The sequence below is a fragment of the Streptomyces sp. NPDC102514 genome (assembly GCF_055584525.1).
The window spans coordinates 1-112,399 of record NZ_JBVJLW010000023.1 but is presented as its reverse complement, the minus strand read 5'-3'; the positions used below and the strand labels follow the sequence as shown (position 1 = coordinate 112,399).

Genomic DNA, 112,399 nt, shown 5'->3' with positions numbered 1-112,399 from the left:
CCGGCGCCAGATGCTATTTTGCTGGGAAAAGTGGCGTCAGGAACTTTGAGGCGGAACACTACAGTTTTACTGTCGGGTGCCTCAACGGAGTCGAGCATGGTGAACATGACGGCTGGGCCGGCCGCGTCATCGATGAGCCGCACGCGGTCGAAGGAGAACTTGACATCCTCGGCGGTGAGCGGATCACCGTTACTGAATTTCAGGTCATCTTTGAGTACGCAACGATAAACCCGTACCCCAGCCCCCTCGAAGGCGCAACTCTCCGCGGCCTCCGGTTGCGGATCCGTACTTCCATTCGGAAAACTCAGCAGAGTCTGGAAGACGTTGTTGAAAAGCAGCCATGAACCCGGGTCGTAACCGGAAGACGGGTCCGTGGAAAGGATTTCGTCCGACATCCCAATAACAATTCCTGGCGATTCGTCGGTCCAGCCGCTGCACGCGGTGAGCGAGGCGCAGGCCAGTGCGGTTGCGGCAGAAAAACCCGCCACCCGATTACGCATGTTCACAACTTATCCCTCTTTCTTGCGCGATGATGCTCGCATTACAGAACTCGTCACCATGGGCCGCCTGTGACACCGCAAGCGTGCCGCGGATGACCAGAATGACCGGATCGATACGCGGGGGCGGGGTTGCCCTTGATGGATCCGCGCGTGGTCGTGGAGTTCGGACATACCTCTTTTTCCAGATTCTCCGCAATGACCCACCGGGAGCGCGCCACGAGTTGCCGCGTCAGCCCACATCGGGGCACACGGCGATAGCCACAGCATCTCGCCACATTGCCTACATCGCCCGAATGTGCCCAGTATGGGAATACTCTCCACCTTGCGCTGTACCGCACTCAATGCCGCCCGTCCGCCAACCCGCCGGTAATGACGGGACAGCGCTGACCCAGCGATTGATCATGGCATTACAAAGACTAACCGGCACTGCACGCGGAGTGATTTTTTGCGCATCGCCGGAAGTTAATACCAATCGATGAGGAGGCCAGGTGCAGGCGGAGGTATGTTTTGGTGGATTTATGGCCACTCAAGAAAAACCTCCGCGCGACCAGTAGCTGTTGCCGTCGGCGATGTCGACGGAGACGGCAAGGACGACCTGGCCGTCACCGGCGATCCCGGTACCGGGCGTCCGGGCACCGACATCTGGACGGGTCAGGAGGGCCGGCCGAACCGGATACAGCGGGTGGACGACGGCGGCACCGCGGTCGCCCTCGGTGACATCAACGGCGACGGGTTCGACGACATGGCCACCTCCCTCACCTGGCCGGACACGTTCTTCATCGACGACCCCAGCAACGGCGCCGGTTACGTGACCGTCCGATACGGCAGTGCTACGGGCTTCGGCGACCCGTTGGCCCTGCACCAGGACAGCGCCGGTGTGCCCGGCGTCAACGAGGACGGCGACAACTGGGGTTCCTCGGTGGCGATCGGCGACATCACCGGCGACGGCAGGGCCGAACTGGTCGTAGGCGCCAACGGCGAACGGCTCGGCGACCTGGAGAACGCCGGCGACGTGACCGTCTTCCGCGGCTCCGCCTCCGGTGTCTCGCAGTCCGGTGTCGTGCGCATCTCCCAGGACACCGCCGGTGTTCCGGGCGCCGCCGAGACCAATGACCTCTTCGGCGCCCAGGTCCGGCTCGCCGACTACGACAACAACGGCAAGGCCGACCTGGCGGTGACCGCCTCCTTCGAGAACGACCGCAGCGGAGGCCTGTGGACCCTGCCGGGTACGGCGTCCGGCCTCACCGGTTCCGGTTCCGCGTCCCTCAGCTCCGCGGACTTCGGCCTCGCGAGCGGATCACGGTTCGGGGAGTCGCTGCTCGACTGAGCCGGGCGACTGAACCGCTCAGCCCAGTTGCTCCGCCAGGCCGACGATGATGCCCTCCGGGCCGCGGACGTAGCAGAGCAGGTAGCTGTCCTCGAACTGGGCGATCTCGCCGAGGAGTTCGGCGCCGTGGGGGCGTAGGCGGGCGACCGTGTCCTTGATGTCGTCGACGGCGAACATCACGCGGTGCGTGCCCAGGATGTTGTGCGGCTTGTTGCGCGGGCCTGCGCTGGTCGCCGCGGGGCTGAGGTACTTCGCCAGTTCGAGGCGGCTGTGGCCGTCCGGGGTCCGGACCATCGCGATGTCGCAGCGGACGCCGTCGAGTCCGGTGCACTGGTCGGCGACGAGGCCCTCGACCTGCGCCCTGCCCTCCAGTTCCATACCGAGTTCCACGAAGAACGCGACGGCGGCGTCCAAGTCCTCGACGACGATGCCGACGTTGTCCATCCGCTGAATCGCCATGCTGGTTTCTCCTTCTAGGTCGACTTCTACGACTTGTTCCGCGTCGCGCGGCCGGTGGTGGCCGGTGTCATCCCTGGGACGAAGCCGGTGCCACGTTCTCGACATCCGCGGGCCGTCGGACTCCGCCGAACGCGACTCACAGGTGCCGGCCCCGATAACGAGTCGACGTGGGCGAGCCGCTCCGCGTCCGGCGTTCCCTCGCGTGACGACGTAGACGCACGACGAGGTACGCCGCCGCCGACACCGGCACGAGCCGGCTGACCAGCCAGACGAAACGGTGCTCGATGTACGACCAGGTCGTCGCCGCCTGCCAGCCATGGGGCAGGCCCATCAGGAGAAGTGAGGCGGCCAGGCACACAGCCGTCGCGGCCAGCACCCCGAGGGCCAGGTACGCGGCGAGTTCGGCCCACCACGTCCTGCTGATGATCCTGACCATGCGCGCTCTCACTCAGTCCCCCGCCACCGTTGCGTGACCGACCGCCCCGTCCGAGGCCTCAGCACCTCGCTTGCCCGGCACGGTACCGATACGAAGCCGCAGATGGCGGAACCTGGGCCCCACCCCCCGTTACGCTGCCCGGCATGTCACCTGAAGCCGCGCCCCTCCATGCGGTCTGCCCGGAGTGCGACCGGCAGTTGAGCGCTGGCGGCATGGTTCTCTGTCGGCGTGAGGACGACGGGCGACGGGTCTGTCGGCAGGTCTGGGTGTGCGCCGGCCGGCACGTCTGGTGGACGTGGTCCGACCGGCCAGGTGGCGAACTGGAGCCTTGCCCGCAACCGCAGTTGTTCGGTGGCTGACACCCGCACCCGGCCGGCACCACCACCCCGGATCCGACCCGATCCCTTCCGATCCCTTCGGATCGGATCCGATCCCTTCCGATCATCCAGTCACCCCCCTCCCGTCACCCGACCTCGCTACGATGCGCCCCGCCGCGCCTGGGGGGCGCGGGTAGGTGTTTCTAGGGGGAGAGCCGTGTTCGTACTGTCCGTCCTGTTGTTCATAGCCGCAGTCGTGCTCTTTCTTGTCGGGCGGGGTGGGGAGCGGAGCGCCTCGGGCTGGCGGCTCGGGGCCGCTCTCAGTGCCGTGGCGGGGCTGCTGGCCGGCATCTTCGCCTGCGTGCATGTCGTGAGCGCCTACGAGGTCGGTGTCCCGGTGACCTTCGGCAAGGTGGGTACGCCGTTGACCTCGGGCGTGCACTTCAAGTCGCCGTTCACCGACGTCACGTCCTTCTCCACCCGCCCGGTGGACCTGAACCTCAACGACGACGACGTGGTCGAGGTCCGTTCCTCGCAGGGCGGTGTGCTCTACGCGGACGTCACCATCAAGTGGGCCGTGGTGCCCGCGAAGGCGGTCGGCCTGTACCGGCTGGCCGGCAGCGAGGAGGCTGTCGAGGAGCGGCTGGTGCTGCCGGACAGCCGCGAGATCATCCGCAACGTCTTCGCCAAGCACACCAGCGAGGAGGGTTACGCCTCCGCGCGTGAGCAGATCGGCTCCGAGATCGCCGGCCTCGTCAAGGAGCGCCTGGCGCCGCGCGGGATCGACGTCACCTTCGTCAATCTGCGCAATGTGCGGCCCTCGAAGAAGCTGCAGGAGCAGATCGACAAGAAGATCCAGCAGGAGCAGGCCACCGAGCGGGCCACCGAGGCGTCGCGGACGGCCACGGCGGAGGCGGAGCGCAAGCGGATCGAGGCGGAGGGCGTCGCCCGCGCCAACAAGATCATCGAGAAGTCGCTGAGCGACAAGGTGCTGTACAACCAGTGCCTGGAGGCCTACAAGGAAGCCGCGAAGGCCCACCCGGTGTACGCGGTCCCGTGCGGGACCGACTCCAACGGCACGCCCGTCATCGTGGACGGCAGCAAGAACTGACGCCGCACACGTCACCCTGAAAGCACGGGCAGCCGCGTTTCCAGGCTGTCGCACCCTTGCGACAGCCTGGAAACAGAGCATTGCTCCGAATGAGTCACGGTGCGAGGATCTTGGGACTTCACGCATCCCATGGGGGTTTGTCATGGCACTGTTCGGAAACGCGCACACCGTCGATCCGGCCAAGGCTCAGAACGACTACGCGCGACTGCTGGGGCAGAACGAGCAGGTGCACGCCGCCTTCCAGTTGATCCGCGACACCATCCTCTTCACCGACCGCCGGCTCATCCTGGTCGACAAGCAGGGCATCACCGGTAAGAAGACGGAGTACCACTCCGTTCCGTACCGCAGCATCACGCACTTCGCCGTCGAGACCGCCGGAACCTTCGACCTCGACGCCGAGCTGAAGATCTGGATCTCCGGTACGCCCACGCCCATCGAGAAGACCTTCACCAAGGGCGTCGACATCTACGAAGTCCAGGCGATACTCACCCAGTTCGTCGCTCGATAGGCGCACCGGCGGGCGAGGGGGACGGCGGGGGCGACGGTCGTACGGGGCTCAGGCCTCGTGCCAGTACCAGCGTGACCGTGATCGATACGGCCGCCGTCGCCGTCATCGCCGTTGCCGGTGACGTCAGTTGGGCCGCCGCGCCCGCCAGGGCCGCGCCCACACCCTGCATCGCCAGCATCCCGGACGAGTGCAACCCCAGTGCGTGGCCCGCCAGTTCGGGCGGCGTCACGGCCATGAGGCGTTCCTGCTGGAGAAGGCTCGCGCCGAAGCCGACGGAGGCCAGCGCGGCGAGCACCGCGGCCAGGGACGGACGCGGGTGCAGGGCGAAGAGGAGATACGGGGCCGCCAGCAGCAGGAGCAGCGGTACGCCCAGGTGGGGGCGCAGGGCCGGTCCGGCGAGGCGGGCCACCGCCACGTCCCCGACCAGCATGCCCAGCGCCGCGCACGCGAAGAGCAGGCCCGCGTGCTCGGGAGCGTACGGGACGTAGAGGGACTCGCAGCCGACGATCAGGCCGTTGGGGATCCAGAGCGCCAGGTAGAGGTGGCGGCGGGAGGGCGGGGCGAGCAGGGTTCTGTTCGTGTGCCAGGTCGCGCGGACCGACGGGCGGCCCTTCGCTCTCGGTGGGCGGGCGGTCAGGGCGCAGCGGGCGACCACCGCGGCCGTCGCGTACAGGGCCGCCGCTGTGAGCAGGGTGCCGCGCGGGGACAGGAGCGTGATGAGGACGCCTCCGGTGGCGTAACCCGTGATCTGTGTGATGCCGTTCGCCATGTTGAAGACCGAACGCCCCACGATGTACGCGTCGTTGGGCAGGATCTCGTTGAGCAGGCCCCAGCGGACGCCTCCGCCGAGGGAGGCCACCAGGCCGAGGGTGAGGATCAGCGCGAAGACCGTCCAGAGGGGGGCGGGGAGCGCCAGGAGTGCCGTACCCGCCGCGAACGCCAGTGCCGTGCCCGTCATCGTGGCGCGCGGTGGCAGCCTGTCGGCCGCCGACAGGAGCGTGGTCGCGCCCAGGACCTGGGCGAGCGAGGGCCCGAACATGCTCAGGGCCGACAGGAGGGGTGAGTCCGTGGCCCGGTAGACCAGCGTGCCGAGCGCGAGTCCGCTCATCGTCTGCGCCGCCACCTGCGCCGAGGAGGCCAGGAAGAGGGGTGTGAACTCCGGAGTGCGGAAGAGGGACCGGTACGTCGTTGGCATGCGCCGGAGTTTCGGGCCCCCGCCGGGGCGACCGTTAGTGTTTCGCGTCTGTGCGAAACGACCACGAACCGGGGGGCGGAAATGGGCTGGTGGCAGGTCAGTGCCGACACCCTCGCCGGCAGCCGTTTCGTGCTCTCGCCGCTCGCCGAGACCTTCGCCTGCCTGAAGGCGCTGCACACCCGGAGCGCCGCGCATCCCGGTGAACGGCTCTGGCTTGACACCCATCTGCCCACCTACGAGGGGTGGTTGGCGTCCGATCCCGTCACCGCCACCCTCGTCCGGGCCGGGTTCGGACGCGAGTGGATCGCCGACTTCCTCACGCCCACCCCGCGCGGCGACGAGGACTTCGCCACGGAGGTCGCCCGGGTGCGCGAGGCCTCCCCCGAGGCCGCCCGAGCCCATCTCGCCGTCGCCCTGCGCGGTCCGCTCCCCACGCTCCTCCGGGACCGCGACGACCTTCCCGAACGCGCCGCCGACCTGCTCGCCCGCGTCTGGACCGAGGCCGTACGCCCCGACTGGCACCGGCGCCGGCTCGTGCTCGAAGCGGATGTCGTGGCCCGCACCGCGCGGCTGAGCCAGGAGGGCTGGGCGGCGGCGCTCGGGGCGATGCGGCCGGGGATGCGCTGGCTCGGCGAGAACCGGCTGCAGGTCAATCTGCACGAGTACCCGCCCCGCGAGATCTCGGGCGCCCGGATCGTCTTCGTACCGGTGACTCCGCAGCGGCACGGGTGGGTGTCGTGGGAGGAGCCCCGGGAGCACCCCCGCTCCGGCACGGACCAGCACCGCCGGTACGGGGTCGTGTACCCCTGCTCGGGCGTGCTGGCGCAGGCCCACCAGTGCGGGCGCGCGCCCTCCCCCGTCGCCGTTCCGGACAGCCTCTCCCGGCTGCTCGGCGGCGCCCGGGCCCGCGTGCTCGTCCTGCTCGGGTCCCCCATGAGTACGAGCCAGCTGGTCGCCGTGACCGGGCAGGGACTCGGTTCCGTCGGGCGCCATCTGAGGCTGCTGCTCGACGCGCGCCTGGTGGGGCGGCGGCGCTCGGGTCGGTCGGTCCTCTACTTCCGGACGGCCGAGGGCGATGTGCTCGTCGGGGCCCAGAGCCCGGGGAACTCGGGGCGCGGGGCGCAGGGTGCCGATCCGGCGCCGGCGGAGCGGAGCTAGCATCCGCTCATGACTACTGACAACGCCTCCGCCTCCTCCGCCGCCTCCGGCGCGTCCGCTCTCGACGTCGACATCGATGCGCTGCAGGGCGGGTCCGCGGATCTCGGCCAGTACAAGGGCCGGGCCGTGCTCATCGTCAACGTGGCGTCCAAGTGCGGGCTCACCCCGCAGTACGCGGGTCTGGAGCGGCTGCAGGAGCGGTACGCGGCACAGGGCTTCACCGTGCTCGGGGTGCCGTGCAACCAGTTCATGGGCCAGGAGCCCGGCTCGTCCGAGGAGATCGCGGAGTTCTGCTCGGCGACGTACGGCGTGACCTTCCCGATGACCGAGAAGGTCGACGTGAACGGCGACGCGCGCCACACCCTCTACCAGCGGCTCACCGGCTTCGCGGACGGCGAGGGGCACAGCGGCGACATCCGCTGGAACTTCGAGAAGTTCCTGATCGGCCGGGACGGCGCGGTGGTCGCCCGCTTCTCGCCGCAGACCGAGCCGGAGTCCGCGGAGCTCGTGGCCGCGGTCGAGGCCCACATCGGCTGAACGCCGGTCCCTCACGGCTGAGGCGCGGGCCCGCATCGGCCGAGCCCGGCGCCCACCCGGCCTCCTCGGCGGCCCGGCGGCGCGCGCTACTCCTCGCTGCCGCGGACCTCTTCCCGCAGCTCCTCGGGGCATCCCGTGCCCCGGGGCAGCTGGTAGGGCGCCGCGAGACGGTACGTGCCGGCCCTGGGCGCCAGCAGTTCCGTCCACTGATCGCCCTGGGCGTCCTCCTCCGTCTCCATCAGGCAGCCGTTGACGTTGTCGTACGACTTCGGCGCCCCGTCCTCCCGCTGCTTGGACTCCTCGGTCTCCTGCGGGGGCTTCACGCTCTTGCCCTCCGCGTCGACGAGCCCGAGCCACGGCGAGTACGGGATCCGGATGAGCACGCGCCCCGCCCGCTTCACCTCCAGGGTCAGCTCCCCCTGCTCGGCACGGTCGACGACCGCGGGCGGGTCAGCCATCGGCATGGGGTCGGTGACCTCGAAGAGCTGCCAGTTGGCGTCGCCCCAGACCTGCTTCAGATACGGCATCCCGCGCTGGACCAGTTCGCGCTCGCGCTCGCCGCCGTCACCGTCGGGCTCGCCCTTGGGGACGACGACGTAGTGCACGGCCCAGCGCTGCAGCCACTCGTGGTAGTTGGCGGAGTTGAGGGTGTCGTCGTAGAAGAGGGGGTTGCGCTCCATGTCCGCCTGCCGGTTCCAGCCGCGGGCGAGGTTGACGTACGGGGCGAGGGCGGAAGCCTCGCGGTGCGAGCGGGCCGGTACGACCTCGACGCGGCCCTTCTCGGCGCCGGCCACCTGGAGCTGGTTGACGAGGGGGGCCAGTTCGCGGGCCCAGGACGCGGCGGGCGTGGTGTGCACGATGTCGTCGACGGCCTTGAAGGCGATCCAGCCGTTCACGGTCACGAAGGCCAGCAGGATCGCGTACCACTTGCGTGAGCGCGGCACCGTGAAGGGCAGCGCGGCGATCAGCGTGACCCCGCCCAGCAGCATCGGCAGCCGGCTGATGTTGGAGCCGATCTGCGAGTTGATCAGCCAGACGAGGACGACGGCCAGGCCGTACACCGCCGACGTGATCCGGACCGTCTTCCACTCCTTGGGGACGAGGAGGAAGGCGCAGGCGGCGGTCGCGAACGGCAGCAGGACCGAACCGAACATCATCGGCTGCGTACCGGAGAACGGGAACATCCAGGCCGAGACGCCCACGACCGCGGCGGGCGCGAGGCCCAGCGCCCACGCTCCCGGGCGGCGCTTCTGCAGGAAGAGCGCGACGGCCACGAAGCCGACGAAGAGGCCGGCCACCGGGGACGCGGCGGTCGCCGCCGCGGCGAGGGGGGCGGCGCACAGGGCCTTCGCCCAGCGCTTGTAGCGCCAGCGGTACGGCCAGCAGAAGACGACCGCGGCGGCGCCGAGCGCGAAGACCATGCCGAGGCCGAAGGTCACGCGGCCCGAGATCGCGTTGCACAGCAGCGCGAACACTCCGGCGGCAGCGGCGGCCACGGGGTTGCGGACGGCCCGGCTGCGCATCAGCACCAGCATGAGCAGTCCGGCGGAGAGCGTCCCCGCGATCATCATCGTGGTCCGCACACCGAGCACGGCCATCAGGTACGGGGACACCACGCTGTACGACACCGGGTGCATGCCGCCGTACCAGGCGAGGTTGTACGCGGACCCGGGGTTGCGCCCCACGAACTCCGCCCACGCGTCCTGCGCCGCGAGGTCGCCCCCACTGTTCGCGAACGTGAAGAACCAGATGATGTGCAGCACACCGGAGAGGGCGGTGGCGAGGATCGCGGGGTGCCGGAGGAAACGGTGGAGTCGGGTGCCTTCGCGACCTCGGGGGCCGGGGCCGTCACCGTCGGCCGGGTCGGCGTCCGGGTCCACGTCCGGATCCGCGTCGGGGTCCGGTTTGGCACCGCGGCCCGGTGTGGCCTTGCGGCCCGGTGCGGTGTCGCTCTTCGGGTCGGCCTCGGGGGCCGGCTCGGGGGCAGGGTTCGCCTCGGCGTGGGAGCCGGGGTCGGGGTCAAGGGTCGGCTCGGCGACAGGAGCCGGTCCGGAAGCAGCGTCCTGTCCGGGTTCCTGATCCTGATCGGAAACCCGACCCTGGCCCTGTCCGGGGCCGCTGTCCCGTCCGGCGGCGGGGCTTCCGGCCGTGCCGCGGGTCTCCGCCGCACTGGGGGTCTCCGCCGCGTCAGGCGACGGTTCGGCAGCGCTGCCGGGGGGCTCCGTCAGGCCGGGCGGCGACCCGGCAGCGCTGCCCGGGATCTCCGCCGTGTCGGGGCTGTCCGCCATGCCCGGGATCTCGGCCCTGTCGGGCGGCGATCCGGTCGCGTTGCCGGGGGGATCGACGTGCCGCGTGCGCACGCTTATTCGCGGGCCGGCCTCTCGGCCCGGCTCGGCGTCGTCGGCATGCGTCGGCTCCGCTGTCGCCACGTGCTGGCACTCCCGTGTCCCGTTGTTCCGCTCTCGGCCGGGCCCCGCGGCGGGCGGCCTTGCCCCATCCTGGCGACGCTAGCACGCACCCCGCCGCGGAGCTCCTGGGTGGTGCTCCGCGGGCGGGGTGCGGTCGGTTCTTTTGCTTGTCTGTTCTTCCGCTCTTTGCGGGCGTACGTCCCCGTGAGGACGTACGTTCCGTCAGGCGACCCGGGTCAGCTTGGCGCCGAATCCCGGTTCGGAGAGATCCGACTGGAGCGCGACCGGAACCTCGACCGCGTCACCCGTACCGTCACCGACGCTCAGCGAGCCGACCTTGGTTCCCGCCTTCGCCTCGTGCGGGATGGCCGTGCCGCCCTCGTCCAGCTTCAGCTTGACCGTCTGTCCGGCCCAGCCGACCGCGGAGACGTCCTTGGTGGCGACGACCGGGACCTGACCGCCGAGCCCGTCGTCCACGTATCCGACGACGTCACCCTTCTTGAGGATCTTCTGCGAGGTCAGCGCGTCCTGGGCGGCGATCATCGCCTCCTTGCTGACCGCGTTGACCGTGTCGATGATCGGCGGCGTGTGCTGGCCGAGGATCGCGCCGACGACGATGACGTTCTCACCGCCGACCTCCTGTGTGGCGGCGAAGAGCAGGTTGCCGCCGGCCTTGGTGGTGGAGCCGGTCTTGATGCCGATGGCGTTGTTGTACGGCACGAGGCGGTTGTAGTTGTCCCACTTCTTGCCGGACGGGTCCACCCAGGTCGGCAGCTTGGTGATGTCGACCAGCGCCTTGATGTCCACCAGCTCGTTGCCGAGCTTCACCTGGTCCTCGGCGGTGGAGACGGTGGTCTCCTTCAGGCCCGAGGGGTCGGTGTACTTCGTGTTCTTCATCCCCAGGTCCTTGGCGGCGGCGTTCATCTTCTCGACGAACTTCGCCTCGGACCCCGCGTCCCAACGCGCCAGCAGCCGCGCGATGTTGTTCGCGGACGGGATCATGATGGCCGCGATGGCGTCCTTCTCCGTGAGGGTGTCGCCCTCCTTGACGGTGTTGAGCGTCGACTCGCCCTGCGCGTCGAAGCCGCCCTCCGTCTCCGCCTTCTTGTCGACGGGGATCTTCGCGCCGTCCGCGCCGGCCTTCAGCGGGTGCTCCTTGAGGATCACGTACGCCGTCATGGCCTTGGCGACCGAGCCGATCGCGACGGGTTTCTGCTCCCCGAACGAGTCGACCGTGCCGATGCCGTTGACGTCCATCCAGCCCTGGCCCTCCTCGGGCCACGGCAGGGAGACCTTGTTGCCCTTGAAGGCGTAGGTCTCGTCGGCGGTCAGCGCGAGGGTGGGGGACGGCAGCGGACGTACGGCCTGTACGACTGCAAACACCACGGCCAGCAGGAGCACCAGCGGTGTCCAGATCTTGACCCGGCGCACGAGGGTACGGACCGGGGTCTGGCGGCGCGGCGGGGTGTTCGTCAGCTCCGCCAGCAGGTCCAGCGGGGGCCTCGGCGGGAGGGGCTGCTGGGTCGTCCGCTCGGGGCCGGCCTGGTGGGCGGCGCCGGCCGGTGCTGCCGAGGGCGAGACGGAGGGTCCCGGCGGCGGGACGGCGGGCCTCGCCTTCGGCGGGGCGGGCTCGTCGAGCGGCTTGAGCGCGACGAACTTGCTGGTGCGCTCGGGCGGGGCCTCGGCCTCGGCCTTGGACGCCACCGCCGCTTCGGCCCCGGACCCGGCGGCCGACTTGCTATCGGCCTCGGCCTTCGAGTCAGCGCTCTTGTCCGACTCGGCACCCTTGCCCGGCTCGGCAGCCTTGCCTGGTCCGGCCGTCTTGCCTGCTCCGGCGTCCGGCTTGGCGCCGCCGAGCTTGAGCATGGTCGTGGGCTGATCCACCGCCGGGGGCCGCTTGAAGATCGCGGTGGCCTGGTCGACCGGGGGCTCGGGCTCGCCCTCGTCGGACGGGGAGTCCGGCTTCGCGCTGGGAGCAGCGGGACCCGCGTCGGTGGCGGAGTCCGGCTTCGCCGTGCGACCCGACGTCCCGACGGAGCCCGACTTCGCCGCCACATCCGCCGCATCCGGCACATCCGGCTTCGCGGCGGAGTCCGGCTTCGCCGCGGAGTCGGACTCGGGACCGGAGTCCGCGTCAGGACCGGAGCCCGGCTCTGACGCGGAGTCCGCGTCCGCGGCGGGAGTTGCGCCCACGGGCGGCTTCGCCGCGGGGGCTTCCGCCTCCGGGTCGTCCGCCGTGCGCTTGGCATCGACCTTCGAACCGGCCGTCGAGCCGGCCTTCGCATCCGCCTTCGTACCGGCCGCGGCGTTCCCCGCGCTCTCACCGGAGGCAGCGGTTCCGCTGCTCGGCGGGGCGTCTGCGTCCGCAGCGGAGTCGGCCTGCGGAACAGCGCGCTCGGCCGGCGCGTCCGCCGGAGCGACACCCTCCGACCCGCCCTTCGCCTCGCCCGCGACCTCGTCCGGAGCCCCGGCCCCGACCTTCGGCCGCGGCTGCGCCGCGTCCCGCGCGGCGCTGTCGGCAGCAGCGCCCGCAGCCGCATCCGTACCGGCGCCCGAGCCCGCTTCGCCGGAGCCGGTGTCCGAGTCTGCGTCCGCGTCGGGGTCGGCATCCTGGCCGGAGCCGTCGCCCGGATCTCCCCCGGTCACACCCGACCCCGCACCCGACGCCTCCGGCTCCATGCCATCACCGTCGGCGCCGTCACCGTCACCGTCGGCACGAGCGTCGGCGTCGTCGCCGTCACCCCCGCTCGCGCCCTCGCCCGCGCCCGGCGCAGCCGAATCCGCTGGAGCGCCCTCAGGCGCCTCCTCGTCCGCTGTGGCGGCCCAGGCCGCCACGGCGGACCGGAGGCGCGCGTCGCCGCCTCCGGTGCCCTTCCCGGCACCCTCCGCGGATTTCTCCGGCTCCGCAGAACCGTCACTCCCCTGGGAACTCCCGGCAGCCGGCTCCGCCGACTCCTCCGCGTCCGCGGACCCCGCGGAACCCGCGGAACCCGTCGAGTCCGCGGAGCGCTTCGTCGAGAACACCGCTGTCGCCGTGTCCGCCCGGGCAGCCGCCGTCACGGTCTCCCGCGCGACCGCCAGCCGCGGATCCGGAACCTTGCTCCCCGACGTCGGTTCTGCCGACGACTCGTGCTGCTTCGACCTGTCGGGGGACTCGCCCGCCACCGATGCCTCCTCCGTGCGCCACACACCGTGCGCCCAACCGAACCATGAACCCGTTAAACAGTGCACACGCGGCCCGGACACCCGTGTCCGAACCATCTACCAGTGTCCTGTGTGAGGGATTGACCCCTGCGGTAGACGAGAACGACATATCTACTGGTTCCACTACGAACCGGTCACGTGCTCTCGACAGACCAATGTGAGAGGGGTCACCCTGTCATTCATCCACGCGGGGAGGCATGGATGGGCAGGAGCCGCAGAACACTTCCGGAGGAGCTTCTGCTGCTGGCGTTGGACCCGACCACGGGTACCACCGCACAGCCGCAGTCGCTCGACCTCGGTCTGGCCGGAGCACAGCTAGTGGAGCTGGCGCTGGCCGGACGGATAGCCCCAGACGGGGATCGTATCGCCGTGGTGGCACCACGGCCGACCGGAGATCCGACCTTGGACTGTGCGCTGGAACTACTCCGCAGGCGGGGTGCTCCAGTACGCGCTGTGAACTGGATCGGCGGGCCCCGACTGGGGTTGCGCCAGACATATCTCTCGCATCTGGAGCGATGCGGCATGGTTCATGCCGTGGCGGGCCAGATGTGCGGGGTGCTTCCGACGACTCGCTACCAAGCGACGGACACGGAGATCAGCCGGGAGATCAGGGCCCGGCTGGACAGCGCGATCCGCACCGGCGTCCCGCCGGACCCGCGGACCGCCGCTCTGGCCGCACTGGCGCATGCCGTAGGCCTGGGCAAGCACCTCTACCCGGGGAACGAAGGGCGTTCGTCGCGCTCCCGACTCCGGGACCTGATCAGGCACGACCCCATGGGCGGACTCGTGGCGCACGCCGTGATGGACGTCCAGAACGGAGTGGCCGCACAGCCACGCCGCAGCCCGGCACCGACCGGCCGTCAGGCCGCCCCCGGAGCCAGGCCCGCACCGGAGCCCGCCAGGGGCGTCCCGATGCAACCGCACCGCAGTTCGATGGCACGTGCCGTGGCCCACTGAGTCACCGGTCCACGGCACGGATCCACCGACACGACGGAGCACCGCGACACCGCACGACCGCAGTCCCCGAAGTACCGCTGTATTCGCTTTATCCGCAGCACCCACCGTGCACCACGCCTCGCGCGTCACGCACGTCAGCGCCGCACCGCAGTCCCCATGAGCCGGTTCGGGAGCCGCTGGGACGCGCGGGGCGACGGGCCGTACGTCCGGACGACGACACGGCCCGCCGCCCCGCGCGTCCGCATGTCCGCACGTCCCCCTACGCAATACGCAATGTCCCGCTGTACGCATGCCCCCTGTGCGTACGTCCCCTGTACGCATGTCCGTGAATGCGTATGCCCATGGTCGCTTGTCGTCATATCCGCCACCAGGTGGCGGCAGGTGGCGCGAGGTGGCGACAAGTGGCGCGTACGCACTGCATATCCGCTGTTTCCCAGCGGTAGCAAGCACCTTGGTGGCAATCTGCTCAACAGCAGATACGCAAAGTACAGGCAGTCCGCAGCCGGAGGTGCACGTCCCGTGGCGTCCAACGTCAATCCCACCGTCAGGCGACGCCGGTTGGGCCAGGAGCTGCGAAGGCTCCGGGAGCTCAAGGGCATGACGGCCGAAGAGGTGGCCGAGCGGCTGCTCGTCTCGCAGTCGAAGATCAGCCGCCTGGAGAACGGGCGGCGCAGCATCAGCCAGCGCGATGTCCGTGACCTGTGCGGGGTGTACGAGGTCGAGGACGTCCGGATCGTCGATTCGCTGATGCAGATGGCCAAGGACTCGCGCCAGCAGGGCTGGTGGCACTCCTTCGGCGACATCCCGTACAGCGTCTACATCGGTCTGGAGACCGACGCGGCGAGCCTGCGCGTGTACGACCCGCTGGTCGTGCCGGGCCTGCTGCAGACCCGTCCGTACGCCGAGGCGCTGATCCAGGGCGCGCTGCCAGAGGCGGCGGCCGGCGACATCGACAAGCGCGTACAGGTGCGGCTGCGTCGACAGGAACGTATCTCCGACCTGGAGAACCCGCTGCGGCTGTGGGCCGTCCTCGACGAGGCGGCGCTGCGCAGGACCGTCGGCAACAAGCAGGTGATGATCGAGCAGTTGGAGCATCTGGTCGAGATGTCGCACGTGCCGCACGTGACGGTTCAGGTCATCCCGTTCGCGATGGGTGCCCATCCGGGGGTCAGCGGCCAGTACGCCATCCTCGAATTCCCCGACGCGGCCGACTCCAGCGTGGTCTACATCGAGGGCGTCACCAGCGATCTGTACCTGGAGAAGGCGAACGACGTCCAGAAGTACAGCGTCATGTACGAGCATCTGCGGGCGCAGGCGCTCAACGCCGACCAGTCGCGGGAGTTCATCGCGGATGTCGCGAAGGACTACGCCCACTGAGGTAGCCGGGGAGGTAGGTAGCTGGATGGCGGCGGGAAGATACACCATTCTCCTATCCCGGCGGAAGACTCAGCTGGCATATGTCACCCGGTCGAGTGAATAGTCGCTTCGTACGCCGATGTTGGCGAGTAGCGTCGATCACGCCAAGGGGGAACAACCTTGGCGCAATCCGAACCGTGGGTTCCGGAAGGAACCCGCAACTCGGTGACAGCTACTCAGCAACCGGCCACCGGAGTGAACATGGCAATCAAGCAAGGCGTCACGGACACGTGGACGAAGTCCTCGTACTCGCAGGGAAACGGCGCGTGCGTCGAGGTCAAGTCCCCCGTCACGGCGGCGATGGCCGTCCGCGACTCGAAGGTCGCCGAAGGGCCCGCGCTGGCCTTCCCGGCGGAGTCCTGGAACGCGTTCGTCGCAGAAGTGAGCCGGGGCACCGTCTGACGTCGGCGGAGGCCTCGCACAGCACGACCACATCCGCGTCATCCACGCCCGAAGAAACAACTTCATCAACAACTGCATCAACAACTGCATCAACAACTGCATGCGCAACCCGATCAACAACTGCGTCGACAACTGCATACGCACCGTGAAAGAGCCCTCTCGACTGGCCCGCCGTCCTGGCCGAGGGGGCTCGATCCTGTCCGCGACCTCCTCGAAGATCCTCCCGCAATTGTGCGCATGCTGCGCAGGTATTGCGCATGAAAGTCGTCGTCATTCGCATGGATCTTCATTTCCCGGGGGTTCCGCCGCGGTCGGCCGACGGAAATGCATACCGATCGCTGACAAACACTCTCAGTCGTCCCACTGTTCGCATACCGATCCGGCTCTCAACCGAACGTTCCCGTTCGATTACAGTGCTGAGTTGTCGGCCGTACGGACGGAATCGGATCGGGATCTCGGGAGGCCTCGGTGGGTGCGACAGCCGGTGCCGTCTGGGGCCGTGCCGAACAGCAGGACTTCCGCAGCCGGGTGCGTGGCACGCTCCTCGGCGCGGCCGTGGGCGACACGCTCGGCTCCCCCGTCGGCGACCTCTCGATGGAACAGATCCGGGCGGCACACGGCGCCGAGGGCCTGACCGATCTGGCCCACGGGTACGGCAGACGCGGAGCCGTCTCCCACCTCACGCAGCTGACCCTGTTCTCGATCGACGGGCTGATCAGGGCCCAGGTCCGCCGGGACACCGGTGCCTGGCATCCGCCGACGGATCTGCACCGGGCGTATCTGCGCTGGGCGTCCACCCAGCGCGACTGGGGCCCGGACGAGCGGCGCAAGGAGGACGGCTGGCTGGCCCGCGAGGAGTGGCTGTACGCCCGCCGTGATCCCGCGCGCGCCAATCTGCTGGGCCTCGGCGACGAGACGATGGGCACCCTGGACGCGCCCAAGAACCCCGACCAGCGGGGCGTCGAGGCCGCGACCCGCTCCGCGCCCTTCGGGCTCCTCGTCGGCTGGGAGCCGCAGCTCGTCATGCAGCTCGCGGTGGAGTGCGCGGCGCAGACCCACGGCCACCCGCTCTCCTACCTGTCGGCGGGCGCGTACGCCGTCGTCGTGCACGGTCTCGCGCGCGGCGAGAGCCTCGACACGGCCGTCCAGCGGGCGTTGCAGCTGCTGGCACCGCGCCCGGGGCAGCAACAGGTGGCCGAGGCGCTCCAGCGGGCCCTGGGGGCCGTACGGCAGGGCATGCCGTCGCCGCAGCGGGTCGAGGATCTGGCCGGGGAGGGCACGGCCGAGAAGCTGCTCTCGGCGGCGGTGTACTGCGCCCTGGTCGGCGAGGACACCCGGCACGGGCTGTGCCTGTCGGTGAACCACGGCGGCGCCTCGGGTGCCACCGGCGCCCTGACCGGTGGGCTGCTCGGCGCCCTGCACGGCGAGACGGCCCTGCCGCCGGGCTGGCTGGCCGAGCTGGAGGGCCGCCCCACCATGCTCGTCCTCGCCGACGACTTCGCGATGGAGATGACCCAGGGCCCTGCCCTGCACGGCCCGGCGGGCTCGTCCCAGGGCTGGCTGGCCCGCTACCCCCGCGGCTACGCGGCCCTCTCCGGCACGGCCGCCACCCCGGTCCCGGCCGGCCTGACCGCACGCGCCTGACCGCCCGGGTCCGACGCACCTTGGTCCGACGCACCCGGGCGACGCGCCTCTTTCCCGCCCCGTACGGGAGAAGGTGGCCGCTCGTCAGGAAGCGGCCACCCTCTCAGTCGTACGTACGCGTCGTGCGCGCGGTTCAGCCCTAGGGCCTGTCGTCACATTCCCGGCGTCCGCCCGGAGGGCGGGCCGGGCGGCGTCTGGTGCGTGCTCTGGGGGTCCCCCCGGCCGGAGGCTGGGGGAGTGCCGGGCGGAAGTCCGCGTACTGGACGTACTTGGGCTTTCGCCCGGTGCGGCGAGTGGGGGTCCCCCGGCCGGAGGCTGGGGGAGCGTGCCAGGCGTCGCCCGGCAGGCGGGAATTTGACGACAGGCCCTAGTCCTTGACCGGTGCGCCCACCACGTCGTCCGCCGGGCCGGCCGGGGTCGGGATCGCCGCGGCGGCGGACCCGCCGTCGTCGCTGTTGATCTTCGCGATGAGCGCGTCCCGTTCCGGGGTGTCCTCGGGCTTCACATAGCCGATGAGGATGTAGAGCACGAGCGACACCGCGAGCGGGATCGACACCTGGTACTGGAGCGGGACCCCGCCGTCGACGTTCCAGCTGATCGGGTAGTTGACCAGCCAGAAGGTCACGAGGCCGAGGGCCCAGCTGATCAGGGCGGCCGTCGGACCGCTCTTGCGGAACCACGGGAGCAGGCCCAGCATCAGCGGGATCGCGATCGGGCCCATCAGACCGGCCACCCACTTGATGACGACGGTGATGATGTCGCCGAAGAACGCGGTGTTGACCTGCGTCGCGATGGCCATCGACAGACCGAGGAAGAGCAGCGTGGCCCAGCGCGCGGCCAGCAGCCCCATCCGGGTGTCCCACTCGCGGGCCTTGCGGGAGACCGCGGGCATGATGTCGCGGGTGACGACGGCCGCGATGGCGTTGGCGTCCGAGGAGCACATCGCCATCGTGTGGGAGAAGAACCCGACGATGACCAGACCCAACAGCCCGTGCGGCAGCAGGTGTTCGGCCATCAGCGCGTACGAATCGGCCGGTACGTCGGTCTTGATGATCAGCGGCGCGACCCACATGGGGAAGAACAGCACCAGCGGCCAGATCAGCCAGAGCGAGGCGGACAGGACGCCCGAGCGCGTGGCGGACTTCGCGGAGTCGGTGGCCATGTAGCGCTGGGCCTGGTTCCACATGCCGCCGTTGTACTCGAAGGTCTTGATGAACAGATACGCGATCAGGAAGACCATCATGTACGGGCCGGCCAGCGGCTTGGTGTGGCCGTCGAGGGCGGGCTCGTCCCAGACGCTCCACAGGGTGCTGAAGCCGTTCAGCTCGGCCATGACGGCGACGAGCATCGCGATACCGGCGATGAACTGGATGATGAACTGGCCGAGTTCGGTCAGCGCGTCCGCCCAGAGCCCGCCGACCGTGCAGTAGATCGCGGTGATCGCGCCGGTGATGAGGATGCCCATGTTGAGCGAGACACCGGTGAAGACGGACAGCAGGGTCGCGATGGCGGCCCACTTGGCGCCCACGTCCACGATCTTCAGCAGGACGCCGGACCAGGCGAGCGCCTGCTGGGTGGGCAGGTTGTAGCGGTTCTTCAGGTATTCCAGGGGCGAGGCCACGTGCAGCCGTGAGCGCACCCGGTTGAGCCGGGGCGCGAACACCTTCGCGCCGATCGCGATACCGATGGCGATCGGGAAGGACCAGGTGACATAGGAAGTGACGCCGTACGTGTAGGCGATGGCCGCGTACCCCGTGAACATGACCGCGCTGTAGCCGGACATGTGGTGCGAGATGCCCGACAGCCACCACGGCATCTTGCCGCCGGCCGTGAAGAAGTCGCTCACGTTGTCGACCCGTTTGTGGGACCAGACACCGATCGCGACCATCACGCCGAAGTAGCCGATGAGCACGGCCCAGTCGAGACCGTTCATATGCCCTCTCCCAGGATCGTCAGGGTCGTGAAGCGCCCGCTCATCGTGGGTTCGATGGCATGACTGCGACAACTGCCTGTACGGTCAAAGGGGAGTAAAATAGTTCTGCTTACTGACCTCGGTTCATGTCCCTGAACGTTTTCGATCGACGAGGCGAACGGGACAAGTGGGCGCTACCGCATCAACTCCCCCGCGTTGACCAGCAGCGACTGTCCCGTGATCGCCCGCGCCCGGTCCGAGGCCAGAAACACCGCGGCATCCGCCACGTCCGCGTCCGTGGCCAGCTCGGGCAGCGCCATCCGCGAGGTCAGCCGCTCCAGCACCTCGGCCTCCGGCACACCCTCGGTGTACGCCGTGAACTGCACGTACGCCTCCACCGGCGGGCCCCACATCCAGCCCGGCAGCACGGTGTTCACCCGGATCCGGTCCGGCCCCAGCTCCCGCGCCAGCGAGTACATCGCGCTGGTCAGCGCGCCCTTCGAGGCCGCGTACGCCGCCTGGCGCACCTGGGAGGGGGCGGCGACGGACGACTGCGTACCGATGACGACCACGGAACCGCCGCGCTCCTTCAGCGCGGGCAGACAGGCGCGGGTCATCCGCAGCGTGCCGAGCAGGTTCACGTCGAGCACGGCCTGCCAGGTCGCGAAGTCCGCGTCCTGGAGGCCACCGAAGTAGCTGTCCCAGGCGGCCACGTGGACGACCGCGTCGAGCCGCCCGAACCGCTCCCGGGTCAGCGCCGCGAGCGCCTCGCACTGGCCCTCGTCGGTGATGTCCGTGGCCCGGTACGCCGTGTGCGCGCCGTCCGGGTCGAGTTCGGCGGCGGCCTTGGCGAGGTTCGCCTCGGTACGCGCCCCGAGCACGGCGTTCCCGCCGTCCCGCACGACGGCCGCCGCGACCTGGTGACCGAGCCCGGCCCCGACCCCCGACACGACGACGGTCTTGCCCTGGAGCAGTGACATTGCGGTCCTCCCGGCCCTGGCGGTCGATCTGACGGTCCGTCAGAGTAGGGGCGTCCGGCAGATGACGGAAGAGAGCGCGAAGCGGTGGAAGGGGAGCGTCATGCTCGACGACACGCGCAGCGAGGTGTACGGGGAGCTGGCCGCCGTCGGCCCGTACGGGGTGCGTCCCGGCCATGCCCTGATCACGATGGTGGAACCGCATCCGGGGCACGAGTACGCGTACAACCGGTGGTACGAGGACGACCACTACTACGCGGGCGCGATGGCGATGCCCTGGATGTACGCGGGGCGGCGGTGGGTGGCGACCCGCGACCTCCAGCTGCTGCGCCGGCCCGAGAAATCGGCGGTCGCGCAGCCGGTCACCGCCGGGTGCTACCTCTCCACGTACTGGATCACGGACGGCCGCCACGACGACCACATGAAGTGGACCGTGGGCATCAACAAGCGGTTGAACAGGGACGGGCGGGTCTACCAGGACCGTACGCACGTCTTCACCGCGTTCCAGGACCACGAGGCGACGGTGTACCGGGACGGGGCCGCCGGGCCGCGCGACTTCCACGCGCTGGACCATCCGTACCAGGGTCTGGTGCTTCAGGTCGTCGACGCCGAATCCGCCGCCGGGCGCGCCGAGTTGCTGGAATGGCTGCGGTCCCGGCACCTTCCGAAACGGCTCGCCGGCTCCCCCGCCGCCATGGTCACGGTCTTCCGGCCGACCCCGCTGCCCGGCGACCGCATGACGTACGTGAAACAGGTCGAGGGAGTCGATACGCGGCTCACGCTGCTGTGGTTCCTGGAGGCGGATCCGCGGGAGTGCTGGGAGGAGTACTTCACCGGGCTGGAGGAGCCCGTGACCGAGACGGGGCTGGGGCGGGTGGAGCTGGTGGCGCCGTTCATACCCACGGTGCCGGGGACCGACCGGTACGTCGACCGGCTGCGGTGACGCCGGTACGGCCGGTTGAAGCCGGTGCGACGGAAAATCGGTGGTCCGTGTGGCGTGGATGGTGTCTGGTGTCAGGTGTTCCGTTCCGCAACACACCTGACAGCTAGGGGACTTGAGGATGGCGGCAGCACGGGCCCTACCGATCACCGCGACTCTGCTCACCGGCACGGTCGCGCTCTACATCACGCTGGTCGCGTTCGGGAACATCACCGACTTCGGCACCAACCAGCAGTTCGTGCGGCACGTTCTGGCCATGGACACCACGTTCAAGGACGACGACCTGATGTGGCGGGCCGTCGAGTCCAAGGCGCTCCAGGACGCGGCGTACGTCGCGATCATCGCGTGGGAGACGGTGGCTGCGCTCGTGCTGATCCTGGGCACGGTTCAGTGGGTGCGGCGGGATGTCGCGCGGGCCCGGCGGACGTCCACGGCGGGGTTGCTGATGCTGATGCTGCTCTTCGGGGCGGGGTTTCTCGCGGTGGGGGGTGAGTGGTTCGCGATGTGGCAGTCGGAGGACTGGAACGGGCTGGATGCGGCCATGCGGGTGTTCTTGCTGAGTTCGGTTGTACTGATCGTGATCCATCTGCCTGTGGATCGGGGGGCGGGGGTGGGGGCGGACGCCTAGGAGCCTCCCGGAGAGGGTGGGCAGGTTGTCGGGGTCTGCGGGTCCGGTGGGGGCTTGTCGCGCCGTTCCCCGCGCCCCCTGAAGGGGCAAAAGCAGGGGCGTAGCCCCGCTTTTTAGGGGCGCGGGGAACTGCGCGGCCAGCCCCCACCGGGGTCGCAGCCGACGGGAGTCCTTTACGGGGCCTGGTGGGATCTGATCTCCTCGTCGGCCCTTGTTGCCGCGGTCAGCAACCGGTCCATGCGCGGGGCGTCGGCCTCCGGGGACGTGTGGAGGTCCTTGAGGATCTGGGTGAGGGTCGCCAGGTCGTCCCAGTCGGGGGTGGGGGTCAGGAAGTCCGTCAGGGCTTCCTGTGCCGCCTGCCAGTCCGACAGCGCGCAGGCCAGGAAGCAGCGCGCCTGGCTGCGTTCCAGGTCGCCCAGGCTGCTCTCCGGGGCGGGCAGTTCCGCGTCGGAGGCCACCAGGGCCGCCAGTTCCCGCCACAGCGGTTCCGCGGCCGGCAGGCCCTCCGACTGGCTCACCGTCATCGCCAGTGCGAAGGTGCCCGGGATCGGGGCCGTCGCGCGGAGCCGTTCGGCCGTGCGCAGGGCCTGCGGCCACCGTCCCGCGTGGCGGTGCACGTCGCAGCGCAGGTCGTCGAGGTCGCCCGCCTCATCCGTCTCGTCCGCCGCCGACAGTCGGCTCGTCGCCTCGTCCCAGCGGTCGCACCGCGTCAGGAGTTCGATGGCCGTGCGGCGCGCCCAGGCCGCCTGTGACGACGGTTCCAGCGTGGCGCAGCGGTCCAGGTCGGCGAGGGCCTGTCCGGTCCGGCCGGTCGCCAGGCAGACCCGCGCGCGCATGGCGTACGTCCAGCCGTCGTCCGGGCTCAGTGCCAGGGCGCGGGAGAGGAGGACGAAAGCCTCTTCGTACTGCCTCGCGAGGAGGTGCGTGCCGCCCAGGCCCTTCAGGCAGGCCAGTACGGTCTCGTCGTCCGGGCGTGCGTCCAGAATGCGGCGGAAGACCGCGACCGCCTCCTCGTACCGGCCCTCGTCGCGGTACTCCACGGCCAGTTCGTGGCTGATCCAGTCGATGTCCGGGGCCGTGTCGACGGCTCGTTCCAGGTACGTGAACATGGCGGCCCGGTCGCCGAGTCCGTTCTTCACGCGGGCCGTCATCACCAGCGCCCACGCGTAGTCGGGCCGCAGTTCGACGGCCCGTGCGAAGTCGGCCAGGCTCTCCTCGTAACGGGCCAGGTCGCACAGGGCGGCGCCGCGGCTCGCGAGGGCGGAGGCGTAGTCGGGTCGCAGGGCGAGCGCGCGGGTCAGTTCGGTGACGGCCTCCTCGGGGCGGTCGGCGAGCCGGTAGGCGTCCCCGCGTTCCGAGGCGACCCAGGCCGCTTCGGGGGCGACCCGGACCGCCCGGTCGAGGTCGGCGAACGCCTCGGCCGGTTCGCCCCTGGTGCGGCGCAACCGGGCCCTGCGCACCAGCGCCCACGCGTTGTCGGGTTCGATGCCGAGCGCCCGGTCGAAGTCGGCGAGCGCCTCGTCGTACCGCCCGAGTGCGTGCCGGCTCACGGCCCGGCCGGTCAGCGGATCGGCGTCGGCCGGGACGAGGGCGACGGCGCGGTCGAAGTCGGCGACGGCTTCCTCGAAGCGGCCGGCGAGCCGGTAGGTCTCGGCGCGTCCGGCGATGATCCATCCGGTGCCGGGGGCCAGTTCGTCCGCCCGGTCGAGTGCGGCCAGTGCCGCCGGGAAGTCGTCCAGCAGTTGGAGGGTGTAGCCGCGGCCGTAGTGCGCCCAGGCGAGCCGCGGGTCCAGTTCCAGGGCTCTGCCGTACTCCTCCAGGGCCCGGCGGTGCTCGCCGCCGTAGCGCAGTTCCCGGCCCCGCAGGGTGTGCGCGAGGGCCCGGCCGGCCGGGTCCGGGCCGGGACGGGCCAGGAGCAGGGCCATCGCGCCGGCGATCCCGGCCGTGTCGTCGTCGAGCGCCGCACCGAGTCGTACGCCCCACTCGGCGAGGTCGGCGTGGTCGGTGTCGCGGCCCGCGTCCTCCAGCATCCGCGCCCAGGCCCGGCCGAGGACGGCGTCCTCGCGGCAGGCCTCGACCAGGGTGCGCAGGGCCGCGCCGAGCGCCGCGGGCGGCCGGGCGCAGAGCAGGTGGTAGGTCTCCTCCAGGCGCAGTTCGCGCCACTCCTCGTCGGCCCACAGGTGCTCGGTCCCGGTCTCCCGGCCGGCCTCGGCCTCGGTCCGCCAGCGGGCGAACGTCTCCGCGAGGCGCCGGTGGCGGCCGGCCCACTCCCGCCGGGAGCGGCGTCGCTCCAGCCGCAGCATCGGGGCCCGTACGACGTCGTGGTAGCGCACGCGGGTCCCGCGCTCGCCGACGAACGGCAGCCCGGTCAGCCAGTCGTACAGCTCGTCCGGTTCGTCCGGCACGTCCATGCCGTCGTCGGGGTGGCCGACGAGGACCCGGAAGACGTCCGCGTCCAGCTGCCGGGGCAGCGCGCAGACGCGGGCGACCTGGCGGCGGGTGTCATCGGGCTCCCACTGCAGGAAGCGTTTGACGGCTCCGGCGCTCGGGTCGCCCACGTCGTCCGGGACGCCGGGGCGGGTCTCCGCGAGCGTCGACACGAGGACGGGCAGGCCGCCGGTGAGGCGCAGCACCTCCTTGACGACCGGTTCGGCGACGACCCCCTTCCCGGCGAGGAGGCCGCGGGACTCGGACTCGGTGAACGGCGCCAGCGGCACGTCCGCCACGGAGCCGAGGCCGCTCCAGCGGTCGGTGTCCAGGGGGCGCTGTCCCGCGGTGACCACCAGGACGGTCGCGGGCAGTCCGCTGTCCGCCTCCTGGCGGGTGACCAGGTCGTACAGCCACGGGTCGAGGAACGGGCCGGTCCTTTCGTACGTGTCGAGGAACAGGACGATCCAGGGGGTGGCGGAGGCCGCCGCGCGCAGTTCGCGGAGCAGGACCGGGGTGAGGACCTTCTCCGGGGACATGACGAGTTCGATGTCGTCGGGGTTGCGGAAGCGGGCGCTGAGGCCGGTGCGCAGCCGGTCCGCGCCCTGGGCGAGCAGGTCGGCGGGCAGGGCGCTCGTGAAGAGTCCGGCGCCCGGTACGGCGGCCTCCACGGCCGCGAGGCCGAGTCCGACGGCGGTCCTGCTCCCGGCGGACGCCGACTGCGATTGCGGCTGCGGTTGCCCGTGCTGTCCCTGCTGCTGCGCCTGTTCCGGGGCAAGGGCGGCGAGCGCCGCGGCCTCCGCCTCGTGCCGCCGGTCCCGGTACACGGCGAGCCGCCGCTCCAGTTCCTTCAACCGCCGCCCCTGGTCGGCGAACTGGCGGGCCACCTCGGCCATCGCCTCCGGCACGCTGCCGACCCGCTCGTCGATGTACGCGGTCAGCGCCCCGCGTTCGCCTGCGAGCTGCCGCAACTCCTGGACCAGGAAGGTCTTTCCGACGCCCGCGGGGCCGTGCACATGGAAGCGGAAGCGCTGCCGGGTGTCGGTCACGGGAAGGTCGAAGTTCGCGAGGAACGCGGCCCGTTCGGCGTCCCGTCCCACGAATCCGGCGCGGTTGCCCTGCTGGATCAGCTCCTGCCACGACGGCCCTGCCTGCGCCACCGGTCCGCCTCCTCGCCACGCCGGGTCGGGTACGGGTCCCAGTGTGGATCAACTCGGCTCTGGCTGAACAGGAGTCGGCGGACGACGTGCCGTCTCGACCGGTCGGCCCGCGACTGCCAGAGTCATGGGAAGCGCGGACCGTGTCCGGAACCGGGCCGCCACGGGCGAACGCGAAGGCGGGCCGAGGTCGTGCAGTCAGTCGACGGTGAGAACGGATCGGACCCGCCTGTCATATCCACCGCGATGGAGCTGAGCGGTGACACCTCGTGCATCGCCGCGGCCCGCCGTCTCACGGCCGAATTCCTCGCCCGCGCGGGCACCGAGCAGCACGTGATCGTCTCCGACCACGCCCTGGGCCTCACCCAGCTGGTCGTCAGCGAACTGGTCACCAACGCGCGCAGGCACGCCCCAGGGCCTGCGCTGATGGAACTGCGCATCGCGGACTCCACGGTGGAGGTGACCGTGCAGGACAGCGTCGCTGTGCGGCCCACCGTCCATGCCTCCGACCCGCAGCGCATCGGCCGGCACGGCCTGGAGATCGTCGCGGCCGTCGCCGAGGACTTCTACGTCCGTCTCGAGGACACCGGCAAGCGCGTCACCGCCCACATCGCCCTGACCGACGGTCCCGCCGCCCGGCCGCCGGAGCCCTGAGCGGCCGGGCCGGACAGGGCCCGCCTCACACTTTCGCGGGCCGTCTCGTCAGAGAGGCATGAACACGAAAATCCGGTACGCCACCCTCGGCTTCCTGGGCGTGACCGCGCTGTACACCGGGGCCTGGGCCTACTTCGCGCCGAAGGAGTGGCACGCGGGCTTTCCCGGGTTCGGGATGAGCTGGCTGCCTCAGCTGGGCCCGTACAACGAACACCTCGCCAAGGACGCCGGGGCCATGTTCCTCGCGCTGGCCGCGCTCACGGCGATCGCGCTGTGTTCCGTACGGAACACCCGGCTCGTGCAGACCACCGGCGCGGTGTGGCTCGTCTTCAACGTGCTGCACCTCGGCTATCACATGCGGCATCTGGGGATGTACGGCACACGTGACCAGGTCCTCAACGTCGTCCTGCTGACGGCCCTGGTACTCGCGTCGGCCGTCCTGCTCGTACCGGTGAAGCCCGTGAAGCCCGTGAATCCCGTGAAGCCCGTAACGACCGAGGGAGATTCGTCATGCGCGTCGCGGTAGCCGGTGGGACCGGACTCGTCGGCGGACACGTCGTCCGGGAGCTGACCGCGGCCGGGCACGAGCCCGTGGTGCTGGCCAGGTCACGGGGTGTCGACCTCGTGACCGGCGCGGGGCTCGACACGGCCATGGCGGGCGTCGAGGCGGTCGTCGACGTCAGCAATCTGGACACCACCCGCGCCAGAACGGCGATCGCGTTCTTCGAGAGCGCCGGGCGCCGTCTGCTGGACGCCGGCGCCCGGGTCGGCGTCCGGCACCACGTCGTCCTGTCGATCGTCGGTCTCGAACGCGTCGGCCTCGGCTACTACCAGGGCAAGCTGCGGCAGGAGCAGGTCGTCGCGCAGGCCGGGGCCGGGGGCGGGGCCGTTCCGTGGACCGTGCTGCGTGCCACGCAGTTCCACGAGTTCCCGCTCCAGGTCCTCGACCGGGTCCCCGGGCCGCTCGCCGTGGTCCCCCGCATGCGTACGCAGCCGGTGGCGGCCCGCGAGGTCGCCCGGCACCTCGTGGAACTCGTCCTCGGACCGCCGCGGGGCATGGCGCCCGAGCTGGCCGGGCCGCAGGTCGAGGAGCTCGTCGACATGACACGGCGGCTGCTGCGGGCCCGCGGGCGGCGCCGACTGCTGCTGCCGGTGAAGATGCCCGGCAGGGCGGGCACTGCCATGGTCGAGGGAGGCAACCTGCCGACCGGGTCCGCCGGACCCCGGGGCGGCCAGACCTTCGACGCGTGGCTGGCCGAGCACGTCGGGCAGGGGCAGAAGGAGGTACGGGGAGAGTGAGCGGTGGCAGCGGTCCCGGCCCCGGCCTCGGGGACCTCATGGCCGAGCGGCGGCGGCTGCTCGGGCTGGGCTACCGCATGCTCGGCTCGGTGCAGGACGCCGAGGACGTCGTCCAGGAGACGTACGCCCGCTGGTACGCCCTGTCCGACGCCGAACAGGAGGCGATCGTCGCGCCGCTGGCCTGGCTGACCCGGGTCGCCTCGCGGATCTGCCTCGACCAGCTGGCGTCGGCGCGCGTGCGCCGGGAGCGCTACACCGGTGAGTGGCTGCCCGAGCCCGTCAGGGGCGGCGCCACCACCTGGACCAGCGCGGGCGGCGGAGAGGGCGCAGGCAGCGGCGATCCCGCGGACCGCGTCACGCTCGACGAGTCGGTGAGCATGGGCATGCTCGTGGTGCTGGACTCGGTCACCCCCGCCGAGCGCGTGGCCTTCGTGCTGCACGACGTCTTCGGGGTGCCGTTCGCCGAGATCGCCGAGACGGTCGGCCGCTCCCCCGCGGCCTGCCGCCAGCTCGCCTCCTCGGCGCGGCGGCGGCTCGCCGAGCGGCGGCCCGTGGGCGCGACGACGACGGAGCACCGGCGGGTCGTCTCGGCGTTCCTCGACGCGTGCGGGACCGGCGATCTCGACACGCTGGTCGCCCTCCTCGACCCCGCGGTCGAGGCGCGCAGCGACGGCGGCGGCAAGGTCCGCGCGGCGCTGCGGCCGGTCGTCGGCGCGGACAAGGTGGCCCGGTTCCTGCTCGGGCTGCTGCGCAAGGACCCGGGGCTCGATGCCGTGGAGGACGACGTCAACGGCTTCCCGGGGGTCGTCGTCCGGATCGCCGGGACGACCGTCGCCGTGGTCGGCGTGGGTGTCCGCGCGGGCCGGGTCCGTGATCTGTGGCTCGTGGTCAACCCGGACAAACTGCACGCGTGGACCGACGCCGAACCTGGCTGAAAACCTCTCCCGGGACCTCTTCCGGAACCTTTCCCGGAACCCCGTCCGAATCCCCTTCCGGAGCCTCTCCCGGGACTACTTCACGACCGCGACCGTCGTCCCCGCCGTGCCGAACTTCCACACCGCGTCCCCGTCCGCCGCCTTCATCCGGACGCCGCCCGTCGTCGCGCCCGACTCGGGCGGCGGCGGGGAGGAGCCGTCGAGGGCGTTGGAGAAGGCGACGTTGGTGCCGGACGCCAGGGCGAAGTAGACGATGTTCTCGATCTCCACGCCGTCGCTGCCGGTCCCGGTCTCGCGGCGGGTGCCGACCGTGTACGTACCGGGGTCCGGGCTCACCGTCCCCTGCCACACCTTGAAGGTGCGCCGGGGCGCGTCGCTCGCGTCGACCAGCCACACGCGCTTCTGCGCGAGGGAGTAGACGATCCGCCGTCCCGTGCCGGAGCCGTCCGGTACGGCGACCGGCGCGGCCTCGTCGGGCGAGGCGGAGGGCTTGGGACTCGCGGAGGGGCTGTCGGTCTTCTTGCTCGCCGACGCGGTCGGCTGGGGCCCGTCCCCGGCCTTGACGGCCAGCACGGCCACCAGCACCAGGGCGGCGGCGGTCAGACCGGTGACCCAGGCCCACGAGGGAAGCCGTCGGGCAGGCACGGGCACGCATCTCCTCAGCTCTGGCTCACCCCGTCGGAGACACCCCGTCGGAGGTCCGATCATCCTACTCCGACGGGGAACTCCCTCCGGAACCGGAGGCCTGCCCTCACCGTGGTCCGGCCCGTCTACTCCAGGACCGGCAGCAGCTCCGGCAGGTGCCCGTCGGAGATCGCCGCGGCCTGCTGCCGCTCCTCCGGCACCTCCCCGTACAGCGTGGTCCGCGGTTTCGCCGGGCGGCCCGCCGCCTCCGCCACCGCGATCAGGTCCTTCACCGACTTGTACGAGCCGTAACTCGACCCCGCCATACGGGAGATGGTCTCCTCCATCAGCGTCCCGCCGAGGTCGTTGGCACCGGAGCGCAGCATCTCGGCCGCGCCCTCCGTGCCCAGCTTCACCCAGCTGGTCTGGATGTTGGGGATGTGGGGGTGCAGGAGGAGCCGGGCCATCGCGATCACCGCGCGGTTGTCGCGGGTGGTCGGGCCGGGCCGGGCGATCCCCGCCAGATACACCGGCGCGTTGGTGTGGATGAAGGGCAGGGTCACGAACTCCGTGAAGCCGCCGGTCCGTTGCTGGATTTGGGAGAGCGTGCGGAAGTGTCCGAGCCAGTGGCGGGGCTGGTCCACATGCCCGTACATCATCGTCGAGGACGAGCGGATGCCGAGTTCGTGGGCCGTGGTGACGACCTCGATCCAGGTCGCCGTCGGGAGCTTGCCCTTGGTGAGGACCCAGCGGACCTCGTCGTCGAGGATCTCCGCGGCGGTGCCGGGGATGGAGTCGAGGCCCGCCTCCTTGGCCGCCGTCAGCCACTCGCGGATGGACATACCCGTACGGGTGGCCCCGTTGACGACCTCCATCGGTGAGAAGGCGTGGACGTGCATGCCGGGGACGCGTTCCTTCACCGCCCGCGCGATGTCGAAGTACGCGGTGCCCGGCAGGTCGGGGTGGATGCCGCCCTGCATGCAGACCTCGACCGCCCCGACATCCCAGGCCTGCGCGGCCCGGTCGGCGACCTGGTCGAGGGAGAGCGTGTAGGCGTCGGCGTCGGTGCGGCGCTGGGCGAAGGCGCAGAAGCGGCAGCCGGTGTAGCAGACGTTGGTGAAGTTGATGTTCCGCGTGACGATGTACGTGACGTCGTCGCCGACCGCCGACTTCCGGACGTCGTCCGCGATCCGGCAGAGCGCGTCGAGGGCCGGGCCGTCCGCGTGGAGGAGGGCGAGCGCCTCGTCGTCGGTGAGGCGGGTCGGGTCGTCGGCCGCGGTGGCGAGGGCCGCCCTCACGTCCGTGTCGATGCGTGACGGAACCATTCCGGGCGCCGCGGCCTCCCGCAGCGACTCCCAGTCGCCGTACACGTGGTCGTAGTCCTCGCGCCGGTCGGAGGTGCGGCCCTCGGTGTCGATGGACGCGTGCAGATCCGTACGCCCCGACGACGTGAACGCCTCCTCGGGCTCCTGCCACGGGTGGCCCTCCACGACCGCGTCCGCCAGGGCGAGCCCGGTCTCCGGGTCGGCGAGGGCCCGTACGTGCGGGAGCAGGCGCGGGTCCAGCCAGGGCTCGCCGCGCTGCACGAACTCCGGGTAGACGCAGAGGCGTTCGCGGAGTGCGAAGCCCGCCTCGGCGGACTGCTCGCGCAGCAGGTCGATCTGCGGCCAGGGGCGCTCGGGGTTGACGTGGTCGATGGTCAGCGGCGAGACCCCGCCCCAGTCGTCGATCCCGGCGCCGATGAGCCGCGCGTACTCGGAGTCGACGAGGTTCGGCGGTGCCTGGAGGCAGGCGACGGGGCCCATGATGTGCCGGGCCACGGCGACCGTCGCGATCAGCTCGTCCAGTTCGGCGTCGGGCATGCCGCGCATCGCCGTGTCCGGCTTGGCGCGGAAGTTCTGGATGATCAGTTCCTGGATGCCGTGGTAGGCCCGCGACACCCGCCGCAGTGCGAAGAGGGAGTCCGCGCGCTCCTCGTACGTCTCGCCGATGCCGATCAGCAGCCCGCTGGTGAAGGGGACGGAGGAGCGGCCGGCGTCTTCGAGGACGCGCAGCCGGACGGCCGGTTCCTTGTCCGGGGAGCCGTAGTGGGGGCCGCCGGGCTCGCTCCACAGGCGGGTCGCGGTCGTCTCCAGCATCATGCCCATGCTCGGCGCGACGGGCTTGAGCCGCTGGAAGTCGGTCCACGACATGACACCCGGGTTGAGGTGGGGCAGCAGGCCCGTCTCCTCCAGGATGCGGATGGAGATGGCCCGTACGTACGCGATCGTGTCGTCGTAGCCGTGCGCGTCGAGCCATTCGCGGGCCTCGGGCCAGCGGTCCTCGGGCTTGTCGCCGAGGGTGATCAGGGCTTCCTTGCAGCCCTCGGCGGCGCCCTTGCGGGCGATGTCCAGGACCTCGTCCGGGGACATGAACATGCCGTGCCCGGCCCGGCGCAGCTTGCCCGGGACGGTGACGAACGTGCAGTAGTGGCACTTGTCCCGGCACAGCCGCGTCAGCGGGATGAAGACGCTCTTCGAGTACGTGATCACGCTGGGGCGGCCCGCCGCCGCCAGGCCCGCGTCACGCACCCGGGCGGCGGACGCGGTGAGGTCGTCCAGGTCGGCGCCGCGCGCCTGGAGCAGCACGGCGGCTTCGGTGACGTCGAGGGCGACGCCGTCGCGGGCGCGTTTGAGCGCGCGCCGCATGGCGTTCTCGGTGGGCCCGGTTCCGGAGGTCGCGGAAGTCGTCATCCTCCGAGCATACGATCGCAGTGATCAGGCATTACCGGTGTGCCGCGTCACAAACGACACACCGGCGGCGGCCCACGGGGCGAGCCGCCCAGGCGTCCTGCAAGGACTTCGTCCGAGCCCTCCCTACAAGTAGGGCGCGAACTCGTCCAGTACGCGCAGTACCTCGCTCTCGCCGGCCGGCGGCAGCTGCAGGACGACCTCCTCGATGCCGAGGTCCGCGTAGTGCGCGAGCTTTCCGGCGCCGGGCAGTACGGCGTACGGCACGACCTGGAGGCTGTCGGCCGCACGGCCCGCCTCGGCCCAGGCGGTCCGCAGCACGGGCAGCGACTCGGTGAGGCCCCGGCCGCCGATGGGCAGCCAGCCGTCCGCGTACTCGGCGATGTGCGCGAAGAGCTTGGGCCCGGCCGCTCCCCCGATGAGCGTGCGCGGCCCGACGACCGGCCCGCGCGGCTTCTGCACGGGCTTGGGGTGGGCGTGACTGGCCCGTACGGAGCCGAACGCGCCCTCGTACGCAGTCGGTTCGGAGGCCCACAGGGCCCGCATCAGGGCCATCCGGTCGCGGCCCAGCTCCCGCCGCGTACGCCACTCGACGCCGTGGTCGGCGGCTTCCTCGACGTTCCAGCCGAAGCCGATCCCCAGGGTGAAGCGGCCCCCGGAGAGGTGGTCGAGGGTCGCGACCTGCTTGGCGAGGTCGATCGGGTCGTGCTGGGTGACGAGCGTGATGCCGGTGCCGAGCGCGAGGGCCTCGGTGACGGCCGACGCCTGGCCGAGGGCGACGAAGGGGTCGAGGGTGCGGCCGTACTCGGGCGGCAGTTCACCGCCCACCGGGTACGGGGTGGTCCGTTCCACGGGGATGTGGGTGTGTTCGGGCAGATAGAGCCCGGCGAAGCCGCGTTGTTCCAGCTCACGGGCGAGCCGGGTCGGAGTGATCGTCTCATCGGTGAGGAAGATCGTCACGGAGATGCGCATGCCCCATCTCTACCGGTCGGCAGCACAAGTGTCGATACCGACCGGTCGGCATTCACAGGGGCGCGCGTTCACACCGGGGCGTAGGAGCGTCGTTCGAGTGGTCCGTTCCCGAAAGCTGCCGATCCCCTTCCCTTGCCCCGCAGTTCACGGCTGAATACGAGGGTTGCCGGTACCACTCCTGCACCGCCATGCACCCCATGCACCGCCCATGACTCACGAGAACCGGGAGCAGCAGACATGTGCGAGGACGAACACCACGGCGTCGGCAGACGCGCCCTGTTCGTGACGGGGGCCGCCGCCGCGCTTACGTTGGGAACCGTGAGCTTCCCGAGCGAGGCCGCCGACGCGGCCGAGGCATCCGAGACCCGGACCGTCCGCGGCACCCTGCCCACCGGTTCGCCGGACTTCGTGTACCTGCCCGTCGAAGTCCCGTCCGGCGTACGGGAGATCAAGGTCGCGTACACCTACGAGCGGCCCGCCGTACCGACGGGCACCGCGGGCAACGCGCTCGACATCGGGATCTTCGACCAGCACGGCACCGAGCTGGGCGGACGGGGCTTCCGGGGCTGGTCGGGCGGTGCGCGCACGGAGTTCTTCATCCGCGCGGACGACGCGACGCCCGGCTACGTCCCGGGCCCGGTCCGCGAGGGCACCTGGCACATCGCGCTGGGCCCGTACACGGTCGCCCCGCAGGGCCTCGCGTACGAGGTCACCATCACGCTGACGTACGGGGAACCCGGCGAGGCGGTGAAGCCGGTGTACCCGCCGTCGCGGGCCAAGGGGCGCGGCCGGGCCTGGTACCGGGGCGACTGCCATCTGCACTCCTGGTACTCGGACGGCCGCCGCACCCCGGCCGAGATCGCGGCGCTCGCGCGGGCGGCGGGCCTCGACTTCATCAACTCGTCCGACCACAACACGCACTCCGCGCACGCCCACTGGGCCGACCAGGCGGGCCCCCACCCGGACGGCGAACTGCTGATCCTGCTGGGCGAGGAGGTGACGACGAGGAACGGTCACGTCGTCGCGCTCGGCACGGACCCGGGCACGTTCGTCGACTGGCGCTACCGGGCCCGCGACAACCGCTTCGGCAAGTACGCGCGCCGTATCCGGCAGGCGGGCGGTCTGGTCGTCCCCGCCCATCCGCACGCGACCTGCGTGGGCTGCAACTGGAAGTTCGGCTTCGGCGAGGCGGACGCGGTCGAGGTGTGGAACGGCGCGTACGGGCCCGACGACGAGGTCTCGCTCGCCGACTGGGACAGCATGCTCGTGGCCTCCGTACGGGAGGGGCGGGGCAGCCGGGACTGGATCCCGGCGATGGGCAACAGCGACGCCCACCGCGATCCCGACCCGGTCGGCACCCCGCAGACGGTCGTCCTCGCCGACGAACTGTCCCGCGAGGCGATCCAGGAGGGCATCCGCGCGGGCCGGTCGTACGTGGCGGAGTCGAAGGCGGTGTCGCTGTCGTTCTCGGCGACCGGCCCGAAGGGCGAACACGCGGGGATCGGCGGCCGGTTGAAGGTGGACGGCGACGACCCGGTCACGGTCCGCCTGGAGCTCTCGGGCGCACCCCGCTGCACGGTCCGCTTCGTCACGGACCAGGGCGTCCTGCACACCGGTGCCGTCCTGCCGGTGGCGGGCTCCGGCACGGTGGAGTGGCGTACGACGGCCCAGTACGCGGCGTACGTACGCGCCGAGGTGCGGCACGAGGCGGCGGCGGGCCCGCTGCCGGGGGCGCTGGCGGCCCTCACGAACCCGATCTTCCTGGGCCGGTAGCGCGCTGATCGGCCGGTGGGGGCCGGGCTCCGGGACGGCCCGGCCCCTTCTGCGGCGAGTGGTCAGGCGGTCCCGATGCCCTGGGCCCCGTCGATGCGCTTCTGCTGCATGGAGGTGAGCCGCTTGACGAAGAAGACGGCCGCCACCGCGCTGATGACTCCGGCGCAGGCGGCGACCTGCGTGTCGACGATGTCGGACATGGCAGCGGAGACGGTGTCGTGGCTGTACCAGCTGCTGAAGAAGCTGTTCGAGTAGGCCAGGACGTAGAGGATCCAGCACCACCACCAGGTGTTCATCAGCCAGCGTCCGGCGCCCCGGGCCCGGCCCGCCGTCGCCGTCCAGATGTCGTTCGTCATCTGCTTGGGCATGAAGAGGTTGACGAACGGCATGAACCAGGCGCCGGCGGCCAGGCCGGGCGCGAAGCGCAGGCGTACCGGCGCGAAGGTGTCGGCGTTGTTGCGCATGCGCTGGAACCAGATCGGCCACAGGATCACCAGGGCCAGCCCGAGCACCGCTTCGAGGGCCTCCAGCGCGTCCGTCGCGAAGGACAGCGTCCCGTAGTCCCGGATGACACCCGGGGAGGCCGTTCCGTCCTGCGCGTCGAGCCGGAGGTAGATCTCGCCCATGACGGCGCCCCTGAGCAGCAGGGGCACGGTGTAGAAGCCGAGCAGGACGGCCAGCCCGATGCCCAGTCCACGGGCCGAGCGGGCCGGCGGGCGCGGCGAGAAGTAGTGCGGCGAGGGCGGCAGGCTGCCGGGCGGGGGGCTGCCCGCGTGGAGGCTGCCCGGCGGAGGGCTCTGCTGCCAGGGGGGCGGGTGGTGGCCCGGGTCGAACGAGACGGGCGGCCCGAAACCCTGGATCGGGGCGGGCGCCGGGGGCTGCGCGGCTCCGGCCGGCGGCGGGTGCGCGGCGAGCGCGTGGCTCTGCAGGCGCTGGGGACTCTGCGGGTCCTCGCTGTTGAGGAGCTGCACGGCGTGCCGGCCCAGCTCGGCCAGCACCTCGCCCGGCAGCCATGCGCCGCCGGTGTCCTCCATGCTTTCGATACGCGCCAACAGCGTGTCCAGCGACGGCCGTTGGGAGGGGTCCTTCACGAGGCACCAGGCGATCAGCTGGTCCCACGGAGCGGGAACGCCGGTCAGGTCCGGTTCCTCGCTGGCGATCCGGTAGAGCAGCGAGTGGATCCCGCCCTCGCCGGTGCCGAACGGCAGCTTGCCCGTCGCGGTGTACGCGAGGACGGCGCCGAGACAGAAGACGTCGCTCGCGAACGTCACGCGCTCGCCGCGCACCTGCTCGGGCGACATGAAGCCGGGCGAGCCGACGACGGCGCCCGTCATCGTCAGCCCGTCGGTGGACTGCATGGCGGGATCGAGCGCGCGGGCGATGCCGAAGTCGATGACGCGGGGGCCGTCGATCGTGACCAGAACGTTGGACGGCTTCAGGTCGCGGTGCACGAGTCCGGCGCCGTGGATGGCCTGGAGCGCGCGGACGAGTCCGATGCCCAGGGCCCGTACGGAGTTCGCCGGCAGCGGCCCGTACTGCTTGTCCACCACCTCGGCGAGGGAGGGCCCGGCGACGTAACCGGTGGCGACCCATGGGGTCGCCGCCTCCGTGTCGGCGTCCAGGACGGGAGCCGTCCACTCGCCGCCGACCCGCTGGGCTGCCTTGACCTCCTGGGCGAAGCGCCGCCTGAAGTCGGGCTTGCGGGCCAGTTGCTCCTGGACGACCTTGACCGCGACCGTACGGCCCCGGTCGGAGCGGGCCAGGTACACCCGCCCCATGCCGCCCTCGCCGAGTCTGCCGAGCAGTCGGTAATTGCCTATCCAGCCCGGATCGTCCGGGCTCAACCCGTCCATGCGTACTTCCTCTATCCCCGACACCCGCCGAATCGCCGCCGCATCGCCGCAGACGCCTTCGCAGCGAGGATAGGAGATGTGACGGCAGTGGCGCGCGTGAACCCTGCCTCTATCGGCAGTACTTGTCCCCCGCGGGCCGGTGTCCGGTGACCAAGTAGCGGGTGACGGCCCGGTCTCCGCAGGCGTTGCCGTTGCCGAGATAGGCGTCGTGGCCGGTCGCGTCCACGGTCACCATGACGGCCCGCTGCCCCAGCGCGGCCCGGACGGCGCGGGCGCCGGCGAGGGGGGTGGCGGGGTCCCGCTCGTTCTGCACGAGCAGCACGGTGGACGGCCCGCGGTCGGTGATCCGTACGGGGCTGTGTTCCGGATGCGTCGGCCAGGCGGCGCAGGCGGTGGCGTTGCGGGGCATCCCGGCGGTGAGCGGGTACGCCGTGCGGCTGCGCGCGACGTCGGCCTCGTACACGGCTGTCGCGGTCGGCCAGTCCCCGTCGTTGCAGAAGGTGGCGGTGGCGACGGCGATGCCGTTCTGGAGGAGGGGTTCGGGGGCGGGTTCGGGCGCGGCCGGGACCTCCCCCTTCCGGGCGGCCAGGATCAACTGGGCCAGCCCGGGAAAATCATCGGGTTCGTACAGGGCGTAGACCATCGCCTGCCGCAGGACGTTGCCGTTCAGCTCGGCGGGGTTGGCGCCGGGCCAGGGGACGGGCTCGCGATCGAGCCGTTCGGCGAGCCGCAGGAAGAGGGACCGCACGCTGGCGGCGCTGTCGGCGAGCCGATACGGATTCCCTTCCCGGGAGGCCCACTTGGCGAACTCCGGAAACGCATCCTCGACACCGGTCTCGAACGCGGCCCAGGCGCCCCGGGCGAACTGGCCGCCGCTGCGCGCTCCGGTGGCGTCCGGGTTGCTGTCCAGCACGAGCCGGTCGGTGCGGTGCGGGAACAGTTCGTTGTAGACGGCGCCGGCGTAGGCCCCGTACGAGACGCCCCACGCGGACAGTTTCCGCTCGCCGAGGGCCGCGCGGACGCGGTCGATGTCGCGGGCGTTGTTCGCGGTGCTGATGTGGCGGACGAGGTCGCCACCGTTGCGGTCGCAGGCGGCGGCCGTGCGGCGGGCGGTCGCCATGTTCGCGTCGACGGACCCGTCGGCGGCGGGCCAGGGCCAGAACTTGGTGAGGGCGAGGTCGGCCCGGTCGAGCCCGCAACTGACGGGCGAGGACCGTCCGACCCCGCGCGGATCGAACCCGACCAGGTCGTACGCGTCCCGCACGGCCTGCGGCAGCCGCTGCCCCTTCCCGGAGACCTCGTCGAGACTGCCCCCGCCGGGACCACCGGCGATCATCAACAGGACGCCACGCCGGGCCTCCGGCTTCTCGGCGGGAATCCGCGACACGGCGATCCCGATCCGCGCGCCTCCGGGATCGGAGTGGTCGAGGGGCACATCGACGGTGGCGCACCGCTGCCGTGGGTCGAGGCCGGTGCCCTCGCACGTGCCCCAGGTGAGGGGATTGCTGTGGCCTCCGGCCGGGGCGGCGGTCGTCGCGGCGATGGCGGCCGTCGCGGCAACGGGCAGCGTGAGCCCGAGGACCACGCCGGAGGCGGTGCGGAGGGCGGTGTACCGCTTGGACTTTCGCAGGGACTTCGTCATGCGGACGAGCTTCACGGACGGGGTCCGCCGGGCCCATCCGGCCAACTGGCCTGTCGGAAGGGCGGTTTCCCGAACCGGACGGCTCAGGCGTCACGCCGGTGGGGAGTCGGCGCGCTCACCGCTCCGCACATGAGCGAGCGGCAGCACATCACCCTGCGGGTGCTCCCCTTCGAGGTCGGGGCATTCCCGGGGTCGGGCCAGTCCATCAACTACATGTGCGGTCCCGTCCCACAGCTCGACACCGCGTCACTCGACCAGTTTCACGGTCCCGTACTGCTGGACGCCGAAGCATTGTTGGAGAAGTACCGGAACCTGCTCGACGTCGTGGAGTCGGTCGCCCTGAGTCCCGAGAAGTCCCGGGACCTGATCCACGCAATCGCGCAAGACCTGTGAAGAGGAGCCCCATGTCTACCGATGACTGGCAGAAGTCCTCCCACTGCGGCCAGGGCGAGTCCTGCCTGCACGTAGCCGAAACGTGGCAAAAGTCCTCCCTCTGCCAAGAAGGCGAAGCCTGCCTCCACGTGGCCGCCTCCGCCCCCGCAAAAACGATCCACCTCACCGAGAGCGGTGACCCCCGCGGAGCGATACTCGGGGCCTCCCCCGGGGCCTTCTCCGCGCTGCTCAGTGCCGTGAAGGGGCGGCAGCCGCATGGCGCGTGAGCGTGATCTGCGGTTTCGGGTCGTCACCCGGGTTCAGCGGTATCTGGCGAACCCCCTCACCCGCCGGCTGCCGTTCCACACGCTCGTGGAGACCACCGGCCGCACCTCCGGACTGCCCCGGCGCACGCCGGTCGGGGGGCGCCGGATCGGGCGGGCGTTCTGGTTCGTCTCCGAGTACGGCGAGAAGTCGCAGTACGTGCGGAACATCCAGGCCGACCCGCGCGTACGCGTCCGCGTCGGCGGGCGCTGGCACCACGGCATCGCCCACCTGCTGCCGAGCGACGACCCCCGCGCACGCCTGAAGTCCCTGCCGCGCATGAACAGCACAGCGGTCCGCCTCGTCGGGTCGAACCTGCTGACCGTGCGGGTCGATCTCAGCGACTGACCCGCCGGCTCAGGCCGACCCGTTCGACAGGCGGTCCAGCCACTCCGTGAGCAGCGCGCCCTCGGCCCGGGTGAGGGCCGGGGGCGGGGTCTGCTGGAGGAGGGCGTTCAGGTGGGCGGCCGTGGAGGGGACGTGGGGCTCGGTCGGTTCGACAGCCCCCTGCGGGGCCGCCCCCGTCACGTCCGGCGTGAACACCGTCGCGTGGACCGCGTCCCGGACCCGGCGCGACACCGACTCGTCCGTGAACGTCGCCGGGCGCGAGACCAGCATCAACGCCACGCCGACGTTCGCCGACATGATCATCTGGGCCGCCAGCTCGGGCGCCAGGCACAACTTGGCCTGCGCCGCGGCCCGTTGCAGGTCGGCGGTGAGGATGCGGTGGGCTTCCAGCGCCGCCGCCGGGGGCGTACGCATCGCGGGCGAGTGCATCAGCCGGAACAGGTTCGGGTTCGACCGCGCGAACTCGACGTGGGTGGTCCAGCCGTCCCGCAGATCCTCGATCGGGTCCGTACCGGGCGGCCGGTCCCGCTTGGTCGCGAGGTACTTGTCCCAGCCGTGGTCGACGACCGCCGACAGGAGGCCCTCCTTGTCCCCGAAGTGGCGGTAGAGGGCGGGGGCGCCGACCCCGGCTCCCTCGCACACGGCCCTGGTCGACACGTCCCCGTCGGGGGACTGGGCGACCAGGGCCGCCGCCACTTCGAGAATGCGCGCTTTCGTACTCACGGCCGTGACGCTATCCGAGGTCATACGGCGGGCCGCGGGGAGGAGGCCGGGGAGTGCGGAGGTTGCGGGGTGAGCAGGTCGGCCAGGCCGATGCGGGCCAGGAACTGTGCGCGGATACGGTCCGCCACCACGCTGACCTCCTCCGAGCCGTCGTTCGAGGGGTCGACGTGGACGCGGAAGGGCCGCTTGCCGTGCGGGGCGCCGACGACCTCGACGATCGCGTCGGCCACCAAGGACGCGGAGGTGCCGGCCGGTTCGAGGGCGGCCAGGCGCTCGGCGACCTGCTCCATCAGGCCCGCGTACCGCTCCTCGTACGCCGGGATCACCGACTGCTCGGACGGGTGGCCGCCGGTCGCGAAGTGCTCCGTACCCGACGTGAACGCGCCCGGCACCACGATCGTCGTCTCGATGCCGAACCGGGCCAGCTCACCGGCGTACGACACCGCGAGCGCGTCCATCGCGGCCTTCGCGGCGAAGTACGGGGCGAGGTAGGGCGGGGTACCGCCCCTGGTCGAGGACGAGCCGACCCAGAGCACCAGGCCGTGCCCCTGGGCGCGCAGGTGCGGGAGTGCGGCCCGGTTCACGCGCTGGGTGCCGAGCACGTTGGTGTCGTACACCGCGGCCAGTTCGGCCGGGGTGAAGGCCTCGGCGGGTCCGGTCACCATGTGGCCCGCGTTGTGGACGACCACGTCCAGCGCGCCCGCCCCGGCCAGGACCGTGGCGACGGCGGCGTCCGCGGACTCCTGCGACAGGACGTCCAACTCGACGGTACGCAGGTCGACTTCGTGCTCGGCGGCGTAGGACTCGGCCTCGGCGACCCGGTGGGCGTTGCGCCCGGCCGTGTCGCGCATCGCCGCGTACACCGTGTGCCCGGCGTCGGCCAGCGCCCGCGCGGCGAGCGCGCCGAAACCGGAACCCGCCCCGGTGATGACGATCGTCTTGCCCATGACGGAACTCCTGAGGGAGAGGGGAGGAAAGAGGGTGGGGTTACGCGATGCCGCCGTTGGCGCGGACCACCTGGCCGTTGACCCAGCGGCCGGCCGGGCCCGCCAGGAAGGACACGACCCCGGCGATGTCGCCGGGCGTGCCCAGGCGCTCCAGCGGCGGCTGGGCGGCCATCCGCGCGATGGTCTCGTCGTCCTTGCCGTCCAGGAACAGGGCGGTGGCGGTCGGGCCGGGGGCCACGGCGTTGACGGTGACGTCCCGGCCGCGCAGCTCGCGGGCCAGGATCAGGGTCATGGCCTCGACGGCGCCCTTGGTGGCCGCGTATCCCGCGTAGCCGGGGAGGGCGAGCGCCAGCACGCTGGTGGAGAAGTTGAGGATCGCGCCGCCCTTGCGCAGCCGGCGCGCGGCCTGCTGGTCGACGACGAAGGTGCCGCGGATGTTGGTGCGGTGCATGCGGTCCAGCGCGTCGAGGTCGAGGTCGACGAGCGGGGCCAGGGTCATGACACCGGCCGCGTGCACGACGACGTCGATCCCGCCGTACGTCGACTCGGCGGCGTCGAAGAGGGCCGCGACCTCGTTCTCGTCGGCCACGTCGGCCCGGAAGGCGAACGCCTTGCCGCCGGCCTCGGTGATCGTGCCGACGGCCTTGTCGGCCTCGGTCTGGTTGCCCGCGTAGTTGACGACGACGGCGAATCCGTCGGCGGCCAGGCGCTCCGCGGTCTCCCGGCCGATGCCGCGGGAGCCGCCGGTGACGATGGCGACGCGGGTGGTGCCAGTAGCTGTACCGGTTCCGGTGCCGGTCTGCTCGGTCATGACGGTGCTCCTCGTCTCGGCGGGTAGCGCTGCTCGCTTCCCGACAAGAGCAACGCTAACACCGATACCGTATCGACGCTACCCCTTGACCGTAGCGCCGCTACGAATGAGGGCGAAGCGGCCGACCTTGCAAAACGGAACAGCGTTCCGTATATTTACCGGAACGATGCTCCGCTTACCGACGAGGTGGCTGCGGAGCCGCACCACCTGGAGGAACACAGCCATGCAGTACCGCACCTTGGGCCGCACCGGTGTGCAGGTCAGCTCCCTCGCGCTCGGCGCGATGAACTTCGGCAGGATCGGCCGCACCACCCAGGGGGAGGCCACCCAGATCGTCGACGCCGCCCTCGAAGGCGGGGTCAACGTCATCGACACCGCCGACGCCTACAGCGCCGGGGAGTCCGAGGAACTGGTCGGCAAGGCCATCGCGGGCCGCCGCGACGACATCGTGCTGGCCACGAAGGCGTACCTGCCGATGGGCGACGAACGCAATCACCGGGGCGGTTCGCGGCGCTGGCTGGTCACCGCGCTGGACGACAGCCTGCGGCGCCTCGGTGTCGACCACGTCGACCTCTACCAGGTCCACCGGTGGGACCCGGCCACCAGCGACGAGGAGACCCTGTCGGCCCTGACCGATCTGCAACGCGCGGGCAAGATCCGCTACTTCGGCTCCTCGACCTTCCCGGCGTACCGCGTCGTGCAGGCGCAGTGGGCCGCGCGGGAGCACCACCTGGGCCGATACGTCACCGAGCAGCCCGCCTACTCGATCCTGCAGCGCGGCATCGAGACGCACGTCCTGCCGGTGACCGAGGAGTACGGGCTCGGGGTGCTGGCGTGGAGCCCGCTGGCCTCGGGCTGGCTGTCGGGGGCGATCCGGGAGGGCCGGGAGGTCACCACCAACCGCTCGGCGTTCATGCCGCAACGCTTCGACACCGCGGTCCCGTCCAACCGGGCCAAACTCGATGCCGTCGAGCGGCTGGCCCGGGTAGCGGACGAGGCCGGCCTGACCCTGATCCAGCTGGCCCTCGGCTTCGTGACCGCGCACCCCGCGGTCACAAGCGCACTCATCGGCCCCCGCACCCTGGACCACCTGCACACACAGCTCGCCGCCGCGGACACGGTGCTGTCGCCCGACGTACTGGACGCCATCGACACGATCGTGCCGCCGGGCACGGACTTGGCGCCCGCCGAGAAGAACGACACCCCACCGTCCTTGCTGGACCCGGCATTGCGGCGCCGCTGACCAGATGGAGACCATCGCGGCGGAGCCTGCCGAGAGCGAGGACGCCACCCTGGGGTGCTGGGGCTGGGCGCTGGATGCTGGGCGCGGGTGGCCCGGCGATGAGGGCGCGAGGAAGCAGACCCGATCAGTCCGTCGTCAATCCGCCATCAGTCCCCCATCAGTCCCCCGTCGGGGCATCGGTGAGGCTCAGCGTGGGGCAGCCGAGCAGCCCCGGCAGGACGCGGCGTTGGCGTTCGGTCAGGGGCGCCAGGAAGACCGCCGCGTCGGCTCCGGTCCGTTCGCAGAGAGTGGCCGCTTCGCGGACCTTTCCGTAGCTCAGGAGAGTCCGCGAGGAGTAGGGGAGGGCCATCTTCCCGGCCCCGCCGGCCGAGACCCCGCGCCGCTGCACGATGCGGCCCACGACCCGCGCCCCGCGGTCCGTCAGCTGCTGGGCCGCCGCGTCCATCAACGCGGCGAAGTCCTTCTGCTTCCCGGAGAAATAGCCGACGAGCACGACATCGGCGCCCTCGACCGCGAAGGCCGGAGCCGGGTGCCGGGCCGGCACCGCGCCCGCACGGTGGTCCGGCCGCCGATCACGCCTCCGAGCCTGCTGCATGCCGCACAGGCTAGACGGCCGGACCGGGACGAAAAGCGCCCCGATAGCCTCTGGCCATGCCTGATTCCCATGACGCCGTGTACGAGGCCCGCTTCAGCCGCTCCCTGATCCAGGTGCTGGCGGGGGCCGGGTGGACGCCGCTCGTCGCCTTCCGCGTGGACGGCGAGGGCGTACTGCTCGGCGGTGCTCCGGCCCGGTACAAGGCGCAGACCGCGTTCGTGCCGTGGGCGGACGTCACCGCGGTCGTGCTGTGGAAGCAGCGCATGTCCGGCCCGTCGATGGCCTACGTCGGGGTTCAGCGACGAGCGGGAGCACCGCCCCTGCCGGGCCAGAACGCCGGACTCAGCCCGGCTCAGACGACAAAACTCGCTCCCCACGTCGACCACGAACTCTTCCTGGCCAGCCGCCCCGTCAACCTCTGGCGCCTCGACCCGCACGCCCTTCAAGCGGCCGTCGACGCGTTCGCGCCCGGGACAGAGGTCCTCGTCCGCGAGTAGTTCGTCCCTGACGCCTCACCGAGTGCGGCGGTGGCGGGCAGACGGCTCGGCAGACGTCAGCCCGGCCACACCAGTGACTGGAGTTCCGCGTACGCGTGCAGGGCGTACGAGCCCACGTCTCTGCCTACTCCGCTCTGTTTGAAGCCGCCGAACGGGGCCTCCATGTTGCGGCCCACCGTGTTGATGCCCACGCCGCCGGCGCGGAGGCGGGACGCCACGCGGAAGGCTCGGGACACGTCGCCGGACCAGACGTAGTCGATCAGGCCGTAGTCGGTGTCGTCGGCCAGGGCGACCGCCTCCTCCTCGTCGTCGAAGGGGACGACCACGACGACCGGGCCGAAGATCTCCTCGCGGACCACCCGCATGTCGGGTGTGCAGTCCGCCAGGAGGGTCGGGGCCACGTAGAAGCCCCGGTCGAGCGGTGGGCGTTCGCCGCCCGCGACGACCCGCGCGCCCTCCTTGCGGCCCAGTTCGACGTACGACTCCACCCGGTCCCGGTGCGCGGACGAGATCAGCGGGCCGACGACCGTGGACGGGGAGCGGGGGTCGCCCACCGGCAACCGGGCTGCGCAGTCGGCCAGTTGGGACACCAGGCGGCCGTAGATCGGGCGTTGCGCGAGTACCCGGGTCGGGGCCGTGCAGATCTGGCCGCTGTAGAACGAGAACGTCGTTCCGATGCCCCGGACCGCCGACTCCAGGTCAGCGTCCTCGAAGACGATCGCCGCGCCCTTCCCGCCCAGCTCCATCAGCTGCCGTTTCATCCCGCGCCCGCACACCTCGGCGATGCGCCGGCCGACCGCCGTCGAGCCGGTGAAGCTGACCATGTCGACGTCGTCCGAGTCGACGGCCGCCTCCCCCGCCTCCGCACGCGAGCCGGAGACGACGTTCACGACCCCGGGCGGTACGCCGGCCGCCTCCAGCGCCTCGGCCATCCGGTAGACGGAGAGCGGGTCCTGCGGGGCGGGTTTCACGAGGACCGTGTTGCCCATCGCGAGCGCCGGGGCGATCTTTCCCGCCGGGTTCGCCCAGGGGTTGTTGTACGAGGTGATGCAGGTGACCACGCCCACCGGACGGCGTACGGCGAGCGCGCCCAGCACGGCGGCCCCGCCGAACGGGCCCGCCTCGTTGATCTGCGGGGGCAGCGGCTCCTCGACGGGCTCCACGCGCGCGTACCGCTGGAATCGGGCCGCGCCGACCCCCACCTGCATCCCGCGCGCGGTGCCGGTGGTGGCCCCGGTCTCCGCCTGCGCCAGTTCGGCGTACGGGAGGAGGTTGCGCCGGATCTCCTCGGCCGCCCGGTGCAGGACGGCCGCCCGTTCCTCCGGTGTCGTGCGCGACCACGTCCGGAAGGCCTCGCGGGCCGCGCCTGCCGCCGCGTGCACCTGATCCCGCGAGGCCTCCGGCGCCAACCCGACGACGTCCTCGGTCGCCGGGTCGATCACCTCGTAGTGGCCGCCGTCCGGCTCCACCCACGAGCCGCCGATGAACAACCGCTGCTCAGCCCCCGCTTGACGGGTCATCACTTGGTGCTCACCGTGTGCGTGTCCCGGCCCGACCTGAGCACCTTGCCCGGTACGGCCCCGGTCACCACGTCGTCGCGTATCGACTCGACGCCGTTGACCCACACGGCCGTGACGCCGATCGCCTTGGAGTCGAGGCGCGGGCTGTCTCCCGGCAGGTCGTGCACCAGGGTGGCCTTGCCGGCGTCGATCCGTTCCGGGTCGAAGAGCACGAGGTCCGCATGGAAACCCTCCGCGATCCGTCCGCGCCCACGGAGCCCGAAGAGCTGTGCCGGATCGTCCGTGAGCATCTTCACCGCCTGCTCCAGCGTGACGAGTTTCCGGCCCCGCAGGCAATCCCCCAGGAACCGGGTCGTGTACGGCGCCCCGCACATCCGGTCCAGATGGGCGCCCGCGTCCGACCCTCCGAGCATGACGTCCTCGTGCCGCCACGTCTCCTGGCGCAGGGTCCACGAGTCGGGGTCGTTGTCGGTCGGCATCGGCCACAGCACCGTACGGAGAAGGTCGTTGGAGCAGATCGACACCAGGCACTCGAAGGGTTCCTGGCCGCGCTCGGCCGCGATGTCCCGTACGACGCGGCCGGTCAGGCCCTCGTTCTCCGCGCTGTACGTGTCCCCGATGACGTACCGGCCGAAGTCCGCGAGGCGGCGGAAGACGCCCGCCTCCTTGGAGTCGGCCCGCCGCAGCATCTCGGCGCGGACCCCGGGGTCCCGCAGTTTCTCGATCCGTTCGGGTACCGGGAGGGCCAGGATCTCGCCCCAGCCGGGGATGAGGTTGAGGGCGCAGAAGGTGCCCAGCGACATGTTCATCGGCGTGAGGATCGGCATCGTGAGCGCCACGATCCGCCCGCCCGCCTTACGGGCCCGCTCGCTCGCCGCCAGCTGCCGTGGCACGCGCTCGGGGACGGCCGCGTCGATCGTCAGGACGTTCCAGTTCAGGGGCCGGCCGGCCGCCGCGCTCATCTCGACGAACAGATCGATCTCGTCGTCGCTGAACTGGTCGAGGCAGCCCGCCACGATCGCCTCGATCTGGGTGCCCTCGCGCTCGCCCACCGCCCGGGAGAGGGCGATGAGTTCGGCGGGTCCGGCGTGCCGGGAGGCGACCGGTTTCCCGTCGCCGTCGGAGTGGGTCGAGGACTGGGTGGTGGAGAGCCCCCAGGCGCCGGCCGCCATCGCCTCGTCGAGCAGCGCGACCATCGCCGCCAGTTGCTCGTCCGACGGCTGCCCGCCCACCGCGTCCGGACCCATGACGTACCGCCGCAGCGCGCAATGCCCCACCATGAAGCCCGCGTTGACCGCGATCCGGCCCTCCAGGGCGTCGAGGTACTCGCCGAAGGAGTGCCAGCTCCACGGCGCGCCCTCCTCAAGCGCGACCAGCGACATCCCCTCGACCTTGGACATCATCCGCCGCGTGTAGTCGGCGTCCTCGGGGCGGGACGGATGCAGGGGCGCGAGCGTGAAACCGCAGTTCCCGCCCGCGACGGTGGTCACCCCGTGGTTCAGGGAGGGCGTCGCGTACGGGTCCCAGAAGAGCTGGGCGTCGTAGTGCGTGTGGGGATCCACGAACCCGGGCGCGAGTACGAGCCCGGAGGCGTCCTCGGACGTCCGCGCCTCCTCGGTGACCGCCCCGACGACGGCGATCCGCCCGTCCCGTATCCCCACGTCGGCGACAAAGGCGGGCCGCCCCGACCCGTCGACGACTCGCGCACCCTTGATCAGATGGTCAAGCACGACAGCCCCTCATCTCCTGTCACCTTCTGGCCTGCGGCGGGCGCACCCACCCAGGGGCGCGGGGAACTGCGCGACCAGCCCCGACGGACCCGCACCCTCCGACGAACCTCAGACCGCCCCGCGGAATCGAGTGGTCCGGTGGACGGGGTCGGTATCGATCTTCGGAATCACGTGCTCCCCGATCAGCCGGATCGTCTGGAGCGTCTCCTCCTTCGGCACCCCCACCGGCAGCCCGAACGACAACTGATCGGCCCCGGCCTGCTCCCACCGCTTGCACTGCGTGAGCACCTCGTCCGGGTCCCCGCAGATCAACAGCTCCTCGGCGATGAGCAGTTCGATGAACTCCTCGTTGTACTCCGGCAGCGTCTCCGGCCAGACCGGGAAACCCTCGGGCCGCGGGAACGTGTCGTGGTAGCGGAAGACGAGCGAGGGCAGATAGTGCAGCCCGCCGCTCACGGCGATCCGTATCGCCTCGTCGTGCGTGGGCGCGCACACCGCCGTCGTCGTCACCATCACGTTGTCGTTGACGAAGTCCCCGACCGGCTCGGCCTCGACGACGGCCGTCTTGTACTGCTCAAGGACCCACTCCATGTCGGAGACCTTCTGCACGCTGAACCCGAGCACCCCGAGCCCCTTGCGGGCGGCCATGGAGTACGAGGGCGGCGACCCGGCGGCGTACCACATGGCGGGATGCGACTTCCCGTACGGCTTCGGCAGGATCTTGCGCGGCGGAAGCTGCCAGTGCTTGCCCTGGAAGCCGACGTACTCGTCCTGGAGCCACATCTTGGGGAATTCGGCGATGGTCTCTTCCCAGATCTCCTTGGTGTGGTTCATGTCGGTGATGCCGGGGAGGAAGCCGAGGATCTCGTGCGAGCCGGCCCCGCGTCCGCTGCCGAACTCGAACCGTCCCTCGGTGAGATGGTCGAGCATGGCGACCTTCTCGGCGACCTTCACGGGGTGGTTGACCTGGGCGAGCGGGTTGAAGATGCCCGATCCCAGGTGGATGCGGTCGGTGGCGTGCGCCAGATAGCCGAGGTAGACGTCGTTGGCGGAGAGGTGCGAGTACTCCTCCAGGAAGTGGTGCTCCGACGCCCAGGCGTACTTGAAGCCGGACTTGTCGGCCTGGATGACGTACTCGGTCTCCTCCATCAGCGCCTTGTGCTCCGCGAGCGGATCGGTCAAGGCCCGCTTGCCCACGTATCCCTGTACAAAGAGCCCGAATTCCAAGGAGGTTCACCGTCCCCTGTGTCCGTCATTCGTCCGGCGAACGCCGAACCTGACGCATCGTCAGATTGACCTGCCGCCGACTGTGGCACCGCACCCGTGAGGCGTCAATAGCTGATGGGCCGTCACATCCGGCTCGTCGTCCCCCACCGCCGCTCACATCGCGCTCACGCCCGCCAGCCATCCGCCGTCGATCACGAAGGGCTGGCCGGTGATGTAGGAGGAGTCGTCGCAGGACAGGAAGAGCGCGAGACGGGCCACCTCCTCGGCCCGGCCGATCCGGCCCATCGGCACGAGCTTGCGGTACAGCTTGGCGACGGCCGCCGAAGCCGCCTCCGCGGCCTCCGCCGAGCCGGTGTCCGCCGTCGCCGGGTCGAGCAGGGCCGGATTGCTCATGGCGGTGTCGATCGCGCCGGGACAGACGGCGTTGACGCGGATCCCCTTCGGGGCCAGCTCCAGCGCCGCCACGCGCGTCAGGCCGACGATGGCGTGCTTGCTCGCGCTGTACGCGCCCACGTACGCCATGCCGGTGAGCCCCGTGTACGAGGCGGTGTTGACGATCGTCCCGCCGCCGGCCGCCTCGATCTCGGGCGCCAAGGCCTTGATGCCGAGGAAGACGCCGACCTGGTTGACCCGCACGATCTGCATGAACTCGTCGAGGGGGGTGTCGACGAGGGCGTTGAAGCGCAGGATGCCGGCGTTGTTGACGAGCCCGTCGACCTTCCCGTACACCTCCTTCGCCACCGCCACCGCGGCGGTCCAGTCGTCCTCCCGGCTCACATCCAGGTGCACGTACCGGGCGCGGGCCCCCAGCTCCTTGGCGAGGGTCTCGCCCTGCTCGTCGAGCACATCGGCGACGACGACCGAGGCCCCCTCCTCGGCGAAGAGCCGAACCTCCTGCTCCCCCTGCCCCCGAGCCGCCCCGGTGACGACGACGACCCGACCGTCCAACTTGCCCATGATCACTCCCTAGCCGATGGGCGCCCCGTCAGGGCGCGGCGAACGGCGCCCCGTCAGGGGCGCGGGGAACTGCGCGGCCAGCCACGACGGACCCGCGGCCGGGTATGGGGCCAGCCCCCTCCCCCCTCAGGGGCGCGGGGAACTGCGCGGCCAGCCACGACGCATCCGCGGCCGGGTACAGGTACGGGTACGGGGCCGGCCGTCTACCCGAGCAGCGGGCCGACCCCCGACCCGAACGCCGCGATCTGGTCGGTCAGTTCGGCCCGGCTCCGCGATCGGAACCGCACCTGGATCTGATGCACCCCCATCGCCCCGTACGCCCGCAGCGACTCGGCGATCTCCTCGGCGGAGCCGGAGACCGTACGGCGTCCCACGGACCACGAGGGCCGCCCCACGTACAGCGGCTCGGTGATGGCGCCGACGGTCAGCGGCCGGGTCACCCCCGCCTCCTCCCGCAGCCGCCCCAGCCGGGCGATCTGCTCGGGCAGCCGCTCCCGCGGATCCCCCTGCGGCAGCCACCCGTCCCCCCGGACCGCGGCCCGCCGCACGGCCGCGGGCGAGGACCCGCCGATCCACACGGGTACGTGTTCCTGCGCGGGCCGGGGCCGCTGGCCGAGCCCCTCGAAGTCGTACAGCTTCCCGTGGTGGGACGGGAACTCCTCCGGGCCCAGCGCGGCCCGCAACGCGTCGATGTTCTCGTCCAGTACGGCCCCGCGCCGCTCGAAGTCCGCGCCCAGCGCCTCGAACTCCTCCTGTACGTGTCCTGCGCCGACCCCGAGGATCAGCCGTCCGCCGCTGAGGTGGTCGAGGGTCGCGTACTGCTTGGCGGTGGCGAGGGGGTGGCGCAGGCCGACGACCGCCACGTGGCTGAGGAGCCGGACGTGTTCGGTGACGCCCGCCAGGAAGGCGAGGGTGGCGACCGGGTCGTACCAGATCGTGCTCATCGCGGCGGCAAGGCGTCGTGGGATGGCTACGTGGTCGCAGCTTGCGAGGTAGGCGAAGCCGGATGCGTCCGCTGTGCGGGCGATCTGTACGAGGTCGTCCGGGCCGGCGTCGGCCTCCCACGCCTCGGCGTAGAGGGTGCTCTGTGACTGGACCGGGAGCTGCATCCCGTACGCCAGTCGTCCTTCGGGCAGGATCTGCATGAGCGGCGCCCCTTGTCTGACGGGCCGTCATTGGGGTGGGTGGGGGTGTTGTGTGCGGGTGCGGGTGCGTTGTGGCTGAGTGCGCCGTTCCCCGCGCCCCTGAGGGGGAGGGGGCTGGCCTCGTGTGTGGGTGCGGGCTCGTCGTGGTTGGCCGCGCAGTTCCCCGCGCCCCTTAGGGGGTGGGGGTGCGGCCTCGTGTGTGGGTGCGGGCTCGTCGTGGTTGGCCGCGCAGTTCCCCGCGCCCCTTAGGGGGTGGGAGTGCGGCCTCGTGTGTGGGTGCGGGTGCGTCGTGGCTGAGCGCGCCGTTCCTCGCGCCGCTTCGGGGGCGGGGGCGGGGGTGTCACGGGGACCAGAGGCCGTCCTTTGTCAGGGACAGGAGTTCTATCGCGTTGGTGCGGACTATTCGGTCCACCACTTCCGCGTCCAGGTGGGACATCTGGGCCTCGCCGACCTGGCGGGACTCGGGCCAGGTGGAGTCGGAGTGGGGGTAGTCGGTCTCGTAGAGGACGTTGCCGACGCCGATGGCGTCCAGGTTCTTCAGGCCGAAGGCGTCGTCGAAGAAGCAGCCGTAGACGTGCTCGGTGAAGAGTTCGGACGGCGGGCGGTGGACCTTGTCGGCGACGCCGCCCCAGGCGCGGTTCTCCTCCCACACGACGTCGGCACGTTCGAGAATGTAGGGGATCCAGCCGATCTGGCCCTCCGCGTACATGACCTTCAGGTTCGGGAAGCGTTCGAACTTGCCGCTCATCAGCCAGTCCACCATCGAGAAGCAGCAGTTGGCGAAGGTGATGGTGGAGCCGACGGCGGGCGGCGCGTCGGCGGAGGTGGAGGGCATCCGGCTGCTCGACCCGATGTGCATCGCGATGACCGTGCCGGTCTCGTCGCACGCGGCGAGGAACGGATCCCACTCGTCCGTATGAACGGAGGGCAGTCCGAGGTGCGGAGGTATCTCGGAGAAGGCGACGGCCCGTACTCCGCGGGCGGCGTTGCGCCGTACCTCCTGTGCGGCGAGCCGCGGGTCCCACAGAGGGATGAGCGTGAGCGGTATCAGCCGCCCCCGCGCCTCGGGCCCGCACCACTCCTCGACCATCCAGTCGTTGTAGGCCCGCACGGAGAGCAGCCCCAGTTCGCGGTCGGCGGCCTCGGTGAACGTCTGGCCGCAGAACCGGGGGAAGGTCGGGAAGCAGAGCGCGGACTGCACGTGGTTGACGTCCATGTCGGCGAGGCGCTGCGGGACGTCGTACGAGCCCGGCCGCATCTGCTCGTACGTGATGATCTCCAGCTTGATCTCGTCCCTGTCGTAGCCGACGGCGGTGTCGAGGCGGGTGAGCGGGCGGTGCAGGTCCTCGTAGACCCACCAGTCGCCGATCGGCCCGTCGTCGCCGGGGCTGCCCATGACGGGCGCGAACTTCCCGCCGAGGAAGGTCATTTCCTTCAGCGGGGCGCGTACGACGCGCGGCCCGATGTCCTGGTACTTCGACGGGAGCCGGTCCCGCCAGACGTTGGGGGGCTCCACCGTGTGGTCGTCCACCGAGATGATCTTCGGGAAGGTCTCCATGCGTTGTACGGTAGCGCTGATCTGACGGCCCGTCAGCTAGTGGAGGGCGATCTCCGGAATGCGGGCAGGGCCCCGCATGGTTGCGGGGAGGGGGTGTGGGCCCTGTGTGGGCTTGCGTGAATCTGGCATGGCGGCCTGTGATCGGTGTCTCCCACGGCTGACGCATCCGCCATGAACAAGGCAAACTGGCCTGGTTGTCATGACGGTTCGGCAGGGGGACAGCGATGGACGGTGTACCGCGAGTACCGGAGCAGTGGGAACCCGAGGAATCGGTGGCCCTGCGCTTCAGTGTGCTCGGGCCGGTGCGCGCCTGGCGGGGGGCACAGGCGCTGCCCACGGGGTCCCCACAGCAACGCGCCCTGCTGGCCGCCCTGCTGCTCCGTGAGGGCCGCACGGCGACGTCCGGCGAGCTGATCGACGCCCTGTGGGGCGACGACCCGCCGTCGCAGGCGCTGGCGGCCGTGCGCACGTACGCCTCGCGACTGCGCAAGATCCTCTCCCCCGGCGTCCTGGTCAGCGAGTCCGGCGGTTACGCGATCCGGCTCACCGACGCCTCCGGCAGCGGCGCCACCCTCGATCTCGCGCTGGCCCAGGAGCTGGCGGCCGACGCGGAGAAGGCGAAGAGCAGGGGCGATCTGTGCCATGCGCGCGCCCTGCTGAACAAGACGCTGAGCCTGTGGGACGGGGAGGTGCTGGCGAGCGTTCCGGGCCCGTACGCGGAGACCCAGCGCACCCGGCTGCAGGAGTGGAAGCTCCAGCTCACCGAGTCCCGCCTCGACATGGACCTCGAACAGGGCTGCCACGCCGAGGCGGTCTCCGAACTGACCGCGCTCACCGCGGCGCACCCCCTGCGGGAGCGGCTGCGCGGGCTGCTGATGCTGGCGCTGTACCGCTCGGGCCGGCAGGCCGAGGCCCTGGCCGCGTACGCGGACACCCGGCGGCTGCTCGCCGACGAGCTGGGCGTGGACCCGAGCCCGGAACTCCAGGAACTCCAGCAGCGCATCCTCCAGGCCGACCCGGGCCTCGCCGAACCCTCGGCGCCGCTGGCCCCGGAGACCGCGGCCACCCCGGTGCGCCCGGCCCAACTGCCCGCGACCGTCCCGGACTTCACCGGCCGCTCGTCCTTCGTCTCCGAACTGTGCGAGGTCCTGGCGAGCGCCGAGGGCCGCGTGATGGCCGTCTCCGCGCTGGCCGGCATCGGCGGCGTCGGCAAGACCACGCTCGCCGTCCACGTCGCCCACCAGTCGCGGGTCGCCTTCCCGGACGGGCAGCTGTACGTGGACCTGCAGGGCGCCGGTGCGCGGGCCGCGGCGCCGGAAGCCGTACTGGGCGCGTTCCTGCGCGCGCTCGGCACCCCGGACTCGTCCATTCCGGACACCCTGGAGGAGCGCGCGGCCCTGTACCGCTCGGTGCTGGACGGCCGCCGGGTCCTGGTCCTCCTCGACAACGCGCGCGACGCGGCCCAGGTCCGGCCCCTGCTGCCCGGCACGGAGGGCTGCGCCGCGCTGGTCACCTCGCGGGTACGGATGGTCGACCTGGCCGGCGCCCACCTGGTCGACCTCGACGTGATGTCGCCGGAGGAGGCCCTCCAGCTCTTCACGAAGATCGTCGGCACCGAGCGGGTGGAGTCGGAACGCCAGTCCGCGCTGGACGTCGTGGCGGCCTGCGGCTTCCTGCCGCTCGCCATCCGGATCGCCGCCTCCCGGCTGGCCGCCCGCCGCACCTGGACCGTCTCGGTCCTCGCGGCGAAACTCGCCGACGAGCGGCGGCGCCTGGACGAACTGCAGGCCGGCGACCTGGCCGTGAAGGCCACCTTCGAACTGGGCTACGGCCAGCTGGAGGCGGCCCAGGCCCGCGCCTTCCGGCTGCTCGGTCTCGCGGACGGCCCGGACATGTCCCTGGCCGCCGCCGCCGCGGTCCTCGACCTGCCCCTCGACGACACCGAGGAACTCCTCGAATCCCTCGTCGACACCTCGCTCCTGGAGTCGGCGGCCCCCGGCCGCTACCGCTACCACGACCTCGTACGGCTCTACGCGCGTGCGTGCGCCGAACGCGACGAACAGCCGCCGGGCGAACGGGCCGCCGCGATGTCGCGCCTGCTCGACTTCTACCTCGCCACGGCCGCGGGCGTGTACGCCATCGAGCGCCCCGGCGACCGCCTGGTCGACCACCTGGAGACGACGCAGTACCCGGGCCTGACCTTCACCGGGGGCAGCGCCGCGCTGGACTGGCTCTACACGGAGGCGGCGCCGCTGCTGGCGTGCGTACGACAGTCGGCGGGGACGGAGCGCTTGCGGCGAGCGGTGGACCTGCTCTGGGCCGCCCGGGATCTTACTGAGTCGGGCGCCAACTCCCACCAGTACGAAACGACGGCCAGGGCGATGTGCGACGCCACCCGGGCCGCGGGGGACGCCCACGCGGAGGGCAGAGCACGCACCACGCTCACCCACCCGCTGCTGGTCTCCGGCCGGATCCAGCAGGCGGCCGAGCAGGCGCAGCTCGCCATCGACCTCTCCACTACCGCCGGGGACGCCATGGCCATGAGTTTCGCTGCCAACGACAGGGGGCTCACCTTCCTCCACCAGGAGCAGTACGCGAGCGGCAAGCTGTACTTCGAGCAGTCGATACAGGGATACGCCGCCATCGGCAACCGGCCCCTCGAAGCGCTCAGCCTGTGCAACCTCTCGCGCGCCCACCTCGGCATGGGCAACACCGACAAGGCCGTGGAGATCGCGCAGCGCGCCCTGGCCACGTACCTGGAGATCGGCAAGACGCTGCGGCTGGCCAACGGGCACTTCACGCTGGGCATCGCGCTGACCCGGGCCGGCCGGCACGCCGAGTCCCTCAACCAGTTCTCCGACGCCCTCGCCGTCTTCGCCAGCCACCGCCAGCGCCTCTGGGAGGGCACCACCAACTTCCGGATGGCAGAGGTGCATCTGGCGGCCCGCCGGCCCGCGCAGGCCGCCCAGCACGCCGAACAGGCACTCGCGCTCGGCTGCATCGGGGGCGACCGGATGCAGGGGACCGTGTTGATGCTGCTCGGCCGGGCGCTCACCATGGTCGGGCAGGTGGACCGGGCGAGGGCCTGCTGGCGCGAGGCCGTCAACCTCCTGGAGCAGAACGGCGGCTCCGCACAGGCCGAGGAGGTCAGGGTCCTGCTCACGCCCGCCACGGCGGCGTGAGCGACGGGCCCGCGCCCGGGCCGTTGCGGACGTTCAGCATTCGTTTATCTCCGCGCGGCACTCTCATATCTGTCACACCGTCGCGTCGGGGGGCAGACGGTCTGACCAGGAGCCCAACGGCTAGTGTGCGGCTCCGAACGCCCGTCCAGCGGCCCTCGGGGGAGTCTCTGGACGGGCGTTCCTCACTCGTCAACACAACGGAGGACACAGGCCATGAGCGACCAGACGAAGGACACGAACCCCACCGCCACCACGCAGGACAACGGGATGCCGACTCCTCCCGCGAAGGACCCGGTCGTGGCCACTCCGCTCGACAACGGGATGCCGACCCCTCCCGCCGAGGACCCGGTCGTCACTCCGCTGGACAACGGGATGCCGACGCCGCCCCAGAGCGACATCCGGACGCTGGACAACGGCATGCCTTCGCCGCCCGCGCTGGACCTCGACGGCGGCAAGTAGAGACCTTTCTCCCGACGGGGATCGGCCGCGGTGGCGCGGAGGGGGAGCCACCGCGGCCGAAGTCTGTCCGGACACGATCCGGCCGATCGGCGACGTGAGCCGTTTCGGCCCGGCGGGACGTAGCACCCGTAAGTGACCGGCGTCTTCGGGCGTCCGGCCGTTCCCTCTCACCCAGGAGTCGGTATGACCCGTACGCAGAAGTTACTCACGACCCTCACCCTGATGCTCGGCGTCACCGCCGCGGCCGCGAGTCCGGCGCTGGCCGACAACTCGATGCCCGCGCCCGCGCCGGACGACATCGCGACCGTGACCGTACCGGCCGCGCCGGCCGTCCCGGCACCCTGACGTCCACTACCTCGACGGGCCGGGCCCCTTACGGCGCTCGGCCCGTCGTCGTGTCCCGGGCTTCCGGGGGTGCGGCCGGAATTCGTCGCCGGGCCCGTCCCGCCCCTCGCGGTGCCCGCCCGTACGCCGTACTGTGCGGATCACGATGACAGCACAGCCCATCGAGCCCGGCAGACCCCTCGTTCCCCGGCCGGAACGGACACCCGGCGCCCTACGCGCGGCCGTCATCCGGGTTGCCCCGCACCGGCTCGCCGAACTGGAGCGGGAGACCGACGGGGCCATCGAGGCCGCCGCGCGCACCGGGAGTCTCGGGCCGATCATCCAGCTGCTCGACACCTGGGCCGTCACCGTGGAGATCGCGAGGTTCCCGTCCACGGCCGCGCGGCTCCGCAAGGCCGAGCACACGGTGGGGGCCGCCGGGCGGGGCGCTCCCGCGCGGCGTGGGGCCCGGGACGAGATCCATGCGTTGCGCGCGGCGGCGCGAGCGTCGCTGGCGCGGGGCTCAGGGACTCCTACGTCGACATCCACGTAGGCTCGTTGCCCGTCTGCGGGACGGTGGGGGCCGGTCGCGCAGTTCCCCGCGCCCCTGACGGGGTGCGCCCGGGGTCGGTGTCACGCGCAGAGTTCGTCGTCGATCACAGCGTTCTCGGTGTCCTGGGTGGACGAGTCCGTCGAACCGTCGCCGGTCGAGTTCAGGACCACGGTGCGGCGGCCGTCGGCGCTGATGCCGTTGCGGGTGGTGTAGCCGGGCAGGTTGCCCCCGTGGCTGTAGTAGACGCCCCCGCAGGACAGCGGGACGCTCATCAGGCCGAGGCCGTAACGCACGCCGGGCCAGGCGGAATCCAGTTCCGGGGCCGGCACGGTCGTCTTCATCGCCGTCAGCTCCGCCGGGCGCAGCAGCCGGCCGCCGAGGAGCGCCTGGTAGAAGCGGCTCAGGTCGGCCGTCGTACTGATCATGGCGCCCGCCGCGCCGCCCGCGGAGGCGTTGAGTTCGGTGATGTCGATCGCCGGTCCCGCTTCCTCGAAGCTGGAGTAGCCGCGCAGATGGCGTCCGGGGATACGGGACTCGGTGGTCGGCACGAGGGTGTCGCGCAGGCCCAGCGGGCGGATGAGGCGGTTGGTGACCTCCTCGTTCCAGCTGTGCCCGGTGGCCTTCTCGATGATCATTCCGGCGAGGATGTAGTTGGTGTTGGAGTAGCTCCACCCCTTGCCCGGTGCGAATCCGGGGGTGTGCCGCATCGCGACGGCGACCAGTTCCTCCGGGGCCCAGGTGCGGTACCGCTCGGCCTGGTAGCCGGCCGTGCTGGTGAACTCGGGGAAGTCCGACGTGTAGTCGAACAGCCCGCTGGTGTGCTGGAGGAGCTGCCGTACGGTGATCGCGCCGCCGTCGTTGCCGTTGCCCGAGACGACTCCGGGCAGCCACTGCTCCACGGTGTCGTCGAGCGACAGGCGTCCCTCGCCGACGAGTTGCAGGATCACCGTGGCGACGAACGTCTTGCTGGCGCTGGCGATCCGGAACTTGTCACCGGGGCGTACGGCCTCCTTCGTGGTCCGGTCGGCGACCCCGCCGGTGGCGTACCGCGCGCCTCGCGGACCCGTCGAGCGGGCCACGACCCCGACGGTCCCGGTCTTCATGACCGCGTCCACACCGGCCTGCAGCGCCCTGCTGTGCGAGGCGCTGTGCGCGGGTGTGCCGGTGGCGCCGGTCGCGCCCGCGGCGGGCAGGGTCAGGCCGATGCCGGCCAGTACGGTCGCCAGGGTCGTGGCCACCACTCGGGAGGTGAGTTCGGTCTTCATGGGTCACGGGCTCCAAGCGTCTCGGTCGGGGTCGGGCCGTCGTCGCGGTACGACCACCACGCTAGAAACTCCACCTGTGCATCACGATCAAGCAGGCGCCCCAGCAGAAGGGGGTGCACTCCCCCGCAAGAAGGTAGCGCCTGCTGTACCCCCGCTCTGAGCACGGCGGGAATCTGCGCACCCAACCCGGCAGCCCCCCACCACCCCAGGGGCGCGAGGAACTGCGCGCCCGGCCCCCACCGCCCCGCAGTCAACACCCGACCAAAACCCCCTCCCACCTCAGGGGCGCGGGGAACTGCGCGACCAGCCCCCACCGACCCGCACACGACAACCCGGCCGAGGCCCCCACCGACCCGCACCCCACACCCCGGCCGGAGGAACCCGCACCCCACAACCCCGCCGGTGCCACCCCATGACGGCCAGTCAGGCCCGCCGACGCGCATCGTCCAGGTACCTCAGAACCGCCGCGACCCGCCGATCCACCTGATCCGCCGGCGACAGGTCCAGCTTCGCGAAAATGCTGCGGATGTGCTTGTGCACGGCCCCCTCCGTGACCACGAGCCGTTCGGCGATCGCCCCGTTGCCGAGCCCCTCCGCCATCAGCGCGAGCACATCCCGCTCGCGCGGACTCAGCCGCTCCAGCCGCGTGTCCTGCCGGCTGCGGGTGAACAGCTGCGCGACGACCTCCGGGTCGATGGCCGTACCCCCGCCCGCCACCCGATGGAGCGCGTCCAGGAACTCCTCCACCCGCCCCACCCGCTCCTTGAGCAGATAGCCGAGCCCGCTCACCCCGCCACCCAGCAACTCCGTGGCGAACGACTGCTCGACGTACGCCGACAGGACGAGAACCGCGAGATCGGGCCGTCGCCGCCGGGCCTCCACCGCCGCGACGATCCCCTCGTCGGTGTGCGTCGGCGGCATGCGTACGTCGAGGATGGCGACATCCGGCTTGTGGGTGTCGATGGCGTCGAGGATGCCGTCACCGGTAGCGGCCGTCCCCACCACGTCGAGGCCTTCCGCGCGCAGCAGCAGCGCCAGCCCCTCCCGCAGCAGCGCGTCGTCCTCGGCGATCACAATCCGCATGGCAGTTCCACCTTGAGAGTCGTCGGGCCGCCGGGCGGGCTGGCCAGTTCGAGGGTGCCGTCGTGTGCGGCGATCCGGTTGCGGATGCCGGTGAGCCCGGACCCGTTCTTCTCGTCGGCGCCGCCCCGGCCGTCGTCGGTGATGTCCAGGCGCAGCCGCCCGCCACCGCTGCGGACCGTGACCGCCGCCTGTCGCGCCCCGCTGTGCTTGGCGATGTTCGTCAGGGTCTCCGCCACCACGAAGTAGGCGGTCGCCTCCACGGACGCGGCACACCGCTCGGGTGCCTGGACGTCGATCCGGCAGGGCACCGGGCAGCTCGCGGCGAGTCCGGTGAGTGCGCCGGCGAGCCCTCGGTCGGCCAGTACGGGCGGCAGGATGCCCCGGGCCACCGAACGCAGTTCGGACAGGGCCTGTTCGGCGGCGCTCTGGGCGCGTTCGAGGAGTTCGTCGGCGCCCGCGGGATCGCGGGCGACCATACGGCGCGCGGCGCCGAGGAGCACGGTGACGGTGACGAGCCGGTTCTGGGTGCCGTCGTGCAACGACCGCTCGATGCGCCGCAGTTCGGTGGCGTGGGCGTCCAGGGCGGCGGCCCGGGTGGCGGTGAGTTCCGCGACGCGCAGCGACAGGTCGGTGTCGGGCCCGGCCGCGAGGAGCAGTCGGCCGGGCTTTGCCTGGAGGCGTGCCATGCCGGGGCTGAGGCCGAGGATGATGGCGGTCCAGCCGAGCCCGAGGAGGGCGGCGGCGGCCGCGTCGGCCCAGGTCTCCGCGACCCCTATCCCGAGGGACGTGCTGGTCGCGCCCTCCGGCAGCAGGCGCCAGTACAGCGGGAAGAGGGAGTCGCGCAGGGCCAGCAGCGGCAGCAGCAGGCCGCCGAGGCCGAGCAGCAGACCGAGTGTGGCGTGCCGGGTCAGCCAGCGCAGTTCGCGGCGCGTGGTCGGGTCGACGACGGCGAGCCGTACCGCGGTGGGCGCCGGGTCCGGGCCCATGACCTCGGGTCCCCACCGGCCGAGCCGGTCGCGTTCGCGGCCGGCGAGCGAGTGCAGGGCGCGCAGGGTGAGCGGTGCCATCAGCAGTCCGACGCCCACCAGGGACGTCACGGCGGTGACGGCGGCCCAGGCGAGGACGAGCAGGGCCATCAGCGCGGTGCCGAGTCCGCCGACGAGTTGTTCGAGAGCGGCGACGGCCGCACCGGCCGCCCGGACGACGGTCTCCCGGATCCCGGGCCTGTCGTCCTCGCCGCCGTCACCGGGTACGCCGGGCGGGGTCGGGGTCGGCATCCGCCCCTCCTCTCTCGCTCGTTCACGGCCCTGTACGAGCGACCGCTTCACCGTCGTGGAGGAGCGTAGAGGTACAGCCTGCTGTACCCCCACTCGGGCTGCTGGCGGGCTCGGCCGGCCGGGGTCCTGATCCGTAATTTCGAAGGCACGACAGCGAGACCCGCAGCGCGAACCGCCGGCCGCGAACCAGGCACCACTCACCGCGAACCGCGAACCGCGCAGGGTCCGAAGAACTCGACGACTCCGAAGAGGACAGCCATGACGACCACGGACCCCTACCGCCTCGACGGCTTCGCCGGGAGCACGGACCCCGCCCGGCAGGACGCGCCCCGCGAAGGCCTCACCCGGGACCGCTTCGTGCGTACGGTGCTGTGGCTGGTCCTGGTGATCAGCACCGTCGGCAACATGGTGGCCTCCTACAGCGCCGCCTCCACCGGGGTCCACCTGCTCTGCGGCGGGGTCACCGCCCTGTGCGTGACCGCGCTCGTCGTCCGTCACCTGCGGGGCCGGCGATGAGCGGGGTCCTCGCGGGAGCCGGCCACCCGATGGCGGCGCCGACCGCTCCGGCCATCGAGCTGGTGAACGTCAGCAAGACGTACGCGGGAGGTGTCCGCGCCCTCGACGACGTGTCGTTGAGTGTCGAGCACGGCACGTTCCTCGCCGTGATGGGGCCCTCGGGTTCCGGCAAGAGCACGCTGATGCACTGCGCCGCCGGACTCGACTCCCCCACCTCGGGAAGCATCCGGATCGGCGAGCGCGAGATCAGCGGGCTGAACGAGACCCGCCGTACCGAACTGCGCCGCGAACACATCGGTTTCGTGTTCCAGTCCTACAACCTGGTCCCCGCCCTGAGCGTCGCCGACAACATCACGCTGCCGCTGCGGCTGGCCGGGCGCGCCCCGGACCGGGAGTGGGTGCGGACGCTGGTCGAGCGGGTCGGTCTCGCCGACCGGATGTCGCACCGGCCCGCCGAACTCTCCGGCGGCCAGCAGCAACGGGCCGCGATCGTAAGGGCGTTGGTGGCGAAGCCCGCCGTCGTGTTCGCCGACGAGCCGACCGGCGCCCTCGATCTGCGCAGCGCCCACGAGGTGCTGGGCCTGCTGCGCGAACTGGTCGACGAACTGCGCCAGACGGTGGTGATGGTCACCCACGACCCGGCCGCCGCCGCCCAGGCCCACCACGCGGTGGTGATGGCCGACGGCCGGGTGGTCGAGCGCCTGTACCGGCCCACCGCCCCCGAACTGGCCGACCGTCTCGTCAAGCTGGGAGAGGTCTAGAACCATGCTGCATCTCGCGGTCCGTATGGCAGGACACCGGATCACCGCCCTGACCGCGGTGGCGTGCGCGGTGCTCGGCGGCGCGGCACTGATCACCGGCACGGGGGTGCTGGCCGAGTCCGGCCTCCGCTCCCAGCTGCCGGCCGGCCGGCTCGCCGGAGCCGACGTCGTGGTCTCCACCGACCAGAGCTTCCGTCCGGCCGGGGATCTGCCGATCGCCCTCCCGGAACGCGGCACGGTCCCGGCCTCCCTGGTCGGCCGGCTCGCCGAACTGCCCGGTGTCACCGCGGCGGTGGGTGACGTCAGCTTCCCCGCCTCCGTGGTCGACGCCGACGGCCGCGTCGTACCGGCCGAGGAACCGCAGACGGCGGGTCACGGCTGGTCCTCGACGAAGCTGCTCACGGATCCGGAGGTCGGTGGCGACGAGCCGTCCGGGGCCGCCGAGGTGGCGCTCGACAGGGCGACGGCCGAGGCCGCGGGGGTCCGGGCGGGCGACCGGGTCGAGATCGTCGCGGCCGGCCGGTCCGCCGTCGAGTACCGCGTCACGGCGGTGGTCGACGCCCCGGGCGCGGGCATCCTCTTCGCCGACCCGACGGCCCGGCGGCTGGCGGGCCGCGACGGCGGCAGCGGCGATGCGGCGGCGCGCGCCGGGACCGTCGACCTCGTCGGCCTGCGCACCGAGCCCGGCGCCGAGGCCGCGGTGGCCGCCGCGGCCCGCGAGACGATCAGGAACGCCGGCACCGACGCGGACGAGAAGGACGCGAACAAGAAGGCCGGCAAGGAGTGGGACCACGGCGCCGAAGTGATCGTCTCCACCGGTTCCGCCCGCGGGGACATCGCCTCCCCCGGTGCGGGCGCGGCCCGTTCGCTGCTGATCCTGCTCGCCGGTTCGCTCTCCGGGATCATCATGCTGATCATCGGGTTCGTGCTGGCGAGCGCCCTGGCCGTGTCGATCGGCGGCCAGCGCCGCGACCTCGCCCTGATGCGGGCCGTCGGCGCGACCCCGAAGCAGATCAGGCGGCTGGCCGCCGCGCAGGCCTCGGTCATCGCCGCCGTGGCGGTCGTGCCCGGTGTGGGCCTCGGCTATCTGCTGGCCGGGCAGTTCCGGCGGATGCTCGTCGACCGCGAGGTGATCCCGGACGGGCTGCCGCTCACGTACAGCCCGCTGCCCGCGCTCGCCGCCGTGCTCCTTCTGGGGATCGCCGTGCAGGTGTCGGCCCGTGGTGCCGCGTGGCGCACCTCGCGGCTGCCGGCCACCGAGGCGGTCGCCGAGTCGCGCAGCGAGCCCCGTACGCCGTCGAAGATCCGGATCCGCGCGGGCCTGCTGCTGATCGTCGCCGCGACGACGCTCTCGGTGGTGCCGCTGCTGAGCCGGACGGTCCTCGGCGCGGCGGCCACCTCCATGGCCGGCATCATCGGCGCGATCGGTCTCGCCCTGGCGGGACCCGTCCTGGTCAAGGGCATCGGGGACACGGCGGCCCGGCGGCTGCGGCCCGGGGTCTCGGCCCCGACCTGGCTCGCGGTGGCGAACATCCGCGGGTACGCGCTACGGCTGTCGGGGGTCGTCAGCGCCCTCGCCATGGCGGTCGTGTTCGTCCTGACCTACACCCTCGCCCAGACGACCGTCATGAGCGCCACCGCGCAGGACACCCGTACCGGCACCCTCGCCCAGCAGAGCCTGAGCGCACCGGGACTCGGCGGTGTGCCTGCCGGCACCCTCGCGGACGTGCGGAGGACCGAGGGCGTACGGGCGGCGGCCCCGGTCAGCGACACCACGGTCGTGTGGGAGTACGAGATGTTCGGCGAACCGGAGGTCGAGGCCGCCTCCGCGATGATCCTGACCCCGGCCGCGCCGGGCGTCCTGGACCTCGGTGTACGGGACGGCAGTCTGGCCGGGCTCACCGGTGACACGGTCGCCGTGGACAGCGAGGTCGCCCGCTCCCGTGACGCCGGTGTCGGCCGGCGGATCGACCTGGTCCTCGGGGACGGCAGCCGGGTCAGCCCGAAGGTCGTCGCCGTCTACGACCGCGGCCTCGGCTTCGGCCCGGTAGCCGTCTCCCACGACCTCGCCGCGGGGCACACCACCGCCGGCCTCGACCAGAGGGTCCTCGTACGCACCGACGGCACCGACACCGCACAGCGCACCCTCGCCGAACTCGCCGCTTCCCGCACCGGGTTGGCCCTGGCGCCCACCGACACCGGGTCCGGCGACAGCCTGAGCGACGCACCGGCGACGGTCTGGATCAACCTGGCCACCATCGTCGTGCTCCTCGGCTACCTCCTCCTCTCCATCGCCAACAAGCTGGTCGCCACCACCGCCCAGCGGCGCAACGAGATTGCCACGCTCCGCCTCAACGGCACCACCCCGCGCCAGATCCTCGCGATGATGCGCCGCGAGGCCGCGGTGATCGGGGTCGCCGCGGTCGCCACCGGGCTGCTGCTGTCCGCGATCCCGCTCGTGCTGCTCGGCATCGGTTTCCTGGACCGGCCGTGGCCCGCGGGACCGGTGTGGCTGCTCCCGGCGGTCGCGCTGACCGTGATCACCACTGCCTTCGTCACGGTCGAACTCCCCACCCGGCAGGCCCTGCGCACGGCCCCGGCCCACGCGCTGTCCGCCCGCGAATAGCGCACGGCGCGTGAGCGGTCCGGGGCCCCGCCTGAAACAGGCGGGGCCCCTCAACGCCGGCTGCGCAGCTCCCCCTTGACGACCTTCCCGCTCGCGTTCCGGGGCAGTTCGCCGACGAACTCCACCGCCCTGGGCACCTTGTAGTTCGCCATCTCGCGGCGCGCCCAGGCGATCAGGTCGTCGCCGGTGAGCGGGACGTCCGGACGGCGTACGACATACGCCTTGCCGACCTCGCCGAGCCGGGCGTCCGGGACGCCGATCACGGCCACGTCGGCGACGTCCGGGTGGAGGCCGAGGAGCTGCTCTATCTCCGCCGGGTACGCGTTGAAGCCGCCGATGATGAACATGTCCTTGATGCGGTCGGTGATCCGGAGGTTGCCGGCCGCGTCCAGGACGCCGATGTCGCCCGTGCGGAGCCAGCCGTCCGGGGTCATCGCCTCCGAGGTGGCCGCGGCGTCCTCGTAATAGCCGCGCATGACGTTGAAGCCGCGGACCAGGACCTCGCCCGGGGTGCCGGGGGCGACGGCCGTGCCCTCCCCGTCCACGACCCGCACCTGCGTGCCGGGGATCGCGCGGCCGGACGTGGACGCGATCACGTCCGGCTCGTCGCCGCGGCGGCACATCGTGACGATCCCGCTCGCCTCGGAGAGCCCGTAGGCGGTGAGGACCGTGCCCACGCCCAGCTCCGCCCGCAACCGCTCCACCAGCAGCAACGGCACGACCGCCGCGCCCGTCACCACCAGCCGCAGGGCCGACAGGTCGTACGCGTCCCGCTTGGGGTGGTCCAGGAGGGACTGGTGGAGGGTGGGCGGGCCGGGGAGCACCGAGATGCGTTCCGAGGCCACGTTCGCGAGGACCGTGTCCACGGTGAACACCGGCTGCGGGATCATCGTCGCGCCCCGCATCAGACAGGCGATCACGCCCGCCTTGTAGCCGAAGGTGTGGAAGAAGGGGTTCACGATCAGATAGCGGTCGCCCTCGCGCAGACCGGCCAGTTCGCACCAGACGTCGTACGCCCGCAGGGTCTGCGCATGGGTGATCACGGCGCCCTTGGGGCGGCCCGTGGTGCCCGAGGTGAAGATGATGTCCGAGGGGGCGGACGGGTCGAGCGCCGCCGCCCGTGCCCGCACCTCGGCCTCCCTCACCCCGTCCCCGCTCGCCAGGAAGTCCTTCCAGGTGCGGAAGTCGGCGGGGGCGTCGTCGGACAGGACGACCACCTGCTCCAGATGCGGGAGCCCCGGGAGGGGGCCCGCGGCCCGGCCCGTACGGGTGCTGCCCGCGACGGCGCCGGGATCGGCCGGCTCCTCGCGCTCGGCGCAGGCCCGCCGCAGGGACGCCACGTACGAGGTCCCCAGGAAGGTGCCCGTCACGAACAGCAGTTTCGTCCGGCTCCGGGCCAGTACGTACGCGGCCTCCGTCCCCTTGAAGCGGGTGTTCAGCGGGACGAGGACCGCGCCCGCCGACACCGCGCCGAGGGCGGACGCCATCCAGTCCAGGGTGTTGGGCGCCCAGATGGCCACCCGGTCTCCGGGTTCCACGCCGTTCGCGACGCAGGCCGCCGCCGCGCGTTCCACCCGGGCACCCAGCTCCGCGTACGTGACGCGGGTACGGCCCTCGACGACCGCCTCCACGTCCGCGTACCGCTCGGCCGCCGCCCGCACGAGCCCCGGGATCGTCTCCCACTCCAAGTCGCCGCGCACAGCAGGCCTCCCTCCCTCGCCCGAGCGGTCGGCCGATCAACCGGCCGACCGCTAGCTGACTACCCGTCAGATTAGCTGTAGCCTGACGCCCTGTCAGCATTCGTGGACCAGGGTGGAGGTGCGTCCATGGCACGGGCAGGGGCGGGCACAGGGGCAGCGGGGCTCAAGGACACGACGGCCGTCGTCGGGATCGGGGAGACGCCTTTCGCCAAGCAACTCCCGGACAGCGAGAAGACATTGGCCTGTCGAGCGATCCTCGCCGCCCTCGACGACGCGGGGATCGCACCGGCCGAGGTCGACGCGCTCGCCTCCTACACCATGGAGGAGACCGACGAGGTCGAGGTCGCCAAGGCCGTCGGGTTCGGCGACCTCAGCTTCTTCAGCAAGGTCGGCTTCGGGGGCGGCGGTTCGTGCGCCACGGTCGCGCATCTGGCGTCCGCGGTGGCCACCGGACAGGCGACGGTCGGCGTCGCCTGGCGCTCACGCAAACGCGGCAGCGGACCGCGCCCGTGGAAGAACACGGCCGTCCAACTCCCCACCCCCGCCCAGTGGACCCGCCCCTTCGGGCTCCTGCGCCCCGCCGACGAGATAGCCATGCTGACCCGCCGCTATCTGCACGAGTACGGGGCGACCCGCGACCACCTCTTCAACGTGGCGCTCGCCTGCCGCAACCGGGCCAACCAGAACCCGGCCGCGATGATGTACGAGCGACCGCTGACCCGGGACATGTACATGACCTCGCGCTGGATCAGCGAGCCGCTCTGCCTCTTCGACAACTGCCTGGAGACGGACGGGGCGTTGGCCTGCGTGATCGTCTCCGCCGAACGCGCCCGCGACTGCCGCCGCAGACCCGTGTACGTGCACTCCGCCGCCCAGGGCCTGCCCGCCCAGCACCACGGGATGGTCAACTACTGGAACGACGACCCGCTGACCGGCCCCGCCTGGACCGCCGCCCGCCATCTCTGGAAACAGGCGGACTTCACCCCGGAGGACGTGGACGTCGCCCAGATCTACGACGCGTTCACCCCTCTCATCCCGCTCTCCCTGGAGGGCTACGGCTTCTGCGGCCGGGGCGAGGGCGGCGCGTTCACGGAAGGAGGCGCCCTGGAGATCGGCGGCCGGCTGCCCCTGAACACGAGCGGGGGCGGGCTCTCGGAGGCGTACGTCCACGGCTTCAACCTCATCAACGAGGGCGTGAAGCAGCTCAGGGGGACCAGTACGGCGCAGGTGCCGGGCGCGGCGACCTGCCTGGTCACGGCGGGCGAGGGCGTCCCGACGTCCGCGCTGCTCCTGAGGAACTGAGGAACCGAGTCAACCTAGGAGGCCACATGCTCACACCCGTGGTGGACGACGACGGCGCCCCCTTCTGGGAGTACGCGGCCCGCAGCGAGCTGCGCGTCCAGGCCTGCGCCGAACCCGGCTGCGGCGAACTGCGCTTCCCGCCCCGCCCCTGCTGCCCGCACTGCCACTCCTTCGACAGCGAGTGGCGCAGGATGAGCGGCAGGGGCCGTGTCTGGTCGTACGTGATCCCCCACCCCCCGCTCCTGCCGGACTACGCGGCACAGGCCCCGTACAACGTGATCGTCGTCGAGCTGGCGGACGCGCCGCGGATCCGGCTGGTGGGCAACCTCGTCAGCGGGCCCGACGCGGCGCTCAACTCGGTCGCGGGGGAACGGATCCGGATCGGGGCGCGGGTACAGGTGGTGTTCGGCACCGACAGCGGGGACGGCCTCCGGCTGCCGCGCTGGGTGCTGGAGCGGCCATGACCCCCCTGCGGACCACCACCGACAAGGAGACGGGCGTCGCGGTGGTGACACTGGACCGCCCCGAACGCCTCAACGCCATCGACCTGGAGATGACGGCTCGACTGAAGGCGCTCTGGGCGGAGTTCAGATTCGACGACACCGTACGGGCGATCGTCCTCACCGGAGCCGGCGACCGGGCCTTCTCGACCGGACTCGACCGGGACGCGGAAGTCCCGCAGCCGGAGTCGCCCTACATGCTGGACGATCCACTCGTCTCCATCGGCCCGAAGGCGTCGGACCTGTGGAAACCGGTGATCGCCGCGGTGAACGGGATGGCATGCGGCGGGGCGTTCTACCTGCTCGGCGAGGCGGACTTCGTGATCGCGGACGAGACGGCCACGTTCTTCGATCCGCACACGACATACGGCATGGTCAGCGCGTACGAGTCCGTGTACCTGGCCCAGCGGATGCCGTTCGGGGAGGTCGCCCGCATGGCCCTGATGGGAACGGCCGAACGGGTTTCCGCGCGGCGGGCGTACGAGGTGGGGCTGGTGTCGGAGGTGACGGGGCGGGGGGAGGCGGTGACGGCGGCGGTGCGCTGCGCGACCGTGATCGCGTCCTATCCTCCCGCGGCCGTCCAGGGCACGGTCCGGGCGCTGTGGACGGCCCAGGAGGCCACCCGGTCCACGGCCCTGTCCCAGGCCCCCCACCTGATCACCCTGGGCAACGCGCCCCCGGAAACCCAGGCAGGACTGTTCAAAGCCCGCCACCCAACGTCCCGAACCCGCTGACCCCCACTGCGGCCCCGACGGGGACCGTCCGCGCGGTTCCCCGCGCCCCCAGGGGGTGGGGGGGTCGGCCGGAAGCTTGGCTGCGGGCCCGTCGTGGCTGGCCGCGCAGTTCCCCGCGCCCCTAGGGGGTGGGGGTGGCGGCCGGAGACTTGACTGCGGGCCCGTCGTGGCTGATCGCGCAGTTCCCCGCGCCCCTAGGGGGTGGGGGTGCGCCCCGGCCTTTGGGTTTGGGGGCGCGGGGAACCCCCACAGGCCCGCGGTCGAGTCTCCGGGCTGCGGCCCCACCCCCCTAGGGGCGCGGGGAACTGCGCGAGCAACCCCCACCGGGGCCGCACCTGCCACGGACCCGCAGCCCCCGCCCCTCAGGGGCGCGGGGAACGGCGCGGACGGCCCCACCGGGCCGCACGTGAACCCCGGTTCAGGAACGGGCCGTGCCCGTGCCCTTCTCCGCGTCCAGCGCGTACACGCATCGGTCCTTGCTGCACGCGTACACCACCCCGTCCTTCACGACCGGAGACCCCGTGATCTCCCCACCGGTCGCGAGTTTCCAGCGCAGCCGGCCGTCGTCGGCCTTCAGGGTGTACAGGAGGTGGTCCGTGGAGCCGAAGTGGATCCGGCCGTCGGCCACGGCCGGCGCCCCCACCAGGTCACCGCCCGCCTGGAAGCGCCACTTGGGCGTCCCGGTGACCGCGTCCAGCGTGTAGAGCCCCTTGCCGCTGCCCACATGGACATGTCCCGCCGAGACGAGCACGGGGTCGATGGACGAGCGGGCCTCCGTCGCGATGCGCCAGCGGTCACGGCCGTCGGTGGCGTCGAGCGCGTACACCGTGCCGAGGTAGTCGGCGAGGTACACCCCGCCCCCCGTGACGGCCGGCCCCGGCGCGAACGTGGGCGCGCTCAGGAACACCGCCGGCGCCTCGAAGTGCCAGCGCACATGCCCGCCGGCGATGTCGATGGCGAGGACGCGCGTCCCGGCGGACACGTACACGTATCCGTCGTCGGCATGTGTGATGCGGACGGGCACACCCCCGCAGGAGGCCGCGTCGCCGATCGGGTACGACCAGCGCTCCTCCCCCGTACGGGCCTCAAGGGCGCGCAGCCGGGCGTCCTTCCAGACGTAGACCGTGCCGTCGTGCACGGCAGGACCGGCCTCCGGCGACTCGAAGTCGGTCTGGGCGCCGGTGATCTCCCAGAGTTTCTGCCCGTTGGCGGCCTCCCAGGCCTGTACGCCGCCACCGCGGGTGCCGGTGACGACGGTGCCGCGGTCGGCCTTGAGGGAGTACACCCAGGCGTCGGTCGGCAGCCGCCACAGGTCGGTGCCCTCACGGGCGTCCAGGGCGAAGAGCGTGGGCCCGTCGGAGGCGTGCACGCGGCCGTCGGCGACCGCCATCGACCAGGCGACGTCCCGCGTCTTGAAGCGGCGCCGGCCGGTGGCCACGTCCAGCGCGTGCACCTCGAAGGAGGTGACGTAGACCAGGTCTCCGGCGACGGAGGGCGTCCCCCACACGTCGTTCGACATGCGGAAGCGCCACGGCCGCCAGGAGGTGCCGCCGTCGGGCCCGGCGGGCGCGGGGACGGCCGCGACGGGCTCGGCGCCGTTCACGCCGGGGCGCGAGCGGGACCAGGCGGCCGCGAGTCCGGCCTCCGGAGGGGGCGCCTTCACCGCCGCGGCACGGGCGTCGGCGACGCGCGGGCCGGGCCCGATCGGCACCTGCGCACCGGCGAGGCGTACGGGCCCGGCGTCGGGCGCGCCACCCGGTCGGCCGACGCCCGCACCGACGGGCATGCGCGGCGGTCCGGACGACGGCATGGGCGGGATCGGCGGGTCGTGGGGCGGCGGGGGCGGCACCACGGCCACCCCGCGTCCGCCGCTGCGGCCGGACGGGGGCTTCGGGGCGGACCGGCCGCCGCGCCGCGTCTCGATCAGGCTCACGGCCCGCTCGGGCAGCCACGCGGACGCGGTGCCGCTGTCGTCGGAGCCGGAGCCGAAGAGGTGGGGTGCCAGCTGGGCCTGGAGGTCGGCCGGGTTGGGGCGGGCCGTCGCGTCCATCTGCATGCAGGACTCGATCAGCGGGCGCAGCTCGTCGGGGAGGCCTTCGAGGTCGGGGCCCTCCCTGAGCAGCATGAAGACGGTTTCGACGGGGTTCGCGCCGTGGAAGGGCGCGTGGCCGGTGGCGGCGAAGACGAGCATCGAGCCGAGGGAGAAGACATCGCTCGCGCCGGTCACGCTGCGGGAGTCCTTCGCCTGCTCGGGTGACATGTACGCGGGCGTACCGACGGCGACGTTCGTCATCGTCAAACGCGTGTTCGAAACCCCGGAGGCGATGCCGAAGTCGATGACGCGCGGCCCGTCCTCGACGACGAGGACGTTCGACGGCTTCAGGTCGCGGTGGACGAGACCGGCGCCGTGGATGGACTGCAGGGCCTCGGCGACGCCCGCGGCGAGCCAGCGGACCGCCTGGGCCGGCATGGGCCCGCACTCGGTCACTATCTCTTCGAGGGAGGGCGCGGGCACGTACGCGGTGGCCAGCCAGGGCACGGCCGCGCGCGCGTCGGCGTCGACGACGGCCGCCGTGTAGAAGCCGGAGACCGCACGGGCCGCCTCGACCTCGCGCGAGAAGCGGACGCGGAACAGCTGGTCCTCGGCGAGCTCGGTCCTGACCGTCTTGATCGCCACGCGCCGGCCCGAGGCCGAGCGCGCGAGATAGACCAGCCCCATGCCGCCGGCGCCCAGCCGTCCCAGCACCTCGAACGGCCCGATCCGCCGCGGATCGTGCTGTGTCAGCTGATCCACCACTTGCCTGCCACCTCCCCGTACGCGGCCGCGCTTCCAGCCACCGCTCCAGCCGCAGCTTCAGCCACTGCGCAGCGTCTCACCACCGAGCCGCTCCGGCGGCACGCACCCCGATTCTTCCTGTCCTGCGCTCCGGTTGCGAACCCGGGACCCATTCGGGATGTCTCCCACCATTCCCGGGCAAAAGACCCGCCTCTGCCTTGCTTTTCAACGCCGGCCGGGGCTTTTCGGTGCCTTTCAGAGCTTCCCGCACGGGTTTCAGCGCTGGAGCATCGCCCATTTCAGCGGCGCAGAAACCTGAAATTCCGCGCTGGAGCACGACTCGTACCCCATCGTGGACGCCTCGTCACCCGTCCCGGCGCTGCAGCAACGCGAACGACGCCCCCTGATTGTCACTGACGACGGCCACCCGCCCGTACGAAGTGTCGAACGGCGGTGCCTGCACCCGGCCGCCGAGCCTCGCCACCGCGCCCACGGCGGCCTCGCAGTCCTGGACCGCGAAATGTACGAGGAAATGGGGCGGCATCTCGGCGGGATAGACGTCGGAGATGTGGGCGCGGCCGAATTCCCGGGTGACGCCCGGCCCGAAGAGGGCGTCGCGGAAGAGACCGGGGTAGAAGGCGTCGGCGGTGGCGGTGTCGCGTGAGTACAGCTCGACCCAGCTGAAGGTGCCCGTCCCGCGGCTGCTGCCGAATCCGGGGTGCGTACCGGCCTCCCAGAGCCCGAAGACCGCGCCCTCGGGGTCGGCGGCGAGCGCCCCGACCCCGTACGGGCCCACCGGCACGGGGGTCGTGATGATCTGGCCGCCTCCCTTGCGGATGCGGTCGGCCATGTCCTGGGCGTCCGGGGTGGCGAAGTAGACCGCCCAGACAGTGGGCATCCGCCCGTCCCGCTTCGGCACGAGGGCGGCGACGGGTTCCCCGCCGAGCCGCGCCCGCACGGCCCCGGCGTACGGACTGTCGGCCCACTGAGCGGCCACACCCTCGGCCCCGGCCCTGGCCCCGGTCCCGGTCCCGACCCCGGTCCCGACCCCGGTCCCGGTCCCGGTCCTGGCTCCAGCGCCCGCCCCAGTCCCGGCCTCGGTCCCGGTCCCGGTCCCGGCTTCTGCCCCGGAGGGGGCGGCGCCCTCCGAGGGACCGCCGGCCACCGACGGGTCGGCAGCCCCCGAAGGACCGGAAGCCTCCGACGGACCGACGGGCGCCGTGGGGCCATCCGGTCCTGCGGGGCCCGCGGAGTCAGCGGGACCCGCGAGATCCGCGGAGTCGGCGGGACCTACGAGACCCCCGGAGTCGGCAGGACCCACGAGACCCCCGGAGTCGGCAGGACCCACGAGATCCGCGGAGTCGGCAGGACCTGCGAAGCCCGCAGGGCCAGCCGGGCCTGTGAGGCCCGCGGGGCCAGCCGGGCCTGTGAGGCCCGCGGGGCCAGCGGGACCTGCGAGACCCGCGGAATCGGCGGGACCTACGAGACCCGCGGAATCGGCGGGGCCTGCGGGGTCCGCGGGGCCAGCCGGGCCGGCGAGGCCCGCGGGGCCAGCCGGGCCTGCCAGGTCCGCAGGGTCCGCGGAGTCGAAGGTCCAGCCGAAGAGTCCGCCATAGAAACGCTTGCCCGCCTCGACGTCCGGCAGCTGGGCGTCGATCCAGCAGGGGACGCCCTCGGCGAACGCGGCAGAGTCAGATCCAGCCATGCGGCCAAGCTAACGGCGTTCCACTCATCCCGCAGAGCGGGCGCCTCCACCGCCCCGCAGGTCCGTGCACCCCATTTGCAGTCGGCCGAATCGCGCTCCGATCACCCCTCGGTAAGCTGACGTCATGACAGGACAAGTGCGTACCGTCGACGGCCGTGTGGCCGGTCGGCGCGGGCAGGCGACGCGGCAGAAGCTGCTCGACTGCCTCAGCGAGATGCTCAGCTCCTCGCCCTACCGCGACGTCAAAGTCATCGACGTCGCACGGAAAGCGGGCACTTCACCGGCGACCTTCTACCAATACTTTCCGGACGTCGAAGGCGCCGTCCTGGAGATCGCCGAGCAAATGGCGGCCGAGGGCGCCGGGTTGACCGAGCTCCTCGAAGGACGCTCCTGGGTCGGCAAGGCGGGCTGGCAGACCGCGCAGGAACTCGTGGACGGATTCCTTGAGTTCTGGCGCAAAAACGATGCCATCCTCCGGGTCGTCGATCTGGGTGCCGCCGAGGGCGACAAACGCTTCTACAAGATCCGTATGAAGATCCTCAACTCCGTGAACAACTCCCTCACGGACACGGTCAAGGAGCTCCAGGCCAAGGGCAAGGTCGACAAGGACGTCAACCCCGCGGCCATGGCGGGCTCCCTCGTGGCGATGCTCGCGGCGGTGGCCTCGCACCAGAAGGGCTTCCAGACGTGGGGCGTCAAGCAGGCTGAACTGAAGCCGAACCTGGCCCAGCTGGTGCATCTGGGTGTGACGGGCAAGAAGCCGACCAAGTAGGCCGCCCAGGCATTCCACCCGTTTCCAGCTCGCCGCTTCCAGGCACATGTCCTGTCACACAGGCGGCAGTTCACCCCGGCGGATCCCCCCGGTGGACTGCCGCCTGTCGCGCACCCGGGCCCGGGTCCAGGTCCAGGCCCGCACCGGTCACCTCCGTACGATCCGGAACAGCCGGATCTCCCGGTCCACCCGCGCCTGGTACGTCGCGTACGGCGGCCAGAACTCCAGCAGCGCCCGCCACACCGCGTCCCGTTCCGCACCCGCCAGCAGGCGGGCGGTCACCGGAATGTCCCGGCCCTTCCAGTTGATCTCCGCGTCCGGATGGGCGAGCAGATTGGCGGTCCAGGCGGGATGGTCCGTACGCCCGAAGTTGGACCCGATGAGAATCCAGCTCCCGACCGCACCTTCGACGGCACCCTCGTCCGCGCCCTTTCCGGCACGCCCCTCCGGCATGCAGGCGAGCGGCGTACGCCTGGGCAGCCCGCTCCTCGCGCCCCGCGCCGTGAGGATGACACCGGGCAGCATCTGCGCGCTGAGCAGCACCCTTCCGCGCGTGAGCCGGTGCACCGCACGGTCCAGCGCCGGCACGACGTGCGGCGCGACCTTCGCGAAACCGCGGGTCGAGGACACCTTCTGCACCAGCCGCACCCCGGGCCGCCGGGACGAAGACGTGGCCATCAGACCGCCACCTCCCCGCCGCCGAAGAGCCGCGCCTCCTGCGCCGCGTACGCGCGCAGCCGGTGCACAGGACCGAAGAGCAGCTCGTCGCCGGCCGCCCGCTTGAAGTACAGGTGCGCCTCGTGCTCCCAGGTGAACCCGATCCCGCCGTGCAGCTGAACGGCCTCGGCGGCGCAGACGCGCAGCGCCTCCAGAGCCTGCGCGAGCGCCAGCCCGCCGACCCGTTCCTGGCCCTCGACGGTCGCCCAGGCCGCGTAGTAGGCGGCGGACCGCGCGCCCTGGACCTGGACGTACAGATCGGCCAGCCGGTGCTTCACCGCCTGGAACGACCCGATCGCCCGCCCGAACTGCTCACGCTGCTTGACGTACTCGACGGTCCGTTCCAGTACGCGGTCGGCGGCGCCGACGGCTTCCGCGGCGAGGACGGCGGCGGCCGAGTCCCCCATGCGCGCGAGGACACCGGCGACGTCCGCATCCTCCCCGTCCCCCAGCAACTCGGCCTCGACATGCCTCAATTGGATGCGGCTCTGCGAACGGGTCTCGTCGAGGGAGGTCTGCCGTACGCGGGTCACCCCCTCCCGTACAAGCTCCCGCACCAGGAAGAAGAGGGTGCGCGAGCGGGCGAAGCCGCCGGTGTGCGCGGCGACGACCAGCAGATCCGCGCTGTGCCCGTCCAGCACCTGGTCGGCCTCCCCGTACAGCCGCCACCCGCCGTCGGTCTGCCGCGCCTGTACGCCGCCGGCCCGTCCGCCGCCCGCCCAGTCGCCGCGGTTGCCGCCGGTCAGACCGAGGGCGGTGGTCAGCGCCGCCCCCGGTACGACGAGGGCCGCGGTGAGTTCGCCGGAGGCGATCCGGGGCAGCAGCGCGGCGCGCTGGCCCGCGCTGCCGAGGCCGAGCACGAGGGGCGCGCCGAGCACGGCGGTGGCCAGGAGGGGCGACGGGGCGAGAGCGCGCCCCATCTCCTCGGCCGCCAGGGCGAGTTCGGTTGTCGTGCACCCCACTCCCCCGTACGCCTCGGGGAGTGCGAGGCCGGGCAGGCCGAGTTGCTGGGCGAGGGTCTCCCAGAGGCCTGGGTCGTAACCGTCGGCGGTCCGTACGGCGGCCCTGACCTCCTCCGGGCCACAGCGTTTGAGGAGCAGCTCACGGAGCGTGCGGCGGATCTCGTCCTGTTCCGCGGTGAAGGTGGCGTCCATCGGCGGGCTCCTCCCCGGGCCGGGTGTCCGGCGTCCGGTTCCCTGATCTGACGGGCCGTCATGTTAGAGCGGCGGCAGGCAGATGCCCAGGGTCACGACACCACCGCACCTCCCCCGGACCACGTATCTGATGTACCGTCAGATTCCATGACCCCGTCCGGGAACCGCAAGGTGGCAGTCGTCGGTGTGGCCCTCTCCGACTGCGGGCGCGTGGACGAAGCGACGCCGTACGCGCTGCACGCCCAGGCCGCGCGCAGGGCCCTGGCCGACTCCGGCCTCGACCGGTCGGTGATCGACGGCCTGTCCTCGGCGGGCCTCGGCACACTGGCGCCGGTCGAGGTGACGGAGTACCTGGGCCTGCGCCCCACCTGGGTGAACTCCACGTCCGTCGGCGGATCGACGTGGGAGGTCATGGCGGCGCACGCGGCCGACGCGATCGCCGCGGGCCATGCCAACGCGGTCCTGCTGGTGTACGGGTCCACCGCCCGCGCGGACATCAGGGCGGGCCGGCGCACCGGCAACCTCTCGTTCGGCGCCCGCGGGCCGCTGCAGTTCGAGGTGCCGTACGGGCACACGCTCATCGCCAAGTACGCGATGGCCGCGCGGCGCCACATGCACGAATACGGCACCACGCTGGAGCAGTTGGCGTCGGTGGCGGTACAGGCGCGGCAGAACGCGGCGCTCAATCCCGACGCGATGTTCCGCGACCCGATCACGGTCGACGACGTCCTGTCGGGCCCGATGATCGCGGACCCCTTCACCAAACTGCACTGCTGTCTGCGGTCGGACGGCGGGGCGGCGGTCCTGCTGGCGGCCGAGGAGTACGTACGCGACTGCCGTACCGCTCCCGTCTGGGTCCTCGGCACCGGTGAGCACGTCTCGCACACGACGATGTCCGAATGGCCGGACTTCACGGTGTCGCCGGCGGCGGTGAGCGGACGGATCGCGTTCGAGCGGGCGGGAGTTCGGCCCGGTGACATAGACGTGGCGCAGATCTACGACGCGTTCACGTACATGACGCTCGTGACCCTGGAGGATCTCGGCTTCTGCGCGAAGGGGGAGGGGGGTGCGTTCGTGGAGAAGGACCGGTTGAGGGTGACGGGCGGAACCCTGCCGGTCAACACGGACGGGGGCGGCCTGTCCGGCCAGCACCCCGGGATGCGGGGACTGTTCCTCCTGGTGGAGGCGGTCCGACAACTCCGGGGAGAGTGCGGGCCTCGACAGGTCCACCGGGGTGACGGCGCCCTCCCCGAGCTGGCGGTGGCGTCGGGGACGGGGGGATGGTTCTGCTCGGCGGGAACGGTGGTGTTGGGGCGCTAGGGGGCCGCTCCGCGGGGGTTGCCGGGGTTGCCGGGTGCGGGTCGGTGGGGGTTGACCGCGCAGTTCCCCGCGCCCCTAGGTGAGTGGGGGTGCTCGCCACACTCTCGACCGCAGGCCCCCCACTCACCCAGGGGCGCGGGGAACTGCGCGAACGGCCCCCACCGGCCCGTGCGCAACAAACCGGCCGAAACCACCCCGCACCGCCCCAAACAACCCGCACCCCCAAAGACGTACGGCAGTAGAAAAGTTGACTGCGTGGAGATTGACACGCGTGGGGATACAGGGGCCAGCCGTGCAAGGGACGGTAGTGTGTTCGAGGGTTGAACGACCCCCCGCAGACAACGCGGTGGCGACTCCGACACACGAGCAGTCCGTCCGAGCAGCCCGCACGTGACCTCTGAAAGTGGAGCTGATGAACGTGTCGACCGGCGGCAGACGGTTCCGCAGTCGCGCCACCATAGCCACCCTCACCCTCGCGATCTCCCTCATATCCGGACCGAGTTACGCAGCCCCGGGCGAACCAGACCCTCAGGGCGACCAGTCCATCGAGAGCATCCGCACCGAGCTGGACAGCCTCTACCGCACGGCGGAGGTGGCCACCGAGGCGTACAACGCCGCGGACGAGAAGGCGAAGAAGCAGGAGAAGCGGCTCAAGTCGCTCCGCAAGGGCCTGGCCCGCGCCGAGACCCGGGTCGACGATCTGCACGATCTCGGCGGCGCGGCAGCCCGGACGCAGTACCGCGGCGGCGACCTCGCCGCCACCGGCATCCAGTTGCTGCTCGGCGACCACCCCGAACAGGCCCTGAACGAGGCGTCCCAGGCCCGTCAGGCCCTGCGGGGCCTGGTCAACGTCTCCGAGTCCCAGAAGACCGCCCGCGCGGAACTGAGCCGGCAGACCGACACCGCCGCGAAGGAACTGCGGAAGCTGAAGAGCAGCCGTGCGGACAAGGCCGAGGCGAAGACGAAGATCGAGGGGAAGATCGCCGAGGCCGAGCAGATCGAGTCGGGCCTCGAAAAGGAACAGACCCGCAAGCTGGCCGCGTTGGAGAAGCAGCGGAACAAGGAGGCCGAGTCCCAGTGGACCGGCTCCGGCGGCGGAGGCGGCGGAACCTCGACCGGAAACGGGTCGGGTGGCGGGTCCGGCGGCGGAGGCGGGGGCGGCAACGGAGGCGGCTCGATCGGCGGCGGAACGACGGCCACCGGAGCAGCAGCCAAGGCCGTCAACTTCGCGATGGCCCAGATCGGCAAGCCGTACGGGTGGGGCGCCACGGGCCCGTCGGCGTACGACTGCTCGGGGCTCACCTCCGTGGCATGGGCGCGCGCCGGCCACCCCATACCCCGTACGTCACAGGCGCAGTGGGCGGGGCTGACCCGCGTCAGCCTGGCGTCCGCGCGGCCCGGCGACCTGATCATCTACTTCAACGACGCCACGCACGTGGGCATGTACATCGGAGGCGGGAAGATCGTCCACGCCCCGCGCCCAGGACGCACGATCACGATCGCCCCGGCCGCCTCCATGGCCATTCTCGGCGTCGTACGACCGGGAGTATGAGCGGATGTCCCACTCGCTGACACCCCGTGACACGGGAAACCTGCCCGCGCTCGCCGCACGGCCGCTGATCCGCCTCGACGCCTACGTGGCCGAGGACGGATCGACCGTGGTCAACGGCCATCTGCTCCAGATGGGCGGCAAGCACAAGCCCAACGAGGCGATCCTCGACGCCATCGCCATGTTCGCCCGCACCCTGGGTGCCCCGGTGGCGGCCACCGTCATCGACCGCTCCGTGATGCAGGTGGCACGCCTGCGGGTGCACCCCGACGGGTCTAGCCGGACGATCGCCGACGAGGACGATCTGCCGCCCGGGCTCGAACGCACCGCGGCGGAAGAGGAGGCGTTCCCTCCGCTGGCCCGCGTCGAGCGGATCATCCAGCACGCGCAGCGGGAGGAACTGCATGCCGCGTTCGTGCTCGCCAGCGCGTTGCGGGAACACCTGACGTTGCGCAGGGGCCCGGAGGACGATCTCTCGCTGGAGGCACGGGCGATAGAGGCGTACCTCGCCCATCTACGCGGCGACTACACGCTGTCCATCACGCTCGCGCTGACCGTCGCGCGCATCCGGTGCCGCGTCGACCTGAACCGGGCCGCGCCCGATGTGGCACGGGCCACGGCGGCGTGGCAGCGGCTGAACGACGAGGGTCAAGTGGTGACGCGAGGGCAGGAGTTGCTCCACATGTGGGGGCGGTTGTCCGCGGAGGGGCTGCTGCTGGAGCCGGCGCATCAGGCGATGGCGCACACGGTCCGGACCCGGCTGGAGCAGGGCAGCCGGGCGGTTCCGCCGGCCCCGTCCACGGCCCCGGCCCTACCACCGGGCCAAGCGCCCGACACCTCGGAGGCCCCCGAGGACAAGCCCCTCAAACCCACCCGCAGAGGCCTACGCCGCTTCACCCGCAAGGCAAACAGAACGCCAACGCCGTAGCCGTAAGGGAACGCGCCGTGGGGCAACCGCACGGTTCACCGCCTGCGGCCCGGCACTGGCTGGCGGCGCAGTTCCCCGCGCCCCTAAGGCGGTAGACGGTCCCGCAGTTCACCGCCTGCGCCGTTCCCCGCGCCCCCAGCCCCTCAGGGGCGCGGGGAACTGCGCGACCGGCCACGACGGGCCTGCGGTCAAAGACCCGGCCGGCACCCCCACCCACCCCAGGGGCGCGGGGAACTGCGCGACCAGCCCCCACCGGCCCGCACCCACCACCCCGGCCGAAACCACCCACCCCCCAGGGGCGCGGGGAACGGCGCAATCAGCCACAACGGGCCCGCGGTCAAAGACCCCGCCGACACCCCCACCCACCCCCAGGGCCGCAGGGAACGGCGCACTCACTCACCCCCACTCCCCGACACCCCCGGCCCATACACAAGACTCAACACCCCCGTCCGAAACGTCTCCGCCGAGATCAGCGTCAGCGGCACCGGAGAATCCCCCTCTTCGAACAACCGCATCCCCTTCCGCACCGCGATCGGATGCACCAGCAGATGCAGCTCGTCCAACAGCCCCGCCCCCAACAGCTGCCGCACGACCGACACGGACCCGCTGAGCGCGATGTCCCCGCCCTCCTCGTTCTTGAGCGCGGTCACGACGTCGACGAGGTCCCCCTCCAACTGCTCGGAGTTGCGCCACTCGAACTCCAGCCGCGTCCTCGACGCAACGATCTTCCGCACGTCACCGAGCTGCTTGGCGAACCCCGCGTCCTCGCCCCCGGCCGCCTCCCGCTCCGGCCACGCCCCGGCGAAGCTGTCGTAGGTCTTGCGGCCGAACAGCATCGTGTCCGCCGTACCGAAGGTCGCCCCGACAGCCGCGCCCATCTCGTCGTTGAAGTACGGGAAGTGCCACTGGTCCGGCGCCTCGACGACACCGTCGAGCGAGATGAACAGTCCGGCGCTGATCTTCCTCATGATGTTCCTCCAGGGTCCGAAAGAGCCGGTCGGCACTCATCCGCGAACCGGTCACCACTTGGACTGCGAGAGCCGGAAAAACTCATCGGTACCCAGCCCGTCGACCCAGCCCATCACGCCCCGGCGGCAAGGACCAGCGGAGAGAGGGAGACAGGAACGATCGACACCGGAACGACCGGGACGGGGGCGACCTGGACCGGAACGACGCCCGAGACCGGTGCGGCAGCCCCGACCCCCCGTCCGCCCTCACCCTCGCCGTCGCCCCCACCCGCCGCGAAGACGAACACCCGCAGCACCAGGAAGCGCCCCACCCCCGCGAGCCCGGAAGCCCCGAGGTAGACGGCCTGCTCGGTGAGGACCCCGGGCGACGACTGCACCAGGTGCAGCACGAGAACGGCCAGCGAGGTCACCGCGTACGCGGCCGTCGCCGAACCCGCCGACTGCCAGTGCCGCCGCCACCCGGCCCGCTTTCCGGTCCCGAAGGTGAACAGCGCGTGCAACTCGGTGCACAGAACGGTCGACGCGACCGTGATCACCGCGTTCGCCAGAGCCCACGGCATCGCACCCGCCAGCAGCGCCACCGCACCGCTGGAGAGCACCCCGACACCCCCGCCGCACACCACGAACCGCACGAAGGAGGCGAACGCCCCGGGAGCGGCCACGCCCACCGTCTCCGGCTCCGCCGCGAGCTGCGCCTTCATGGGGGTTTTCCTTCCGGGGGAAGGGGCTGCGGCCCCTTCGATCAACTGGCTTCGACCGAGTTCAACAATGCCGTCGCCCGGCCGCCCCATCGAGACAGTCCGCACCCGGATCCATGGTGGTGCCAGCACCACCCCCGGCCTGCGCCGTACCCCCCGTCCCGCCCTCCCGGAATACGCGGACGGCCGCATCACGCTGAAGGATCTGAAGGCACCACCGAAGGCACCACTGACGGAACCGCGGAACGACACCCCAGGCGCCCCAGACGACCCTCCGGAGGAATCCCATGGCCCTGACCCGTGAAGAACGCGAGAAGTTCCTCGCCGAACCGCACATCGCCGCGCTCGCCGTGGACGCGGGGGCGGGCCGCGCCCCGCTCACCGTGCCGATCTGGTACCAGTACGAGCCCGGCGGCGACGTCTGGATCCTGACCGGGCTGAACTCCCGCAAGAACGAGCTGATCAGCGCCGCGGGCAGGTTCTCCCTGATGGTCGACCGGGTCGAGCCCACCATCCGGTACGTGTCCCTCGAAGGGCCGGTCGTCGCGTCGACCCCCGCCACCCGCGAACAGCTCCACGAGGTCTCGGCCCGCTACCTCCCGGCGGACAAGGTCGACGGCTACGTCGACTTCTCCTGGAAGGAGCACGGCGAGATGGTGGTCATCCGGATGCGCCCCGACCGGTGGCTGTCGTCGGACCTCGGTTCGGTCTGAGGCCGTCCACCGCGTGACAATCGGGGCATGAGTGCCGACAGCGCCGACGCCCCCACCCCGCCCACGACCGACTCCCCCGCCCCCTCCGCCGACTCCGATCTCTCCGATGCCCCCGCTCCCTCCCAGTTCGTACGGCTGCTGAGGGCTCAGCGGGTCTGGGACACCGAGCTGCCGGACTTCGCCCCGGCCGCGGCCCCCGCCGCTCCGCTGCCGCTCTTCGAGCAGTGGTTCGCCGAGGCCGTGGCCGCCGGGCAGGTCGAGCCGCACACGATGTCGCTGGCCACGGCGGACGCCGGGGGCCTGCCCGACGTACGGACCGTGATGCTGCACGGCGCCGACCAGGAGGGCTGGCACTTCGCCTCGCACGCGGGCAGCCGGAAGGGGCGGCACCTGGCGGCCCGCCCGTACGCGGCGCTCGGCTTCTACTGGCCCGCGCAGGGCCGGCAGATCCGGGTACGCGGCCCGGTGGCCGTCGCCCCGCCCGAGGTCGCGCAGGCCGACCTGCACGCCCGCTCGGCCGGCGCGCTCGCCTCCGCCCTGGTGGGCAGGCAGAGCGAAGTGCTGGACTCGTACGAGGAGTTGGAGCGCGCCTCGGACGCGGCCTGGGACCGCGCCCGGCGCGAACCGGACGCCCCGGCGCCGTCGTGGACGGTGTACGTCCTGGCCCCGGACGAGGTGGAGTTCTTCCAGGGCGACGCGCGCCGCCGCCACGTACGCCTGACCTATCGCCGCCGCGAGGACGGCACATGGGGCAGGGACCTGCTGTGGCCCTGACGGTCACCGCAGACCGGGCGGGCCAGGCAGGCCGGGCGGGCCTCGCAGGGCACTACGGCAGTACGGGGTCCAGGTCCGTGGCGGGGTCCGTGGCCAGTCGGCCGTGCAGGTGGACGTCCCGGAAGGCGTCCAGGCGCCCCGACTCGAACATCGCCCCGCGCAGGGTGCCCTCGGCCGGGTACCCGCACCGCTCGGCGATCCGGCACGACGCCTCGTGACCGAGCGCGTGCCCCAACTCCAGGCGGTGCAGGCCCAGTTCCTCGAAGGCCCAGCGTGAGGCCAGGGCGAGGGCGCGCGTGGCCACCTGTCGGCCGCGCGCGTCGGGGAGCACCCAGTAGCCGACGCGGGCGACCCGTATGACGTGGTCGATGTCGTTGATCCCGATGTGCCCGAGCGGTACGCCGCCGGTCGCGTCGGTGACACAGAAGGAGGCGCCCACCCCCTCCTGGGCCGCCTTGGCCCGCGCCGCCATCGACTCCAGCGCGTCGGCGCGGTCCTCCAACGGTCTGAGCGGTGTGTTCCACCGCTGGAACTCGGGGTCGAGATATCCGCGCAGCCACGCCTGGACATCCCCCTCGGTGTCCGCGTCCCAGGGACGGAGCCGCAGTCCGTAACCGCGGATCTCGGGATGGGGGAGGGAGCCGGAGGACTCGTACAAGTCGGTCATTGAGCCATTCAACAACGGCCCCCGAACCGGAACGGGACGAGGGTCACCCCGTAAGCCCCGAGAGCCCCGAACGCTCAGGAAGCTCAGGAAGGTCAAGAGGCCCAAGAGGCTCAAGAAGAGGAGCGGGGCCGGAACACCGGAACCGCGACACCTTCCTGCGCTCCCCCCTCCCCCTCCTCCGCACTCTCCACGCGGAAGGCCACCTCCAACGCCATCCCCACCCGCAGGTCCCCCTCCGCGCACTCCACCACCTCGGTCATCATCCGCGGCCCCTCTTCGAGGTCGACGACGGCGGCGACGTACGGGGTGCGGGACCCGAAGGGCGGCAGGTCGTTGCGGTGGACGACGGACCAGGTGTAGAGCGTGGCGCGGCCGGTCGCCCGTTCCCAGGTCACGGCCTCGCTCCAGCAGTGCGGGCAGAACTCGCGCGGGTAGTGGTGGGCGCGCCCGCACGCGCCGCAGCGGCGCAGCAGCAGACGCCCGTCGGCGGCGGCGTCCCAGTAGGGCCGGGTGAAGGCGTCGATCTCCGGCAGGTCGAAGCGGGGCGATACGCCCGAGCGCGCCGGTACGCCGGAGCCGGCCGCCATCAGAAGAGTCCCAGCGCGCTGTCCAGGGACCACGTCTGCCAGGACATGCCGAACAGGGCCACCAGGGAGATGAGGGCCATCATCGCGTTCTGCCCCTGCTCGGCCCAGTCGTGGATCATCAGGACGAGGTAGAGGAGATTGAGCAACAGGCCGCCGACCAGGGCGATCGGGGTGAGGAAGCCCACGACGAGGCCGAGGCCGAGGGCGAGTTCCGCGTACACGACGACGTACGCCATCGTGCGCGGCCGGGGTGCGACCACCACGTCGAAGCCGCTGCGCACCGAGTCCCACCGGTGCTTCGCGGCGACGTCGGCCGCCCACGCGATGCCGGTGCCCCGCTCGAACCAGCCCTTCTTGTCCTTGTGCCGCCAGCTCTCCAGCCACCACAGCCCGAGCCCGACCCGGAGCACGGCGACCCATTCCGCACCGGTGAGCCAGATGGTGTCCATGGCACCGCATCCCCTCCGCAGCCGCAGATCTGACGGTACGTCAGTTCAGCGCACCGGGCGCGGCTGCGCAAGAGGTCTACGGCCACCCGTCCCGGAGCGGCCACCTCCCCTGCCACACGGCCGCATGTGGCCTACGACACAAACCCCACACACCCCTCCTACAGCCGTGATCAATTCGCAACCGATTCCGGGCTTGACCGAGACCCATCAAATGCCGTCATGCATACGCTCGGCACATGGCCGACTCTCCCGACCCGACACCGCAGACGCCCGAGACGCCCGAAGCGCCCGAGACGTCCGAGGCACCCGAAGCGTCCGAGGCGCCCGCGCCGACACCGCCGGCTTCGTCGACGCCGTCCGCTTCGCCGACACCGCCGACGGCGGCCACGCCTCAGCAGGACCGGCCCGTGTACGTCATCGGGGGCGGACCGGGCGGCCTCGCGGCGGCGCACGCGCTGCGCGCACTGGGCGTACGGGCCGTCGTGCTGGAGAAGTCCGACCGGGTCGGGGCCTCCTGGCGGCGGCACTACGACCGGCTGCGGCTGCACACCACGCGGCGGCTCTCCGGGCTGCCCGGCCTGCCGATGCCGCGTTCGTTCGGGCGGTGGGTGGCGCGCGACAACGTGGTGCGCTACCTGGAGAAGTACGCCGAGCACCACGAGCTGGAGATCGTCACCGGCGTCGAGGTCTCCCGCGTGGAGCCCACGGCCGACGGCACCGGCTGGCTGCTGCACGCCACCGGCGGACGTGAACTGACCGGCAGCGCGGTGGTCGTCGCCACCGGCTACAACCACACGCCGTACGTGCCCGACTGGCCGGGCCGCGACGGGTACACGGGCGAGTTCCTGCACGCGGGCGAGTACCGCAACCCCGCGCCGTTCGCCGGGCAGGACGTCCTCGTGGTCGGCGTGGGCAACACCGGCGCCGAGATCGCCGTGGACCTCGTCGAGGGCGGGGCGTCGCGCGTACGCCTCGCCGTACGGACCGCGCCGCACATCGTGCGCCGGTCGACGGCCGGGTGGGCGGCCCAGTACACCGGAATTCTCTGCAGACGGCTGCCGGTCGCACTGGTGGACCGACTGGCCGGGCCGATGGCCAAGCTCAGCGTTCCGGACCTCTCGGAGAAGGGCCTGCCGCGGCCCGACACCGGCCTGTACTCGCGGGTGAACGAGGGGTCCATCCCCGTGCAGGACGTCGGCCTCATCGACGCCGTCCGCAAGGGCCGGGTCGAGGTCGTGGCCGCGGTCGAGGGCTTCGAGGACGGCAAGGTCGTCCTCGCGAACGGCGACCGCGTCGGCCCGGACGCCGTGATCGCCGCGACCGGTTACCGGCGCGCGCTGGAGAACGTCGTCGGCCACCTCGACGTACTCGACGGCCGAGGCCGCCCGGTCGTCCACGGCGCCCGCACACCGAAGAACGCCCCCGGCCTGTACTTCACCGGCTTCACGAACCCCATCAGCGGCATGTTCCGCGAACTGGCCATCGACGCCGAGAAGATAGCGAAGGCGATAGCACGAGACACAAGCCACAGAAACCCGTCACGCATGCCCCGCTGACGTCTGCGCCCGGCGAACGCTGCCGCCGGGGGCACCGCTGCTCCCGGGGGCGCCGGTCCGCCGGACGAAAGCATCCGCCTCGGGTCGCACGCCGAGTTCCACGTTCGCCCGGCGGGCGCTGCCGCCGGGGGTGGTGACCGAGGGCATTCGGCCTGCGGCGCGCGCTGACGTCCGCGTTCGGTGGCCGCTGCCGCCGGGGGTGTGGTCGGCGGCAACCGTCTCGCGGCGCGCCGAGGTCCGCCCTCGGTGGCTGCTACCCCGCGGGCACGGCCGCGGGAATACATCCCGCATTGCCACCGAGGTGGACCCCGTGGCCGTCGAGGTCACGGCCCGAGGCATGCGCCCTGCGGCGCGCGCCGACCTCCATCCTCGGGGTCCGCTGCCGCCAGGGGCGCGGCCGAAGGCACCCGTCACGCGGCGCGAGCCGAGGTCCGCTGCTGGGGCCGCTTCCTCCCACGGTCACGGCCGAAGGCATCCGGCCCGCGTCCCACGCCGAAGTCCGCCCCGCGGGCGCCGCCGGAGCAACGCATCCCGCGTCGCGCGCTGTCGCCTTCTCGTGGGCGCCCCGACCTGCGGGTGCCCCGACCTCCTGGCAACGACCACCATGGGCCCCGACCGCCGGAGGTGACGGCCGCCCAGAACCCGGCGCCACGGCCACCGAAGCCCCCCACCCACCACCAATGCATCGCCCGCCGCCGACAACAACCACCCGCCGCCACGGCCCACGCCCACTCACCCCACTCCCGCCCCTACCCCTCCGTAAAGTGCGCGAGCGCTCCGATGAGTCGGTCCGCGATGTTCGGTGGCCAGGGGAACGACGGGGCCACCGCCCGCTGGTGGGCCAGGCCGTGCAGGCCGAGCCAGAGCACGACCACGTCGGCCGCCACGTCGGTGCTGGCCGAGGAGCCGGCGGTGACGCACTCCTGGAGGGCTTCACCGAGTCGCCGCAGGCTCGCGTCGCCGAGCGTGCCGAGGTCCTCCGCCGTCACGGAACTCGCGTCGGGATCGGGCATCCAGAACCCGCCGAACATCGTGCGGTAGCGCCCCGGGTGGGCCTCGGCGAACTCCAGATAGCCCTCGCACAGGGCCGTGAGCCGCGCGCGGGGCGAGTCGTCGGCCGCGTCCACGGCCGCGCGCAACTGATCGTCCAGTTCGGCGAACGCGTTGCGCACCACGGCCAGCATGATGGCGGGCTGATCGGAGAAGTGCCGGTAGATCGAAGGGGCGGCGATACCGACCCTGCGGGCCACGGACCGCAGGGTGATGGCGCTCTCGTCGCCGGTCTCGTCGAGCAGCGCGACCGCCGCCGTCACGATCTCCTGGCGCAGCCGGTCCCCTTCCCCCCTGCGGTTGCGGACGCGGACGGGTGTCGCTGCGGTGTCGCCTGTGTCGTCTCCCATACCTGTTCCCATACCCGTCACCTTACAGCGCGAAGCTTATGAGTGTTTCCTCTTGCCATCCGTGAGCTAACAGACCTAGCCTTACGACCGTAAGCACACGGCAACAACTTCAAGGGGTACGCCATGACCAGCAACGCCGCCCACACCTCCGCCACCTCCGCCCCCGTCGTCTCCGCGACCGAGGTCGTCCTGCCCGGCCTGGTCGAGCCGGACGGCCTGGAACTCCGGAACCGCGAGCTTCCGGCGCCCGCCAAGGGCCAGGTCGTCCTGCGGATGGACGCGACGGGCGTGTCGTTCGCCGAGCAGCAGATGCGGCGCGGCAAGTACTACGACCAGCCGGCGTTCCCCTTCGTCCCCGGTTACGACGTGGTCGGCACGGTGACGGCGGCAGGCCCGGACGTGGACACCGCGCTCGTCGGCCGCCGGTTCGCCGCGGTCACCAAGACCGGCGCGTGGGCCAGCCACCTCCTGGTCGACGCCGTGGACCTGATGCCCGTACCGGACGAGGTGGACGCGGCCGATGCGGAGACCGTCGTCGTCAACGGCATCACCGCCTGGCAGATGCTGCACCGCATCGCCAAGGTCCGTACCGGCGGGACGATCGTGGTCCTGGGCGCCAACGGCGGCGTCGGCTCCACGCTCGTACAACTGGCCCGCCACGCCGGGATCACCGTCATCGGCACGGCGTCGGCCCGCCACCACGCGACCGTACGGGAACTGGGCGCGACCCCGGTCGACTACCGCGACCCCGACATGTACGCCCGGATCCGCGAACTCGCCCCGGCCGGCGTGGACGCGGTGTTCGACCACGTCGGCGGCGCCGGGGTGGAGCAGTCGTGGCAGCTGCTGCGCCGGGGCGGCACGCTGGTCTCGTACGGCACCGCCGCCACCAAGGACGACGAGGGCAACTCGCAGGTGCCGGTGCTGAAGCTGTTCGCGCGCCTCGCCGCGTGGAACTCCCTGCCCAACGGCAGGAGCGCGCACTTCTACAACTTCTGGGCCGGCAAGCGCCGTTGCCGGGCCTCCTGGCAGCAGCGGATGACCGAGGACCTGACCCAGGTGCTGCGTCTGGTCGCCGACGACGTCCTCACCCCGCAGATCGCCGCGCGGATCCCGCTGCCGGACGCCGCCTCGGCCCTGACGCTCGCCGAGTCCCGCACGGTCGCCGGAAAGATCGTCATCGTCCCCGCCCCCGTCCCCGCCCAGGAGGCGTGACGCGCCGAGCGCCGCGGTGACGCCACTCGCACGCACCGTCGGCAATACGGCGCGGCGCGGTGACAGTGCCCTCGTGAGCGCCCCGAAAGCACCTGCGCCGCTTCCCCGCCGACACTCCAACGCCCCCGCTCCGCAGCCCGCAGCCCGCAGCCCGCAGCCCGCAAGCGCACCCCGGAGGTATCCGCCATGTCCGTCACCACCGCCGACGCCGCCACCACACCGGTCACCGACACCAACAACCCGACCGCAGCGCGCCTCCCCGGCGCCGGCGAAGGCGTCGGCCCCGGCGGCATCGACGTCGACAACCGTGCGACCTACATCAGCTTCGGGCTCGCCTACCTCTTGGGCCACGGCTCCGCCGCGGTCTCCAAGGGTGCGACGCCGCTGCTCGACCTGCCCGGCTGGCTGCCCATGGCCCTCCTCGGTGCCGGGCTGGCCGTCGGTACCGTGACGGCCACGGCCGCCGCCCTGCGCGCCCAGCGTGCCGCCGCCGAGCCGGACGACGTCCTCTCCGGCAAGCTCCTCGGCGCCGCCTGGGTCACCGCCTTCGCCTCCCTCTTCCTCGCCATCACGGGTCTGACGGCCACCCTCGACCTGCCCGACGTGCAGTCCCTGCTCTGGCCCACCGGCTCCGGCTTCGTCGTCGGCCTGCTCTACATCGCCGAAGGCGCCCAGCGCCGCAACCTCCTCCACTACGGCCTCGGCACCTGGCTCGCCCTGACCTCCGCCGGGGCCCTCCTCCTCGGCAGCCCCGGCCTCTACTGGGTCCTCACCCTCGCGGGCGGCGGCGCCTACGCCCTCGCGGCGATCCTCGAACGCCGGCGCCTGGCCGCCCCCACAGCCCCGCGAACCCCATAGGGCACACCCACCGAAGCCCTCCCCCTCCACCTCGCCATCGCCATCGCCATCGCCATCACGACCACGACCACGACCACCACCAAAGCAACAACGAGAGGAACACCATGCCCAGCAACAGCCCCTTCTCCCTCCCCGTCCAGCCCTCCCCGCGCCGGCGCCGACCGCGGACGCACGCACGCACCGCCGTCACGCTCGCGGCCGCACTCGCCGCCCTAGGCGTCCTCGCGAGCACCGCCCCCGCCCAGGCAGCCCCCACCCCCGCCCGGACGGCAGCCGCGCACCACACCGACGGGCTGAAGTGCGAGGGCAGGGGCACGGATTCCGACGCCCTCATCCGCTACCGGACCGACATCGTGATCAAGGCCCCGCTAAGCACCGTCTTCAAGCTGCAGACCGACATCGAGCGCTGGCCGTCATGGCAGGCGCCGGTCCTCTCCGCGCAGCGGCTCGACCACGGCCCGCTCCGCGCGGGCTCGCAGTTCCGGTGGACGACCCCGGCGCCCGCCACGCCCACCACCCCCGAGACCACCCTGAACATCACCTCCACCGTCCGCGACCTCGACCGGAACTCCTGCATCCGGTGGACAGGACCCGCGGTCGGCGAGGGGCTGAGTATCGACGAGGGCGTCCACGTCTGGAACTTCACCAAGGTCAAGGGCGGGGTACGCGTACAGACCGAGGAGACGTGGACGGGTGCCCAGGTCGAGGCGGACGTCCCCCTGGCGACCTCGATGCTCGGCGCGGGGCTGGAACAGTGGCTCCGCGAGCTGAAGACCACCGCGGAAGCCCACGCCGCCGGACCGTGCGCCTGATAAACGGCTCCCACCCGGCGTACGGTCCCCCGCTCACCCACCCCACGGTTCCCCGCCCACCCGGCGGGGAATACGCCACGCGCCGGAACCCACACAATCGGGCCCGGGGAACCCACACAGTCGGGCCCGGGGAACCCACACCCTCCGGCCCTGGGAACCCACGCCCTCTGGCCCTCGGAACCCACGCCATCGGACCCCACACCTGTGGCCGCCACAAGTTCTTTGCTTCCCGACCCATTCCTGACGCAGCGTCAGTTCAGTAATCTGGCCTTATCTGACACTGCGTCAGTTGTTGGCAGCGACACAGGAGCGGCGGACCGATGCTTGGATCAACCCACGGCACCCTCACCACCGACTCCCGCCGGGCCCGGGTCATCGCCTGCGGCGAGCAACCGGCCCCTGCCGTGCACGGCAGGCCGGCCGCCACCGACGACCTCGACGTCAGCGGCAGGCCGCTGTACGCCGGCGTACCCGATCTGGACCGCTTCTTCCGCCCCGAGTCGGTGGCCGTCGTCGGCGCCTCGGACGCCGAAGGACGACCGAACACCGGCATCACGCGCCAACTGCTGGCCTGGGCCGAGCGGGTGGGCGCGCGCCTCCACCCGGTGCACCCCACCCGAGAGACCGTGTTCGGTCTGGCCTGCGTCCCGTCGGTCGCGGATCTGCCCGAACAGGTCGACCTAGCCGTGCTGCTGGTCTCCGACCCGCTTCCCGTGATCGAGCAACTCGCGGAGACCAAGGTGCGGTTCGCGGTCGCCTTCGCGTCCGGGTTCGCCGAGACGGGAACCGTGGGCGCCGCGGCACAGACCCAACTGGCCGAAGCCGTGCAGCGTTCCGGAATCCGCTCCGGTCTGCGGCTGCTCGGCCCGAACACCAACCTCAACGCCTTCGAGAAGTTCCGCGACGACCTCGACGGGCCGGCGATCGCGCTGATCACCCAGTCCGGCCACCAGGGCCGTCCGGTCTTCACCCTCCAGGAACTGGGCATCCGCGTCTCCCACTGGGCGCCCACGGGCAACGAGGCCGACCTGGAGAGCGCCGACTTCATCTCCTACTTCTCCGAGCAGCCCGAGGTGGGCGCCATCGCCTGCTACGTCGAGGGCCTCAAGGACGGCCGCTCCTTCCTCCTCGCCGCCGACCGGGCCGCCCGGCGCGGGGTCCCCGTCGTCGCGGTCAAGGTCGGCCGCACGGAGACGGGCGCGCGCACGGCCGCCTCCCACACCGGCAAACTGACGGGCGCGGACGCGGTGGTGGACGCCGCGATGCGCCAGTACGGGGTCGTACGCGTCGACGGCCTCGACGAACTCCAGGACACGGCAGCCCTGTTGGCCCGCGCCAGGCCGCCGTCCGCCGACGGGGTGGCGGTCTACTCCATCTCCGGCGGTACGGGCGCCCACTTCTCGGACCTGGCGACGGAGGCGGGTCTGCAGCTGCCCGCACTCTCCGCCGCCAAGCAGGCGGAACTGCACCAGTGGATACCGGAGTACCTGGACGTCACGAACCCGATCGACAACGGCGGCCACCCGGTCGGCGACTGGCGGGGCCGCAAGATCATCGACGCGATCCTCGCCGATCCGGCCGTCGGGGTGCTGATCTGTCCGATCACGGGCCCCTTCCCGCCCATGAGCGACAGGCTCGCGCAGGACCTGGTGGACGCGGCGGAACAGACGGACAAACTGGTGTGCGTGGTGTGGGGTTCGCCGGTCGGCACGGAGTCCGCGTACCGCGACACCCTCCTCGGCTCCTCCCGGGTCGCGACCTTCCGCACCTTCGCGAACTGCATCACGGCGGTACGCGCCCACCTGGAGCACGCCCGCTTCACCGCCTCCTACCGCTCCCCCTTCGACGAGGCCCCGCGCACCCCGTCCCCCTCCTGCCGCAAGGCCCAGGCGCTGATGCGGCCGGGCAGCAGGCTGAGCGAACACGCGGCGAAACAACTGCTGCGGGCGTACGGGATCCGGGTGCCGCGCGAGCAGTTGGTGACCAGCGCGGCGGCCTCCGTACGGGCGGCCGGGCTGGTCGGGTACCCGGTCGTCATGAAGGCGTCCGGTGCGCGGCTCGCCCACAAGACGGAACTCGGCCTGGTCAAGATAGGACTGACCTCGGCCAGCCAAGTACGGGACGCGTACCGCGAGTTGACCGACATCGCCCGGTACGAGGACGTGTCGCTCGACGGGGTCCTGGTGTGCCAGATGGTGGAACAGGGGGTCGAGATGGTCGTCGGCGTGACCCACGACGACCTCTTCGGTCCGACGGTGACGGTCGGGCTGGGCGGCGTACTCGTGGAGGTCCTCCAGGACACCGCGGTACGGGTGCCGCCGTTCGGCGAGGACCAGGCTCGGTCGATGCTCGACGAGTTGCGGGGGCGGGCGCTGCTCGACGGCGTCCGCGGGCGGCCTCCGGCGGACCTCGACGCGCTGGTGGAGGTGGTGCTGCGGGTCCAGCGCATGGCCCTGGAACTGGACTCGGACCTGTCCGAACTGGACATCAACCCCCTGATGGTCCTGCCCCGCGGCCAGGGAGCGGTGGCCCTGGACGCCTTGGCAATCTGCCGCTGACCCACTGCGTGGGGCTGGGGGGAGCTGGGGGGTGCGTTTTCGACCGCGGGCCGGTGGGGGCTGGCCGCGCAGTTCCCCGCGCCCCTAAAGGGCGCCCCAGGGGCGCAAGGAACGGCGCGACAAGCCCCCACCGAACCCACACCCAACACACCAACGGCACCCCCCACCCCCTCAGCCCCCAGGCACCGCCGCACCCATCACACCGCCGCCACCCCCACCGCCTAAGGGGCGCGGGGAACTGCGCGACCAGCCCCCACCGGCCCGCACCCGACACACCCTCGGTACCCCCCCACCCCCCAGGGGCGCGGGGAACTGCGCAACAAGCCCCACCGGCCCGCACCCGACACACCCACCCCCTAACCCCCTCCCCTCCCCCCGGAGCCCCCGTGATCACTCACACCCTCGACACCACCACCCACGTCTCCTGGATCACCCTCAACCGACCGGAGGTCATGAACGCCATCACCCCCGAGCAACGGGAAGAACTCATCCGCCTCCTGGAAACCGCGTCCGCAGACGCGAACACCCGCGCAGTCGTCCTCACAGCCACCGGCCGAGGTTTCTGCACAGGCGCAGACCTCCGCGGAGGCCCACCCCCCAAGGACCGCCTCCCAGGAGACGTGTCCCGCGTCATAAAGAACGGCGCCCAGCGCCTCATCACCGCAGTCCTGGACTGCGAAAAACCGGTGATCGCCGCAGTGAACGGCACCGCAGCCGGCCTCGGCGCCCACCTCGCGTACGCCTGCGACCTGATCCTCGCCGCGGAATCGGCCAGATTCATCGAGGTGTTCGCCCGCCGCGGCCTCGTCCCCGACGGCGGCGGCGCCTACCTCCTCCCCCGTCTGATCGGCCCGCAGCGCGCGAAGGAGCTGATGTTCTTCGGCGACGCCCTCACCGCCACGGACGCCCACCGCCTCGGCCTGGTCAACCGGGTCATCCCGGACGGCGAGTTGGAGAAGACGGCCCGCGCGTGGGCCGAACGCCTGGCCGCCGGCCCCACCCGCTCCCTGGCCCTCACCAAGCAACTGGTGAACGCTTCACTGGACTCGGACCGCGCCACCGCGTTCACCGCCGAGGCCGCCGCGCAGGAGATCAACATGACGACGTCGGACGCCATGGAAGGCGTGACGGCGTTCGTGGAGCGCCGCACCCCGGACTTCACGGGCCGCTGAACACCGCCGAACGCCGGCGCACCCCTTCCCATCTGACGCCCCGTCACCTTCAATGGACGGTGTGATGGGACACGCAGGAATGGCCGCGGCAGCCGTCCGCTATCTGAGGTCGGCCGGGGAGCCGAAGACCACGGGACCGGTCGACCCGCTCCCGCGCCCGGACCTGCGCGCGGTCGGCGACGACGAACGCGCGCCGATCGACCCGGCCGAGTTCCGCCGCGTACTCGGAAACTTCGCCACGGGCGTCACCGTCATCACAGCCCCGGCCCCGGCCCCGACCACAGATCCGGAGTCCGCCCCCGCCGGCTTCGCCTGTCAGTCGTTCGCCGCGCTGTCCCTCGACCCGCCCCTGATCGCATTCATGGTCGCGCGTACGTCCACGACCTGGCCGCGTATCGCCCGCGCGGGCGTCTTCTGCGTGAACGTGCTCGGCGCGCACCAGGGCGACCTGTGCCGCGGTTTCGCGGTGAGCGGCTCGGACAAGTTCGCCGGTGTCGCCCACGAACCGTCGCCGGTCTCCGGTTCGCCCCGCCTGGCCGGCGCCACCGCGTGGATCGACTGTGCCGTCCACGCGGTCCACACGGGCGGCGACCACCTGATCGTGGTGGGCCGGGTGAACGCCCTGGGCACCCCCGACCCCGACGCCGACGGCAACGGCGCCGCCCCACTCCTCTTCCACCGTGGCCGCTTCGGCGACTTCACGACCTGACACCGTCCGGGACCGGCCCTAGGACCGGTCCGGGGCGAGAACCATCTCCTGCGGCACCGCCCTGCGCCGGATCACCAGCGCCATCAGCGCGGCCACCGCGCACAGCGCCCCGGAGGCGTACCACATCACGTTGTACGAGCCGAAGGCGTCGCGGGCCACACCGCCGAGGAAGGCGACCAGTGCGGCCCCCACCTGGTGGGAGGCCAGGACCCAGCCGAAGACGATGGCGCTGTCGTCGCCGAACCGGTCGCGGCACAGGGCGATGGTGGGCGGGACGGTGGCGACCCAGTCGAGCCCGTAGAAGACGATGAAGAAGACCATCGGCGGGTGCACCGAGGGGCCAAGCAGCAGGGGGAGGAAGAGGAGCGAGACGCCGCGCAGGGCGTAGTAGACCGCGAGCAGCCGGCGCGGGTCGAAGCGGTCGGTGAACCAGCCGGAGGCGATCGTGCCGACGACGTCGAAGACACCGATGACGGCGAGGAGCGAGGCAGCCGCCGTGATGGGCATGCCGTGGTCGTGGGCGGCGGGCACGAAGTGGGTCTGGATCAGGCCGTTCGTCGAGGCACCGCAGATCGCGAAGGTCCCCGCGAGCAGCCAGAAGTGTCCTGTACGCGCGGCGGCGACGAGGACCTTCACGGCTCGGCGCGCGGCCCCCGGCACGGGCGGCGGCTTCTCGACGAACTCCGTCGCCCCGTACGGTTTGAGGCCCACGTCCGCCGGGTGGTCGCGCAGCAGCAGCCAGACGAACGGCACGACCGCGAGCGCCGCCAGGGCCACGGTCACGGCGGCCGGTCGCCAGCTGTGCTCCGAGACGATCCACGACAGTACGGGCAGGAAGATCAGCTGGCCGGAGGCCGAGGCCGCGGTGAGGATGCCGGTGACGAGGCCGCGCCGCTCGGTGAACCAGCGGTTGGTGACGGTGGCGGCGAAGGCGAGGGCCATCGAGCCGGACCCCAGGCCCACGAGCAGCCCCCAGCACAGCAGCAGCTGCCAGGCCGCGGTCATCCACACGGTGGCGCCGGAGCCGACCGCGATCACGACGAGCGCGAGCGCGACGACCCGCCGGATGCCGAACCGGTCCATCAGCGCCGCGGCGAACGGCGCCGTCAGCCCGTACAGCGCGAGGTTGACGGAGACCGCGAGGCCGATCGTGCCGCGCGACCAGTCGAACTCGTCGTGCAGCGGGTCGATCAGCAGACCCGGCAGGGAACGGAAGGCCGCCGCGCCGATGATCGTCACGAAGGTGACGGCGGCGACGAACCACGCCCGGTGCACGCGCGTACGCCGCCGCGCGGCTCCGCCGGTTCCGGGGTCCTGCGCGGGTGCCGCCTCGCTCGCGGCGTCGGTTGTCTGGGTCACGTCACCGAGCTTCCGTCCTCGGCCCTCCCCGAACGAGTGGCCCGAAGGACAGCATTCGCTAGGATCGGGCCATGGGTACGCACACGTCGGACACCCCGCCCCCTCGGCACCGCGTCGTCGTCCTCGCCCTGGACGGCCTCCTCCCCTTCGAGCTGGGCATCCCTCAGCGCATCTTCGGACGCGCCAAGGACACCCAGGGCCGCAGGCTGTACGAGATCGTCACCTGCTCCGTCCGGCCGCCGGGCCCGGTCGAGACGGACGCCGACTTCTCCGTCCTGGTCGAGAACGGCCCGGAGGCCCTGGCCACCGCCGACACCGTGGTTGTTCCTGCCTCGTACGAGCTGGGGCCGGTCCACGACGAGGGCGTGCTCACCGACGAGCTGGCCGCGGCCCTCGCCCTGATCCGGCCGGGCACCCGGCTCGTCTCGATCTGCACGGGCGGGTACGTCCTGGCCGCCGCCGGGCTGCTCGACGGGCGCCCGGCGACCACGCACTGGGCGTCCGCCGAACACTTCCAGCGCCTCTTCCCGAAGGTGCGGGTCGACGCGGACGTGCTGTTCATCGACGACGGGGACGTGCTGACCTCCGCCGGGGTCGCGGCGGGCATCGACCTGTGCATCCACATCGTGCGCCGCGACCACGGGACCGCCGTCGCGAACGAGGTGGCCCGGCGCACGGTGGTGCCTCCGCACCGGGACGGCGGGCAGGCGCAGTACATCGAACGGCCTGTTCCGGAGCCGCAGTTGGCCACCACGATCGGGGCGCGGGCGTGGGCGCTGAGCCGGTTGCACGAGCCGATCCAGTTGCGGGACATGGCCGCGCAGGAGGCGATGTCGGTGCGGACGTTCACGCGGCGGTTCCGGGAGGAGGCGGGGGTCAGTCCCGGTCAGTGGCTCACGCAGCAGCGGGTCGAACGGGCCCGCCATCTACTGGAGTCCACGGACCTGTCGATGGACCAGGTCGCGGCGGACTCGGGTTTCGGCACGGCCCAGTCGATGCGCCAACACCTCCAATCGGCCCTAGGAGTCACCCCCACGTCCTACCGCCGAACATTCCGCTAGCCCCCGCATGTCCTCAGGGGCTCCGCCCCCGAACCCCCGCTGCGCAGTTCCCCGCGCCCCCAGGTACCCAGGGGCGCGGGGAACTGCGCGGCCAACCCCCACCGACCCCGCACCCACAAACCCACGCAGGCCCCCACCCCCCAGGGGCGCGGGGAACGGCGCAATCTTTTGCCTTTAGGGGCGCGGGGAACGGCGCAATCCTTAGGGCCCGCCCCCACCGGACCCGCACGTTCCTAGAACGTCAATACAGCCCGGGCCGCAAGCCCGACCCGCGCATCGGCGACCGCCTTCTCGAACTCGTCCACCCCATACGTCTCCGTCACCAGCTCATCCAGCAACAACCGCCCCTCCCGATACATCTCCGCATACAGCGCAACATCCCGCTGCGGCCGAGAAGACCCGTACCGGCACCCGAGGATCGACTTGTCCAGGTACATCGACGAGACGAGGAAGGACGCCTCGGCGCCGGCGGGCGGCACGCCCAGCAGTACCGCCTGCCCCTGCCGGTCGAGCAGATCGACGGCCTGCCGTACCAGCTCCACCCGCCCCACGCACTCGAAGACGTGATCCGCCCCCGTCGGCAGGACGTCCCGCACCCCCTCCACGGACGTGAAGAAGTGCCCGGCCCCGAACCGCCGGGCCACCCCCTCCTTCGCCGGATTCGAATCCACCGCGATCACGGTCAGCGCGCCGGCGATCCGCGCGCCCTGGATCACGTTGAGCCCGATCCCACCGGTCCCGATGACGACCACGCTGTCCCCGTGCTCGACCCGCGCCCGGTTCAGCACGGCCCCGACCCCGGTGAGCACGCCGCACCCGATCAGCGCGGCCGACGCCATCGGGATGTCCTTCGGGATCCGTACGGCCTGGACGGCCTTCACCAACGTCCGTTCGGCGAAGGCGGAGTTGGACGCGAACTGGTACAGCGGCCGGCCGTCCCGCAGAAACGGCCGCTGCGGCATCCCGATGGCCTTGCGGCACATGGTGGGCCGCCCCCGGTCGCACGCGTCGCACGCACCGCAGTTCGCGAGCGTGGACAGGGAGACGTGGTCGCCGGGCTGCACATGGGTGACGCCCGCGCCCACCTCCGCCACGACACCCGCGCCCTCGTGCCCGAGCACGACGGGTACGGGGAAGGGGATGGTGCCGTCGATCACGGAGAGGTCGCTGTGGCACAGCCCCGCCGCCGAGACCGCGACCAGCACCTCGCCCGGCCCCGGATCCCGTATCTCCAGGTCGTCCACCACCTGGGCCTGCTCACCGTCGAAGATCACGCCCTTCATGGCCTCAGCCCTTCGCTTCCCTGGGAAGGCCGAGCACACGCTCGGCGATGATCGTGCGCTGGATCTCGTCCGAGCCGCCGTAGATGGTGTCGGCGCGGCTGAAGAGGAACAGGTGCTGCAGCGCGTCCAGTTCGTAGGGCGCCCCGGCCGACCAGTCCGCGGGACCGACCGCCGCCCCGGCCCCCCGCACGCGCATCGCCAGTTCGCCGAGCCGCTGATGCCACCGGCCCCACATCAGCTTGGCCACACTGGGAGCGCCCCGGTCCGCCGAACTCCCCAGCGTCCGCAGGGCGTTCCACCGCATGGTGCGCAACTCGGCCCACTGGCGCACGAGCAGGTCGCGGACGACCGGGTCGTCGGCGGCCCCCGAGGCGACGGCCGTCTCGACCACCTGCGCCAACTCCTGCGCGAAACCGACCTGCTGGGCCAGCGTGGAGACTCCGCGCTCGAAGCCGAGCAGGCTCATCGCGACCTGCCAGCCGTTGCCCTCGCCGCCGACGAGATGCTCGGCACGTGCGTGCGCCCCGTCGAAGAAGACCTCGTTGAACTCGCTGGTCCCGGTCATCTGCCGGATCGGCCGCACGTCGATGCGCCCGGGCTGGTCCATGGGTACGAGCAGAAAGCTCAGCCCGCGATGCCGCCGCGACCCCGCCTCCGTACGCGCCAGCACGAAACACCAGTCCGCCTCGTGCGCCAGCGAGGTCCAGATCTTCTGCCCGCTGATCCGGTACCCGTCCGCCTCCCGCACGGCCTCCGTACGGATGCCCGCGAGGTCGGACCCGGCTCCGGGTTCGCTGTACCCCTGGCACCACAGCTCGTCACCGGAGGCGATGGGCGGCAGGAAACGGTTCTTCTGCTCCTCACTGCCGTGCGCGATGAGCGTGGGAGCCAGCAGTTTCTCCCCGATGTGCCCACTGCGCGCAGGCGCCCGGACCCGCGCGTACTCCTCGGCCCACACCACCTGCCGTTCCAGCCCGACCGCACGATTCCCGTACCCCTCGACCCCCCACCCGATCCCGATCCACCCCCCACCCCCGAGAACCCGCTCCCAGCCCCTACGGTCCCCGACACCCCCCACATGCTCAGCAAGCCACCCCCGCACCTCATCCCGAAAGGCTTCATCCTCCGCGCTGACCCCAAACTCCATGAGCCCCTCCACCACCCGTCGACCGACCCACCCAGGGGCGCGGGGAACGGCGCGACCAGCCACAACGCACCCGCACCCGCTTCTCCTCGGGGGCGCGGGGAACTGCGCAAAAGCCACAGCGAACCCGCACCCATCGCTTTCCGGGGCGCGGGGAACGGCGCGACCAGCCACAGCCGACCCGCACCCACCCACGACCAACCCCTACGTCGCCCCCCTCGCGGCCCGAGCAGCCCGCTCCATCTCCTGCACCCGCTCCAGCAACGGCATGGGATCCACCCCCACGCTCCCCGGCAGAAAGTCCGCAATCCGCTCAGGCGTCCACCCCCCTTCCGCATACCCGGCACGGAGTTCCCGCGGCTGCGCCCACACCGCGATCTTCGGCCCCGCCACGGTGTACACCTGCCCGGTGATCCCTTCCTCCCGGGCCCGCCCGGACAGCAGGTACACCACGAGCGCGGCCACATCCTCCGGCTCACCGATCTCCGTCAGCTCCATCGGCACGTTCGCGGACATCCGCGTACGGGCGACCGGCGCGACCGCGTTCGCCGTCACCCCGTACTTGTGGAGCCCGAGCGCCGCGCTGCGGACGAGCGAGATGATCCCGCCCTTGGCCGCGCTGTAGTTGGCCTGCGAGACGGACCCCTGGTGGTTGCCGCTGGTGAACCCGATCAGCGTCCCGGCCCCCTGCTTGCGCATGACGGCGGACGCCGCGCGGAACACGGTGAACGTGCCCTTCAGATGCGTGGCGATCACCGGGTCCCACTCGTCCTCGGACATGTTGAAGAGCATGCGTTCGCGCAGGATCCCGGCCACGCAGACGACTCCGTCGAGCCGCCCGTACGCCTCCAGGGCCGTGTCGACGATCCGCTGTCCGCCCGCCATGGTGGAGATGTCGTCGGCCACGGCGACCGCTTCCCCGCCGGCCGCCCCGATCTCCTTGACGACGGCGTCGGCGACCGAACTGCTCGGTTCCGAGCCCTCGATGGAGACGCCGTAGTCGTTGACGACGACCCGTGCGCCCTCGGCCGCGGCCGCCAGCGCCACCGCGCGTCCGATGCCCCGGCCCGCCCCGGTCACGGCGACGACCCTGCCTTCCAGGAAGTTCCCCACGCCCCGGCCCCTTCCCGCAGTTTCTGACGGTCCGTTAGATTTGCCTCGGCTCAGATTCTACGACCCGTCAGATACCTGGAGACAAGCCCCGGGGAGTACTCATGTCACTGCCGGCCGAGTTCCACGAGATCGCCAAGCGCGTCAACAACTGGGGGCGTTGGGGCGCCGACGACGAGATCGGCACCCTGAACCTGATCACCGACGAGGTCGTACGCGGGGCCGCCGCGAGCGTCCGGACCGGCCGTCGCGTTCCGCTCGCACTCCCCCTGCGCCAGGACGGCGTGCAGACGGGGATGATCCCGGGCCGGGTCGATCCGCTGCACACGATGGTGCAGATCAACCAGGAGCTGTTCGGCCCCGGCACGATCGCGTGCAGCGACGACGCCGTGACGATGGGCCTCCAGGCGGCCACGCACTGGGACGCGCTCAGTCATGTCTCGCACTCGGGCAGGCTCTACAACGGCCGCCCCGCCGACACGATCACCGCCCACGGGGGCGCCGAGTTCAACGGCATCGACAAGCCCGGGCACATCGTCTCGCGCGGCGTCCTGCTGGACGTGGCCCGGGCGCTCGGCGTGGAGCGCCTGGACAGCGGGCACGCGGTGACTCCGGAGGACCTGGAAGCGGCCGAGGAACTGAGCGGCACGAAGGTCGGCGCGGGCGACATCGTCCTCGTACGCACCGGTCAGATCCAGCTCCTCCTCGCGGGCAACCGGCAGGGGTACGCCTTCCCCTCCCCCGGTCTGTCCGTGCGCACCCCGGAGTGGTTCCACGCCCGCGATGTCGCGGCGGTCGCGAACGACACCCTCACCTTTGAGATATTTCCTCCTGAAATAGAGGACTTGTGGCTACCCGTCCACGGCCTCCACCTGGTCGAGATGGGCATGCTTCAGGGCCAGAACTGGAATCTCGAAAAGTTGTCCACAGCCTGTGGAGAAGTCGGCAGCTCTACGTTCCTGCTGTCGGCGATGCCCGAACCCTTCACCGGCGCCACGGGAACCCCCGTCGCACCGGTCGCGATCCTCTGACGCGCCCAGGACCCCAGGAGTCCAGAAACCCGGAACCCGGACGAACTTGGAACCCGGACCGCAGAACCAGGAAACCGGCCCAACGGACCCGAAATCCCGAGCCCCGAACCCCGAGCCTCACCGCAGGACCACCGGGCCGGCTGGCGGCGCGTCTCGCCCACGTACGACCACACCCGGGCGAGAGGAGCCCCCACCCCACCCCGGGCGCGGCACCGCGCGCCGCCATCCGGCTCTCCGGCGCGCCTGCCCCTGGCCCCGCAGGAGCCGACGCCGAATCGCGATCCGCGCTCGCCGAGGGCTCCCGTCACCGAAGACCTCGACGTCCCCTCACGGCGAATCGCTGAACACAAGCGTGACGAAACGGACACGGGCCGTCAACACCTGTTCGACGATTCATGCCATTGGCGCCCTTTGTGACGCTCACGGGCGGAAGCACGGCCCGGCGCACTCGACATCACCGACCGCCAGGGCCCCGGACCGCGTGCCACCCGTGCGCCAGCGGGCGCGCCCGTGCCCGAGCGCCCGCTCCCGCGTGACGGGCCCCGGCGGGGGGCCGGTGCCTACACGGCCTCGTACGCCATGTCCCCGTAGACCACGGGAGATGCCACCGAAGACACCACCGGCGCCGCGTCGCATCCCGTGACGAGAGTGGTCGCCGACGAACATCGGTCCACCTCGCACCAGATGCGTTTCCCGGCACCCTCGGCGCTCCAGCCCCACCGGTCGGCGAGACCGTCGACGAGAGCGAGGCCACGGCCGTTGGTGTCGTCGCCGTCCGCGCAGCGCGGGCGCGGGGCCCGGGTGCTGGCGTCGACGACCTCCAGGCGGACGGTCGCGACGACCTCCCCGACGGCCCGCTCACCGGCTGTCGGCGCGCTCGCCGCGTCCGGCATGAACAGCCGCAGGACGGCGGGGCGGCCGGTGTGCACCACGGCGTTGGTGACCAGCTCCGAGACGAGCAGGATCAGCGTCTCGGCCAGCGGCTCATCGGCCTCTATCCCGGAACCCGCGAGCCGCGAACGGGCCCACCTCCGGGCTCGCCCCACCTCCGCGGGGTCGGGCCGGATCTCCAGCTGCACTTGAAGCACCTGCACCGCTCACACCATCCGAACCGGCGGACACATCGCCTCGCGCCTCGCAAGGGCCACGATCGTGGTCAGAAAAGGGCTCACGGAACGTGATTCCCTCAGGAGACAGCATGGTTGACGTACAGTCACCCCAACAAGCGCTTCGGGCATATTCCAGCGCGAAGGAGTACGCGTGCGGCATACTGTGCGACGCTCGCCACGGGGAGTCGAACAGGCAGGAACGGTCCTGCTTCCTGCCCCGCGAGCGGCACGCATCGCCGGATCCGGGGCTGCCCCAGGGGCAACACCGTGATGGCCCGGCATCAGAACCACTCGCATCCCACACAAGGTACCGGAGCAGGCCGCCGACTCCAGGCCGTGACGAGTCACGCGTAGGACACAACCCGATATCGACGCTCGGTCATTCCGGTATGCCACGTTCCGCGACGTCCGTCCCCTTCGGCCGCTCCCACTCCCTCGCGGGAGTGCCACGATCGGCGGCATTCGGCACCGCCCGGCTCCCGCGGCTCACGTCCCGGGCCGTGCCGCCGGCGCCAGCAGATCCTCCGCGAGCGCCTCCTCGGCCGCCGCCGCGCCCTCCCCGCGGCGGGCCCGCGACCAGGCCCGTTTGAGGTGGAGGTGTACATCGGACTCCCAGGTGAATCCCATCCCGCCGTGCACCTGGAGGCAGTCGCGGGCCCCCCGCTCGGCCGCCTCGTCGGCCAGCAGCCGGGCCGCCGCGATGTCGAGCGGATCGGCGGTGACGGCCGCCGCGTACACCGCCGCGCGGGCCACTTCCACCCGCACCAGCATCTCCGAGCACAGGTGTTTCACCGCCTGGAAGGCCCCGATCGGCTGCCCGAACTGCTCACGGGTCCGGGCGTGTTGCACGGCCAGCGCACAGGTCCACGCGGCGGAGCCGAGCTGTTCGGCGGCGGTCAGCAGGGCGGCGACCGGGTCGGGGGGCGCGGCCCGGGGCACGCGGTGCAGGGGCGTCAGCGGATCGACGGACCGCAGGGCGACGGCTCCGGTCACCTCGCCCCGTACGACGTCCGCCTCGTCCAGCCATTCGACGAGGTTGCCGTCGACGGCGGCGACGACGCACGTGCCGGTGGCCGCGCCCGGCACCTCACCGGCCGCGAGGTGGGTGGCCACGAGCGGTCCGGGCAGCAGCGCCCGGCCGGCCTCCTCGAAGGCGAGCACCGCCTCGGGCAGTCCGAGCCCGACCCCGCCCCGCTCCTCCGGCAGCCGCAGCGCGAAGAACCCGGCCTCGCCCAACTCACGCCAGAGCGACCGATCGAGCCCACCGACGGCGCCCCGCTCCCCGGAGCCGGTGCGTTCCCCTCTCTCCGGGTCCACGGCGGCCCGCAACCGCTCCCGCCCGAACCGCCGCACCAGCAGCTCGCGCACCCCGGCCCGTAACGCCCGTTGATCTTCGGTGAGTTGGAAGTCCACCGGTTCACCGTCCCTTCGGGAGACCCAGAATGCGCTCGGCCACGATGTTCCGCTGGATCTGCGAGGTCCCGGCCGCGATGGTGTACGAGAGCGACGACAGCCGGTCGACCGTCCACTCCCGGCCCAGATCGAGCCCCTCGGGACCCAGCACCTCGGCCGCCGCGTCGTACAGCTCCTGCCGCGCCTGCGAGTACCGCAGCTTGAAGACCGAGCCGCCCACGCCCGGCACTCCGCCACCGCGCTCGGACTCGCTCACGTTCCACTGCGTCAGCCGCCACAGGGCCCGGAACTCGGCGTTGAGCCTGCCGAGCCTGCGCCGCAGCGGCACGTCGTCCCACCGGCCGTTCTTCCGGGCCTCGCGCGCCACCTCGCCGAGCACCCGCCGACAGGCCACCACCTCGCCCACGAAGGCGGTGCCGCGCTCGAAGGACAGCGTCACCATGGTCACGCGCCAGCCGTCGTTCTCCTCACCGACCCGGTTGGCGACGGGCACCCGCACCTCGTCGAGGAAGACCTCCGCGAACTCCGCGGACCCGGCGAGCGTACGAAGCGGCCGTACGGTGATGCCCGGCGCGTCCATCGGCATCGCCAGCCAGGTGATCCCGCGATGCTTCGGCGCCGACCCGTCGGTCCGCACCAACAGCTCGCACCAGTCGGCGACTTCGGCGTGCGAGGTCCAGATCTTGGAGCCGCTGACCACGTAGTCGTCGCCGTCGCGCCACGCGCGCGTGCGCAGCGACGCGAGGTCGGACCCGGCGTCCGGCTCGCTGAACCCCTGGCACCACACCTCCTCGCCGCGCAGCACGGGCGGCAGCCACCGCGCCCGCTGCCGGGCGCTTCCCTCGGCGGCGATGGTCGGCCCGGCATGCAGCAGCCCGACGAAGTTGGCCCCTACGTAGGGAGCACCCGCCTTCTCGGTCTCCTCCAGAAAGATCAGATGCCGGGTCGGCGTGGCGCCACGGCCTCCCGCGTCGACCGGCCAGTGCAACCCCGCGTACCCGGCGTCGTACAGCAGCCGCTGCCACCCGAGGTCGTACGCGCGCCGCCCCGGCCAGTCGTCGGCCGAGGGCTTGGGAGGCAGCCCGGGAAGTACCTCACCCAGCCACTCCCGCAACCGCGCCCGGAACTCCTCGTCCTCGTCCGAGTACGAAAGATCCATTACCTGTCGCGGTCCAGGTCGAGGCCCAGCATGCGGATGGCGTTGCCGCGCATCAGCTTGTAGACGGTCTCGTCGTCGAGGCCCTTCACATGGTCGAGGGCGACTTCCTTGGTGTGCGGGAAGGTCGAGTCGACGTGCGGATAGTCGGTCTCGAACGTGGCGTTGTCGCGTCCCACCACGTCCAGGGAGGCGACCCCGTGCTTGTCGCGGAAGAAGCAGCAGAAGATCTGCCGGTAGTAGTACGTAGAAGGCGGTTCGGGAATCAGATCCCGCACCCCGCCCCAGGCCCGATGCTCCTCCCACACGTCATCGGCCCGCTCCAGCGCGTACGGGATCCACCCCATCTGCCCCTCGCTGTAGGCGAGTTTGAGCCGGGGGAACTTCACGAGCACCCCGCTGAACAGAAAGTCCATCATCGAGGCCATGGCGTTGTTGAAACTCAGGGACGCCTGCACGGCGGGAGGGGCATCCGGCGACGCGGCGGGCATCTGACTGCTGCTGCCGATGTGCATGTTGACGACCGTCCCGGTCTCCTGGCAGACCGCGAAGAACGGATCCCAGTACCCGGAGTGGATGGACGGCAGCCCCAGATGGGTCGGGATCTCCGAGAACGTCACCGCCCGCACGCCCCGAGCCGCGTTGCGCCGGATCTCGGCGACGGCGAGGTCGATGTCCCAGAGCGGAATGATGCACAGCGGAATCAGCCGCCCCCCGCTGTCGCCGCACCACTCCTCGACCATGAAGTCGTTGTAGGCGCGCACGCAGGCCAGCGCGACCTCCTTGTCGTGCGCCTCGGCGAAGGTCTGCCCGCAGAACCGCGGGAAGGTGGGGAAACACAGGCTCCCCTCCACATGATTGGCGTCCATGTCCTTGAGCCGCTCGACCGGATCCCAGCACCCGGGCCGCATCTCCTCACGGGTGATGCCCTCGAGCGTCATCTCGTCCCGGTCGAAGCCGACGGCGGCGATGTTGCGCTTGTACGGGAACTTCAGGTCCTCGTAGATCCACCAGTCGGTAGGCGGCCCGTCCGGATCCATGGTGATCCGGTACTTGCCGGCCACGTACGCCAGCTCGCCGATCCCGGCCGTCAGCGGTTTCGGCCCCCGGTCCCGGTATTTCCTCGGCAGCCAGGTCTCGAAGAGGTGGGCGGGCTCGATCACATGGTCGTCGACGCTGATGATCCGAGGCAGTTCGGTCATGAGTCCAGCCCTCTCCGGCGGCAAATCTGATGACCCGTCAGAAGGCAGGCTAGCCCCGCACCCCTGGACCGACAAGGCGCAGACGCCTACGCTCTCCACGCGACCTGACTACCCGTCAGTTACCTTGGCCATCAGCGGTGAGGAGCACGGGCATGCCCACGGACACCGCGCACACACTCGACACCTCCCGCACCTTCTGGGAACTCGTCGAACGCCGCGCCGCACTCACCCCCGACCGCCCGGTCCTCCTCCAGGACGACCGCACCCTGACCTTCGAGGAGCTGCGCGCGGGCGCCGAACGCACGGCGGCGGGCCTGCACGACATGGGCGTAAGCCCCGGAACGGTGGTCGCCTGGCAGCTGCCCACCCGTATCGAGACCGTCGTCCTCGCGATGGCCCTGACACGGCTCGGCGCGGTCCAGTCGCCGATCATCCCCATCTACCGCGACCGGGAGGTGTCCTTCGCGCTCCACACCTCGCAGGCGGAGTTCTTCGCGGTCCCCGGCACCTGGCGCGACTTCGACCACACCGCCATGGCCGAACGCATCGCCGCGCGCGGCACCTTCGAGGCGTACGCCACCCTCCCCGCCGGCGACCCCGCATCACTCCCCGCCCCGCCCACCACCGGGACGGACGTGCGCTGGATCTACTGGACGTCCGGCACGACCTCGGACCCCAAGGGCGTCCTGCACACGGACCGTTCACTCATAGCCGGCGGCAGCTGCCTCGCCCACGCCCTGCACCTCTCGGAGGCCGACACGGGCTCGATCGCGTTCCCCTTCGCCCACATAGGCGGCCCCGACTACCTGGTCATGCTGCTGCTGTACGGGTTCCCGGCGGTCCTCTTCGAGAAGTTCGCGCTGCCGGACGCACTGGAGGGCTACCGCAGGCACGGGGTGACGGTGGCGGGCGGTTCGACGGCGTTCTACTCCATGTTCCTGGCGGAACAACGCAAGCAGCCGGACACCGGACTCATCCCGACCCTGCGCCTCCTGGCCGGCGGCGGCGCCCCCAAGCCCCCCGAGATCCACCACGCGGTCGTACGCGAGATGGGCGTGAAACTCACCCACGGCTACGGCATGACGGAGGTCCCGATGATCACCATGGGCTCCCCGGACGACACCGAGGAGAACCTGGCGACGACGGAGGGCAAACCCCCACCGGGCATGGAGATCCGCATCACGAACAACGAGGTACGCCTGCGCGGCGAAGCGGTGTGCGCGGGCTACCTGGACCCCGACCAGACGAAGGAGGCCTTCGACGAGGACGGCTTCCTGATCACGGGGGACCTCGGCCACCTCACCCCCACCGGCCACCTGGTCCTGACGGGCCGACTGAAGGACGTGATCATCCGCAAGGGCGAGAACATCAGCGCCAAAGAACTGGAGGACCTACTGCACAACCATCCGGCAATCGCGGACGCAGCAGTCATAGGCCTCCCCGACACAGAACGAGGAGAAAGAGTCTGCGCGGTGATCGAGCAGATCACCGGAACCACGCCCCTCACCCTCCCCGAGGTGACGGCCCATCTGCGCGCGGAAGGACTGTCCCCCCACAAGCTGCCGGAGCAACTGGAGGTGGTGGACGCCCTTCCGCGCAACGAGACGCTGCGCAAGGTGCTGAAGTACCGGCTCCGGGAGCGTTACTCGGGCACCGTGAAGTAGCGGGCGAAGGCACTCACGATGTCGGGCTCGGTGACCACTCCATCGGCGTCCGAGTCGAGAGCGCCGGCCGCGGTGGCAGCGGTGTCCCCGGGCACACCCAGGGCCTTGAGGATCCGCGCGGTCTCGTCGACGGTCACGGAGCCGTCCCCGTCGCCGTCCGCGACGGCGAGCGCCGCGTCCAGGAAGGGGCGGGCGATCTCGGCGAAGCGGTCGGGGTTGTCGCGCAGCCGCTTCACGGCCCCGTTCACGAACTCCTCGCGGGTGATCCGCTGATCACCGTCCCGGTCCGCTATGCCCGCCATGCCCTGCCAGAAGGCCTCCGCGCCGATGTACAGGGCCTGGCCCTTGTCGCACCGGGCCGTCGTGGCGAACTCGGCGAGCAGCGCCTTCGTCGCCGCGTTGAAGTCCTCGCGGTCGATGTAGCCGTTGCCGTCCTGATCGAAGCCGGCGAACCGGGCGGCGATCTTCCGCTCGTACTCGGTACTGACCATGTCTTTCGGGCCGCCTTACCTCACGTGGGTACGTCTGGCAGGAGCGTACGACGACCAGCCCCCTCGGGGAGCCGGAAAACGACGCTTGCGCCAAGACCGGGGGAAATCCGCGACAACACCGTCACGAACACACCCAACGACCTTCCCCCTGCGTGACGGGAATCACGCCGAAAGTGAACTCGCCTCATCGTCCACGGCGGCGTCGACATCGGCGTACGCGTCGAAGAGCCTGCGCACACCGAGGGCACCCAGCACCCGGTTGACGTGCGACCCGTCCTCGGCCCCCTGCGCGGGGAGGATCACCCGCAGACGCCCCTGACAGGAACGGATCAGCCGCCGCGAGGCGATGAGCACACTCACGCCGCTGGAGTCGCAGAACAGCACCCCGGACAGATCCAGCACGACATCCCGCCGCCCGTCGGCCACGGCCTCGTGCACCCGCTGCCGCAGCACGGGCGAGGTCACCAGATCCATCTCACCCGAAACCCGCACGACGGCCCAGCCGCGCTGCTCGCCTTCGGTCACCCTGAGCGTCACGCGTCTGTCCCTCGCTCGACAATGTCGGACCCGGAAACGGAAGCCACAACGTCACTTCCCTGCTGCGTGGCTGCCCCACCCCCGCGCCGCGAAACACGGAATTTCGAATCGAAACGCACCCCACACGCCCCCTTCCGATCAGACGCACTCCCACCCGGCCACCCCCAACCAGAACAATTCACCCACCACCCCACCCAAAGTAAGTACAGCAACACACACCGCAACAATCCCCCTACCACCCCACCCCCTCCCCGGGGCGCGCATTGCCACAAAGGGGCGTGCGTCACCACGGGTGCCGACTACATTCGTGAGGAGACCGGAGAGGAGAATCCGGTGGACACGGGCACAGGCGCACAGCACGAACAGGGGCGAGGGGGCCGCATGGCCAGAAGGGACACGCCACCCCGCTGGGACCGCAAGATGCAACAGCGGCTCGCGCGGGGGGAGGCAGCCGCGCTCGGCGAGCTCTATGACCGCTTCGCTTCACTCGTGCACGGTCTCGCCCACCGCGTACTCGGCGACGAGCACGCGGCCGACGGCATCACCCGCGAGGTCTTCGCCCACGTCTGGGAGAACCCCGAGTCCTACGACCCCAAACAGGGCCCCCTGCGCTCCTGGGTCGCCACCCTGACGCACCGCCTCGCCGTACAGCGCCTGCGCACCACGGAGACCGCCGCGCTCGCCCAGGACGGCACGGACGACACCGCCGAACTGGAACGCAAGGTCCGCCGCGCCTCCGTGGCGGCCCGCGCCGACTACATCGTCACGTCCATGCCGACCCCGCTGCGCACCGCCCTGGAACTCGCCTACTTCCAGCGCCGCGACTACCGCCAGACCGCCGCGGACCTGGGCGTCACCGCGGACGAGGCCCGCCGCCGCCTGCGCCTGGGCCTCCAACTCCTCTCCACGGCCCACGACACACCGGGAACACCCCCCGACCAAGGGGGCACAAGGTGAACAGCGCAAACCCTTTCGACGAGTACGAAGAAGAACCGAACCCCCAGAACCCCCCACGCATACCGATTCCACGCACCTCCATAGAGGACACGGGCCTCCCCCTCCCCACCCCTCCCCTCCTCCTCGAACACCGGGTGCTGAAGGCGCTGCTGGGCGCCTGGGCGCTGGCGGCCTGCTCGCCCGAGGAGACGGCGGCGGTGGAGGATCATCTCGGCGGCTGCGGCGCCTGCGCGGACGAGGCCCTGCGCCTGCGTGAAGCCGTGGGCCTCCTGCACCCGCCGGAGACCCTCGACCTGGACCCGGCCCTGCGCACCCGCGTCCTGCAGGCCTGCCTGACCCGCCGCCCGCCCCGGATCCCGGTCCCCTCCTGGGCCACCCCGTACGACGCGGAGACCGCCCGCCTGGACGCCCTGCTCCAGGACATCGGCGACGCCGAGTGGCACGCCCCGGTGCGACTGCGCTGGTTCGACGGCAAGGAACCCATCAGCCGACGCACCACCGTCGCCGGAGTGATCGCCCACCTCCTGACCGTGGACGGCCTGGTCGCCGTCACACTCGGCCTGGAAGACCCCCTGGAAACCCGGACGGACACCCCCACCCCCACCCCCTCGGCCCGCACCGAGGCCTTCTGGGGCGCAGCCCACTTCCCGCCCACCCGTTCCGTACGCGGTCCCTGGCGCGAGCAGTCCCACAACCTCGTCCGCACGGTGGCCTTCGCGGGCGGAGGCTCCGGCCGCCTCCCCGTCCCGTACGGCGACTTCGAACTCCCGCTCCGGGACTCCATGCTGGACCGGGCCTTCGAGACCTGGGTCCACGCCGGAGACATCGCCGAGGCGGTCGACTACCCCTACGAGCCGCCCTCGCCCCGCCATCTCCACGCGATGATCGACCTGGGCGCCCGCATGCTCCCCTCGGCCCTGGCCGCCCGCCGCCAGGCAGGCCTGGCGGCCCCCGCGGAAACCCCCCACCTGGTCCCGGCCGGCACCCCCGGCCGCAGCCTCCGCCTGGAGATCGAGGGCCTCGGCGGCGGCGAATGGCTCATCCCGCTCGACTCCCCCGGCACCCTGGCCTCCCCCGACCGCGAAGTGGCCCACGTGGCCCTGGACGGCGTGGAGTTCTGCCAACTGGCAGCGGGCCACGTCTCCCCGGAAGAGGCAGCGGCAGGCCAGGCAGGCGACCGAGAGGCCATCAGAGACGTCCTCTTCGCAGCAGCATCACTGAGCCGCATGTAACAGCCCCCCCCCCCCCGGACGCACACCCGCAAGAGACCGGAGGGGGCCGGGGCGACGTGTCCGCCCGCAGCGGCCGGCGCGTCCGCAAAGGGCTCCTGCAAATCCCACTCGATCGCGCCGGACCGAGGACGGACACGTCGCCCCGGCCCCCGCCCACCTCTCCCGTCGCGCGTCCGACCACAAGCGGTCAGTCAAAAACGACGGTCCGACGCCCGTTCAGCAGGATCCGCCGCTCCGCATGCCACTTCACGGCCCGGGCCAGCGCCTGGCACTCCACATCCCGCCCCACAGCCACCAGCTGCTCCGGCGTGACCTGGTGCCCCACCCGCTCGACCTCCTGCTCGATGATCGGCCCCTCATCAAGGTCGGCCGTCACGTAGTGCGCGGTGGCACCGATCAGTTTCACACCCCGCACGTGCGCCTGGTGATACGGCTTCGCACCCTTGAAGCTAGGCAGGAACGAGTGGTGAATATTAATGATCTTCCCGCTCAACTGCTTGCACAGATCATCAGAGAGCACCTGCATGTACCGAGCCAGCACCACCAGCTCGACCCCCTGCTCCCGCACCAACTCCAGCACCTGCGCCTCAGCCTGCGGCTTGTTCTCCTTGGTGACCGGAATATGCCGAAACGGCACGTGGTACGACTCCACGAGCTCGGCGAACTCCGTGTGATTGGACACCACAGCCGCGATCTCGACGGGGAGCGCGCCGATCCGTGCGCGGAACAGCAGATCGTTCAGGCAGTGCCCGAACTTGCTGACCATCAGCACGACCCGCATCTTCTCGTCGGCCCGGTGGATCTGCCAGTCCATCTGGAACGAGTCACCGATCGCCGCGAAACTCGCGCGCAGCTTGTCCACGGTCACGGGCGTCTCCGCCGAGAAGTGGACGCGCATGAAGAACAGTCCCGTGTCGTGGTCACCGAACTGCTGGCTGTCCTCGATGTTGCAGCCGGTCATGAAGAGGTAGCTCGACACGGCGTGCACGATGCCCTGCTTGTCGGGGCAGGAGAGCGTCAGGACGTACTGATCGTTCATTTCGCCAGGGTCCCACAAAGGTGTGGCCCCCTAGGCGCCCGCCCGAATCCCGGACTGCGCACAGTTCCCCGCGCCCCTTACTGACCATTGCAGAATGAGCTTGGCTGTGGGCTTGGTTGTGGGCTGAGCCAACGGCAGACTTCTGCGGGTGCCGGATGATCTTGTGCCTGATGA

At 71.6% G+C, this 112,399-nt stretch carries 98 protein-coding genes and 1 pseudogene (1 of these 99 cut by a window edge); 49 read left to right on the top strand and 50 right to left on the bottom strand.

Features of this window, described 5'->3' with window-relative positions:
* Positions 1-500, bottom strand: partial view of an ABC transporter substrate-binding protein gene (locus tag ACZ60E_RS40250; RefSeq protein WP_469447093.1) — the beginning only. The gene continues 1,063 nt to the left of window position 1, outside the view; the window shows 500 of its 1,563 coding nt (coding positions 1-500); its start codon is at positions 498-500; its stop codon lies beyond the left edge, outside the window.
* A 502-nt stretch (positions 501-1,002) separates the two neighbouring features.
* Between ACZ60E_RS40250 and ACZ60E_RS40245 the strand changes: the two genes are divergently transcribed.
* The gene (locus ACZ60E_RS40245; RefSeq protein ID WP_469447091.1) at positions 1,003-1,827 is read left to right on the top strand and encodes an FG-GAP repeat protein; all 825 of its coding nucleotides are present in this window, start codon (positions 1,003-1,005) and stop codon (positions 1,825-1,827) included.
* An 18-nt stretch (positions 1,828-1,845) separates the two neighbouring features.
* Here the strand turns inward: ACZ60E_RS40245 and ACZ60E_RS40240 are convergent, their stop codons facing one another.
* Positions 1,846-2,286 carry a VOC family protein gene (locus ACZ60E_RS40240; RefSeq protein WP_469447089.1) on the bottom strand — a complete coding sequence of 147 codons (441 nt, stop codon included), beginning with the start codon at positions 2,284-2,286 and terminating at the stop codon, positions 1,846-1,848.
* 136 nt (positions 2,287-2,422) lie between these two features.
* The gene (locus tag ACZ60E_RS40235; protein WP_469447088.1) at positions 2,423-2,722 is read right to left on the bottom strand and encodes a hypothetical protein; all 300 of its coding nucleotides are present in this window, start codon (positions 2,720-2,722) and stop codon (positions 2,423-2,425) included.
* 534 nt (positions 2,723-3,256) lie between these two features.
* Between ACZ60E_RS40235 and ACZ60E_RS40230 the strand changes: the two genes are divergently transcribed.
* Both ACZ60E_RS40230 and ACZ60E_RS40225 read left to right on the top strand, forming a co-directional pair.
* Complete coding sequence (locus ACZ60E_RS40230; protein WP_469447087.1) at positions 3,257-4,150, top strand: prohibitin family protein; 894 nt, start codon at positions 3,257-3,259, stop codon at positions 4,148-4,150.
* Between the two features lie 142 nt (positions 4,151-4,292).
* The gene (locus ACZ60E_RS40225; protein WP_384810641.1) at positions 4,293-4,658 is read left to right on the top strand and encodes a PH domain-containing protein; all 366 of its coding nucleotides are present in this window, start codon (positions 4,293-4,295) and stop codon (positions 4,656-4,658) included.
* On the opposite strand, the gene ACZ60E_RS40220 is transcribed toward ACZ60E_RS40225, so the two are convergent.
* Positions 4,636-5,853 carry an MFS transporter gene (locus ACZ60E_RS40220; protein WP_469447085.1) on the bottom strand — a complete coding sequence of 406 codons (1,218 nt, stop codon included), beginning with the start codon at positions 5,851-5,853 and terminating at the stop codon, positions 4,636-4,638. The genes ACZ60E_RS40225 and ACZ60E_RS40220 overlap by 23 nt on opposite strands.
* An 81-nt stretch (positions 5,854-5,934) precedes the next feature.
* Between ACZ60E_RS40220 and ACZ60E_RS40215 the strand changes: the two genes are divergently transcribed.
* Entirely contained in the window at positions 5,935-7,011 is a 1,077-nt protein-coding gene (locus tag ACZ60E_RS40215; RefSeq protein WP_469447084.1) for an ArsR/SmtB family transcription factor, read from the top strand.
* A 9-nt stretch (positions 7,012-7,020) separates the two neighbouring features.
* On the top strand, positions 7,021-7,548 hold the full coding sequence (locus ACZ60E_RS40210) for a glutathione peroxidase (RefSeq protein WP_385838523.1): 528 nt from the start codon (positions 7,021-7,023) through the stop codon (positions 7,546-7,548).
* Positions 7,549-7,634: 86 nt separating this feature from the next.
* Here the strand turns inward: ACZ60E_RS40210 and ACZ60E_RS40205 are convergent, their stop codons facing one another.
* Complete coding sequence (locus ACZ60E_RS40205; RefSeq protein ID WP_469447082.1) at positions 7,635-9,977, bottom strand: MFS transporter; 2,343 nt, start codon at positions 9,975-9,977, stop codon at positions 7,635-7,637.
* A gap of 201 nt (positions 9,978-10,178) precedes the next feature.
* Complete coding sequence (locus tag ACZ60E_RS40200) at positions 10,179-13,121, bottom strand: D-alanyl-D-alanine carboxypeptidase (protein ID WP_469447081.1); 2,943 nt, start codon at positions 13,119-13,121, stop codon at positions 10,179-10,181.
* Between the two features lie 240 nt (positions 13,122-13,361).
* Between ACZ60E_RS40200 and ACZ60E_RS40195 the strand changes: the two genes are divergently transcribed.
* The 4 genes from ACZ60E_RS40195 (at position 13,362) to ACZ60E_RS40180 (ending at position 17,579) form a co-directional block, all read left to right on the top strand.
* Positions 13,362-14,117 (top strand): GOLPH3/VPS74 family protein, encoded by a 756-nt coding sequence (locus ACZ60E_RS40195; RefSeq protein WP_107015497.1) that lies wholly within the window; start codon positions 13,362-13,364, stop codon positions 14,115-14,117.
* A 519-nt stretch (positions 14,118-14,636) separates the two neighbouring features.
* Positions 14,637-15,494, top strand: a complete 858-nt coding sequence (locus ACZ60E_RS40190) for a helix-turn-helix domain-containing protein (RefSeq protein ID WP_107015496.1) — start codon at positions 14,637-14,639, stop codon at positions 15,492-15,494.
* Between the two features lie 240 nt (positions 15,495-15,734).
* A complete protein-coding gene (locus ACZ60E_RS40185) occupies positions 15,735-15,935 on the top strand; it encodes a DUF397 domain-containing protein (RefSeq protein WP_248777910.1) in 201 nt (66 codons plus the stop codon).
* A gap of 468 nt (positions 15,936-16,403) precedes the next feature.
* Positions 16,404-17,579, top strand: a complete 1,176-nt coding sequence (locus ACZ60E_RS40180; protein WP_469447078.1) for an ADP-ribosylglycohydrolase family protein — start codon at positions 16,404-16,406, stop codon at positions 17,577-17,579.
* A gap of 367 nt (positions 17,580-17,946) precedes the next feature.
* Here the strand turns inward: ACZ60E_RS40180 and ACZ60E_RS40175 are convergent, their stop codons facing one another.
* Together ACZ60E_RS40175 and ACZ60E_RS40170 are read right to left on the bottom strand one after the other, a co-directional pair.
* Positions 17,947-19,512 carry a sodium:solute symporter family protein gene (locus ACZ60E_RS40175; protein ID WP_384810623.1) on the bottom strand — a complete coding sequence of 522 codons (1,566 nt, stop codon included), beginning with the start codon at positions 19,510-19,512 and terminating at the stop codon, positions 17,947-17,949.
* A 173-nt stretch (positions 19,513-19,685) separates the two neighbouring features.
* Positions 19,686-20,471, bottom strand: coding sequence for an SDR family oxidoreductase (locus ACZ60E_RS40170; RefSeq protein WP_469447077.1), 786 nt, complete (start codon positions 20,469-20,471; stop codon positions 19,686-19,688).
* A 100-nt stretch (positions 20,472-20,571) separates the two neighbouring features.
* On the opposite strand from ACZ60E_RS40170, the gene ACZ60E_RS40165 reads away from it, so the two are divergent.
* Together ACZ60E_RS40165 and ACZ60E_RS40160 are read left to right on the top strand one after the other, a co-directional pair.
* A complete protein-coding gene (locus ACZ60E_RS40165) occupies positions 20,572-21,411 on the top strand; it encodes a hypothetical protein (protein WP_469447076.1) in 840 nt (279 codons plus the stop codon).
* 118 nt (positions 21,412-21,529) lie between these two features.
* Positions 21,530-22,036 carry a DUF2165 domain-containing protein gene (locus tag ACZ60E_RS40160; protein WP_384810614.1) on the top strand — a complete coding sequence of 169 codons (507 nt, stop codon included), beginning with the start codon at positions 21,530-21,532 and terminating at the stop codon, positions 22,034-22,036.
* Positions 22,037-22,209: 173 nt separating this feature from the next.
* On the opposite strand, the gene ACZ60E_RS40155 is transcribed toward ACZ60E_RS40160, so the two are convergent.
* Positions 22,210-25,623 carry a tetratricopeptide repeat protein gene (locus tag ACZ60E_RS40155; protein WP_469447074.1) on the bottom strand — a complete coding sequence of 1,138 codons (3,414 nt, stop codon included), beginning with the start codon at positions 25,621-25,623 and terminating at the stop codon, positions 22,210-22,212.
* 189 nt (positions 25,624-25,812) lie between these two features.
* Between ACZ60E_RS40155 and ACZ60E_RS40150 the strand changes: the two genes are divergently transcribed.
* Genes ACZ60E_RS40150 through sigJ form a run of 4 tightly spaced genes read left to right on the top strand, consistent with a single transcriptional unit; the run spans position 25,813 to position 28,508 of the window.
* On the top strand, positions 25,813-26,274 hold the full coding sequence (locus tag ACZ60E_RS40150) for an ATP-binding protein (protein ID WP_469447072.1): 462 nt from the start codon (positions 25,813-25,815) through the stop codon (positions 26,272-26,274).
* Between the two features lie 58 nt (positions 26,275-26,332).
* Entirely contained in the window at positions 26,333-26,800 is a 468-nt protein-coding gene (locus ACZ60E_RS40145) for a hypothetical protein (protein ID WP_469447071.1), read from the top strand.
* Positions 26,785-27,573: an SDR family oxidoreductase gene (locus ACZ60E_RS40140; protein WP_469447069.1), complete on the top strand. Its 789-nt coding sequence runs from the start codon at positions 26,785-26,787 to the stop codon at positions 27,571-27,573. The genes ACZ60E_RS40145 and ACZ60E_RS40140 overlap by 16 nt, the downstream gene beginning before the upstream one ends.
* A gap of 38 nt (positions 27,574-27,611) precedes the next feature.
* The gene (sigJ, locus tag ACZ60E_RS40135) at positions 27,612-28,508 is read left to right on the top strand and encodes an RNA polymerase sigma factor SigJ (RefSeq protein ID WP_469447136.1); all 897 of its coding nucleotides are present in this window, start codon (positions 27,612-27,614) and stop codon (positions 28,506-28,508) included.
* A gap of 75 nt (positions 28,509-28,583) precedes the next feature.
* Here sigJ and ACZ60E_RS40130 read toward each other — a convergent pair whose 3' ends face one another.
* The 3 genes from ACZ60E_RS40130 to ACZ60E_RS40120 all read right to left on the bottom strand — a co-directional run bounded on the left by ACZ60E_RS40130 (position 28,584) and on the right by ACZ60E_RS40120 (position 32,833).
* Positions 28,584-29,159: a hypothetical protein gene (locus ACZ60E_RS40130; RefSeq protein ID WP_469447067.1), complete on the bottom strand. Its 576-nt coding sequence runs from the start codon at positions 29,157-29,159 to the stop codon at positions 28,584-28,586.
* Positions 29,160-29,278: 119 nt separating this feature from the next.
* Complete coding sequence (locus ACZ60E_RS40125; RefSeq protein ID WP_469447065.1) at positions 29,279-31,864, bottom strand: bifunctional FO biosynthesis protein CofGH; 2,586 nt, start codon at positions 31,862-31,864, stop codon at positions 29,279-29,281.
* Between the two features lie 123 nt (positions 31,865-31,987).
* Positions 31,988-32,833, bottom strand: a complete 846-nt coding sequence (locus ACZ60E_RS40120) for a TIGR03619 family F420-dependent LLM class oxidoreductase (protein ID WP_384806273.1) — start codon at positions 32,831-32,833, stop codon at positions 31,988-31,990.
* A gap of 237 nt (positions 32,834-33,070) precedes the next feature.
* Between ACZ60E_RS40120 and ACZ60E_RS40115 the strand changes: the two genes are divergently transcribed.
* Positions 33,071-34,606, top strand: a complete 1,536-nt coding sequence (locus ACZ60E_RS40115) for a CehA/McbA family metallohydrolase (protein ID WP_469447063.1) — start codon at positions 33,071-33,073, stop codon at positions 34,604-34,606.
* Positions 34,607-34,668: 62 nt separating this feature from the next.
* Here the strand turns inward: ACZ60E_RS40115 and ACZ60E_RS40110 are convergent, their stop codons facing one another.
* Together ACZ60E_RS40110 and ACZ60E_RS40105 are read right to left on the bottom strand one after the other, a co-directional pair.
* Entirely contained in the window at positions 34,669-36,459 is a 1,791-nt protein-coding gene (locus tag ACZ60E_RS40110; RefSeq protein ID WP_469447062.1) for a protein kinase domain-containing protein, read from the bottom strand.
* Positions 36,460-36,568: 109 nt separating this feature from the next.
* Positions 36,569-38,101, bottom strand: a complete 1,533-nt coding sequence (locus tag ACZ60E_RS40105) for an alpha/beta hydrolase (RefSeq protein ID WP_469447061.1) — start codon at positions 38,099-38,101, stop codon at positions 36,569-36,571.
* A 129-nt stretch (positions 38,102-38,230) separates the two neighbouring features.
* Between ACZ60E_RS40105 and ACZ60E_RS40100 the strand changes: the two genes are divergently transcribed.
* Genes ACZ60E_RS40100 through ACZ60E_RS40090 form a run of 3 tightly spaced genes read left to right on the top strand, consistent with a single transcriptional unit; the run spans position 38,231 to position 39,145 of the window.
* Positions 38,231-38,494, top strand: a complete 264-nt coding sequence (locus ACZ60E_RS40100) for a Scr1 family TA system antitoxin-like transcriptional regulator (RefSeq protein ID WP_453792874.1) — start codon at positions 38,231-38,233, stop codon at positions 38,492-38,494.
* Between the two features lie 11 nt (positions 38,495-38,505).
* A complete protein-coding gene (locus ACZ60E_RS40095) occupies positions 38,506-38,760 on the top strand; it encodes a DUF397 domain-containing protein (protein WP_469447060.1) in 255 nt (84 codons plus the stop codon).
* Positions 38,750-39,145, top strand: a complete 396-nt coding sequence (locus ACZ60E_RS40090) for a nitroreductase/quinone reductase family protein (protein ID WP_469447058.1) — start codon at positions 38,750-38,752, stop codon at positions 39,143-39,145. Before ACZ60E_RS40095 ends, ACZ60E_RS40090 begins: the two co-directional genes overlap by 11 nt.
* A 9-nt stretch (positions 39,146-39,154) precedes the next feature.
* On the opposite strand, the gene ACZ60E_RS40085 is transcribed toward ACZ60E_RS40090, so the two are convergent.
* Genes ACZ60E_RS40085 through ACZ60E_RS40075 form a run of 3 tightly spaced genes read right to left on the bottom strand, consistent with a single transcriptional unit; the run spans position 39,155 to position 41,626 of the window.
* Positions 39,155-39,892: a TetR/AcrR family transcriptional regulator gene (locus tag ACZ60E_RS40085; protein WP_469447057.1), complete on the bottom strand. Its 738-nt coding sequence runs from the start codon at positions 39,890-39,892 to the stop codon at positions 39,155-39,157.
* A complete protein-coding gene (locus tag ACZ60E_RS40080; protein WP_469447056.1) occupies positions 39,889-40,815 on the bottom strand; it encodes an SDR family NAD(P)-dependent oxidoreductase in 927 nt (308 codons plus the stop codon). Before ACZ60E_RS40080 ends, ACZ60E_RS40085 begins: the two co-directional genes overlap by 4 nt.
* Positions 40,816-40,855: 40 nt before the next feature.
* A complete protein-coding gene (locus tag ACZ60E_RS40075) occupies positions 40,856-41,626 on the bottom strand; it encodes an SDR family oxidoreductase (RefSeq protein ID WP_384806289.1) in 771 nt (256 codons plus the stop codon).
* A gap of 223 nt (positions 41,627-41,849) precedes the next feature.
* Here ACZ60E_RS40075 and ACZ60E_RS40070 point away from each other — a divergent pair, with 223 nt between their 5' ends.
* Complete coding sequence (locus tag ACZ60E_RS40070; RefSeq protein WP_469447054.1) at positions 41,850-42,869, top strand: aldo/keto reductase; 1,020 nt, start codon at positions 41,850-41,852, stop codon at positions 42,867-42,869.
* Positions 42,870-43,026: 157 nt separating this feature from the next.
* On the opposite strand, the gene ACZ60E_RS40065 is transcribed toward ACZ60E_RS40070, so the two are convergent.
* Positions 43,027-43,464, bottom strand: coding sequence for a hypothetical protein (locus tag ACZ60E_RS40065; protein WP_469447052.1), 438 nt, complete (start codon positions 43,462-43,464; stop codon positions 43,027-43,029).
* A gap of 56 nt (positions 43,465-43,520) precedes the next feature.
* Between ACZ60E_RS40065 and ACZ60E_RS40060 the strand changes: the two genes are divergently transcribed.
* Positions 43,521-43,961, top strand: coding sequence for a hypothetical protein (locus tag ACZ60E_RS40060; protein ID WP_469447050.1), 441 nt, complete (start codon positions 43,521-43,523; stop codon positions 43,959-43,961).
* A gap of 56 nt (positions 43,962-44,017) precedes the next feature.
* Here ACZ60E_RS40060 and ACZ60E_RS40055 read toward each other — a convergent pair whose 3' ends face one another.
* From ACZ60E_RS40055 to ACZ60E_RS40030, 6 genes are all read right to left on the bottom strand, one after another.
* Complete coding sequence (locus ACZ60E_RS40055) at positions 44,018-45,481, bottom strand: aldehyde dehydrogenase family protein (RefSeq protein WP_469447048.1); 1,464 nt, start codon at positions 45,479-45,481, stop codon at positions 44,018-44,020.
* Positions 45,481-47,211 carry an N-acyl-D-amino-acid deacylase family protein gene (locus ACZ60E_RS40050; protein WP_469447046.1) on the bottom strand — a complete coding sequence of 577 codons (1,731 nt, stop codon included), beginning with the start codon at positions 47,209-47,211 and terminating at the stop codon, positions 45,481-45,483. The genes ACZ60E_RS40055 and ACZ60E_RS40050 overlap by 1 nt, the downstream gene beginning before the upstream one ends.
* A 108-nt stretch (positions 47,212-47,319) precedes the next feature.
* Positions 47,320-48,438 carry an LLM class flavin-dependent oxidoreductase gene (locus ACZ60E_RS40045; protein ID WP_453792864.1) on the bottom strand — a complete coding sequence of 373 codons (1,119 nt, stop codon included), beginning with the start codon at positions 48,436-48,438 and terminating at the stop codon, positions 47,320-47,322.
* Positions 48,439-48,591: 153 nt separating this feature from the next.
* Entirely contained in the window at positions 48,592-49,395 is an 804-nt protein-coding gene (locus ACZ60E_RS40040) for an SDR family NAD(P)-dependent oxidoreductase (RefSeq protein ID WP_469447043.1), read from the bottom strand.
* Between the two features lie 203 nt (positions 49,396-49,598).
* Positions 49,599-50,540, bottom strand: coding sequence for an LLM class F420-dependent oxidoreductase (locus tag ACZ60E_RS40035; protein WP_469447041.1), 942 nt, complete (start codon positions 50,538-50,540; stop codon positions 49,599-49,601).
* Positions 50,541-50,880: 340 nt separating this feature from the next.
* Positions 50,881-52,098 carry an amidohydrolase family protein gene (locus ACZ60E_RS40030; protein WP_469447039.1) on the bottom strand — a complete coding sequence of 406 codons (1,218 nt, stop codon included), beginning with the start codon at positions 52,096-52,098 and terminating at the stop codon, positions 50,881-50,883.
* Positions 52,099-52,322: 224 nt separating this feature from the next.
* Here ACZ60E_RS40030 and afsR point away from each other — a divergent pair, with 224 nt between their 5' ends.
* The 4 genes from afsR (at position 52,323) to ACZ60E_RS40010 (ending at position 56,616) form a co-directional block, all read left to right on the top strand.
* Positions 52,323-55,280: an SARP-family global regulator AfsR gene (afsR, locus tag ACZ60E_RS40025; RefSeq protein WP_469447038.1), complete on the top strand. Its 2,958-nt coding sequence runs from the start codon at positions 52,323-52,325 to the stop codon at positions 55,278-55,280.
* A 213-nt stretch (positions 55,281-55,493) separates the two neighbouring features.
* Positions 55,494-55,739 carry a regulatory protein AfsS gene (afsS, locus tag ACZ60E_RS40020; protein ID WP_384806313.1) on the top strand — a complete coding sequence of 82 codons (246 nt, stop codon included), beginning with the start codon at positions 55,494-55,496 and terminating at the stop codon, positions 55,737-55,739.
* A gap of 183 nt (positions 55,740-55,922) precedes the next feature.
* Complete coding sequence (locus ACZ60E_RS40015) at positions 55,923-56,084, top strand: hypothetical protein (RefSeq protein ID WP_469447036.1); 162 nt, start codon at positions 55,923-55,925, stop codon at positions 56,082-56,084.
* Between the two features lie 145 nt (positions 56,085-56,229).
* Entirely contained in the window at positions 56,230-56,616 is a 387-nt protein-coding gene (locus ACZ60E_RS40010; protein ID WP_384806317.1) for a DUF6247 family protein, read from the top strand.
* 80 nt (positions 56,617-56,696) lie between these two features.
* Here the strand turns inward: ACZ60E_RS40010 and ACZ60E_RS40005 are convergent, their stop codons facing one another.
* The 3 genes from ACZ60E_RS40005 to ACZ60E_RS39995 form a co-directional block, all read right to left on the bottom strand.
* Positions 56,697-57,881 (bottom strand): serine hydrolase domain-containing protein, encoded by a 1,185-nt coding sequence (locus tag ACZ60E_RS40005; protein ID WP_469447034.1) that lies wholly within the window; start codon positions 57,879-57,881, stop codon positions 56,697-56,699.
* Positions 57,882-58,304: 423 nt separating this feature from the next.
* Entirely contained in the window at positions 58,305-58,964 is a 660-nt protein-coding gene (locus ACZ60E_RS40000; RefSeq protein WP_384806321.1) for a response regulator, read from the bottom strand.
* The gene (locus ACZ60E_RS39995; RefSeq protein ID WP_469447032.1) at positions 58,952-60,241 is read right to left on the bottom strand and encodes a sensor histidine kinase; all 1,290 of its coding nucleotides are present in this window, start codon (positions 60,239-60,241) and stop codon (positions 58,952-58,954) included. Before ACZ60E_RS39995 ends, ACZ60E_RS40000 begins: the two co-directional genes overlap by 13 nt.
* A gap of 258 nt (positions 60,242-60,499) precedes the next feature.
* Between ACZ60E_RS39995 and ACZ60E_RS39990 the strand changes: the two genes are divergently transcribed.
* Genes ACZ60E_RS39990 through ACZ60E_RS39980 form a run of 3 tightly spaced genes read left to right on the top strand, consistent with a single transcriptional unit; the run spans position 60,500 to position 64,144 of the window.
* A complete protein-coding gene (locus ACZ60E_RS39990) occupies positions 60,500-60,757 on the top strand; it encodes a hypothetical protein (protein WP_384806325.1) in 258 nt (85 codons plus the stop codon).
* On the top strand, positions 60,754-61,518 hold the full coding sequence (locus ACZ60E_RS39985; RefSeq protein WP_384806327.1) for an ABC transporter ATP-binding protein: 765 nt from the start codon (positions 60,754-60,756) through the stop codon (positions 61,516-61,518). Before ACZ60E_RS39990 ends, ACZ60E_RS39985 begins: the two co-directional genes overlap by 4 nt.
* A 4-nt stretch (positions 61,519-61,522) precedes the next feature.
* A complete protein-coding gene (locus ACZ60E_RS39980; RefSeq protein WP_469447030.1) occupies positions 61,523-64,144 on the top strand; it encodes an FtsX-like permease family protein in 2,622 nt (873 codons plus the stop codon).
* Positions 64,145-64,194: 50 nt separating this feature from the next.
* On the opposite strand, the gene ACZ60E_RS39975 is transcribed toward ACZ60E_RS39980, so the two are convergent.
* Positions 64,195-65,844, bottom strand: a complete 1,650-nt coding sequence (locus ACZ60E_RS39975) for a fatty acid--CoA ligase family protein (RefSeq protein WP_469447029.1) — start codon at positions 65,842-65,844, stop codon at positions 64,195-64,197.
* A 126-nt stretch (positions 65,845-65,970) separates the two neighbouring features.
* On the opposite strand from ACZ60E_RS39975, the gene ACZ60E_RS39970 reads away from it, so the two are divergent.
* The 3 genes from ACZ60E_RS39970 to ACZ60E_RS39960 are packed head-to-tail and all read left to right on the top strand — an operon-like array spanning position 65,971 to position 68,380.
* Complete coding sequence (locus ACZ60E_RS39970; protein WP_469447028.1) at positions 65,971-67,146, top strand: lipid-transfer protein; 1,176 nt, start codon at positions 65,971-65,973, stop codon at positions 67,144-67,146.
* A 26-nt stretch (positions 67,147-67,172) separates the two neighbouring features.
* The gene (locus ACZ60E_RS39965; protein ID WP_469447026.1) at positions 67,173-67,610 is read left to right on the top strand and encodes a Zn-ribbon domain-containing OB-fold protein; all 438 of its coding nucleotides are present in this window, start codon (positions 67,173-67,175) and stop codon (positions 67,608-67,610) included.
* Complete coding sequence (locus ACZ60E_RS39960) at positions 67,607-68,380, top strand: enoyl-CoA hydratase/isomerase family protein (RefSeq protein WP_469447024.1); 774 nt, start codon at positions 67,607-67,609, stop codon at positions 68,378-68,380. Before ACZ60E_RS39965 ends, ACZ60E_RS39960 begins: the two co-directional genes overlap by 4 nt.
* Positions 68,381-68,798: 418 nt before the next feature.
* Here ACZ60E_RS39960 and afsK read toward each other — a convergent pair whose 3' ends face one another.
* From afsK to ACZ60E_RS39945, 3 genes and pseudogenes are all read right to left on the bottom strand, one after another.
* On the bottom strand, positions 68,799-71,177 hold the full coding sequence (gene afsK / locus ACZ60E_RS39955; protein WP_384806339.1) for a protein serine/threonine kinase AfsK: 2,379 nt from the start codon (positions 71,175-71,177) through the stop codon (positions 68,799-68,801).
* Positions 71,178-71,520: 343 nt separating this feature from the next.
* Complete coding sequence (gene kbpA / locus ACZ60E_RS39950) at positions 71,521-72,153, bottom strand: AfsK-binding protein KbpA (protein WP_469447022.1); 633 nt, start codon at positions 72,151-72,153, stop codon at positions 71,521-71,523.
* Between the two features lie 575 nt (positions 72,154-72,728).
* Positions 72,729-72,861, bottom strand: a pseudogene (locus ACZ60E_RS39945) (VOC family protein); the annotation flags it as partial.
* Positions 72,862-72,985: 124 nt separating this feature from the next.
* Here ACZ60E_RS39945 and ACZ60E_RS39940 point away from each other — a divergent pair.
* Entirely contained in the window at positions 72,986-73,633 is a 648-nt protein-coding gene (locus tag ACZ60E_RS39940; protein WP_384806343.1) for a TetR family transcriptional regulator, read from the top strand.
* A gap of 147 nt (positions 73,634-73,780) precedes the next feature.
* Here the strand turns inward: ACZ60E_RS39940 and ACZ60E_RS39935 are convergent, their stop codons facing one another.
* Entirely contained in the window at positions 73,781-74,311 is a 531-nt protein-coding gene (locus ACZ60E_RS39935) for a nitroreductase family deazaflavin-dependent oxidoreductase (RefSeq protein WP_469447020.1), read from the bottom strand.
* Positions 74,311-75,504: an acyl-CoA dehydrogenase family protein gene (locus ACZ60E_RS39930; protein WP_469447019.1), complete on the bottom strand. Its 1,194-nt coding sequence runs from the start codon at positions 75,502-75,504 to the stop codon at positions 74,311-74,313. The genes ACZ60E_RS39935 and ACZ60E_RS39930 overlap by 1 nt, the downstream gene beginning before the upstream one ends.
* Before the next feature lie 147 nt (positions 75,505-75,651).
* Here ACZ60E_RS39930 and ACZ60E_RS39925 point away from each other — a divergent pair, with 147 nt between their 5' ends.
* From ACZ60E_RS39925 to ACZ60E_RS39915, 3 genes are all read left to right on the top strand, one after another.
* The gene (locus ACZ60E_RS39925; protein WP_469447018.1) at positions 75,652-76,824 is read left to right on the top strand and encodes a thiolase C-terminal domain-containing protein; all 1,173 of its coding nucleotides are present in this window, start codon (positions 75,652-75,654) and stop codon (positions 76,822-76,824) included.
* A 412-nt stretch (positions 76,825-77,236) separates the two neighbouring features.
* Positions 77,237-78,376, top strand: coding sequence for a C40 family peptidase (locus ACZ60E_RS39920; RefSeq protein WP_469447017.1), 1,140 nt, complete (start codon positions 77,237-77,239; stop codon positions 78,374-78,376).
* 4 nt (positions 78,377-78,380) lie between these two features.
* Positions 78,381-79,301, top strand: coding sequence for a hypothetical protein (locus ACZ60E_RS39915; RefSeq protein ID WP_469447015.1), 921 nt, complete (start codon positions 78,381-78,383; stop codon positions 79,299-79,301).
* A 392-nt stretch (positions 79,302-79,693) separates the two neighbouring features.
* On the opposite strand, the gene ACZ60E_RS39910 is transcribed toward ACZ60E_RS39915, so the two are convergent.
* Positions 79,694-80,269 (bottom strand): dihydrofolate reductase family protein, encoded by a 576-nt coding sequence (locus ACZ60E_RS39910; RefSeq protein WP_469447013.1) that lies wholly within the window; start codon positions 80,267-80,269, stop codon positions 79,694-79,696.
* A gap of 113 nt (positions 80,270-80,382) precedes the next feature.
* Entirely contained in the window at positions 80,383-80,970 is a 588-nt protein-coding gene (locus ACZ60E_RS39905) for a GtrA domain-containing protein (protein ID WP_469447012.1), read from the bottom strand.
* A 284-nt stretch (positions 80,971-81,254) separates the two neighbouring features.
* On the opposite strand from ACZ60E_RS39905, the gene ACZ60E_RS39900 reads away from it, so the two are divergent.
* Positions 81,255-81,680 (top strand): pyridoxamine 5'-phosphate oxidase family protein, encoded by a 426-nt coding sequence (locus ACZ60E_RS39900; protein WP_384806357.1) that lies wholly within the window; start codon positions 81,255-81,257, stop codon positions 81,678-81,680.
* Between the two features lie 27 nt (positions 81,681-81,707).
* Positions 81,708-82,454, top strand: a complete 747-nt coding sequence (locus tag ACZ60E_RS39895) for a pyridoxine/pyridoxamine 5'-phosphate oxidase (RefSeq protein WP_469447009.1) — start codon at positions 81,708-81,710, stop codon at positions 82,452-82,454.
* A gap of 52 nt (positions 82,455-82,506) precedes the next feature.
* Here the strand turns inward: ACZ60E_RS39895 and ACZ60E_RS39890 are convergent, their stop codons facing one another.
* The 3 genes from ACZ60E_RS39890 to ACZ60E_RS39880 all read right to left on the bottom strand — a co-directional run bounded on the left by ACZ60E_RS39890 (position 82,507) and on the right by ACZ60E_RS39880 (position 84,157).
* Entirely contained in the window at positions 82,507-83,121 is a 615-nt protein-coding gene (locus ACZ60E_RS39890) for a GNAT family N-acetyltransferase (protein ID WP_384806361.1), read from the bottom strand.
* A 110-nt stretch (positions 83,122-83,231) separates the two neighbouring features.
* Entirely contained in the window at positions 83,232-83,708 is a 477-nt protein-coding gene (locus ACZ60E_RS39885) for a Zn-ribbon domain-containing OB-fold protein (RefSeq protein ID WP_469447007.1), read from the bottom strand.
* Positions 83,708-84,157 (bottom strand): DoxX family protein, encoded by a 450-nt coding sequence (locus tag ACZ60E_RS39880; protein ID WP_469447006.1) that lies wholly within the window; start codon positions 84,155-84,157, stop codon positions 83,708-83,710. Before ACZ60E_RS39880 ends, ACZ60E_RS39885 begins: the two co-directional genes overlap by 1 nt.
* 407 nt (positions 84,158-84,564) lie before the next feature.
* Between ACZ60E_RS39880 and ACZ60E_RS39875 the strand changes: the two genes are divergently transcribed.
* Positions 84,565-85,713, top strand: a complete 1,149-nt coding sequence (locus ACZ60E_RS39875; RefSeq protein ID WP_469447135.1) for a flavin-containing monooxygenase — start codon at positions 84,565-84,567, stop codon at positions 85,711-85,713.
* 749 nt (positions 85,714-86,462) lie between these two features.
* On the opposite strand, the gene ACZ60E_RS39870 is transcribed toward ACZ60E_RS39875, so the two are convergent.
* Positions 86,463-87,113: a TetR/AcrR family transcriptional regulator gene (locus tag ACZ60E_RS39870; protein WP_469447004.1), complete on the bottom strand. Its 651-nt coding sequence runs from the start codon at positions 87,111-87,113 to the stop codon at positions 86,463-86,465.
* Between the two features lie 123 nt (positions 87,114-87,236).
* Here ACZ60E_RS39870 and ACZ60E_RS39865 point away from each other — a divergent pair, with 123 nt between their 5' ends.
* The 6 genes from ACZ60E_RS39865 to ACZ60E_RS39840 all read left to right on the top strand — a co-directional run bounded on the left by ACZ60E_RS39865 (position 87,237) and on the right by ACZ60E_RS39840 (position 94,437).
* Positions 87,237-88,328, top strand: a complete 1,092-nt coding sequence (locus ACZ60E_RS39865; protein WP_469447003.1) for a medium chain dehydrogenase/reductase family protein — start codon at positions 87,237-87,239, stop codon at positions 88,326-88,328.
* A gap of 186 nt (positions 88,329-88,514) precedes the next feature.
* Positions 88,515-89,186: an ABC transporter permease gene (locus ACZ60E_RS39860; RefSeq protein WP_469447001.1), complete on the top strand. Its 672-nt coding sequence runs from the start codon at positions 88,515-88,517 to the stop codon at positions 89,184-89,186.
* 104 nt (positions 89,187-89,290) lie between these two features.
* On the top strand, positions 89,291-89,998 hold the full coding sequence (locus ACZ60E_RS39855) for an SRPBCC family protein (RefSeq protein ID WP_469447000.1): 708 nt from the start codon (positions 89,291-89,293) through the stop codon (positions 89,996-89,998).
* Positions 89,999-90,318: 320 nt separating this feature from the next.
* Complete coding sequence (locus ACZ60E_RS39850) at positions 90,319-92,556, top strand: acetate--CoA ligase family protein (protein WP_469446998.1); 2,238 nt, start codon at positions 90,319-90,321, stop codon at positions 92,554-92,556.
* 386 nt (positions 92,557-92,942) lie between these two features.
* On the top strand, positions 92,943-93,728 hold the full coding sequence (locus ACZ60E_RS39845; RefSeq protein WP_469446996.1) for an enoyl-CoA hydratase/isomerase family protein: 786 nt from the start codon (positions 92,943-92,945) through the stop codon (positions 93,726-93,728).
* A gap of 64 nt (positions 93,729-93,792) precedes the next feature.
* A complete protein-coding gene (locus ACZ60E_RS39840) occupies positions 93,793-94,437 on the top strand; it encodes a flavin reductase family protein (RefSeq protein ID WP_469446994.1) in 645 nt (214 codons plus the stop codon).
* A gap of 18 nt (positions 94,438-94,455) precedes the next feature.
* On the opposite strand, the gene ACZ60E_RS39835 is transcribed toward ACZ60E_RS39840, so the two are convergent.
* The gene (locus ACZ60E_RS39835) at positions 94,456-95,796 is read right to left on the bottom strand and encodes an MFS transporter (RefSeq protein WP_453793923.1); all 1,341 of its coding nucleotides are present in this window, start codon (positions 95,794-95,796) and stop codon (positions 94,456-94,458) included.
* 71 nt (positions 95,797-95,867) lie between these two features.
* Between ACZ60E_RS39835 and ACZ60E_RS39830 the strand changes: the two genes are divergently transcribed.
* Positions 95,868-96,857, top strand: a complete 990-nt coding sequence (locus tag ACZ60E_RS39830; protein ID WP_453793924.1) for a GlxA family transcriptional regulator — start codon at positions 95,868-95,870, stop codon at positions 96,855-96,857.
* A gap of 233 nt (positions 96,858-97,090) precedes the next feature.
* Here ACZ60E_RS39830 and ACZ60E_RS39825 read toward each other — a convergent pair whose 3' ends face one another.
* The 3 genes from ACZ60E_RS39825 to ACZ60E_RS39815 form a co-directional block, all read right to left on the bottom strand.
* On the bottom strand, positions 97,091-98,140 hold the full coding sequence (locus tag ACZ60E_RS39825; protein WP_469446993.1) for a Zn-dependent alcohol dehydrogenase: 1,050 nt from the start codon (positions 98,138-98,140) through the stop codon (positions 97,091-97,093).
* 4 nt (positions 98,141-98,144) lie between these two features.
* Positions 98,145-99,287 carry an acyl-CoA dehydrogenase family protein gene (locus tag ACZ60E_RS39820; protein ID WP_469446991.1) on the bottom strand — a complete coding sequence of 381 codons (1,143 nt, stop codon included), beginning with the start codon at positions 99,285-99,287 and terminating at the stop codon, positions 98,145-98,147.
* Between the two features lie 201 nt (positions 99,288-99,488).
* The gene (locus ACZ60E_RS39815; RefSeq protein WP_469446989.1) at positions 99,489-100,397 is read right to left on the bottom strand and encodes an SDR family NAD(P)-dependent oxidoreductase; all 909 of its coding nucleotides are present in this window, start codon (positions 100,395-100,397) and stop codon (positions 99,489-99,491) included.
* Positions 100,398-100,498: 101 nt separating this feature from the next.
* Here ACZ60E_RS39815 and ACZ60E_RS39810 point away from each other — a divergent pair, with 101 nt between their 5' ends.
* Positions 100,499-101,425 carry a cyclase family protein gene (locus ACZ60E_RS39810; protein WP_469446987.1) on the top strand — a complete coding sequence of 309 codons (927 nt, stop codon included), beginning with the start codon at positions 100,499-100,501 and terminating at the stop codon, positions 101,423-101,425.
* Positions 101,426-101,985: 560 nt separating this feature from the next.
* Here ACZ60E_RS39810 and ACZ60E_RS39805 read toward each other — a convergent pair.
* From ACZ60E_RS39805 to ACZ60E_RS39790, 4 genes are all read right to left on the bottom strand, one after another.
* The gene (locus ACZ60E_RS39805; protein WP_384806478.1) at positions 101,986-102,504 is read right to left on the bottom strand and encodes an ATP-binding protein; all 519 of its coding nucleotides are present in this window, start codon (positions 102,502-102,504) and stop codon (positions 101,986-101,988) included.
* A 516-nt stretch (positions 102,505-103,020) separates the two neighbouring features.
* On the bottom strand, positions 103,021-103,947 hold the full coding sequence (locus ACZ60E_RS39800; protein ID WP_469446986.1) for an acyl-CoA dehydrogenase family protein: 927 nt from the start codon (positions 103,945-103,947) through the stop codon (positions 103,021-103,023).
* Between the two features lie 4 nt (positions 103,948-103,951).
* Positions 103,952-105,106, bottom strand: a complete 1,155-nt coding sequence (locus ACZ60E_RS39795; RefSeq protein ID WP_384806395.1) for an acyl-CoA dehydrogenase — start codon at positions 105,104-105,106, stop codon at positions 103,952-103,954.
* A complete protein-coding gene (locus ACZ60E_RS39790) occupies positions 105,106-106,305 on the bottom strand; it encodes an amidohydrolase family protein (RefSeq protein ID WP_384806397.1) in 1,200 nt (399 codons plus the stop codon). Before ACZ60E_RS39790 ends, ACZ60E_RS39795 begins: the two co-directional genes overlap by 1 nt.
* A 152-nt stretch (positions 106,306-106,457) precedes the next feature.
* On the opposite strand from ACZ60E_RS39790, the gene ACZ60E_RS39785 reads away from it, so the two are divergent.
* Positions 106,458-107,969, top strand: coding sequence for a class I adenylate-forming enzyme family protein (locus tag ACZ60E_RS39785; RefSeq protein WP_469446983.1), 1,512 nt, complete (start codon positions 106,458-106,460; stop codon positions 107,967-107,969).
* On the opposite strand, the gene ACZ60E_RS39780 is transcribed toward ACZ60E_RS39785, so the two are convergent.
* Both ACZ60E_RS39780 and ACZ60E_RS39775 read right to left on the bottom strand, forming a co-directional pair.
* Entirely contained in the window at positions 107,948-108,460 is a 513-nt protein-coding gene (locus ACZ60E_RS39780) for an EF-hand domain-containing protein (RefSeq protein ID WP_384806401.1), read from the bottom strand. The two genes, ACZ60E_RS39785 and ACZ60E_RS39780, sit on opposite strands and share 22 nt — an antisense overlap.
* A 162-nt stretch (positions 108,461-108,622) precedes the next feature.
* The gene (locus ACZ60E_RS39775) at positions 108,623-108,997 is read right to left on the bottom strand and encodes an STAS domain-containing protein (RefSeq protein WP_210881051.1); all 375 of its coding nucleotides are present in this window, start codon (positions 108,995-108,997) and stop codon (positions 108,623-108,625) included.
* A gap of 381 nt (positions 108,998-109,378) precedes the next feature.
* Between ACZ60E_RS39775 and ACZ60E_RS39770 the strand changes: the two genes are divergently transcribed.
* Positions 109,379-109,954 carry a sigma-70 family RNA polymerase sigma factor gene (locus tag ACZ60E_RS39770; RefSeq protein WP_384806403.1) on the top strand — a complete coding sequence of 192 codons (576 nt, stop codon included), beginning with the start codon at positions 109,379-109,381 and terminating at the stop codon, positions 109,952-109,954.
* Complete coding sequence (locus ACZ60E_RS39765) at positions 109,951-111,186, top strand: zf-HC2 domain-containing protein (protein WP_469446981.1); 1,236 nt, start codon at positions 109,951-109,953, stop codon at positions 111,184-111,186. The genes ACZ60E_RS39770 and ACZ60E_RS39765 overlap by 4 nt, the downstream gene beginning before the upstream one ends.
* A gap of 187 nt (positions 111,187-111,373) precedes the next feature.
* Here ACZ60E_RS39765 and purU read toward each other — a convergent pair whose 3' ends face one another.
* Complete coding sequence (gene purU / locus ACZ60E_RS39760; RefSeq protein WP_384806407.1) at positions 111,374-112,225, bottom strand: formyltetrahydrofolate deformylase; 852 nt, start codon at positions 112,223-112,225, stop codon at positions 111,374-111,376.
* Between the last annotated feature and the right edge of the window lie 174 nt (positions 112,226-112,399).

What these genes read in the sequence shown, in the direction of transcription:
- ACZ60E_RS40245 (WP_469447091.1), top strand. Translation starts at nt 1,003, where the DNA reads ATGTTTTGGTGGATTTATGGCCACTCAAGAAAAACCTCCGCGCGACCA.
- ACZ60E_RS40240 (WP_469447089.1), bottom strand. Translation starts at nt 2,286, where the DNA reads ATGGCGATTCAGCGGATGGACAACGTCGGCATCGTCGTCGAGGACTTG.
- ACZ60E_RS40235 (WP_469447088.1), bottom strand. Translation starts at nt 2,722, where the DNA reads ATGGTCAGGATCATCAGCAGGACGTGGTGGGCCGAACTCGCCGCGTAC.
- ACZ60E_RS40225 (WP_384810641.1), top strand. Translation starts at nt 4,293, where the DNA reads ATGGCACTGTTCGGAAACGCGCACACCGTCGATCCGGCCAAGGCTCAG.
- ACZ60E_RS40220 (WP_469447085.1), bottom strand. Translation starts at nt 5,853, where the DNA reads ATGCCAACGACGTACCGGTCCCTCTTCCGCACTCCGGAGTTCACACCC.
- ACZ60E_RS40215 (WP_469447084.1), top strand. Translation starts at nt 5,935, where the DNA reads ATGGGCTGGTGGCAGGTCAGTGCCGACACCCTCGCCGGCAGCCGTTTC.
- ACZ60E_RS40210 (WP_385838523.1), top strand. Translation starts at nt 7,021, where the DNA reads ATGACTACTGACAACGCCTCCGCCTCCTCCGCCGCCTCCGGCGCGTCC.
- ACZ60E_RS40195 (WP_107015497.1), top strand. Translation starts at nt 13,362, where the DNA reads ATGGGCAGGAGCCGCAGAACACTTCCGGAGGAGCTTCTGCTGCTGGCG.
- ACZ60E_RS40185 (WP_248777910.1), top strand. Translation starts at nt 15,735, where the DNA reads ATGGCAATCAAGCAAGGCGTCACGGACACGTGGACGAAGTCCTCGTAC.
- ACZ60E_RS40175 (WP_384810623.1), bottom strand. Translation starts at nt 19,512, where the DNA reads ATGAACGGTCTCGACTGGGCCGTGCTCATCGGCTACTTCGGCGTGATG.
- ACZ60E_RS40170 (WP_469447077.1), bottom strand. Translation starts at nt 20,471, where the DNA reads ATGTCACTGCTCCAGGGCAAGACCGTCGTCGTGTCGGGGGTCGGGGCC.
- ACZ60E_RS40165 (WP_469447076.1), top strand. Translation starts at nt 20,572, where the DNA reads ATGCTCGACGACACGCGCAGCGAGGTGTACGGGGAGCTGGCCGCCGTC.
- ACZ60E_RS40160 (WP_384810614.1), top strand. Translation starts at nt 21,530, where the DNA reads ATGGCGGCAGCACGGGCCCTACCGATCACCGCGACTCTGCTCACCGGC.
- ACZ60E_RS40145 (WP_469447071.1), top strand. Translation starts at nt 26,333, where the DNA reads ATGAACACGAAAATCCGGTACGCCACCCTCGGCTTCCTGGGCGTGACC.
- ACZ60E_RS40140 (WP_469447069.1), top strand. Translation starts at nt 26,785, where the DNA reads ATGCGCGTCGCGGTAGCCGGTGGGACCGGACTCGTCGGCGGACACGTC.
- sigJ (WP_469447136.1), top strand. Translation starts at nt 27,612, where the DNA reads ATGGCCGAGCGGCGGCGGCTGCTCGGGCTGGGCTACCGCATGCTCGGC.
- ACZ60E_RS40125 (WP_469447065.1), bottom strand. Translation starts at nt 31,864, where the DNA reads ATGACGACTTCCGCGACCTCCGGAACCGGGCCCACCGAGAACGCCATG.
- ACZ60E_RS40120 (WP_384806273.1), bottom strand. Translation starts at nt 32,833, where the DNA reads ATGCGCATCTCCGTGACGATCTTCCTCACCGATGAGACGATCACTCCG.
- ACZ60E_RS40115 (WP_469447063.1), top strand. Translation starts at nt 33,071, where the DNA reads ATGTGCGAGGACGAACACCACGGCGTCGGCAGACGCGCCCTGTTCGTG.
- ACZ60E_RS40110 (WP_469447062.1), bottom strand. Translation starts at nt 36,459, where the DNA reads ATGGACGGGTTGAGCCCGGACGATCCGGGCTGGATAGGCAATTACCGA.
- ACZ60E_RS40105 (WP_469447061.1), bottom strand. Translation starts at nt 38,101, where the DNA reads ATGACGAAGTCCCTGCGAAAGTCCAAGCGGTACACCGCCCTCCGCACC.
- ACZ60E_RS40100 (WP_453792874.1), top strand. Translation starts at nt 38,231, where the DNA reads ATGAGCGAGCGGCAGCACATCACCCTGCGGGTGCTCCCCTTCGAGGTC.
- ACZ60E_RS40095 (WP_469447060.1), top strand. Translation starts at nt 38,506, where the DNA reads ATGTCTACCGATGACTGGCAGAAGTCCTCCCACTGCGGCCAGGGCGAG.
- ACZ60E_RS40090 (WP_469447058.1), top strand. Translation starts at nt 38,750, where the DNA reads ATGGCGCGTGAGCGTGATCTGCGGTTTCGGGTCGTCACCCGGGTTCAG.
- ACZ60E_RS40085 (WP_469447057.1), bottom strand. Translation starts at nt 39,892, where the DNA reads ATGACCTCGGATAGCGTCACGGCCGTGAGTACGAAAGCGCGCATTCTC.
- ACZ60E_RS40080 (WP_469447056.1), bottom strand. Translation starts at nt 40,815, where the DNA reads ATGGGCAAGACGATCGTCATCACCGGGGCGGGTTCCGGTTTCGGCGCG.
- ACZ60E_RS40075 (WP_384806289.1), bottom strand. Translation starts at nt 41,626, where the DNA reads ATGACCGAGCAGACCGGCACCGGAACCGGTACAGCTACTGGCACCACC.
- ACZ60E_RS40070 (WP_469447054.1), top strand. Translation starts at nt 41,850, where the DNA reads ATGCAGTACCGCACCTTGGGCCGCACCGGTGTGCAGGTCAGCTCCCTC.
- ACZ60E_RS40065 (WP_469447052.1), bottom strand. Translation starts at nt 43,464, where the DNA reads ATGCAGCAGGCTCGGAGGCGTGATCGGCGGCCGGACCACCGTGCGGGC.
- ACZ60E_RS40060 (WP_469447050.1), top strand. Translation starts at nt 43,521, where the DNA reads ATGCCTGATTCCCATGACGCCGTGTACGAGGCCCGCTTCAGCCGCTCC.
- ACZ60E_RS40055 (WP_469447048.1), bottom strand. Translation starts at nt 45,481, where the DNA reads ATGACCCGTCAAGCGGGGGCTGAGCAGCGGTTGTTCATCGGCGGCTCG.
- ACZ60E_RS40040 (WP_469447043.1), bottom strand. Translation starts at nt 49,395, where the DNA reads ATGGGCAAGTTGGACGGTCGGGTCGTCGTCGTCACCGGGGCGGCTCGG.
- ACZ60E_RS40035 (WP_469447041.1), bottom strand. Translation starts at nt 50,540, where the DNA reads ATGCAGATCCTGCCCGAAGGACGACTGGCGTACGGGATGCAGCTCCCG.
- ACZ60E_RS40030 (WP_469447039.1), bottom strand. Translation starts at nt 52,098, where the DNA reads ATGGAGACCTTCCCGAAGATCATCTCGGTGGACGACCACACGGTGGAG.
- afsR (WP_469447038.1), top strand. Translation starts at nt 52,323, where the DNA reads ATGGACGGTGTACCGCGAGTACCGGAGCAGTGGGAACCCGAGGAATCG.
- afsS (WP_384806313.1), top strand. Translation starts at nt 55,494, where the DNA reads ATGAGCGACCAGACGAAGGACACGAACCCCACCGCCACCACGCAGGAC.
- ACZ60E_RS40015 (WP_469447036.1), top strand. Translation starts at nt 55,923, where the DNA reads ATGACCCGTACGCAGAAGTTACTCACGACCCTCACCCTGATGCTCGGC.
- ACZ60E_RS40010 (WP_384806317.1), top strand. Translation starts at nt 56,230, where the DNA reads ATGACAGCACAGCCCATCGAGCCCGGCAGACCCCTCGTTCCCCGGCCG.
- ACZ60E_RS40005 (WP_469447034.1), bottom strand. Translation starts at nt 57,881, where the DNA reads ATGAAGACCGAACTCACCTCCCGAGTGGTGGCCACGACCCTGGCGACC.
- ACZ60E_RS40000 (WP_384806321.1), bottom strand. Translation starts at nt 58,964, where the DNA reads ATGCGGATTGTGATCGCCGAGGACGACGCGCTGCTGCGGGAGGGGCTG.
- ACZ60E_RS39995 (WP_469447032.1), bottom strand. Translation starts at nt 60,241, where the DNA reads ATGCCGACCCCGACCCCGCCCGGCGTACCCGGTGACGGCGGCGAGGAC.
- ACZ60E_RS39990 (WP_384806325.1), top strand. Translation starts at nt 60,500, where the DNA reads ATGACGACCACGGACCCCTACCGCCTCGACGGCTTCGCCGGGAGCACG.
- ACZ60E_RS39985 (WP_384806327.1), top strand. Translation starts at nt 60,754, where the DNA reads ATGAGCGGGGTCCTCGCGGGAGCCGGCCACCCGATGGCGGCGCCGACC.
- ACZ60E_RS39980 (WP_469447030.1), top strand. Translation starts at nt 61,523, where the DNA reads ATGCTGCATCTCGCGGTCCGTATGGCAGGACACCGGATCACCGCCCTG.
- ACZ60E_RS39970 (WP_469447028.1), top strand. Translation starts at nt 65,971, where the DNA reads ATGGCACGGGCAGGGGCGGGCACAGGGGCAGCGGGGCTCAAGGACACG.
- ACZ60E_RS39965 (WP_469447026.1), top strand. Translation starts at nt 67,173, where the DNA reads ATGCTCACACCCGTGGTGGACGACGACGGCGCCCCCTTCTGGGAGTAC.
- ACZ60E_RS39960 (WP_469447024.1), top strand. Translation starts at nt 67,607, where the DNA reads ATGACCCCCCTGCGGACCACCACCGACAAGGAGACGGGCGTCGCGGTG.
- ACZ60E_RS39940 (WP_384806343.1), top strand. Translation starts at nt 72,986, where the DNA reads ATGACAGGACAAGTGCGTACCGTCGACGGCCGTGTGGCCGGTCGGCGC.
- ACZ60E_RS39935 (WP_469447020.1), bottom strand. Translation starts at nt 74,311, where the DNA reads ATGGCCACGTCTTCGTCCCGGCGGCCCGGGGTGCGGCTGGTGCAGAAG.
- ACZ60E_RS39930 (WP_469447019.1), bottom strand. Translation starts at nt 75,504, where the DNA reads ATGGACGCCACCTTCACCGCGGAACAGGACGAGATCCGCCGCACGCTC.
- ACZ60E_RS39925 (WP_469447018.1), top strand. Translation starts at nt 75,652, where the DNA reads ATGACCCCGTCCGGGAACCGCAAGGTGGCAGTCGTCGGTGTGGCCCTC.
- ACZ60E_RS39920 (WP_469447017.1), top strand. Translation starts at nt 77,237, where the DNA reads ATGAACGTGTCGACCGGCGGCAGACGGTTCCGCAGTCGCGCCACCATA.
- ACZ60E_RS39915 (WP_469447015.1), top strand. Translation starts at nt 78,381, where the DNA reads ATGTCCCACTCGCTGACACCCCGTGACACGGGAAACCTGCCCGCGCTC.
- ACZ60E_RS39910 (WP_469447013.1), bottom strand. Translation starts at nt 80,269, where the DNA reads ATGAGGAAGATCAGCGCCGGACTGTTCATCTCGCTCGACGGTGTCGTC.
- ACZ60E_RS39905 (WP_469447012.1), bottom strand. Translation starts at nt 80,970, where the DNA reads ATGAAGGCGCAGCTCGCGGCGGAGCCGGAGACGGTGGGCGTGGCCGCT.
- ACZ60E_RS39900 (WP_384806357.1), top strand. Translation starts at nt 81,255, where the DNA reads ATGGCCCTGACCCGTGAAGAACGCGAGAAGTTCCTCGCCGAACCGCAC.
- ACZ60E_RS39895 (WP_469447009.1), top strand. Translation starts at nt 81,708, where the DNA reads ATGAGTGCCGACAGCGCCGACGCCCCCACCCCGCCCACGACCGACTCC.
- ACZ60E_RS39890 (WP_384806361.1), bottom strand. Translation starts at nt 83,121, where the DNA reads ATGACCGACTTGTACGAGTCCTCCGGCTCCCTCCCCCATCCCGAGATC.
- ACZ60E_RS39885 (WP_469447007.1), bottom strand. Translation starts at nt 83,708, where the DNA reads ATGGCGGCCGGCTCCGGCGTACCGGCGCGCTCGGGCGTATCGCCCCGC.
- ACZ60E_RS39880 (WP_469447006.1), bottom strand. Translation starts at nt 84,157, where the DNA reads ATGGACACCATCTGGCTCACCGGTGCGGAATGGGTCGCCGTGCTCCGG.
- ACZ60E_RS39870 (WP_469447004.1), bottom strand. Translation starts at nt 87,113, where the DNA reads ATGGGAGACGACACAGGCGACACCGCAGCGACACCCGTCCGCGTCCGC.
- ACZ60E_RS39865 (WP_469447003.1), top strand. Translation starts at nt 87,237, where the DNA reads ATGACCAGCAACGCCGCCCACACCTCCGCCACCTCCGCCCCCGTCGTC.
- ACZ60E_RS39860 (WP_469447001.1), top strand. Translation starts at nt 88,515, where the DNA reads ATGTCCGTCACCACCGCCGACGCCGCCACCACACCGGTCACCGACACC.
- ACZ60E_RS39855 (WP_469447000.1), top strand. Translation starts at nt 89,291, where the DNA reads ATGCCCAGCAACAGCCCCTTCTCCCTCCCCGTCCAGCCCTCCCCGCGC.
- ACZ60E_RS39850 (WP_469446998.1), top strand. Translation starts at nt 90,319, where the DNA reads ATGCTTGGATCAACCCACGGCACCCTCACCACCGACTCCCGCCGGGCC.
- ACZ60E_RS39840 (WP_469446994.1), top strand. Translation starts at nt 93,793, where the DNA reads ATGGGACACGCAGGAATGGCCGCGGCAGCCGTCCGCTATCTGAGGTCG.
- ACZ60E_RS39830 (WP_453793924.1), top strand. Translation starts at nt 95,868, where the DNA reads ATGGGTACGCACACGTCGGACACCCCGCCCCCTCGGCACCGCGTCGTC.
- ACZ60E_RS39825 (WP_469446993.1), bottom strand. Translation starts at nt 98,140, where the DNA reads ATGAAGGGCGTGATCTTCGACGGTGAGCAGGCCCAGGTGGTGGACGAC.
- ACZ60E_RS39820 (WP_469446991.1), bottom strand. Translation starts at nt 99,287, where the DNA reads ATGGAGTTTGGGGTCAGCGCGGAGGATGAAGCCTTTCGGGATGAGGTG.
- ACZ60E_RS39810 (WP_469446987.1), top strand. Translation starts at nt 100,499, where the DNA reads ATGTCACTGCCGGCCGAGTTCCACGAGATCGCCAAGCGCGTCAACAAC.
- ACZ60E_RS39795 (WP_384806395.1), bottom strand. Translation starts at nt 105,106, where the DNA reads ATGGATCTTTCGTACTCGGACGAGGACGAGGAGTTCCGGGCGCGGTTG.
- ACZ60E_RS39790 (WP_384806397.1), bottom strand. Translation starts at nt 106,305, where the DNA reads ATGACCGAACTGCCTCGGATCATCAGCGTCGACGACCATGTGATCGAG.
- ACZ60E_RS39785 (WP_469446983.1), top strand. Translation starts at nt 106,458, where the DNA reads ATGCCCACGGACACCGCGCACACACTCGACACCTCCCGCACCTTCTGG.
- ACZ60E_RS39780 (WP_384806401.1), bottom strand. Translation starts at nt 108,460, where the DNA reads ATGGTCAGTACCGAGTACGAGCGGAAGATCGCCGCCCGGTTCGCCGGC.
- ACZ60E_RS39770 (WP_384806403.1), top strand. Translation starts at nt 109,379, where the DNA reads ATGGCCAGAAGGGACACGCCACCCCGCTGGGACCGCAAGATGCAACAG.
- purU (WP_384806407.1), bottom strand. Translation starts at nt 112,225, where the DNA reads ATGAACGATCAGTACGTCCTGACGCTCTCCTGCCCCGACAAGCAGGGC.